Raw genomic sequence first — 114046 nt, forward strand, 5'->3', positions numbered from 1 at the left:
GAATGAGAGCCTGCGCTGCATGCCCTGTACTCGAACAGTCCCGGGACTGGTAGGCCCGTCGGGACCGCCTCTTAACACCGAATTAGGTCGGGTGCGGGCCAGGGCTGGTCCGGCAGCGGATGCGCGTCGCGGAAGGGCTGCGCGTCGCGTCGCGCCCACCGCTTCAGGTCGCCGCGGGTGGCGAGGTTGTACCGGGCGGCGTGGATCTGGTCGGCGTCGCGGCCGACGTTGTCGTACAGCTCGAAGTCCGGGTCACGCGGGGAGATACGAAAGTCCTTCGATGGGGTGTTGTCAGGATTCGTGAACTCGACGCTTTCAATGCATTCGGGCGTCGGTGTCGAAGAGCGCCAGCTCGTGGGGATGCAGCAGGTGCTGGACGATGAAGGATCTGCCAGCGACTTTCCACAGACCACGGCCCCGGTTGAGGTGCGCGATGGCGTCCATTTCCACGGAGGTCAGGCCCAGCAGGGCGGCGGCGGCGTGGAGTTGGTCGGTCTCCTGGCGGTAGATGATCCGGGTGCTGCAGTCGGCGAGGAGGCCCTCGGCGAGGGCGCGGCCTTGTGATCCGGCGTCGCCGGCGGTGAGCAGGTCGGACAGCCGGTGGATCACCATGAGGTTGGCGATGCCAAGACCACGGCTGAGCTTCCACTGGGCCTGCATCCGCTGCAGCAGACCGACGTGCCGCATCAACCGCCACGCCTCGTCGTACACGATCCAGCGCCGGCCGCCGTTCGGATCGGAGAGGGCGGACTCCATCCAGGCACTTGCGCAGGTCATGGCCAGGACGAGGGCGGTGTCGTCGCCGGATCCTCCGAGCCGGGACAAGTCGATGGTGAGCATCGGCGCGCGCGGGTCGAAGGCGACGGTGGAGGGGGCGTCGAACATGCCGGCCAGGTCACCGTGGACGAGGCGGCGCATCGCGTGGGCCAGGTCGCGTGCGGCGTCGCCGAGCTGGCCGGACATCATGCCGGCGGCTTCGTCGAGCGCACTGGGGGTGTTGAGGGTGGCGGCGACGTCGCCGAGGAGCGGGGTGCGGCCGGTGGCGGTGGCACGGGTGACGACGGCGTCGAGGGCGACGTCGAGGGCGGTGTGCTCCACGGGCATCAGGTCCCGGCCCAGGACGGTCCGGGCGAGGGAGCCGAGTAGGAGCAGGCGCCGTTTGCGGATCTCGCCGACCCAGTCGGCCTCCGTCACGCTGTCCGGTCGCGGGGCCGCATCCAGGGGGTTCAGGCGTCCGGGCAGTCCGGGGCCGAGAGCGACGGACCGGCCGCCGAGGGCTTGCGCCACCGGCGTCCACTCGCCTTTCGGATCACAGGGGACGTAGACGCGGTAGCCGAAGGCGACCGAGCGCAGCGCGAAGGACTTGGCGAGCGCGCTCTTGCCCTGGCCGATCACTCCGGCGAGCAGGAGGTTGGGGTTGGTGAATCCCTCGACCTTGCCGTACAGCGCGAACGGGTCGAAGACGAACGACGCTTCCGCGTGGACGTCGCGGCCGATGTAGATGCCCTCGGCGCCGAGCCCGCCTTCGGCGAGGAAGGGGTAGGCGCCGGCGGCCACGGCGGTGGTCATGCGGTGGGCGGGCAGCTTCAGCCGGTTGTTGCGCGCGGAGGCGGGCCCGGGCCGTCCGCTCGGGGGGTAGAGCGGAGCGGGCATCTCGTGCTCGGCTGGTGTGCTCTCGGCCTGGTGGGCGGTGGCTTCGGCGCGGGCCTTGGCGGTGGCTTCGGCGAGCTGGCGGCGGGCTGCCTTGCGGCTGGCCCGGTCGGTGCCGTGGGGGGTGAACAGTGGGCTGGCGGAGGCGCGGCGGGCGCGGCGAGCGGGCCGGTGGCTCATCGGAGGCCCTCGATTCTGCGGGTGGTGCTCATCGCACGCAGGCCGTGGTGTGCGGGCGGAGGTCGGTGGGGGTGGTCTTACGCCGGATGCTGTGCCCGGTGGCGAGGTGGCGTTGGCAGATGGTCAGCACGGGCAGCCCTTCGGGCAGCCTTTCCGGATGGCACGCGCTCGTCTCGGTATCTGCTTGCGCTGTGTTGCCGGGCAGCAGGTGGAAGGCGGAGTGGAGCTCGGTGGTGGCCTGCCACAGGCGGGTGTGCGCGGTGGCGAGGTGGCGGCCTGCTGCAGGATGCGGGGGCCCTGCTGCCTCGGCCAACTGGTCGATGAACCGGTGTAGTTCGGTGAGGTGGGCGTGCAGGGTGTCGAGGTGCCCGCGATCCGGGGGCGCGGCACGGTTGAGGGCACGAGCGTGGTGGCGGACGCCTGCGGTGGCGGCCCGAAGGTAGGGGTGCGCGTCGGGCGTGCTGGGACGGGGAGGGATCAATGGGAGGTCCTTGCCGCCAAAGAGGCGGGAGCGGGGTGTGGGGGCGAACTGGCAGCTACAGGGTGGTGCGGGCCAGGGGGAGTGCGGCAACGGCGAACGCGTTGGGCTGCTGGTAGTTCAGCCGTCGCAGGTCGACGCCCGAGGTGACGGCGTGGGTCTCGATCTGGGCGCAGGCGGCGTCCAGGAGGGCGTCGGTCTCGGCGGTGACGGTGACGAGGCCGGTCAGGGCGACGTCCGCGTGTCCGGCGATGAGCTGGCGCTCACGCTGTTTGACGTCGGCGTACTCGACGGAGTCTTCCTCGCTGTCGACCTGCCCGCGGCGGGCGCGCTCGTTGGCGTCGGCAATGATCGCGGCCTTCTTGCGCTGGACGTCCCGGAGGGCGGACTCGAGCCCCTGCGGTATGTAGATGAGGGACAGGCTGCGTCGCACGCCGGCCGTGAACATGAGGCCGTGCATGAAGCCGGCGTTCGTCTCGGTGCGGGGCCAGTTCTCCACCCAATATGTGGCGTGCCGTGCGCTGTCGGTGGCGAGGCGGTCGTACTCCTCGACCTGGACGACGGGACCTGCGGCTGCGGGATCGGCCTCGGCGCGGCCGGTGTCGGACCACTGCTGGAGTGCGGCGAGGGCCCCCGGGTCGTAGGCGGTGCGGATGACGGCGGCGATCTCCCGCGCGGTCAGCCACCCGGTGACCATCAGTCCGGCGTTGCGGGCCGCCTGGGCGATGGACGCGGTGGTCTGCTCCATGACGGTGAACGCCCCGGGCAGCCCGCCGCCGGCCTGCGAGATCAGCCGCCGGGCGGCCTTCAGATCGAGGGAGATGGCGAGGTAGGTCTCGTGGGGTGCGGCGGCGGGACCGGCCGAGGCGACCAGTTCGGAGTAGATCTGTCCGGCGACCGGTGTCTGGGGCTGCCCGTTCTGGGCCCAGTGGCGGGTGAGGGTGTCGCCGCTGTCGGGGACGGTGCGTTCCAGCACCTGCACAGTGGCGATGTGCCCGGTGCGGGCGATGCCCGCGAGCGCTCGTCCCCAGCTGCCCACGTTGTGGTTCTGGGTGGCGGGGTCGAGGAGGGCGTAGGCGCGGCTGCTGACCCGGGCGATGGCGGTCAGGGTCTGCCGGTGCGGGTCGTGCACGGCCGCGGCGCCGTTGGCGGAGTCGCCGGGGGTGACCACCTTGAGGGAGGCGGCCGTGCCGGGCAGGTGGAGGACGCCGTCCTGCCGGGGCCGGGTGACGGGCCGGGCGAGCCAGAGCGTCTGGCCGGTGCGTCGGCGCTGTGCGTAGCGGGCGACGATCGGCGCCCAGTCGATCAGGGAGCGTCCGTGCCGACGGATCACCACGAGCGCACCGGAAGCCGCCCACAGCGGTGCCAGGGCGACGGCGCCGACCAGCCCGGTGGAGAGCACCGTCATCAGCAGCAGCGCCAGCGTGCAGGAAACAAGGACGAGTTGGGGCAGGGAGAGGCCGAGGAGGATGCCGCGGCGGGACCGGTGCGGAAACTTCACCGTGACCGGGGCGACGGAGAGATCAGTCAAGGGGCGGGTCCTGAAAGGCGCGGGTGGAACCCGGGGGCGGGAGGTGGCGTGCACGTCCCGCCCCCCGGTAGACGGCAGGGGATCAGAGGCCGGTCGCATGCGGCGGCGGTGAGGCCGTTCCGCTGGGCGTGGCGTTCTGTGCCCCGGGGGACGGTGGTGCGCCCTGCGGCGGCGGGGTCGTGGTCGGCGGCACTGACTGCCAGCCGCCTTGCTGGCCGGACGCGGCGCTCGCGCCGGATCCGCCCGGCCCCGGGCTGCCGCCCACCTGGCCGCTGGTGTCGTCGGAGACGCTCGTCGGCGCGGGCTGGACGGCCTTCTCCAGGCCGGACTTCATGGCACCGCCACCGGGCGAGCCGCCCGTTCCGCCACCCTGCGAAGCGTCCTTGCTGCCGCCGCTGTCGCCGGTCGGGTTGGCGGCGATGTCGCCGGGGAATCCGCCTCCGCCTGCGGCGTCGGGGCCTTGCGCGGCGGCGACACCCGCTCCGGCTGCCGCTCCGCCGGTTCCGGCGGTGGCCGCTGCTGCCGCGGCCTTGCGGGCGGCGTTCTCGGCGTGGGCCTTAGCGATCTGCGCTCCGGCGCCGCCAGCGCGGTGGATGGACTCGCCGTCGGTGCCGTCGGCCGCCCAGTGCACGAACTTGAACACGGCATACGGGCACAGCAGCACCAGGATCATGATCACGATGCCGGACATGACGTCGGCGAGGGCGGCGATGCCGTCCTTGGCGTCGGTCTTGCCCATGGAGGCGATGCCGAGCACGAAGATCACAGTCATCAGCAGCTTGCTGACGACCAGGGTGGCGGTGGCTTCGATCCAGCCCTTGCGCCAGCGGCGTGCGACCTCCCAGCCGCCGCCGGCCGACGCGAAGACGGCCAGGGTGACCATGACGAGGATGCCGACCTTGCGGACCATCATCACGCACCAGTAGAGGAAGGCGCCGATGGCGGCGCCGAGACCGACGACGACCGGGACGAGCCAGCCGAGTCCGGCCAGGGATCCGATCTGGCTGACCTTCACGATGCGGCGCACAGCCGACTCGATGCTCAGGTGCGCGGTCTTGAACAGGCCGTCGCTGACGGCGTCGACGACTTCGACGGCGACCGTGGTCAGGGCGATGGCGCAGAACGCGAACAGGACCCCTGACATGGTGCCGGTGAACGCCTGGGTGAGGGCTTGTCCGTCGCGTCTGACAGCGGCCCGGACGAGCTGCGCGCAGAAGGTGGCGACCAGCAGGACCAGGCCCAACGGCAGCAGCATCTCGTAGTTGTCGCGGAACCATCCGGCATTCAGGTCGACCCTCGTGGTGGTGTTGACCGCCTTGGCGGCCAAGTCGGCCGCTGCCGCAGCCAGCTCACCTGCGGACTTCGCCATCCAGTCACCGATGGCCTTGCCAGGGTCCGAGGCGAAATCGACCGCGTCGCCGACGGCACAGAGCTTGTCCGCCAGGGGGTAATCACAGAAACCCACGGGGAATTACTCCTCCTTGTCTCGTGTCAGGCGCGGGTCACTGCGTGACGCTCGGAGCGATGGCGGCCAGGGCACAGTCGTGGCCGGGGCGGCACTGCACGGCGAGGGTCACGGCGCGGTCCTCGGCTCCGCCGCCCTTCTTCCATGCGATCTGCTGCTTGCCGTTGACGGTGACGACGTAGATGTACGCCTCGGTGATCGCCGAGGGGTCCTCGGCGAGGGCCTGCTTGAACGCGCCCGGGTAGTGGCCTTCGGTGACGCGGGCGGTGGCGTGCTGGTCCTGGTCGGCCATCCGCGACCACAGCAACGGATCAGGGACCTGGCCGGAGACGGACGCCCAGTCGGCGTAGGTGGGCTCCTTGGTCATCCACTCGCGCATGCCGGCGAGCTGCTGGTCGCGGCTGGTGTCGCGGGTGTCGTAGGACCACAGCATCTGGGCTGCTGCCTTGGCGTACGCGACCGGCTCGGAGATCTGCGGAGGCTTGGGCACGGAACCGGAGTCGGCCTCGGGTTTCGGGGCGGGGGCCTCGGAGGAGGACGGGCTGTGCGTTGCGGCCGGCCCGGCAGCTGTCGGATCCCGGTGGGCGTTGCCGCTGCCGGACAGCCAGGCGACGGCTGCGGCGATGGTGAGCAGGACGGTGACGACCAGAGCGACGATGGCGATGCGTCGGTTGGCCGACCAGCCGACGCCGTAAGAGGACAGCGAGAGGGTGGGGAATCGGTTCCGCATCAGTGGACCTGCGAGCCGAGGGTGGAGAAGAACGCGACGATTCCGTTCGCGGCGCCGAGGCCGAGGGCCGCGCCCGCGGCGACGACGGCGCCCTTCTTGCCGTTGGCCTCGGCCTGGTGGCCGCCGGTGTGGTGGCCCCATGCCCACACGCCGAGCGAGACGGCGAGGGCGCCGACGACGGCGATGATCCCGAACATGTTGATCGAGTTGACGACGTTCTTCAGCACGCTGAGCCCGGGCAGGCCGCCGCCCTTGGGCGAGATCCCTGGGTCGTAGGCGAGCTGGATGACGCGGTCTGCGAGAGGGAGGGACATAAGTGTGGCGGGCTCCTTGCATACGCGGGCCAGACGAGGGGCCGGCGGGGGGAGGGGAAGCAGAGGGGGTGGGGAGATGCGCTCGGGGCGCGGGAGATCGCCGCGGCGGCCGGCCTGGAGCCGGTGGCCGGGCGGTGGCGTCAGATGACGCGGCGGGCGGCGAGAATCGTCCAGTCCTTGATCGGGGTGATCCGGACCGGCTTGGTGGTGCGCGGTGCCTCGATCACGAGGCCCTCGCCGATGTACATGCCGACGTGCTCGGGACGGCTCGCGGTACCGCGGCTGAAGATGAGGTCACCGGGCTTGAGCTGGGCGGGCGAGACTGCCTTGCCCTCGTTGACCTGCGTGTACGTGGTGCGGCTGAGGGTGACGCCGGCGTGTGCGTACGCCTGCTGCATCAGCGAGCTGCAGTCGCAGCGGCCCATCGGGTCGGGGCCGTGGGCGTTGGTGCAGGATCCGCCCCACTGGTAGAGGGTGCCGAGCTGGTGCATCGCCCACTCGATGGCGTTGCGTGCCTTCGGGTCGGCGTCCTTGGGGATCTTGTATCCCTTCGGGACGCTGCCCTCGGGGATGGGGCCGAAGCCGGAGCCGTCCTGGCCCGGAGCGCAGCCGGTAGTGCCGGCTCCCGGGTCCTTGCCTGTGTTCGGCTCCTTGGCGTCCTTGTTGTTGCCGGCGCCGGGGAAGGTCTTGGCGATGGCTTCCTGCAGCGCGGTGGCCAGGTGCTCCCACTGCGCGTAGGCGTCCGGCAGGCCGGACTGCTGTACTGCTTGGGCGGCCTGGGTGACGGTCATCTGCTGCCAGCCGTTCACCTTGAGCAGGTGCTTGTAGAACTGCTCGCTCGCGTACGTCGGGTCACGGATCTGCTCGGCGGTGCCCCAGCCCTGGGAGGGACGCTGCTGGAACAACCCAAGGCTGTCCCTATCGCCGTAGTTGAGGTTGCGCAGCCTCGACTCCTGCATCGCCGTGGCGAGCGCGATGACCTGGCCCTTCTTGGGGACGTCGAGGCTGATACCGGTGGCCACGATCGTCTGGGCATTGGGCACCTGCTCGGCGGGCAGGTCCAGGCCCTCGACGTGGACGTTCTTGCCGGACGCCCCGTCGAGGATCTTGGTGACCTGCTCGGCGACCTTGCCGGTGTTGATGTCGTTCAGGCAGATGAGGGAGCTGCTGCTGCTTTGAACGGCGTCCGCGGAGGACGCCATCATCATGCCGGTGCCGGCGAGCAGAAGCGGGGAGAGGAAGACGACGCCGATGCCGGCGGCGAGCGCCTTCAACCGGAGCGGACCGCTCGTGGGTCAGCGAGGTCGGGCAGGGGTGGGTAGCGAGACGTCATGAGCGTGTCCTTCGGGGGTGCGGTGTCCGGCGTGCCGCGTGCGCGAGGCGTGGTGGAAGGGCGCGGCGGCCGGGGTGGGCGATCAAGGCGGACCGATGTGGGGCGAGTTGCCGCTCGCTCCCAGCTGGCCGGGCCGTGAGCTAGGTGTGCCGGGGCAAGGGGGTACCTCCGTGAGGTGTGGCGGGGGAGTAGCCAGCGGCGGTGTGCGCCGGGCGATTCAAAAACAGTAGATGCGGATTGGCGGTTGACCAAAAAGCTGGCGCGAGGTGCCGGAATCCGGCACCCTCGCACGGCACTTCTTGGTCGTCGGCGGATTCGCCTCTACAGTTTTTGGACTCCCCTCGCCTCCTCGGTCTGCGGCCCTGGGCTTCTGCACGCCCACTTCCGGCCTGCGAGGACTCCTGTGCGAGGCGGCTAGTTCCCACCGTGAATCCGCACCCGAATAGGGGCCCCTCTTTGCCTTTTTCCCTTCACCAGGGCGACGCCCTTGCCGTTCTCTCCGGCCTTCCGGACGGCTGCGTCGACTCCGTCATCACCGACCCGCCGTACAACAGCGGTGGCCGGACCGCGAAGGAGCGCACCACCCGCTCCGCGAAGCAGAAGTACACCTCCGCCGATGCCAAGAACGACCTCGCAGACTTCACCGGCGAGAACATGGACCAGAGGTCCTACGCGTTCTGGCTGACGCAGATCATGACCGAAGCGCACCGTCTGACGAAGACCGGCGGGACCGCGCTGCTGTTCACCGACTGGCGTCAGCTCCCGACGACGACGGACGCGATCCAGGCCGCAGGGTGGCTGTGGCGCGGTGTGCTGGCCTGGCACAAGCCGCAGGCCAGGCCGCAGAAGGGCCGGTTCACCCAGAACTGCGAATTCATCGTCTGGGCGTCGAAGGGGGCGATCGACGGCTCCCGGAACCCGGTCTATCTGCCCGGCATGTACTCGGCGTCGCAGCCCTCGGGCGCGCAGCGCCGGCACATCACGCAGAAGCCGGTCGAGGTGATGCGCGAGCTGGTCAAGATCAGCCCCGAGGGCGGCACGGTCCTCGACTTCTGCGCCGGCTCCGGCTCCACGGGCGTGGCCGCTCTGCTGGAAGGCCGGGACTTCATCGGCGTGGAGAAGACCGAGCACTACGCGTCGATCGCGGCCGACCGGCTCACCGAGACGATCCGCGAAACCCTCACGCAGGACGACGTGGACCTTACCGGCTGAGCCCCGTCCTTGCCTGCTGCCAAGGCGACCGGCTCCCCAAGCGTAGCCGTCGGCGACATACCGCCGTAGTGGCCGTGCAGCTCGCCGGATGGGCCGCGCGCAGACGCTTCCGTCCTTTTCTCATCCCGTGTCTCGTAGGAGGCCGAGCTTTTCAATGCCCGAATCAACAAAGTCGCCTGACGATGGCGAGTTGGAGCCGGTTCGTATTCCGGACCGACAGCTGGAGGGAATCGAGGCGAGCGTGCGGCGGCTCATGGAGCAGTCGGCGCAACAGGCTCAGCAGCTCGACCACCTCGCGTCCGCCCCGCCGTCCAGCGGATCACCGTTCGCGGCCTTCGGCATGCCAGGACTCGGTGGGCCGCCTCCCGCCGCTCCACCGGAGCCCCGCCCGATCCTGGAACTCGATGGAGAAGAACGCGAGGACGAACTCGACGCCCTGTCCGACTGGGTGGATGACTTCTTCCTCCCGGTGTACGGGGCGGAGGTCACCACCGCGGCTCCCTGGTGCCTGCAGTGGCAGGAGCACGACGACGTGGTGGCCTGGCTCCACGCCCTGTGGCTCGCCTACCAGCAGCACAAGGATCCCGAAGCCGGGCTGTCCGGTCTGTTCGTGTGGCACCGGGACTTCCTCACCCACGCCGTCGCGGCGATCCGCGCGCCGGGTGGGCCGCTGTCGGCCTGCATGACCTCGCCCGACCGGCCCGCGCACCGCCTTCTGCCCGGCCCGCCGCCGTCCGTGCGCACGGAGACGGCGAACACGACACAAGCCGCCGAACCGGACGAGCCGACGTCATGACCGCGGGAGCGGGACAGCCCGCCTTCGCACTGAGCTTCGACCCCCGCGCGCTGACCGATCTCCTCCAGGCCCCCAGCGACATACGCGACCTCACCCTCGCCTACCTGCAGGATGTCGTGAACGCGCAGCGCTTCGGCCTGCGTCTCGACGGTGACCTGGAGGGATTCAGGAAGCTGTTCGTGGACTCGCGCAAGGACTGGCGTGTCGTCTACGGCGTCCGCCCGGCACCCGCGGAGTCCGCGCATCCCAAGGAGATCCACGTCGTCGCCATCCGGCCGCGAGCAGGCAACGACGTCTACGACGAGGTCGGCCGCCGCCTAGGGATGACTCGTCGGCCGCTGAGCGCCCGCACCCACGCGGCACGCTCGCGTTCCCCGCAGCTGACCACCCGCGCTCCCGTACCCCGGCCCGGTCCGCCGCCCACCGCACTGCCGGGGCTGCCCCGTCCCGCCCCTAACCCCGCGCACCATCACACCCGCTGAACGCACAGAGGTCCGCCTATGCACCCTCCACCCGCGCCGGCACCCACCCGGCGTGCGGTCTCCCCGCTCGACCACCGCCTCCAAGCCGTCACCGGGCACGACATCGACACCGTGTGGGCCTACCGCGACCGCGGCATCCTCGACGAACAGCACGCCCACCTGGTCGACCGGCACCGTGAACTGGCCAAGGCCCAGACCAGCGTCACCTTCTACCTCCGGCTCCTCAACCGCCTGTCCAGCGGCGAGTTCGACGTCGACAGCGCCCTGTTCACGCGCATCGACCGCACCGTGGACCAGCTGGAAGAGGCCACCGCCGCGCGGGACGCCGCGGCTAGGAAGGTGCTCGCCGCCCTGGAGCCCATCGAAGCAGCAGCGGCGGCTTGCGCGCCCGACGCCCGGCAGCTCTCGACGGATGACCAGGCGGCGCTGCTCGCCATCGCCGGCGGCGCCAAGCTCTACGAACACCTGCTGACCGGCCGGATGTCCGTCACAGCCGCCTCCGATATCCGCATCCCCCACGCCGAGCTGCAGCAGTTGGAAGACGCCGGCCTGGTCGTCCGGGACACCGGCCACCCCTTGCACGCCGGCCAGTCGGTCGCGCTCACCGATGCCGGACGGGCCGCGCTGTTCGCCGCCCGCCGGGCCCCCACGGTGCAGGCGCCGAAGGTCTCGGCTCGCCCCGGCGCATCGCGGCCCACCCCGGCGCAGCGGCGCTGACTTCACCGAAAGGCTCTTGTTGTCTCCCACCGACCCGGCGCCGGACCGGAAGTCCATCCCCCAAGTCGACTTCGACCTGGACGACCTCGACGCCGACGAGGAGAAATACCTCGACTTCTACCGCAAGGTCGCCGTCCACGAGGACATGCTCGTTCCCCTCGCCGAACACCACGACGGCCCGCACAGCTACTACGTCCTGTTCGACCGCACCGCCACCTGGGGACACCCCGGCGTGCCGCAGGTGCTCGCCGTGCATCTGCAACGGGACCACGAGAAGCGGACGTTCAGCTTCGAGCATGCCCCTCTGCCGCTGCCCGCGATGGCACAGTCCTGGCTCATCCACCGTGGCTGTCCGCCCGATGCCATCGCCCTCGCCTCGCTGGGCCCGCCGCCGGCGGACGAGGCCACGCGAGCCCTGGAGCGACGCCTCGCCGGCGACGGCGACCACTACGCCATGGGCTACTCCTACACCAGCGACGACCCGGAAGACATGGTCATCGTCGTGGCCCTGCGCGCCCTGGACGAGCGAGCCCCCTCACCGTTCCGCGTCGTGGTCGAAGAGGTCGACACCGAGACGTGGACGCACACCCTGCGCGAGGGCGGCTTCGACACGCTCGGCGAGGCACTGCAGTGGTGCGACGACCGGCTTGCCGGGCAGGCTGGCCCTCTTCCGCCGGTCCGCCCAGCCGCCGCCAGCCGCCCGGCCGGTGTGGTCCAGGCCCCTGCGCCGCGCCCGCCCGGCCGCTCACGCTGAGCCTCAAAGCCGACCAGGGCGGCGCAACATAGCCGACGATCGCCGGTTAGCCAAACCGGCGAATCTCCGGACTCTTATACAGCCGCCGGTACAACCCCGCGGCACCTTCCCCGCAATCCCTATGCCTTCACGGAGGTTTCTTCCGCATGCGCTCCACCCGAATTGCCATATCCGCAGCCATGCTCGGCGCACTCGCTCTGCCGGTGCTGTCCGCCACCACCGCCAGCGCGACCCCCGCGAGCAGCTGCTCGTCCCAGCCGCCGCTGCCGTATGAGGTGCACACCGCGGCCGTGACCATCCGGTCCAAGGCCACCACGCATTCCACCGCGCTCGGCGTGCTCTACAAGAGCCACAAGTTCACCGTGCACAAGAAGAGCGGCAACTGGCTCTACATCACGGACAAGACCACCGGGGTCAAGGGCTGGGTCTCCGGCACCTACGTCTACCGCGACGTCCGAATGTGCACGGACTGACAGGCCCACAGCAGGCGCCCGTAAGCGGCCTAGCCACCGGGTACGGCAGCCCTCCCATTCCCCAGCGATCGGCCTTTTGAGAACAGGAGATTTCCCTTTGTCCGATGACATATCCGATGACGCCGAGGATGTCGTGGGCGTGCTCACCGAACGGATTGAAGCGCGTTTCGGCATGGACATGGGGCAGTTGAAGGCTGCTGTCGGCGCCGCGCCGACCGCGAATCCTGACGCCACCAACGTCGTCAAGTGGCACGGTCTTCTCGTCGAGGCCCAGTCCCTGCTGGACCATGCGGAGGACGATCTTGTTGCTGCGCTGCATACCCAGCCCAGCGAGGTTGACGATCCGACGATGGGCCTCGCTCACCGGGTGAACGCGGCCGTTACCGCCCGCGACGGACGGGCCTTGGTCGTGCGGTGGCTCCTCGACCCGGAGGCTCCGGGGAAGAAGGACCTCGCCGCCCAGCGCCTCGCTCGCCTCCGGCCCCGCACCGGCCCGGCGGTGCAGACCAGCGCTCCCCACCGGCCCGCCGGTACAGCCGCACCCGCGTCGGCGTGGCGGTCGGCAAGGGCCGCCCGATGAGCCGGGACAAGGCCAGCACCATGGACGCCGACCTGCACATAATCTTCGGAAGGCCGGTGCCCGAGCTGTACGAGGCGGCTGCCGGCCAGGATGCCTCGCCCGCGCTCGCCCGTGCCCTGGAGCTGCGTTCGTTCCTGGCGCTCACCGAGGAGCAGGTCGCCCGCGTCCGCGACCGCGTCTACGCCGACATGGATCCGGACCGCGACATGGGTGAGCTGTCGGCGGACAAGCTCCGCTTCGACGCGCAGTGGCTGGAGGCGGCGCTCGACGCCCGCGACGGCTACCGCGCCGCCCTTCGCGAGTTGCTGTGCACCATGCCCCCGCCCGGCCAGCGGGCCTGGCCCGCCCGCACGCAGCTCACGGCCGCCGCATCCCTGCCCCCGTCTGCCGCCCCGGCACCCCAGCGTGCCGGGGCGGCCCGGGCCCGCCGACCGTGAAAGCCCCCGATTGCCCCATCTCACGTCCACCGAGATAGCCGGACGGATCGAGGACCTGTACGGCGCGCCGCTCGCCGACCTCGAAGCCCACGCCCAGGACCAGCCGCCCGGCATGCTCTCCGCCCTGCTCGGCATGCACGAGGGCCTCGCCCTCGCCGAGCGCAGCATCGACGTCCACCGCGACCGTCTCGCCCGGCTCCTCCACGCCGAGCGGCAGATCGGCCCGCACGAGGTCTCCCACCTCCTCGACGGTGCACGCCGGCTCGCCGAAGCCGTCGCCGTCCGCGACGTCCAGGCCAAGTCGGCCGCCGCCGTCCTGCAGAGCCTGGCCCGCGTCCCGGCCCCGACGCCTGCCCCGCCGGCTTGCTCGCCGCCCGTTCCGGCTCCGCCTGTTGCGACGCCGAGCCCAGCGCCCAGCCGCTGACCCCCCAGGCGATCCCTCTCTTTCCTTCACCCAGGAGTTCCTCCCTTGGCCATCACCGCTCTGCCCCCTGACACCGACGCCGACATCGCCCGGGTCACCGAGGCCCTCGCCATGATCACCCCGCGCTGGAACGTGAGGATCCTCCTGGCCCTCTCCGGCCCGCCGCTGCGCTACAGCGAGCTGGCGGGCAAGGTGTCCTGGCTGCAGAACGGCCAGCTCCACCCCAAGCTCAAGTCGTTGTGCGACGCCGGGCTCGTCGAACGCACCGAACACACCGCACGGCACGTGACCTACCGCCACACCGAACGTGGCGCGGCCCTGCTGCCGGTTCTGCCGGTGATCGTCACCTGGGCCGAGGAACACCTGGAGAAGGCGGACCGCCCGCTGCCCGCGATCGAGCAGATCGAGGACAGCCTCACCCTGCTCACCCGGCGCCACGCCGCCGCCATTCTGTGGGTGCTGAAGTCCCGTGAGGAGGTCAGCGGCCGGGCTCTGGCCCGGATCGTGATGCCCAGCAGCGACTGGACCAACATTTATCCGCCGCTGCGGCAGCTCGTCGCCGACGGCCTGGTCGACACCGAGGGCCTCGGCCGGCCCTACCGGCTGTCCGCGGCCGGTGACGGCCTTGGCCCCGTGCTCGGCGCCCTGTCTGCCTGGTCCGCCGGGCAGAGCCTCGACCAGGCGGCCCACCATCCGGTCTGGGGACACCCGCAGGCGAAGCCCGCGCCGGGGCCGTGGCTCAGCAGCCAGCCACGGCCGACCTCCGCGGTGCTCCCACCCGCTCGGACGACCGGATCCTCTCCGGCGTGGCACCACCGCGATCTCTTCTCGCACGCCACGACCGCCCGCCCGAAGGCAGCCATGCCGACGGGCGGCCCGCGCCGATGAGCATCCCCTTCACTCCTGCCGAAGTGCGCCACGCTGTCGAACTGCTGGCCTCGCGCTCCTTGATCCGCCTGGTCACCGAGATCGACGACAACGGCGCTATACCGCCGCGACGGCTGGCCGGCACCCTGCCCGACCTCTCCACGCACCAGCTGCAGAGCGCCTCCGACACGGCCCGCGCCCACGGCCTCGTCCGGATCGCGCCCGGCTCCGGTCTGGAACTCACCGACGGCGGAATGGAGTTGGCCGACCTGTACGACGCGATGGCTCGCTGGGCCCGGCGTCACGCCTTCCCGGCCCCCGTCTGCGAGTTCAGCCGCCGTATCCGGCACGTCCTCGACCTGTTGGCGCCCTCGCTCACCACCGAGCAGGGCGAGGGCCTCGCACCGCTGTCCGCCGTGACCGGCGCCGGGGCGGCGGCGGACCTTGCCCGTCCCCGCACGCTGCTGATCCAGTGGCTGGCCGCTAACCCCGAGGTGGCCAGGGCGTTCGAGCCTGAGCCGGTCGCGTGAGCGCAGCGGTCACACCCCGGCACGCACGCCACACCGCCGGGCTGATGCGCGGCATCTACCTGCCGCGTACGGCGGATGCGTTGGCGTTCGCCATGTCCACCTATGGCATCCCGCTGCTGGTCCTGGCCACCACGCGCTCCGCCGCGCTCACGGGAGCGGCGTTCGCGTTGGAGTGGATCCCGAGGCTGGCGGCTTTCGGGTGGGCCGGATCGATCGTCGACCGGCGCGGGGCGTCGGTCGTCTTCCACCTCGCCTCCCTGGGACGTGCGATGGCTCTCGCCGCCGGCGCGGTCCTGCTCCGCCTTCACCCGTCCGGCACGGTGGCGAGCGTGACCGTGATGGTGCTCGCGGCGGTCACGGGCGTGCTCACCGAGTTCAGTTACATCGCGGCCGAGACCGCGGGCGCTGCCGCCGGCCGCCGAGCGGGAACGCGGGCCCATCGCGTTCAGGCCGTCCTGCTCGGCATCGACCAGATTGCGACCCTGACCGGACCGGCGCTCGCCGCAATGCTCCTGCTCGCCGGGCCACCGCCGATGCTCGCGGTGATCACCGTGCTGTCGCTTCTCGCCGCGCTGCTCGCCCTGCGCACACCCCCCTCGCCCGTCGCCCCGGCCCGCACGCCGAAGCGGCAGGCCAGCGCCGGGCTGCTCACCGGGTGGCGCACCATCCGCTCGCTACCCGCGCTCGGCTGGCTCGTGACCGGGCTGACCCTGTCCAACCTCGCCACCGGGCTCCTCCAAGCGGCTGGCCCGGTGATCGTCGTCAAACACTTCGGGCAGTCCACCACCGACGTCGGCCTGGTCTGGTCCGCCGCTGCCGGAGCGACGCTCCTCAGCGTCACCCTCTGCCGGGTTGCGATCGACCGCCTGGGCCTGTGGCCGGTCGGCGCCGCCTGCGCAGCCCTTGCCTCGCTCGCCACTCTCGCCGCCGCCCAAGCCCCCGACTACCTCTCCTACCTCGTCCTGGTCGCGGTCCTCATGGCGGCAGACGGCGGCATGACGGTAGTCCTGCGCACCGTGCGCTCCCGCCTGATCCCAGCGCAGAAGTTCGGCAGCACCCTGTCGGCGACCATCCTCATCCTGCTGCTGCCGTTCCCCGTCGCCGGCGTACTGACCGCGCTCACCCCGCCCGACGCGATGGGCCACGTCATCACGGCCTGCGCCGTCCTGCAGGCCCTCGGCCTGCTCTGCGCCTTCGCCCGACTGCGCACCGATCCCGCCCTGCGCACGTGACCCTGCTGCGCCCCCAGCCTGTGGAGAACCTCATGCCCACCGCCGTCCTCGGGACGAACCGCGCGAGCGGTCGCACCATCACCGAGCAGTTCAACGCCTTCGACGCGCACAACCCGCACGTCTATCGCGCCCTGGAACGCATGGCCGCCTGCCGCCTTGCCTCCGGAGCCACACGGGTCAGTTTGAAGGACCTCTTCGAAGACCTGCGCCGCCAACTCCCTTATGGAGTCGCCGGGCTGAACAACAACTGCACCGCCCTCTACGCCCGCCGACTGATCGGCGATCACCCCCACTGGGTCGGCGTGTTCGAACTTCGCCGCCGCCGCGCCGCCTAATGGGGTGTCTGACCATCCCCACTCTCCCATCGCTTCCGCGCCCTCCCTCGGCTGGACGAAGGCGGCCGGTCGGGGCGCCGAGCAGGCCCTCGTCAGACACGTGCAGGCTCCCGGGCTGCATGAGCAGCCTCGGCCCGAGGTCCCACCACGCCGCTGGCCGCGCGTCGGTTGCTCGCCGAGCAGCCGTCCTCCGCCGCTGCGGTCCGCCGCCCCACGCCCTCCGCCTTCCCACCCCTCCCGATCCCGAGGAGCTAGCTCTTGTCCGACCGTCCTGTCGTCCTGGTAGTTGCCGCAGCCGACATGGAGGCCGAGGCGTACCGCGGGTACTGCCTTCAGTCCGTGGCCGCCGCCTATGACGTTGTCTTGATCACTGGCGAAGAGCCCTCATGGGAGGTGCCGTACCTGCGGGACTGCGTGGTCGTGTCCGATCCGACCGATCAGGCGGCGCTGTCCGCAGCCGGCCGGACCCTGGCCGAACGCTACGACCTGGCCGGGGTGGTCACTTGGACCGAGTGGTACCTCGTCCCCGTGGCCCGCCTCGCCCGCCAGCTCGGCCTGCCCACCACCGCCCCGGAGGCCATGCAGGCGTGCCGCAACAAGGCCACGTCCCGTGCGCTGTTCGCACGGCACGGCGTGCCGTCGGCTGCTTCGGTGAGCGTGCGCACCCTGGCCGAGGCCGAGGCGGCGGCCCAACGGATCGGCTACCCGCTCGTGCTGAAGCCCGCCGCGCACGCGGCCAGTATCGGAGTGATCCGTGTAGACACCCCCGAACAGCTCACCGCAGCCTTCGCGTTCGCCGACCAGGCGGCCGGGCTCGGGCGGGAGTCCACCAGCGTGCTCGTGGAGGAGTACCTCGACGGGCCCGAGGTGTCGGTCGAGTGCGTTACCTACCGCGGCGAGACCACCGTGGTCGCGGTCACCCGAAAGACAGTCAGCGCTCCGCCCTTCTTCGAGGAACTGGCCCACTGCGTGGACGCCGCCGACCCTCTTCTCAACGTAGTGACCCCCGTGGCACGGGCCGCGATCCGCGCTCTGGGGATCACCGACGGCGTCTGTCATGTCGAGATGCGGCTTGTCGACGGCCGACCGCGGCTCGTCGAGGTCAACGGCCGGATCGCTGGCGACATGATCGGCCACCTCGTCCGACTCGCCACGGGCATCGACCTGCCGCGCGCCGCCGCCGACATCGCCTGCGGCCGAACCCCCGACCTCACCCCCGCCCGGTCATCGGCCGCCGCGATCCAGCTGCTCTACCCGGACACCTCCGGCACCCTGCTCCACCTCGGCTTCGACAGCTTCAACCCGGACTGGCTGGACCGCGTGCACTTCCAGCACCAGATCGGCGACCAGCTGCTTCTCCCGGCCGACGACGGCAACATGTGGACCGCACGGATCGGCTACCTGATCACCACCGCGCCCACCGCGGACCTCGCACAGGCCCGCGCCGAGCAAACCGCCCGCCGCATCCAGGTCCACGTCGAGCCCCGCCCGGCCGACGAACCTGTCACCGCTGGGCGCCCCGCATGAACCGCACCGACGCTTCCCTCCGACGCAGCCGCGCCCTGCTGACCGGCTACTTCCTCGGCCTGGGCATGGTGATGGCAGTCTGGGGCGCCCGGATACCGGCCGTCCAGCACGCCACCCACCTCACAACCGGCAGCCTCTCCCTTGTCCTGCTCGCCGCCGCCGTCGGTATGGTCGCCGGACTGCAGGCCGGCGGCCGGCTCGCCCGGCCCGAACGCCTCCCCGCGCTCCTGATCGGCGGAGCTGTCGCACTGTCAGCAGCCCTCGCCCTGCTGGGGCAATGCCGGACGCTGGCCTCGCTGCTCGCAGCGGCGCTGGCCTTCGGCGCCGCGCACGGTGTCCTGGACGTCGCCGTCAACACCGGGGCGGTCCGCTGCCAGAACGCCTTTGGCAAGCCCATCATGTCGTCCCTGCACGCCGCGTACTCGATCGGCGCGCTGGGCGGCGCCGCCCTGGCCGCCGCCACCGCCGGCACAGCCCACAGCGCTCTGTTCCTGACGGTCGACGCTGCGCTGACAGCGAGCGTACTCGTGGCCGTGCCGAGCACCCTCACGTTGAGCGGCGCCGACCCCAAGACCTTCGGCCCCCAGGGAGCCGGTCGGGACCGGGCTCCGGGGAGGGTATGGCTGCTGGGTGGGCTGGCGGCTGCCAGCCTGCTGGGGGAGGGAGCGGCAGCCGACTGGGCCGCCGTGCACGTGCACGCCCTGCACGCCGGTACGGCTGTCGCTGCGAGTTCCTTCGCCCTCTACAGCACCGGCATGGCAATCGGCCGGCTGATCGGCGACCGGCTCACGACCCGCTTCGGTGCCCCTGCCGTGGTCCGCGCCGGCGCGGTGCTCGCCGCAGCCGGACTGGCCACCGGCGTCCTGGCCGACAGTGTGGCCGCGGCGCTGGCCGGCTGGGCGGTCTTCGGGCTCGGCCTGTCCGGCACCGTCCCTTCCCTGATCACCGCCGCCGGGAGCCACGGGCCGAGGGCCGTCGCCACGGTTTCCGTCACCGGCTACCTCGGACTGCTCGCTGGCCCCGCCCTCATCGGCGCCCTCGCCAGCATCACCACCCTGCCCACGGCCCTGCTGCTGCCCGCCCTCCTCGCAGCCACCCTCGCCGCCCTCGCCCGTCGCGCCCTGGAGAACACCGCCCCTTGACCCACCCCACCAGCCTCGACGCCGTCATCCTCGACTACAACGGCGTCATCGGACTTCAGCCCACCCGCGCCCACTGGCTCCGACTGGCCCGCACCGCCTCCTGGCCCGAAGACGATCTCGCAGGTTTCCGGCGAGCCTTCTGGAACGCCCGCGACCTCTACGACGCCGGCCAGCTCAGCGACCTGGCGTACTGGGCGCGTGTCCTTGGCGCCCACCCCGGCTCCCGCCTGCTGCGCGAACTCCTTGCCGCAGACACCGCCATGTGGACCGAGACCGACGAGAACGTCCTGGCCGTCCTACGCCGCGCCCACGGCACCGGACTGCGAATGGTGCTGCTCTCCAACGCACCCGCCCACCTCAGTACCGTGCTTGACACCCACGGGTGGCGACGCGTGATGACCCAGGCGCTGTACTCAGCCCGACTTGAGGTGTGCAAGCCAGACCCGGCCGCCTACCAACACGCCCTGCAGGCCACCGGAGTTCGCGGTCCACGACGCGTTCTGTTCGTGGACGACCGTGCCGACAACTGCCGGGCCGCTGCCCGCTTGGGCCTGCGGACGCTGCACTACACCGGCTCCAGCGATGTCCTCCAAGAAGCCCTGGTGGTCGCTGCCTGACCCGTCCGCCTTCACCACTCAGGAACCTGTGACCTCTCACGACGACCTGCGCACGATTGACGGAGACGTCTTCGCCTATCCGCGCCACCTCGCCTCTACCACCGGGATCGGCGACCCAGCCCTCGCCCCGCTCATCGACCTCGGCTGGGACCTCCATAACGACGACCTCGGCAACGCCTACGTCAACGCCCCCGACCGCAAGGTCCGCCTGGGCTACCTCCCCGAGGGGGAGGATGACGGGCTCTGGCGCATCAACGCCTACCGCGATCCGTTCGGGCCACCGACCTGGGGCGTCTGTTTCAACGACCGAGTCCCGACCGAGTTCGTCCAGGCGTTCACCACTGTCCTCGCCACGGCGTACAAGCAGGGGCCGGACGCTTACCTCGCTCGGCCGGTCTCCGGGACCGACGAGCACGATCCCTTCCTCGCCGTCGTGCCCCTGCTGAAACAGGGTTGGGAGATCGACCGCCCGCGCTGGGGCGTCTTCGCCATCCAGGCCCCGGACGGACTCGCCGGCCTGGAGTTCACCACCGGCGACCTCGACCCGGAAGCCGAACTGGCGACACGGGATGCCCGCTGGCAGCTGTGGGCGGGCAACTCCATCGACCGGCCCGTCTGGTACGCCACGGCCAGTACCGACACCCCCGTCGCCCTGCTCACCGCCGTCACCCAGAGCGTTGCCGATCCGGCTCCGCTGCCCCGGTGGCGCGAGGACACCTTCAGCTACATCAAGGGCATGGCCCAGCTCACCCCGATCCTTCCGCCCGGACCGCCGGCCCCCACCCCGCTCGATGTGCAGCGCGCCGCCGCGTCCCGCCGCCCGGCCGCGCTTTCCGCGGCCAGCGTCCCGCGCTGGAGCACCACCAGCCGACCGGCTCTGCCCGGTCCCCGTCGATAGGACCAGCCCGACTCCTATTGGAGATCCCTCTTGTCCCTGCAGACCCCGGAGTTCTTCGCCGAGCTGTGCCTCCCCTTCCACGACAGCACCGTCGTGGGCAACACCTACTTCGCCACCCCCGTCCCCGGTGTCCCGCTGCGGCTGCGGATCGATTTCACCGGCACCATCCACGCGGACACCTACGGCGGCCTGCGCCTGGCGGTCGTCCACCCGGACCGCGGCGAGATCGACGCAGTCGCCCTCAGCTTCCTCGACCACGGCACCTTCCACCGCCGCGACGAAGCGACCAACACCCGGCCGAACACCAAGCAGTACGCCACCTTCGACACGTACCACCGCCCCGGCCGGCCCCCGTGGGAGGGAGCCGTCACCACCGGACTGCGCGGCGCCATCGAGCAGTACACCGCCGTCTGGTTCCCCGGCGCCTGGACCGCGTCCGCGCCGAGCCGCGCTGCAGGCCGGACCGCGCACAGGTCTCCCGCCGTGCCGGTCACACGCAGCGGCACCCGCGCCCGCTGAGCCGCGCCTACACCGCTCTCTACCGAGCCACTGCACCGCACCGTCCAGGACGTACCCGTCCACACTCGCCGCGCCCTCTACGTCGCCACCACGACAGCCAAGCAGCAGCACGGCAGCACACCGGTTGCCCCGCCGCCTCCCACTCCGGTCCCTGGCCGAACCCCATGACCTCCCCCCGCCCCCCTGACCAAGGAGTCCTCTTCCTCGTGCACGCACGATTCGTCCGATCCGCCGCCGTCGCCGTCGCGGTGACCGGCACCCTCACGTGGGCGCCGGCCGCGAGCGCCCTGCCCTCCGAGCCGACCCCCTCGGCGTCTGCCGCTCCTGCCGACACACCGGCCCCGGACGCGGGCAGCGTCGAGATCACGACCAAGGACACGGCCGGGGACGCGCTCCCCGGCGCCGCGTTCCTGCTGCTCGACGCCGCCGGCGAAGAAGTCGGGCGTGGGAAGACCGACGGGCAGGGGAAGGTGACCTTCCCCGATCTTGCGCCGGGCGTTTACCGGCTCAAGGAGACGGCCTTCGGCAGCCCGCTCCACGAGGTCGTCGCCGACCAGGACGTCATCGTCACCCCGGGCGCGACCACACGGCTGACGATCACCGACCCGTTCAAGGCAGCCAAGGTCCTACTGCAGGCCAAGGACGACAAGACCGGCAAACTTCTGCCCGGCGCGACGGTGAACATCGGCACCGGCGCCTCGCCGTTGCTCACTCTGACCACCAGCGCCAAGGGCACGGCCTCCGGAGAACTGCCGGTGTCGACCCGGAAGACGGAGTTCTGGGTCAAGGAGATCAAAGCCCCTGCCGGGTACGACCTTTACAAGCCGTCCAAGTCGTTCACCGCAGGCCCCGGCGATCCGGTGACCGTGACCGTCACCAACGCCAAGACCGCCACCGACCCGAAGCCTGACCCCTCGGACAAGCCGACGCACAAGCCCAGCGGCGCCCCGTCCACCCCCGCGGACAAGCCGGGTAGCGGGACGGGAGGGGCCAAGCCCTCCCCGCAGGGCACCGGCACACCGGATGCTGCCTCCTCGTCCGCCGCGGCCCCGGTCGGCGACTCCACGCACAAGGCGCCGGCAGGCTCCCTCGCCCACACCGGCGCCGACGCCACCCCGTGGATCGCCGCCGGCGCGGGCTGCCTTGTCGTCGCCGGCGCCATCACCCTGGTCGCTGTCCGCCGTCGTTCGTCTACCGGTTCCGAGCCCGAGGACAGCGGCAAGACCAGCTAACCGAAGAGCAACCACCGCCAGCAGGCCCCCGGGAGCGCTCTCCGGGGGCCTGCTGGCGTCTCGGCCCGACGCCCTGATGGTCAGCCTTCGGAGCCAGCGGCGGACCTTCTGCTATCCGTTCCCTTGGCCGAATTCGAGCGCCGGGACGAGCACAGCCGCCGCGTCGCAGTCGGTACAGGCCCGAGCCCCCTCTCGCATCAGGGCATCCATGGCTTCCTGCGTGCCCAGTTCCGTTCCGCCGCCCGCTGCGTGACGGCACGTGGCGTCATGCACGACCGTCCGGTCCCGGTGCCCGGGTACGGGGCGGACCACCCAGCCGTGGGCTGGCCGTGGCGGAGGGCCGGGCAGACGCCGGGTCGGCACGCCGGAAAGATCCACTCCTTCGATGGGCGTCAGCTGCCGATCGGTAACCCAGACGGTGTACTCGGCGGCCTCGACCCCGTCCGGGCGCGCGACCCAGGACGGGATGCCCACGAGGTAACGCCACGGATGGGGACCGGCCACCTCCCGGCGTGCGTGGAGCCGGACCCGCACGGTCTGCCCGTCCGGCAGGGTCAGCGCTATGTCGGCCGGAGGGGATCCAACAGCTCGCCGGTCACCGTGCGGGCTGGTCACCTACCGGGCCCCTGGTTCCAGCTCCCGCGCCGAGGAGCGCAGCGCTGCCCGCTGCCCGGTTCCGGCCTGCTGCCAGTAGGGGTGCCACCACACCTGGACCGACAGCTCCAGCAGGCGGCGGCGCAGGGCTGTCGTCCGCTGCCTGTTCGCCGGGTCGGCTAGGTTCCGATACGTCCGTTCCCAGGCACACTGCGCGGCGACCAGGTCCTCGGGGAGAGCAGAGCAACGCATACCAGCTATTGCATCATGTGTTCGATTTATGGCGCATGCTTGCGGGTAGGCGGCTATGACGCTCAGCGTTAGTTGACCGTTCGCAGCGTTAGTCGGATGATTACTCTGTGTGACGGTAGGGCGGGGGTGTGGGACACAATAGATCTTTCGGTGTGCCCTCGACCCAAGTGGAAGAATGAGCAATCAAGGCGCTTTCCGGCGTGAATCGGGGCGAAACTCCGAGCCCGTGCGCGTAGAAGCCGGGAGGGCGGCGGTCAGCCGGTGAACGAACGAGCGACCTGCTCTGGGGCCACGGTCCACTCTTCTGATGATGGCAGGGCGCGCTTGACCGCGTCCTCGTCTGACTCGACCAGGAAGATGTTTGGCATCTGTTGGTCGACCAGGCGGGACCCTGCGGGAAGCACCGCTAGGAGCTCTTCGGCGCTGACCGTTTGCGCTCCGCGATACCAGATCACCAATCGCACGACACCACCTTACGGGATTCGTCCCGCTCCTTCATGGGCTAGTGCAAGTCCGATCGGAACAGCGTTGCTGAGCAGGTGATTCTTCATGTCGGTGGTGCGCTGCCGACTGGGCGGTTCGGTGAGCCACTGGGTTCCGGTGAGCGCGCGTGCTGCGGCTGCTGTGGCGACGGCGCAGGCTTGTGACGTGCCGCTGCGGGGCCCGTACCCTCCTCCTGGCTGGGCAGACAAGATTCCGGCTCCTGGAGCGATAAGGTCTACGGCACCTTCGGGTCTGTAGTTCGAGAAGGCTGCGAAGAAGTCATCGGGGTCGCGGACGGACTGAGGCCCGACAAAGCTCTTTTCGAGGGAGTCGGCTGGGAACGTGCCGATCCGCCCTGCTGCGGCTACGGCCATGGTGTTGGGGAGTGCGGCAGGCAGCGTGATGGTGCCGCCCCATTCGTTGCCGGCCGCTGCCATCAAGATGGCACCACGGTCGGCAGCCCAGATATCTAGTTCACGTAGGTTGGCGTCATAGGCGAGACCGCCAAGACTCAGATTGATCAGGTGGCAACCCTGTTGTACCGCTGCCACCACAGCCATGAGTACCGCGAATGAGGTGGCCTCATCTGAGTTCGCACCGAACACCCGGTAGCTGTAAATCTCGGCAGCGGGAGCGATGCCTACCGGTCCTCGGCTCAGGAAGTTCGCGATGACCCCGGCCACGTGGGTGCCGTGCCCACTCCCGTCGTCACCGTAGTCGTCCTCGGGCTCGCCCCTGACTAGGTTCTTGCCGGCGACAACAGGCACCATCTCGGCGTCGATGCCGTGATCAACTACTGCAATCCGTACCCCTGCACCACTAGTGCTCCCTGACTGATAGACGTGTCGCGCCGCATCTATGTGTGTAGCGGTCACCGAATCGAGGTGGACTCTGTACTGCGAGGAGTTGATCACGAAGGTCTCGAGGTACTTCCCCCAGTACCCGGTACGGGGAGGCTCCACGTAGAGACGATCCACCTTCAGTGGCAGACCGGATACCCGCAGCGCAAGCTGTCCGGAATTGTCGCTGACACCTGCGTCACCAATCGCATGCGGGACGTCTTCAAACAGGGTGACCCGGGCCTCCGGCACCGCTTGCTCCGTTACACCGTCTACCACCTTGACTTCCAGGGTGGTTCCCCGACCCGAAAGAGGACTAGGTCTGGCTCCAGGATGAGCTGAGATCGTTCGGTACTTGCAATTTGGCACAAGCCGCAGCGCGCCGGAAGATCGGATACAGCGATGAATATCCGGTGTAACGCGAACGAGCTTCGGTCCCGCGGCGAAAGCTGAGACCAGCAGGTGCACCTGTGCGTCCTTCGGGCTATCGGCAGGCTGAAGCCAGCCTTCGGTCCCGACCCTGCGGTCGCCATCTACTCGGAAGTAGCTGAGGCCATCCTTTTCCCACATCGCATGAAGCTGGTTGAGGAGGTAGTAGTCCTCCCCGTAGTCGGACTCCAAGCCTTCGCGTGGCAGGAGGATGAGTTCCTCGGTGAAATCGCGTCCCAACTCCGCATGTTGACCGTTCGATAGCCCCTGACCGTGATCATTCACTGCCATTGTCCTCACCCTCTACTCGCTTCAGAGCCAGCAAGGGGGCGCCAACCGGAGTCAGGCGCGCTGCGGCGCCCAGTGGTGCGTCCCCTTCCACAGACAGGCTGAGGGCTACTCCTCCTGCTCTGACGTTTACCAGGGTGGGTCCGCCGTCATCGAGGCCCAGCTCGAAGCACTTGAAAGCAAATGTCACCGGACGCTGACCCGTATAGGTGATCTCATGGCTTCGGTTAGAGCCCACGGCCACGGTTACATCGCCGCTCACCAGGCCAGTGAGCTCCGGGAGCTGCACCTTCGCAGCGGTCCCCCCGCCTCGCTCGTAACGCACCATCAGTTCCTTGGCGACGGCAACCTCCGTGACAACGTAAAGGTGGCGGCCGGAATCGAGAAAGGGACGGAAGAGGGGACTGTCCCACTGGATGTCGCCGGTCTCGATGTACTCGGATACGGCACTGGGTTTGACCTGGATTTTCTGAACTTCTCGGAAGATGAACTGCATCGTCTTCGCGTTCGTGTACTTAGCCGACACCTCCAGCGATCCTCCCAGACCGCCAACGAAGGAGGACAGGAGGCCGGCGCCTACCCCGAAAGACATCGCGCTGCTCGATCTCCCACTGATATCCGCTGCGGGCGCTGGCCGAGATGGTTTCGGCTGTTCCGCCTGTGAGTCCTTGATGAGGTCCTGCAGTTCTCCAAGCCATACCGCCTGTGGGTCGCCGTCTGAGCGGCCGATGACCGCAGGCGGAACGAGACCCGCGTAAGGATGCTTGATCACGTTGTAATCAAGGCCAGTCAGGAAGGTCGCTGCCTTGTCCGAACAGAAGACCATAGCCACTCAGCTCCGAACGTCGCGCCGTCGCTCCGCAATCCGAATCTCTCCTGAACATGCCAGATCACATGTGTCGACGCATGACCTGCTGCGCCACCTGAGGGAGTGGGACTTGAGCGCGCGAATCGCCTAGCCGAACCGGGAGGGGGAGCTCCTAATACCGGGCGCGGCGTCGGCAGATTCTGGCCCCCCGTTTCACCTGCCATCGTGGGCGGGCGAGCCGCTCCGTCCGGCTGTTCCGAAGATCCGTCGTGATAAGCCCTGGGTCCGAACGGCCGACTATCTGAGCAGAATGGCCAACCATCCTTGAGTACGATCCGCCCGCCAGCGGCCTTCCCACCAGGTCTGGCCATGTATCGCTGACGGTCACAGCGGCGTTAGCGCGGCAGGCTCTCCCTGGCCTGGCCGTCGCCACCGTCGCCAGCGCTGGGCACGACTAGGCGTGACCGGCGGGCAGGTCGTAGCGGCTGACGGCCAGGTATGTTTCCGGCGTCGCCGCTTCGAGGAGACCCTCGTCGCCCTCCAGATCGAGTTCCGGCTCCTGGGGACGGCGCAGCAGGTCACTCCAGTCGCTCGCCGCACCCCGCTCGTAGGCGTCGCGGAGCAGGGGACGCAGCCGTGGGCGGGCTTCCTCCTGCTGTTCGCGGAAGATGCGCCGCTGGGTGAGTCGCTGTTCTTCCTGGGCTTCGTCGCTGAGTTCCAGGTCGGCGGCAGGCTGGTCCTCGGCGCGCAGTCCTGGCGTGCGCCGGGCGATGGCGAGGTCCTCCTCGTGGAGGCGCTCGCAGGCGGCGAACAGCTTCCGGGACATGCCGAGGTGGACCTCAGTTCCGGGGATGCGGCAGCTCAGGAAGTCGTCGAGGCCCATGGAGCGGATTCCGGCGCGCAGGGTGTGCTGCTCCGCGCCGGTCGCTGCTCCGCGGGCGTCGGCCCGCATGGCAAAAGTGAGGCCATCGTCTTCCAGGGGCGTGGTCAGCCCGGAACGCCGGTGACGGGAAGCCCGGTCGGCGGGAACGGGCACGGTGCGCAACTGCGAGGCGGGAGCCGAGCGCAGCGCCAGGTAGGCAAGCATCTGGGCGCGGGCCGCGCCGATGAGCGCGTCGTCGCTGTCGCCGAGGCGGTCTTCCAAGTTGCCCGGGCCCGCCGCCTCGTCGTCGGTGTCGGACCCGGCAGGGGTGAGGGGCGGCAGACCGGGGTGCAGGTGGTGGTCGATGGTGAGGAAGAGATCGTCACCGGGCCGTACGGACGCCCCGACCAAGACGGTCCGGTGCGCGTACGCACCGAGGACGTTGCTGCCGGCCGCCAGCTGCGCCCACCCCTTGCGGAGCGTGCCGAGACCCACGTCGCCGCCCTTGGCCTCGATCAGCCAGTACAGTTCTTCTGCCTCGTGGCGCCCCCACAGATCGGGCAGCTTCTTCTTCGGATCCTTGAACGTGTTGAACAGAGCAGGGATAGGGCCGCCGAGTTCGAGGTGCTCGGTCTGGCCGAGGCCCAATAGCGAGCGGCAGGCCCACTCGGTCATCGTCATGCCTAGCCGGTAGCCAGCGGCATTCTTCGCGCTCCGCTCGGTGCCGTGCGCGTAGACCGGGTTCCAGGTCAGGCGCCGGCCCTTGGCACCCGGTACGGGATGCCGGGGCTCGACGGCGTGCGCGCCGAGGTAGGCGTACAGCGGGGAGACTCGGGCGACGAGTTCCCCGTGTGCGTAGCGCGGCTGGTTCTGCAGATGCGGGGTGACGTCGCGGCCGACTTCGGTGGCAGCCTTGATGATCTCCCGCCAGGTGGTGGTCGGGGCGTACCAGCCGTCGGCCGCCGGGAATCCGTCCGATCCCGTCCACGCCTTGTGCTTGGCCGTCCGCCACTGCCTCCGAGGCTTGTTCGCGGGTCCGTTTCGGAACAGGACTGGTATGTCGAAGCTGTCGGGGTAGGTCAGCGGCGGCTCGTCGGGGATGTGCGCGGGGATCATGCGGTTCACTCTGGCATGTGCTCAGACCGCTCCCGGAGCCGGGTATCGAGCCGTCTACGGAGCCGCGGCGGAATCGATCCGGCTGGTGGCTCAGTCCTGGCGCTGGACATGGACTCGTCGAGCTGGCCCCCATGCCGCACGGTACTCAGGGTCGGTCCCGGCGCACGTCCTTGCGCCGTCGTTCGAGCTGAGGGAGCCAGTGCTCGGGCGGCTGGGGATCCGTGGCTGCTACCGCCCAGCCGTCCTCTTCTTGAGGGTTCCGGGGAGCCCAGGTGCGCGGTGGGCGCAGTGTGAGGACATCTTTGACGAGTGCCCCCATAGCATCAGGAAGGTCCCGGTCAGGATCGTTCAGCAGGAGAGGTATACCCAGCGGGCCCCGTCGGGGGGCTGATGTCCGGTAGGTGACCTGGCAGGAGGCGTTCGCTTCAAAGACGACGCCGCGGGCGTCGGTCGGCCCCTCCTCGTCCGAGAACCAGATCAGCCGGTCGCCAGCTACCAGGCGCTCCCTGCCATGGAGCATGCCGTTCCGCACGGTTCCGTCTCTGTCGAGGAAGGGAACGGGGTCCTCGTAAGCGCCGGGATCGTTGTCGCTGAGTCCGGCCACGTGCCCGGGGTCATGCGTGGAGTGGATCTCCAGGAGGTCGCCGTCCGCGTGGGCCATCCAGATGTCGAGAACCTCAGCGGACGAGTTGAGCAGATGGGGGTACGCGGTGAGCGCGAACAACTGCCCTGCCCTCAGGGGCAGGACGACTCGGTCATTCGCGGGCAGGCGATGAAGCGCAGGGATCGGCTCCCAGCTGTTGATACCGGTTACCTCCCTCTGGCACCGGCGGATCGCCTCGATGGCCGTGTCCAGGGAGACGCGGAAAAACTCCTTGCTTGCGTTAACGCGTTGGGCGGTGAGGAGGCGGTGGACAGCCTGTTCGACGTCTTTGGGCCGGGACGTGTGGGCCCTGACGAGCACGTCGAAGGGGAAGGGGACCGATGTGCCCGACAGGTCCTTAGCTCGGTCCTCCGCGAGCAGGTCTGTGTAGCCGATCTTGAGCATGTCCGGGAAGGCAGGGTTCCGCTGGACGTACACGAACCCAGTGGTCCGAGGAGGAGGCAGAGGAGTCCCGATGCCCGTCTTCCGTGAGCTGCCGGATTTCTGGTGCCTCTTGGTGCCCCTGGAGAATCCGGAGAGCGTGACTGGCGGGTCGGACGACAGTACTTCGATCCCACCTTCGAGGTTGTGATGGGATGAGACGGCGATGCGGCGTCCCGAGGAGAAGTGCTCCACCTCAGCGCGGGACAGACAGCGCAACGCTTCTTCGAGCGGTTCGATCCCCTCATGTTCGTCGTAGTCGCGGTCACGGAAGTCTGGCAGGGATCGGGCCAGTGCATTGGTGGCGGCTTCCGTGATCAGACTGGCGAGCTCCGGGCCGATGTGTGCGTACACAGTGCCTAGGTGGGTGGACTCGATTTCGTCGTACTCGTTGTGTGCTTGGCCGTAGAGGTCGATAGGGACGCCGGCACGCTTCGCGATGAGGAGCAGCTCGCAGGCGTGACCTGGGTTGTCCAGGTCGAAGACGAAGTGGGCGTGCATGCCCGGGGACTCCGTCCTGGGCTTACGGCAGATGAGTAGAAGGCGGTTCCGATGTTCGGGATCCAGCTCGAAACCGAGGGGCAACACCCCCTCTGCGACTGCGGCGAGGGCAGCCTCCGCCTCTGCTGCGGTTCGGACGATGATGTTCCACCAGGGCAGAGGGCCGAAGGTGCCGTGTACCGCTTCGGCATCAGGAACACAGGAACTGCCTGGGTACGACTGCCGGAAGTCGAGGGAGTGGTTCAGGAAGGTCTGAATGCAGGCGTCCTGGAAGCGCTCCTGATGGGTGCGCGCCCGCAGCATGTCGCGCTCTGTGTCGCTCAGGCAGCCGATCGCCTCGCCGAGCATCTCTAGCTGCTCGTTGACCAGTTTCAAGGCTCGGGCGATCACTGGCCGCAGAGCGTGATTCTTCCGGAGCTGTCGGCTTACCTCTCGAAGGTGCTCCTTGGCCGCGGTGCAGTAGGCCACATCTGCGCCCAACTTCCATAGGTGCCTGGCCTCGTCGGCGGGAAACTGCGCCAGCCACAGGCGATGAGCGTCGTTGCCCTTCCTGATCAAGGCAACTGAGGCGGCATGCCGCACATGAGCGTCGCGTTCCGCTTCCAGCCTGGACCAGATGGTGTCGGAGTACGCATCAAGAGATATGACTGAGAGAGGCACCAGAGCCTCTCCGGTGCGAGCCTCCACGCCCCAGTGCCGGGCCAGTTCCCTGGCCACCTGGGCGGCGGTCGCCGCGCGGGACGACCGACGTGACCAGTGGTCCAGGAGGAGGGCATACGTGCTCTCTGGATCCGCAGCGCGCAGTCCGAGGCCGAACAGCAGGACGGAACCGACAAGGCCGTCGCGCTCCACGTGCCGGCGGACATGCTCGACCAGGCTGGTGAGTTGATCCGTGTCAGGCTTGGGATCGGCGAAGACCGGGTGCTTTGCCAGCAGTCCCGTGATGTGCGCGGTGGACCGGCCACGCGCGTCCAAGACGGCGATCCGCAGGATCAGGAGGGCACGCAATAGATCCAGATCACTCGGGTTACCGACGATCCGCGCCGGATCCAGCAACGGGTGGTGGCGACCGACAGAGGTGGCAATCCCCGCGCAGATCTTCTGGATCCACTGCTCGCGCAGGTCGGTCAAGCCAGTAGCGGAAGGCACAGCTCTAATCCCCCTGTTAGACAAGGACGGTAATGGAACCCTCTCCGACATCCGCACCGGAGACCGTCCTCGTGAAAGCTCTGCCGGCGCGTGCTGTCGGCGACCTGTGGGACATGCAGGCGCCTGGCAGACGCCATGCCCATCAGCCCTGATGGCCTGGAGGGCCACGGCCAGGCAGCTCATCATCCTGGCCTGTCGCATCTGCGGAGTGTAGGAGGTGCCGCTGACAAGAGACCCGCATCGCGACGTTCCCGCTGACTTCCTCGGGCCCGTGGCGGTGTGGGAAGCCCCCACGACTCGGTTCGCTGTCAAGCGCCTGGATCAGATGCCAGGGCGACTGGCTTCACTGTTGTAGGTTCTCAACTTCAGTGTCAGGCGCCGACCCTGTGACCCGGATGTTTCCCTTGAGTCTCACGATGTGTCGGCAGGCGGCTGTCTCAGATCGGTGTCATTTCCCCAGGCTGTCCAGCAGGCTGCAACGCGGCCCGGGGCGTCACGAACCTGCATCGGCAACCATCAGCTCCTGGTGACGTGCAGCGCAGGTTGCGCGGACACTCCGTTGCACTTTGCGTGATTTTGGCTGTGTCGCTGCGGTCGCGAAAAGCAGGTTGCACACGAACGCCCCGAGCGTCGTCGCCGACAAGCGTCTGCGGGACTACGGACGGGTTGATCAGCCCATAATTGGAGTCAGTGCCGAGCGACCCGGCGCATCGCACCCGCCCCGGGTGCACTCACCGCGATCGGAGAGCATCGTGAAGAACAGCGCGTTGTGGCGAGTGGTTGACAACGAGAGTGGTACACAGTCCATCGTCAGCACGCCCTCCGAGGCGGTCGCGTTCGTCAACAGCCGGTTCGACACCGATGACGACGACGAGCCGTTCAGCATCACTAAGGTCGGCCCTCTCCTTCCGAAGCCGCTCGGGGTCATCACCGCATGGGCGGCCAAGAAGGACGGCGAGCGAACCGACGGGCGTACTGCCCCGATCACCATCAGGCCGGTTGTGACGGACAACGCCAGCGAGTGCGACGACGTCGTGCTCTGGGGCGACGTGTACGTCTCCTGGGACCACGACATGTACACCGTCGAGGAGCCGGACAGCTCCGAGTGCAGCGAGGCTTACAGCGCAACCGAGTTGAGCGCGATCCTCGACGAGTACGCCGACGACTATGAGTACGCGCCTGAAGGGCCTGAAGGGCCCGACAGCCACAGGTGGCCGAAACCGGAAGAGTTGATCACCTACGGCGCCCAGGAGTGTGCCAAGCGGTTCGGGCACCTCGACGACGACGCCCTGCTGTGGCTCGCTGCCACCCGCATCACGCTCGCCGTGTGGCGCAACACACCCGTCGAGAACTGGCATGCCGGGAAGAGTCCGCTCCACGACGGCACAATGATGAGGATCAACACGGCAACCACCCGACTCGTGCGCTCGATGTTGTCGTTCGACCATGTCGACTGGATCGGTCTCGGTCTCGCGATCGTCAACCCGTCCCGGGTTCTACCGACAGGGCAGTCCGTGCTCGAGCTCGGGCTGGCCTGCCACAACCCTGACGACCATGCGCACGAGGTTGATCCGCGAGAAGAACTCGCGGAGATGGCACAGGTCGCGATCTCATGGGGGCGAAGGTACTGCCTTCGCGAGAAGGAGTTCGGCCTGCGAACCCTGATCGAATCCTTCTGTGCATCCGACAACGGCTGGTTCGGAGCACCAAGTTGGGGGCGCATCGTCGATCGGTTCCTTGCGGCTGTCGACGACCGGGAGAATGCGCACTGGCGCATACACCGGGACAAGCCTTGGTTCGACGAGTGGTTCACCAACCGCCCGGCCGACATTGCGGACACCACGGAATTTCGTCGGCTGCTCCATGCCGGGCCCGACCTGCTGTCTGAGGAGGCCGCCGAATGGTGCGTGGAAGGTGCCATCGGCTACATCTGCCAGGACGACCATGCGAACGGCTGCCTGCGGTGCGGTATCCCGCTGGCAGCGGAGTCCCCAAACGAGTGAACGTGGGCAGCCTCCTCCGCGAGCGCTACGATCGCATCCGCGTGAGGCGCCCACGCCGGACCTGAGGCAAGGCCACCCGAACGAATGACGGCAGTGGCCAGCGATTCTCAATCCCGTGTCAGTTCGGCCAGTCGCATGACATCGCGACTGAGAAAATGACACGGGATCTGAGAACCTACAACTGTCCAAGGACGACAGTTCGCCGGGGGCAGACAGGAAAGATCACGGAAAGACTGGCCAACCTGCGCGGGAGCATGTCAACGTAGACGACCTTGCAAGAAACCCCAGGTCAGAGAGGTGATTGTCTGTGACCGTGGCTTCCGTCGGCCCCGGTTTCTCCACCACCGTCGAAGCCCTGCGGCTGCGCGAGTGGCAGCTGGGCCCCGGCCAGCCCACGCTCGTCATGGACCAGTTCTGCGCCGAGGACTTCAACCTCATCGTGGACGACCGTGCGGACGTGCACGTCAGCTCCAAGGACGGCCGGTTCTACCTCGGCTGGTTCCCGCTCGGTCGTCCCGGCACCGACGGCGAGGGATGGAAGATCGCCGTCACCGGAACCGCCAAGGTACCCGGCTACCAGCTGTCGTTCGACACCGAGACGCCGGCCGACATCGTCGCTGCCGCCGTGGCGCGCGTGCTGGAAACCTCACGTCGCGTATGACAGCGCAGGCGCCCACGCGTAGTCCTCGCCGGGAGGGTGGTCGGCTGACGCCGGCTGATTCCATCGCTCACCGTTTTCCTCACCCAAGGAGGCCGTTCATGACGTCCACGGAGATGACCGTCGGCGATCTCATCGACCTGCTGTCCGGTTGCGACCGCAGTGCTCCGGTCCGCCAGGCCATGAATCCGTTCTTTCCGATGGCACACCGCTTGGCGCAGGTCGTGCAGTCCGTGGACGAGACCGGCCAGACCGTCGTCTACCTCGCCGAAGGCCGGGACGAGGGCTCACAGCTCGGCCATCTGCCGCCCGAGGTCGCCGTCGCCCTGACCTGGCAGGGCGACGTCCAGGCACCCCCGCGCCGCCCCCGCCGCCGTGCCGGCGGCAACTAGACCCGCACCGAGCCCCTTGGAGGCGCCCCTGTACCCCGAATGTCCGCCCGACCCGTCCACTCCACGTAGCGGCCAGCCCGCGTTCTGGGTCGGCCCCCGGCATCTGGCCGGTGACGATGGGCGCCTCTACGACGCCGTCGCCGACACGCTCGCCGGCCTGGGCTGGACGAGCCTGACGATCGTCCACGGACGGCACGAGCCGGACGAGGCACCCGAGGACCGCCAGGTCCTGCGCAGCACCGTCCTGCACATCAGCCCCGACGCCCTGCGCTGGGCCCAGTGGAGCCTGGCGGACGAACCGTTCCACCTGGGGGACCTGCCGATCGCCTGGCAGATCTCCGCCCGCGCGGACACGAGCAGCCCGCTCGCCCAGTGGTCGGCCTACTTCACCCCCGACGTCCCCGGCGAGGCCGTAGCCGACTTCCTCGTCGCGCTCGACGCTCGCGACGAGCCCGCCCTGCCGCTTGCCGGACCCGAGCTGGTCCTGGACGCCGTCGCCGCACACGGATGGCTCCGCGACATCGACCAGCCCCAGGCGGCAGCGACAGACCCGACGTTCACCTCGCACCTCAGCCTCGGCGAGGTGCCGCCTCTCATCCAGGACGGCGACCCGCGCGCCCTGATCACCGAGGACGACGAGGCGGGGCTGGCCGGGTGGCAAGCGTGGGCCGAGCCCGCGCTCGGCGCACCGTACCTGTGGGCGGCCTCCTTCTCCGCCAGCGTCCCGCACGACCTTGTGGCCGCCTTCGCCGCCTCCCTCAGCTCGACGGCACCGGTCCTGCGGCGGGTGCTGCCCGAGGCCACCCGGGAGCGTCTCCTGCGTGCGCCGGCCATCTAACGCCCCGCCGTTGCCATTTCCCCCAACACACAGCCCGGCCTTTTCCGAAATGGAGGGCCGGGCTTCTTGTTTCTCGGGCCGGTAGTTACGTGCGCACAACGCGCTAGCTGCTGCCCGCCGGGACGGAACCCGGTCGCCAGAGGCGCAGTCGCTGGCACTGCCCCTCGTTGTCCCCGAAGGGTTTGCCACCCTGTGACGTCAAGTTGCAGGATGCAGCAATGCACCTCGGCCCCGGCGTCCTTCTTGCCCTCGTCCTTGTCGTCGCCATGATCGTCGCGCTGAAGGTCCGTTCACGCCGCAAGCGCATGGCCGCCCTCGCAGCACAGTGGCAGGCGTTCCAGCAGCACAGGAATGCAGGCCGAGGAGATCTTCTTCAGATCACGCGGGTCTACCAGCGCGGTCGCCGCGGGGCGAAGGCCGTCGTGACTTGGTGCGACACCGGTCGGCAGCAGGACGCCTGGTTCTGGAATTGGCACGTCCCCGCGGGCGCGTACCTGCTGGTCAATGCCTCCAGTGGTTATGGGCCGCACAGCCACAACCCGAACGTGCTCTACGTCCAGCCCGGCCAGGTCCAAGCCTGGGTTCCCGCCCAGGCGGCGCGCGCTGCTCAGCGCATCGGCTGACGCGCTGCTGCCCTCCCGACCACCGTGGTCGGGGGGCAGCAGCATGACCGGGCAGGTCAGCCGGTTGCGGTGGCCTTGGCGAGGGCCTTGCCGAGGTGGCGGTCGACGAGGGCCGGGGCGCCGGAGACGATCACCAGCAGATTGCCGTCCCGGATCGTGGTCTGCTTCACCACGGTGTTCCGCCCTGCGGTGGAGTACGTCAGCAGCTGGCTCCACTGTTCATCCCCGAGACCTTGGGGCGCGGGCAGCTTCTGCGCGGTTATGTCGATCGGAGTGCCGCCCGCGACGACCTGATAGGTGGGGCAGCCGGTCATGGCGTCGAAGATCCGTCCGATGGCGGCGGACAGCTTGTTCGCCGTGTCGCTGTACAGCTCCTCGGAGATCTCCGAGGAGCTGCTGCCGTAGGTGAAGGCGGCCTTCGCCTTGTGCGGGAAGGTGAGCGTGCCGCCGGTCGCCGCGCCGCCGCCCAGCTTGCTCAGGGCCGGGCAGCCGATGACGGTGATGTCGTCGTGCTGGGCAGGACGCTGCGGCTTGCGCAGGTAGCCGCTGCCGAGGTCGCTCTGGTCGAGCAGGCGGGACTCGAGCGCGGCCGACGAGAGCGCGGTCGGCTTGTGGACCGCGCCGGTCGGCTTTCCGGTCCGGGCGGAGGAGGGGGTCTGGTGCTTGGCCCCGGTGGTGTCGGTGGAGCAGGCGGGCAGGGCGAGGAGGGCGGCTGTGATGCCGAGGGCGGTGGTGGCGACGCGAACGCGCATGACGGAACTGACCCCTTGGTGCTAGGCGACGGGTGGTCAGTGCGGGCCCGAGGGCCCGGTGGGGTCGTAGGAGTGGTGGTCAGTGCCCGAGGTGGCGCAGGCAGTCCTCGAAGGTGGCGTGCGTCGCGTCCGCCGGCCCGCTGTTCCGGTTGAACCACGCGGTGTCGAGGCGGGTCTCCTGCTGCTGGTGTCCCGCCCGGCAGCGCAGCCAGATCTCGCCGCGGGTGGAGAGGATGAGCCAGTCCCGGTACGCGCTGCACTCGGCGCAGGCGGCCATCTCGCCGTCGAGGACGAGGGGCTGCTTCCACGGCATCATCTTGCCGTCGACCTGGTCGTGGCTCGGCACACGCAGCTCCGGCGGAAGGAAGTCATCCACGACGACGGTCGGCTCGGCGGGCTTCGGTTCAGCCGCCGGCACTCCAATGCCCGGCGGGACCTGGCCCTGCATCCGCGCATGCATCTCGGCGAACTGCCTTTGAGCTTCGCTCGGCTCCTTGGCCCGGCGGCGTATCCGGTGAAACACCCTGGCGTCCTCCTCCACCTCGTCACCTCGTCCTGCGCGCTTCATGATCGTGCCGCGCGCCCCCGGTGGTTGCAATTCACAAAGTCCACAGCCGCCTTCGGCCACGTCATCAGGGGCGCTCCGCTTCTCCGTTGTCCGGATGACGAGTTGGCCACCGTGGGTATCTTCGTGCGGCGAGATGCCGTAGTCACGGTGTGCCCGATCACACGTCGCCGTCTCCCCCGACCGCCCAACTTCGCGACGTCTACTGGCCCGACTCGCCCCATCATCTCGCCTGTCCTGTAGTGCACGAATTCCGACGGCATGCACATCGGACCTCGTCGCCAGCGAGGTCCGATGTGGCGTATGACCGTGCTGTGGGTTGCGGGCGGAGCTGGTGCTTTCCCTTCTTTCGGTGATGCGCTGAGACCGCGTGCCGGCACCCGTCGGGCTCACCGCGTCTTACGCGATGCCTCCTCTCCGCTGCGCCGCCTGCCGGGCGCGGAGGTCCTGGTCGTCGTCCCTCGCGTTGCGGACCGGCTCCCCGTGGTGCTGCTCTCGGGCAGGTGGGAGGCGTCTGCTGGCAGGTCGGCCGTCAGCCGCATCCGCCACACGAGCACGTCGCTCACGGAGTCCGCGGTACCGAGTTCACGGCGTTCGGCTACGTCGGACAGGAGGGTGGCCGGGTCGTGGCCGGCGGCTTCTGCCTCCGCGATGGTCGCTGCCAGGGCGTACCAGCCGGGCTCGGCGAGGATCTGCTCGGCCAGCTCCGGCAGCGCCTCGCGCAGCAGCACGGTCTGCCGCTGGAGTATCGGCCGGCTCATACGCCGGCCTCGTTGGTAGAGCGCTCCGAGGGGCTGGGCGGCGGCGGTCTGGTAGGCGGTACGCAGGTGCTCGGCGGCCCGGGCGGCGGCCTCGGCCTGCTGAGCGTGGCCCTTTCTGGCGTGCCAGTGCGCGGCGGCAGTGATGAGGAAGAACAGCATGTCGATGGCCATCGCCGTGGTGGCGCCGTCCTCACCGCGGCCGAGGGCCGGGCCGCCGTGGACGAGGTCGCGGGCGGCCTGCCGCAGGGCTCGGTCGTGCCCGCGTACGGCGCGGACATGGGAGCGCGAGGCACGTTCGAAGGCCGTAGCCGCGTCCCGGAGTTCGCGGCGGGTGTGGGCGGCGGACGTCTTTGCGAGGGCATCCAGGACCTCGCCGACCGCGGCGATGTGGGCAGCGGCGATCGCATCGTCGCCGTGCTCGACGACGAGGACGGCTTGCCAGGCGGCTGATGCCGTGCTGCGGCGGGCGGAGGCCGGAGCGCCCGGTCCTGTCCGGGGTGCTTGCTGTTGCCGGGCGGCTGGGTTGTCCTGGGCGTCGCCGGACCAGCGCTCTCGGATGCGGGGCAGCGAGAGATCGGGGGCGAGGCGTGCGCCGGGGTAGAAGACCGGCTCGCCGTCCTTGTTGAGGTCGTCGGGCAGAGCGACCTTGTATCCGAGGAGGTCGCCGGAGGGGGCGGCACGCTTGCGGATCAGGAGTCCGGCGGCGGCGAGCCGGTCGAAGAATTCCTCGTCGCTCCTCGCGCCGGTCACCGCGCGCCGTACCGTTTCCCGCAGTTCCTCGCGGGCGGTGCGCTCGCGGCCCTGGCGCTCGGCCTTGTGGCGCTCAGCGCTGGTGGGTCGCTTCGCGCCGGTGCCGTCGCCCTTGTTCAGGCGGCGCAGACCGAGTTCGGCTTCGAGGGCGCGGGCCTGGGCCTGGACCCGGACGGCGTCGTGGTCGAGGTCGGGCTTGAACCCGTCCTCGCGCACGAGGGTGGCGATGATGTGGATGTGGTCATCGGCGTGCCGGACCGCCGCCCATCGGCATCCGGCGCCCTCCTCGGGGTCGTCGATGCCGGCGGCGGCCACCATGCGCCGGGCGATCTCGCCCCATTCCTCGTCGCTCAGAATCCGGTCTTCTTCGGCGTTGCGGACCGAGAGGTGCCACACATGCTTCTTGGGCCGGTCGGCCTGCTCGACGTTCGCGACGGGCTGATCGAGGAGCTGCTGGAGCTGTTTGAGCGTGGCGGACGGGTCACGGCCCGGGTCGGGGGCGTTGCCATCCCAGGAGGCGATCAGGTGCGGGTCGGTGTGCTCTTCGAACTTGCCCGGTCCGTAGAGGTAGGAGAGGAGGCCGATGGTGCGCTGTCCGCGCTTCTGGATTCTGGGGATCATGCCGTTGAGGGGGTCCTAGTCCTGGTGGAGGAGCCGGTCGGTGACGTGCTGGACGCGCTGGACCGCACGGTCGGTGGCCGCGATGACCACGTCGAGTTCGCCCGGGTGCCCTCCGGCGTTGACCGCTCGGGCGATCTGGTTCAAGTTGCTGCCGACATGGCCGAGATGCCGACGGGCGGCGAACAACTCGGCGATCACCTCGCGCTCGCCGGCGACGGCACTCGCGGTCCGTTCAAGGTCGCGGGCGGCGGTCAGGGCAGCGCGGGCGAGGAAGCCTGCGAGAGTGAGGCCGGCGGCCTTCGCGCCGACGGTCACGAGGGCGAGTTCGTCGTCGCTGAAGCGGGTGTTGCGGACGTGCGGACGCTGACGACGCTGGTACTTGCGGCGGCGCGTGCGCGGCTGCTCACGTCCCTCCTGTATCCCCTCTGGCTGCGATCCGCCCTCGGTCGCAGCCTCCTCGTCTGGCGTCCCCCGGCGCCGGACGAGCCCCTGCCCCCCAGGGGCAGGGGAACCCTTGGATACTCCGCTCAAGGCGGAGTATCCAAGGGGATAACTTGCTCGCCCCGAGACCGAGTTGGAGCCGGGAGCGGGTTCCGGGGTGGTGCCGTTCTTGGCGGGGTTCGTCATCGCGTTTCGGGCCTCGTGGAGCGGGTGTGGTGTTGGATGGTCGCGGCCAGCGCGAGGACGTCGGCCGGTGCCAGAAGGAGGCGGACGGGTCCGTCGGGGTGGTCCTGGACGAGCCACTGGCCGTTCGGCATGCGGACGGCGGCGTGCAGGAGTCGCCGGCGGACCAGAACGTCCGCCCAGGCGCTGGCCTCGGCGGATGTGGGCTCGGACGAGCGAGGGGGATGCGGAATCACGGCGTGTCTCCTGAAGCGGGACGGTGGCCCGGGACAGAGCCGGGCCACCGGTTGCGATTAGGGGTTTGAGCTGGTGTTTTGCCGGTTCAGCCACACTCTGGGCAGCGGCCTACGTGGCTGTTGAGCGCGCGGGCCATCCGCTGCTTCGTCGAGGCAGCCTGCTTCGCGCTGGACTTCGCCGCCGGCCTGCCCTCGTGCCGCTTGGAGTGGGCGAGCATGAAGCCGATCTCCCGCTCGTACTCCGCGCGGACGGTGTCGAACTGGTGGCACGTTTTCATCGGGCGGAGCTCCTTGTCGTCGTGGTGTTGTCGCTCCGCAGTTGCTGGAGGACGAGGCTCAGTCGGTCGTTCCGGCCGCCCTTCAGGCCCTCGCGGCGGAGGATTTCCCGCAGCTGGACCCGGGTGACGGACTCGTTGCCGTCCCGTTCGAGCAGGGCGGGGACGTGGGGACGGACCTCTTGGACGAGCTGGTCCACCGACTGCTCCGGCCCGCGTGGCGCGCGCTGTGTCTGCGGGGTGCGGGGCCGGGCGCGCTTCCCCTTGTCCTTCGTCCGGGGCTTCGTGGTCGTCTTCCGGCGGAGGGGGGCCTTGTGTCCCCGGTCCCCGGTGGTCTCGGTCCCCGTGTCGGCGACGCTCGGTCCCCGATGCGAATCAGGGACCTGAACAGGGGCTTCTCGCGTGGTGCGGGCGGTCCCCGTGCCCCCGGCGTCCCCCTCTGCGGCTTCCGGATTGGCGGGACCGGTCCCCGGGACTGCCCTCGCTTCGGGGGCCTCGGTCCCCGCTTCGTCGCCTTCGGTCCCCGCGCCTGCCGACGCCTTGGAGTCCGCGATTTCGGGGACCGGTCGCCTCGGGTCGCCCGGTCCCCAGTCCCCGTCCAACTCGCCGGGACCGTGGGGACCGACTACGGGGACCGGCGCCTCCGAGGTCTTCTGCGAGGGGACCTTGGCAGCCGTTGCGGTGTCGCACTCTGGGGACCAGGGAGAGGGCAGCGGGACCGTGGCGAGCGCGAGTGCGTGCCGACGTGCGGCGAGCTGGTCCAGCAGCTGCGCGCGCTGGAGGGGGTCGGTGCCGACCGAGGCCCTGCCGACCGCCTTCGACAGGCGCCGGGTCAGCCGCCGGCCGCGCCAGTTCCGCTGCTGCTCAGGCGTGCGCTCGGCGAGGCGGGCAGCGAGGGCGACCGCGCGGGCGGTGGCCCGGTCCCGGGTGATCTGCGCAGCGTCGCGGTCTCGCGCTGCGATGCCAAGGCGGGACAGGAGCCGTTCGCGCGCCTCACGCCCCAGGACGGCGATCAGTCCGTGGGAGGCGGCGCCCGGAGTGCGCACGCGCAGTTCGATTCCCATGGCGAGGTGCCACAGCATCGCCGCCATGACCGGCCCGACGAAGGCCCGGACCGTGCCGCCTATAGGACCGCTCTCGGCATAGGCGGGGATCACCTGCACTCCAGTGATCACCCAGACCAGGGTGCCCGGCAGACCGGGGGCGCCCTCAGTGGCCAGGTTCTGCCGTGCCATGAGCGCGGTCGCGAAGAGCGCCAGTTCGGCCGCGGCGAACATCCCGGCCCGCTCGGCGGTGCCGGCCATGTCGAGGTAGTCGGCCGCGAAGCGCCACGAGGTGTCGGCGCTGTATGCGGTGCAGCCGAGAGCGGCCAGAGCTGCGACCTTGACCGCCGGGCCACCGAGACGTTTCTGCGGGCGAGTGCCTCGGCGCCGGATCGTCCAGCCGGTCAGCACGAGCACGAGGGCGGCGGGCACGCTGGCGGCGAGGAGGAGAGGGAGGTCCGGGGTGGCGCTGAGGGCCAAGACGGGGTGGGTCATGCGGCCCTACCTTCTTTCGCACGGCCCGGTCGTTCGCGACGATGGGGTCGCGCGAGCGGGGCAGGGATGGTTTTCATGCTGGCTGCCGTCGATGGCTGGAGAGGCTGTGCCCCCTGCCCCGCCACTTCTTCCGGACTGCTGATTAGGCTCTGCGGACCATCGCTGAGTAGGGCGAGGACAGGCGGAAGGGGTCGCGCCACACATTGCACGGCGAGGGGAGCGTCATGGCCGCCACCGCAGGATTCGACATCGGCAAGGACTTCCACTGGCTGGCCGCCCTCGACGACCGCGGCCGGCCACTGCTCAGCCACCGGGTCGACAACGACCCGGAATCGATCGAACTGGCCGTCGGTGAACTGCGCGCCGTCCAGGCCGACCACGACCGTCTCACCGTCGGACTGGACGTGATGGGCGGGATCGCCGGACTGCTGACGGCCATGCTGCTGGCCGCGGGCTTTCGCTGCGTCCACGTGCCCGGCCTGGCCGTCAACCGGGCCCGCCGCGGCACCCGGGGAGGAGAGAACAAGTCCGACCCGCGCGATGCCAGGGTGATCGCCGAACAGGTCATGCTCCGCGACGACTTGCGGCCGATCACCCTGCCCGAGGAGGCCACCGTCGAACTGCGGCTCCTGGTCAGCCACCGAACCGCACTGGCCAAGGAGACCACCGCCCGCATCAGCCGACTGCGCGATCTGCTGGCGGGCATCCACCCGGGCCTGGAACGCGTCGTGGACCCGACCCAGAAGACCAGCCTGCTGCTGCTCGCCCGCTACGTCACGCCCGCCGAGATCCGACAGGCCGGAGCGGCACGCATCGACAGCTACCTGCGCCGGCACGGCGCCTACCGACCCGCCGTCGAGAAGCTGACCGAAGCCGCGCTTGCCGCGGCCCGGGCCCAGCGCACCAGCGTGGTCGGCGAGCGCCGCACCGCCCAGCTCGTCCGGGAACTCGCCACCGACCTGACGGCCGCCAGGGAGCATCTCAAGGCTCTGGAAGCCGAGATCGAGGAGCTGGTGACCGCTCACCCTGACGGGGCCCTCATCCGCAGCCTGCCGGGGATGGGGGCCGTCCTCACCGCGGAGTTCATCGCGCTGGTCGGCGGCATCGACCGGTTCACCGGCCCGGACGCCCTGGCCGCGGCGGCCGGGCTTGCCCCGGTCCTGTCCCAGTCCGGCAGGATCCGCTACTCGCGCAGCGCCACCGGCGGCGACAAGGCCCTCAAACGGGTCTTCTACCAATCCGCGTTCTGCGCCATCCAGCGCGATCCGGTCTCCCGGACCTACTACGACCGCAAGAGAAGCGAAGGCAAGCGGCACCACCAGGCCCTGATCGCCCTCGCCCGACGCCGAATCAACGTCCTGTTCGCCATGCTCCGCGATCGCAAGCCCTACGAAGGACGCCCCCAACTCCGCCTCATCGCTTGACATCAGCATTAGGCAGCCTTTCCGAGAGGGGCGTGCGCCGGGGTCGACGCTGCCGGGCGGGCTGTCGGCTGCCGGGTGCTGGGTGCGTCTGGTGAGGGGCTGCCCGTTGCCGGGGTGGTCTTCTTCCGCTTCTTCTTGGGGCGCGGCACGCCGTAGGTGCGGTCGCGGTCGAACACCTTGTTGGCTGCCTGCCGGAGCAGATCGCGGGCGTGCTTGTGGCTGATCTGCAGGGCGGCGGCGAGCCGGTCGGGGCGCCAGCCGCGCACGTAGGCGTGGTCGATGACAACGTGCCGCTCGGCCTCAGTCAGGTGCACGTCGCGTCCCTGGAAGAAGGCGATCACGCGCCGGTAGTCGAGGCGCTGGGGCAGTCCGTCGTGCAAGGGACGCCGCTCGGCTTCGGTGAGGCCGCCCCAGATGCCCTCCTTGAGGACGTTCTCCAGGGCGAAGTCGAGGCAGTCGCGGCGTGCCGGGCACCAGCCGCACAGTTCCTTGGCCTCGGCGATGGCTTCGTGGTCCCGGGGGAGCGGGAAGAACACGGCGTCGGCGTCCTCGGCATCCATGCCGTGGCACGCTCCGCGGGTGTGCCAGCTGGTGTCTCCGATGCCGCGCAGGCCGGTGGCCGGGGCGTCGTGGGTGGTGATGTGGCGCAAGGGGGTCTCCGATGTGCTGCCGCGTCCGCCGACTGGGGCTGTGCTGGGCGGACGCGGCGTCGGGTGCCGACTGCGGCGCGAGGGCTTGCGCCGCATCCGGGGCGGGACGGTGGTGTTGGGCGGCGGTGCATCGGACGGGATGCACGGGCCGGATGCGCCGGTCAGGCCAAGGCGGGCTGTTGGGCCTGCTCGTTCTGCTGGGCCGCGGCGATGTCGAGGCGGCCGGGATGGGGGGTGGTGCGCGGGGCGGTTCCACGCGCTCCGCCGTCGGGGCCGATCCGGCGGCGACGACACGGCTCGCCGGGTTGGGCCAGGCACCACTCGCACCGGACGCTCAGAGCGTCGGGCAGCCCCTGCGCGACGGCGGCCTCGCGAGCTGCTCGCGCGGGCCGGTAGGGCGCGAGGGCGGCGCGGGCGGCGGGCGGTATGCAGGAGCCGATCTCCCGCAGCCGCGCCTCCAACCTCGGGTCGATCCCGTCGCGACCGCTCGTGATCGCCCTGGCCTGCGCGGGCTGCGCGGTGCCGGCGGCGACGGCGCGGCGTGTGCCGACCAGCTCGGCGGTCCAGGCTGCCTGGTCGTCCGGGTCGACGGACGGCGTGGGGTCGGAGTGCCGGGCCAGGCGGTCGCGCCGATAGCTCTCCCAGGGACGGGCCACGTCCGAGGGCAGCATCTGGTACGGCGAGGTGCGGATGTGCTGGCGGGCGGCGACGCGCGCGTCCCAGCCGTGCGGGGTTGCCATCGGCACGTCGCCGAGCAGCTCGTGCCACTGGGCGAGCTGGTCGCCGGCCTCGCCCTGATCGGTGCGGATGGTGCGGGGGTCGAGTCGGCCGATGTAGGCCAGCAGGGCGGCAATTTCGCGGCGGTCCACGGTCAGCCCTCCGTTCCGGTCGGCTCGTCGAGGGCGGCGAGAAGGGCGGCGGTATGGGCCTCGGCTCGGGTCATCCCGCCTGGTGCGGAGGGGCCCTTACCCGGCACGGCGTAGAGGTTCGGGCGACCCGGGGCGTGCTCCCGGGCTACCCAGGAGCGCCAGTCGGCAGCCCAGGCATCCACCGGCCTCGGCTTGAAGGCGGCGCGGTGGGCACGCCACTTCGCGTCGGCTGCCTGCAGGCCCTGCTCGCCGAGGCGGTCGAGGTGTCCTTGCTCGCGGGCCCAGGTGTGGGTGGCAGGGTCGACCTGCCACTCGGCAGCCGAGAGGACGGCAGCACCACCACTGCTGTACCTACGGTTCAAATCCGGTTCACTATGGTTCTGTGTGCCGGTTTCCGGTACATCGCTGTGCCGGTTTCCGGTACGTCGGGGTGCCGGTTTCCGTCGGGACCTACCGGTTTCCGGCACTGCCGGTTTCCGGGCCCTCGCGGGGGATTCCGGCAGCTCACGCGGGCGGATTCCGCACCGCCGCAGGGCCGAGATCCGGAGCACCGGGGTGGCCTCGGACCCCTCCTTCGACGCGTGGTCGTCGTCCTCCGCGGCGGTCTCGGCCACGGCCTTGGCGGCGAGGGGGAGGCGGTAGACGGTGCTGCGCTGCGGGCCGGTGAGGTCGTCGAGCTGCTCCAGCTCACCGGCGTCGACCAGGCGATCGATGGCCTCGCGCACAGTGGAGACGGAGGCGCGGGTGCGCTTGGCCAGGCTGGACAGCGAGGCCCAGGAGACGCACTGCTCGTCGACCACCCGGTCGGCGATCGACAGCAGGACCAAGCGCGCGGTGCCCCGGCTGGAGCTGTGTTCCCAAACCCACTCGCGGGCTTCGCTGCTCATCGGCCGCTCCCGGAGAACGGGCGGGGTCGGCGGCCTGCCGGGGCCGGGATGGTGTGGTCCGGCTCGGGGCGCTGAGGCGCCGAGGCGGAGGTGGCTGCCGCGCAGGCCAGACGGAAGGGCCTTTTGCGCAGGGCAGGAGGCATGCGATACTCCCCTTTGCAGTGTTGCCATGCTGACGCGCCCCTTGGAAGGACTCAGCGTGGTGATGGTGGGCAATCTCCGCCCTTGCCGGGGCGGGTATGCCGCTTAGCGTTCGGCGTCCGCGAGTTACCGCTCTCGGGCGCCGTCGCTGTATTACGGGACCTTCTCGGTCCGGTCCGTGCTCGCGTGCTCCTTACGTCCGTCGTCGCGGGCGGGTTGCCCGGGGACGACGAACATACGCACGGACCCGTGTCAAGATCCAGACTTGGTTCTTAAACTCTGTACTGGTTGCAGAGAGTCACGGAGCGATCTATCGCCGGAACCGCCTGTACTGCGCGGCATGAGCCGCCCTCCGGCGTCGAAGGGCACCGTTACCGCGGTTGCCCTGAACGCCGAGAACGCGTCACTGTGTCCGAATTGAGGCGGGTGTCTGATATTCCCCCCAGCGGGAATGCGATGTGGATGGGGTGTTTCCACTGTCGCCTCCGCGCTTTCCGGTCGAAAATCAAAGCCTGGTACGCCAGACGTGACGTGTATTGCTGGGCGAATGTGGCTCGCGCCACGTCGCCCGGCGTACTCCTGCCGATCGAAACGGGCAGATCGACCCAAAAGGGCGGCGTGCGCCATACGTAAACGTGCTGGTGGGGAAGAACTTTCCATATGCGGGATCGGCCCGTCAACTCGTGTTTATCGCGGGGTAGAGTGGTCGAAGTGATGCGAAGCTCACCGGGAAAGGATCATGAAGGTGTCGATCGAAGGTCAGGTGAACCCCAAGGGGCTCATGGACCGCCTAAACCGCCTGTTCGACACGGTGCACCCGCCCGATCGCGGCCCCTTCAGCAACGCTGAAGTGGCCGAACTGATGGAGAAGCGGGGGCTGGGCAAGCTGTCGGCCCAGTATCTGTGGCTCCTGCGGACGGGGCAGCGGGATAATCCGACGAAGCGTCATCTCGAAGCGCTGGCAGGCTTTTTCGGAGTGGATCCTGCCTATTGGTTCGACGATGTTGTCGCTGAAAAGACTGTGCAGGAACTCGAGTTGCTCGCGCTGCTTCGGGACGCGAAGATCAAGAACGTTCTTCTTCGACTCTCCGACGTCTCTGCGGATGGAAAGGACGCCATCCTGGGGATCGTCGAGGGTGTACGAAAGTCCGAGGGGTTGCCGCCCTCAACTGGCGTGTAAATCGGTCTCAGTTCAGTAAGTGATCAAGGAAGAGCAATGTGGCCTGCACGTAGGCTGAGGGGGCCTGACCTCCTGGCGGAGCTGAAGCTCCCGCACGTCACCAATATCCGCGACCTCAGCGACGAGGTCTCTCGCCGCACGGGACGGCCGGTGGTCCTGGAGCCCCGGGAGCAGGCGCCCTCGGTGTGCGGGGCATGTGCCGTCACGGAGAATGCCGTCCATGTGTTCTACGACCCACGGACCACCTCCCTGCATCAAGACCACATCATCGCCCACGAGTTCAGCCACCTCCTGCTTGGCCACCACGAAAATCGGCCGGTGTCCGCGCTGGCTCCGACCTTCATCACCAGCGTGGACCCGGCCACCGTGCAGATGATGCTGGGGCGCACCAAGTACGAAGAGGACGAGGAGCGGGACACTGAACTCCTTGCTTCGCTGCTCCAGCACCGCATCATCGACCGGTGGCTGCGAAGCGATGAGTCCTCCGGGGACGAAGTCCAGGACCGGGTCACGCACACGCTTCTGCGTCGACGGGAGGCTCGGTCGTGAAGGACCTGCTCCATCCGATCAGCCTCGTCGTCGCCACGCTCGGCTTCCTCTGCCTCCTGCGGGACGTGCTGACCCGCCGCCGAGACCCCGCCTCCACCGCGCTGGCCGCCGTCTTCCTACTGTCAGGACTGTCGTTCCTGTTCTCCATCACGCCGATGTGGAACTATCTCGACCGCGTGCTCGGCACCGTCAACGTCTCCGTGCCTCTCGCGCAAGGCTGCGTTGTCGCGCTGCTGGCCTGCCAACAGGTGGTCCTCACCTACTGGGGATCCCCACCTGAGGCCGCCCGCCAGCAAAGTCGCCGGTGGCTCGGGGCTGGCCTCGCGGTGATCGCAGGGCTGCTGGTGCTGTTCGCCCTGCTGACGCCCAGCGCGCCGCATCCGATCAACTTCACGCTGTACTACGCGCACGACGACTGGTACGCCGCGTACCTCACCCTGTACGTCACGGCCTACACCGTCGGGGAGCTGTTCCTCGCCCGCGCCTGCTGGCGCCTGGCCCGCCGCAGCACCCGTGGATCCGTCCGCCTGGGCCTGCGCATCGTCGCCCTCGGGGCTACAGTCACCCTCGGATACAGCGCCGTCCGCATCGGCGACGTGATCGCCGGCGCCTTCGGTACCTCCCTCGCTGAGTGGGAGGACTTCGCCTGGACCTGTGGCGATATCGGCGCCATGCTCACGCTCATTGGCTGGCTCGTGCCCACCATCAGCGACCAAGCCCAGAGCGTCCAGTACCGGATCAAGCAGTACCGCAGTTACTACGGCCTGCGTCCCCTGTGGCTGGTGTTCTTCAGCGAAGCGCCCGAGATCGAGCTGCCGATCGACCGAGTCGACCCCGACCAGAGACGCCGCTTCCGCCGTATCTCGATCCGGCTCTACCGCCGAGCAGTCGAAATCCGGGACGGCCGGTTCGTGATCCGCCAGTACCTCGATGCCGCAGTACGCGAGGCCAGCGAAGCTCACCACCGGGCCCGAGGGCTTCACGGCCAGGAGCTGTCGGCCGCCGTCACAGCCGACCAGATCCTCGCCGGAATCGCCGCAAGGGCCGAAGGCGCCCGCCCGGCGCCCGACAAGCTCACCGAATTCGCCGACTCCGAACGCCAGACCAGCCGGCCCATGGACGACATCGACGCTCTCCTCGATGTCGCTCGCCACTTGCCCCGCCAGCCCGCCCGAGCCCCCCACCTTGAGCGAGTCTCCGGATGACGACCGATCTCACCCACCAACCGGCCCACATGCAGCTCCAAGCCCTGGACCGTCGCGAGATCTCCAGCCGAGAGCTGCTCGACCTCCACCTCGAACGGATCGGCGCCAGCCACGTCAACGCCGTCATCACCCGCGACGACGAGGCGGCCCGGGCCGCCGCACAAGCGGCGGATGAACGCCGCGCTCGCAACGAGAAGTGGGGAACCCTTGACGGCCTTCCCCTCACGATCAAGGACAGCTTCGAGACGGCCGGCCTGCGCACCACCAGTGGCGCCGAGGACCTGGCGGATCACGTTCCCGCACGTGACGCTGACGCGGTCGCCAGGCTTCGCTATCAAGGCGCCGTGATCATGGGCAAGACCAACACTCCGGCGTACTGTCAGGACCTGCACACGGACAACAGCCTGTTCGGGCCCACGCTCAACCCGCACGACCCCAAGCGCACCGTCGGCGGTTCCTCCGGCGGCCCCGCCGCCGCAGTCGCCGCCCACCTGACCCCCGCCGACCTCGGCAGCGACCTCGCTGGCTCACTTCGGCTTCCGGCTCACTATTGCGGCGTTTACGGCCTGCGTCCCACGCTCGGACTCATCCCGGCTCGCGGCCACATCCCTCGCCCGCCGGGATGGATCACCAGCAGTGACATGGTCACCCCCGGCCCACTGGCACGCCACCCCCGCGACCTTGACCTGCTCCTCGACGCGCTGACGACGCCATCACCCGCAGAGAACAGCCCCTGGCGCGTCAATCTGCCCACCGCGCGTCGTGCAGTCGGCCAGCTCCGCGTGGCGGTGTGGGCCGAGGATGCACGCTGCCCCGTCGACCGCGAAACGGCCGAGGCCATCGCCTCTGTTGAGCAGGCACTGGCCTCCGCCGGAGTGGACGTCCGTCGCACAGTGGGGCCGGTCGGCTTCGCCGACTCCCTCCGCCTCTTCGAGCAACTCCTCCACGGCACCGCGACGGCCGCCACCGGCGACGCAGCGGGCGCGGCCGAACTCGCAGCAGCGAGTGACCTGCACGAAGACGACGCGAGCCCACGCGCCACCTTCCTCCGCCACCGAACCCAGACACATCGCGCATGGCTCCGCGCCAACGAGGAGCGCCTCCGACTCCAGCAGACGTGGCACCAGTTCTTCGCCGACGGTGAGTACGACGTCCTTATTACGCCCGCCGCTCCTACTGCGGCGATCCCGGCCGGGAGCCGTTCTCTCACGGTCGACGGCGTCGAACGGAGCTTCTTCGACCAAACCGGCTGGGCCAACCTCACCAGCCATGTCGGTCTGCCCAGCCTGGTCATGCCTCTTGCGCACAGCGCCGACGGCCTCCCGATCGGTGTGCAGCTCATAGGGCCGGCCTATTCGGACCGGATCTTGCTCGCGATGGCCGAGCGCCGGCCCTGGCTCTAGTCCAGCTGGAAACGAAGGTGGACGTCGTCCGCCCATTGCCCTGTCTCGGCGTCACCCTCCTCCCACCGTCCTGCGTCATAGATCAGCGTCCGCGGCCCGAGCAGGACTCGTGGGAACAGGGACCGGCTCGGCACTCGGGGAAGCACCTCGATGGTGTCCACACGGAAGGCGGGCACCTTGAATCCGCACAGATCACCATCATGGAACAGCACGGATCCGTGGCCGGAGAACCAGGCGACGAGGCTGGAGTGGGCCAGGTTGCAGACAACTGGGACGCTAATGGTCCCGGACGCGGTGTCGCAGTCCTCCTCCACCTCCGGCGCCGCCAGGAGGAGTCCCCGGGGGATCGGCTGGGTCTGCGGGTCGGCTGCCGAGCCCAGGAACATCAGGGAGTACTGGGATTCTAGGCTGGCCATGTCTTTGACCATGACAGGCACGGCGTCCCAGCCGGCCAGGCTTTGGGCATCGCGGTAGGCCGCCGCGCACTGGGCCAGATCGCCCAAGCTCTTGAAGTACGTCACATCGAGAGGCGGTCCGTCGCGGTCGTCGAAAGAGAAGACCGACTCAGGGTGGCAAGTGGTGAGGAAGTCAAGCAGGTCCGGATGGTCGCCCAGGAGAGCATCGCTGTCCGGGTCGGCGAGCGCCCGCATCAGGTGCACGTACTGACCGTCCTTCTCGACCCGGGCGGAAACGGTCAGGGCGAAACCCGCAGGGTAGACGTAACCGAAGTGGTGGTCGTTGGCGGTACGTAGCACCGGCAGTTCCGCGGACACGGAAGTGGTTTGGACCCGCACCCTGGTGGGATGGTCCATGACGAAACCGGCCAGCAGATACGGCTGGGGCAGGTGCGCCAGGCCCCCCATGACCTTGCCGCTCAGCGCCAGTTTGCGCATCCTCTGATCACGTCGTACCGGTTCACCAAAGGTGGCCAGGTAGAGCGCCTCCTGCTCGGCGGGGGTTCCTTGCTCGAACCACGCGTACAGGTCCAGGGATGTGATGAGGGTTGCCTGGCTGTCGGCATCGCGGTGGATCTGGATCTGGACTGGTCCGGTGATCGGTTCGGCAATCTTCCGGGCAGCGTCGGCCCGCACCTGCTCAAGGTAGCCGGGGGCGCTTACCTCCCTGATCGCCTCCCGGATCTCCGCCACGGGCCGCATGTCCTTGGGGGTGAAGTGCGTGGACTTCTTGGCGGACGCCAGGAATTGGGACAGCTCCACGATGAAGGCGGCGTCCATCATCCGGAAATAGACGGCCGCGGACTTCGGCCCGTTCAACTTCACCAGGGCGAGACCGGTCGGGAACTGGGCTGCCAGCAGGCACTCGGCATCCGCCCGGTTCAGCCGGATCCGCCCGTCGTCCCGATCCGTCGCGCGGACGCTGAAGCCGACGAAAACTCCGGATACTGGTCCGGTCCCGCCGAAGTCCGCGGCCAGGTCCGGCTGGCACAGGAAGTCGAACCCGAAGTCGTGTTCGACCTTGTTGGGGATGATGAAGTTCTCCTGGCAGGAGAGCCGGAAACGGTCCTCTCCGATCGCCCCGATGCGCTGGGCAGCGTTGCGTTTTTTCGGCACGGTCCCCCGGATCGCATGTTTCTCTCAGGCGGGCCGGGTGCGCCTGCTGCTCCCACTGCCCCATCTGCCGCTCGTCCTCATTATCGCAGCCGCACCGGGTCGCCCGCACAGGTATCTGCTCACCGCTACGTGGCACTCGCGGGAATCTCCATCCAGGCCAGCGGCAGGTTCGTTCTGATCAGGGCGCTGTTTGACTGGTGGGGCGAGAGTGCCGGGGGCCGGCTGCCGGAGCACGTTCAGGTCCGCGACGACGCGGTCGGCGTTGTGGAGTGGAACACGCGGGCCGGCCTCCGACCACGAGCGCATAGGGGCGGCTCCGCTGCCCTTGGCGTCAGAGCGGGGTCCGCTCGAACAGCGGCCGCGGGAGTGAGGAGTAGCGCTGAGATTGATCATGGTCGGGAGCTGCTTCGATTGGGTCCGCAGCAGCCGATGGCATGATCCGATTCCTTCGGGGCAGGCGAGGCGGGTGCCATCCGTTCGCCCCCAGCTCGTTGGACGAGTTCGCCATGCCCTGAAGCTGGCGGGCTTCCATGTCGTCGATGAGGCGGACGACGCCGCGCCGGGGCTGAGAGTGGGCGAGGCGCCCGCGGGCGTGCTGGTGAGCTGGACGACCTCGCACGGGTTCACCGCGCTGGCAGCGGATCAGCGTGGGGCGTCCAGCGACGGGATGCGGGTGGTGGTGCGGGCCGCAGTGGCGGGCCTGCTGGTCCAGTGCGGGCACACGGTGGTGGAGACGCCGGACGGGAACGGCATCGTGGTGCTGGCGGACGGGCCGGCGGCCGGTGCGTGACCGCCTGCCCGAGGTCTCACCCGGTCACAGCTGACGGCCGGCAGCGTCCCCGCCGGGGTCGTCGGCCAGCACGATCGCCGCGGTGATCCGCTTGCCCACCGGTTCGCGGTGGACGGCGAAGCTCTGGCCGACGGCCATCACGATCTCCAGCCCGTGCTGACCGATGCGGGTCGGGTCGGGCGCGAGGATCGCGGGCGGGGTGGGGTTGCTGTCCCAGACGGTCACTTCGATGGCGCCGCCGTTGATCTCCAGGGTGAGCACGCAGGGGCCGGGAGCGTACTTGCGGGCGTTGGTGACCAGTTCGCTGACCACGAGCTGCACCATGCCCATCACCCGTCCGGACACCGGCAGCCCGTGCACGGCCTGCACGTCGGTGAGGAATCCACGGGCGAGGTCGCGGGCAACGGCGATGTCCTCGCTGCCTTCGAACGCGCCGGACACCCTTATGACGTCCCCCAGCAGCGAGTGTCCGTTCTCGCCGCCTGCTGTCTGTTCCATGCCGGTCCGCCTCGCCCCGTGCCCAAACGTGCTCCGACCCGTATACCCCCGAACCTTCACATCAGGCGGGGGCGGGGCGGGCAGGGGGGGTGTTGGTGTGGTCTGTGCGGGCCTCGGTGTCGTCCTCGTCCAGGGCGGGCCGTCACCCGGATTCCCCGGCCTTTACGCTGCCGCCAGGCAGTTCGAGGGTGCCGCGGCGGTGCCGGCCCAGCAGGATGCCCTGCTCGCTGAGCAGGATCGCGCCGACGCCGACGGCCGCGTGGGCGGCCGGCGCTCGGGTGCTACGGGGCTGGCTGGAGACGCGCGCCGGCCGGTCGGGAAGGCGCCGGGCGCGGATGAGCTGCTGGATGACCGTGGCGCTCTCGTCGGGGTGTGGGTATAGGTCGATGGCTTCGACGCGGAAGCCGTACTCGGTGAGCAGGTCCTCCCACAGCTGCGGTGCCAGGACCCACATCTGAGTCGGCAGGGGCGGGTCGTCCCGCAGCAGGATCGTCTGTTCGCGCGGCGCCACTTCCATGGATGGACCGCGGCCGTGCAGGTCGGTGTGCAGGAGCGAGAGGATCAGCGGGGCGCCGGGGCGAAGGCCGTCGCGCAGTGCCGGCAGCGAGCGGTGCGGGTCGATGAAGGCGAGCGTCCCGATCGCGTACGCGGCGTCGAACGGCTCGGCTCCGGCCAGGTACTCGGTCACGTCCGCTTGGATGAACTCCACGCCGTCCACGTCCGCATGGGCGCCGACGGCGCGTTCGTGCTGGGTCGGGGACAGCTCGATGCCGGTGACGCGCGCCCCGTGCGCCTGAGCGAGATGGACGGCGTGGTGGCCGGCTCCGGAGCCGATGTCCAGGACGCGGCGGCCGGTGACGTCGCCGAGGACTTCTGCTCCCGGTCCGATCCCTTCCCAGGGCGTCCAGCCGAGCCGTTCGGGGACGGGTGGGGTGTAGGCACGGGTCAGTTGGCGCTGGCCGTAGATCTGCCAGGTCCGGGTGTTGGTGTCCTCGGCGGGCACAGTTGCCTCCTGGTGGGCGGGTGTTCAGGGGTCAGGTGTGCGTGATCAGGAAGGCGGGGCCCTCGCCGCGCCGGGCTCGTTCGATGGCGTCGAGGCGGGCGAAGGCGCGCGGCGCCATCAGCTCCTGCCAGGTCGCGAGGTCGTGGACGGCCCACATGTCGTGTTCCGCGGGATCGAGCCGGATCCGGCCGAGTTGCTCGGCGGTCAGCCGCCCTCCGTCGAAGATGAGCCCCATCTTGTTCAGCGGCAGCCGGGGCCCGGCGTGCAGGAAGTGCGTCAGGATCAGGATCGGTGCGTTGAGGGCGAGTTCGAGTCCGGTCTCCTCGACCGCCTCCCGCCGGGCGGTCTGCAGCGGGTCCTCGCCTGGGGCGTCCAGGTTGCCGCCCGGGAACTGCCAGAGTCTCGAGCCGTAGACCGAGCGGAGCTGGACCGGCCGGTCATGCTCGTCGCGGATGTACAGGCAGCCGTACACCGTGTGGTGGGGGACGGTCTGGGCGTACTCCTCGGCCGTCATCGGCATGGGGCGGCCGGGCCGGGCAGGGCGGTGGTCGAATGCGAGGGCGAGAACGCCGAGGGCTTCCTTGGCCGGCGGGTAGGTGCCGCGGAGGTTGGCGAGCAGCTCGCTGGGCGGCCCGTCCGGGTCGATGCGCGCGGCGTCCTCCGAGCGGAGCAGGTCCTCGAAGGAGGGGTACGGGGTGATCCGCTGCACGAGGACGTCGAGTTCCCGCCCAGTATCCCGGTCGTGGAAGACGACCGTGTCGCCGACGCTGATGTCGCGCTTGTGCGGGGTGGCCACCCTTACTTCGATCGTCTTGCGCCCTGCTTCCACTTGGCGGTAGCACCGCCCGAGCAGGTGCATGTGGTGCTCGTGTGGTTCGTCTCCGGCCGAGGGGCTAGAGACGGCTGGGAGCGCCTGCTGGGTGTCGTCAGGCATACATGCCTCCGTTCGATGCTTTCCGACCGTCGCGGTCTTGGGGGTCGCGACCGGCCATGGAGCGGTGGCCGCGCTCCTGTGTCTCCGGATCGGAGTGGGTGGCGAGGAAGTGGACGAGTCCGCCGGCGCTAAGGCAGTTCGATCGGTCCGTAGCGCGCGTGCGGCTCCTGCCGCATCAGCGCGTCGTACCGGTCCGCTACCGAGAAGTGCCAGAACTCGGTCCCATAGTTCGTAAAACCCGCGCCCTCCATGGCGTTCAGCAGCAGCGTGCGATAGCGGCGCGCGTGATCGCTGAGGTTCGGAGCGTGCGTGAAGCAGGTGCCGCCGCTCTCCTCCGGGGAGGCATTGGCACGGGTGCCGAGATCGAGTTCGTGGCCGTCCTGGTCGAGGAGGGTCACGTCCACGGCCGCGCCCGCGGAGTGAGGCGCGATCTCCGGCGGCGACACGTACCGGCTGGCGGCCTGATGCAGCTGCTCAGCTGTCCAGCCGGGCTGAGCAGCGGCCAGCTCGTTCCGGTACTCGGTGAAGTAGCGCTGCTGGAGGGAAAGCGGCCGGTAGCCCTCGATGAACAGCAGGTCGGTGCCGGCTGGCAGGAGCGAGCGGGCGTGCTGCAGCCGGGACAGGACGCCCTCGCGGACGTGGGCGAACGCGCCCAGCGGATCCTGATTGCGGGGATCGACACGGAACTCGTGGTCACGGACGTCGACGAGCGGCTCCTCGCACTCGCGCACCGGGATCGCGGCGACCCGCGGATCGGACATCAACACCAGAGGGTTCATCGAGTCTCCCTGCGACAGCTTGCACTGCGGTGGCGGGGCGGGGGAGGCAGAAGCCAGATCGGTTTCGCGCACAATTCGCGCGACGGTGTCCTGCAGCGTGCTGTCGGCCGGGATCACGGTCTCGAGACCGCCGGGCAGGAGATCCATCTCGCGGTACCAGGAGATGAGGTGGCTGTCGGTGACCTGCGCCAGGTACGCGGCGTCCGCCTTCGACGCGTGCCGGACAAACGTCGCCTCCAGCGGCACGTCCAGGTAGTAGCAGCGGGAGACGCCGCGGTGGTCACGGACCAAAGACGTGATCATGTGGCTGTAGCGGTCGGCGTACAGGATCCCTTCGAGCACCACGTGAAAGCCGGCGTTCAGTGCTTCGCGTGCGATCCTGCCCAGCAGGGCGATGTTGGCGCCGCGCGCGGTGTCGTGTTCCCTGAGCACGTTTCGGCGGATCACGTCCTGGCCCACGATCGCGACACCGCGGCCGTGGTGATCTCGCAGTCCCTGGGCCACACTTGACTTGCCTGACGCCGAGTTGCCGCGGATCACCACGAGGCGGGTGTCCTCACGTCCGGCCGCAGTCGCAGTCGACACGCGACGGCGTGCGCGGTTCGTTGTGCCGGTCATTCGGGCCAGCCCGTCTCGCTGTACAGCTCCCCGTTCTGGATCTTTCCGATGGCCACCCGGGTGTAGGAGACGAGGTCGTCGGGGAGCGCGGCAGGGTCCCAGAATTTCCACTCGGTGCACTTGTCCGGCTCGCGCAGCTCCGGCTCGCCGCTCCAGGCGCGGGCGCGGAAGAACAGGCCCATGCGGGGCCGGTCTCCGGCCTTGTCGATGTGGTGGACGACGTGGACGAGTTCGACGTCCTGGCGCTCGATGCGTAGGCCGGCTTCCTCCCGTGCCTCCCGGATCAGGCAGGCGATGGCGTTCTCCTGCTCGCAATGGCCAGCCAGGGCGTGCCAGGTGGACGCCGCGAACTTGGAGTTGGGGTGGCGCAGCCCGAGCAGCACCGTCCCGTCGGGGCGCTCCAGGTAGAGGTGGACGCCGATGACGTTAAGGACCGTGCCGTTCGGCGAAGCCGGGCGACGCTCCTCGGGAGAGGGGAGCCCGCTCTGCGGCGCGGTGCTGGCCGGGCGGCTGGCGGCGTGGCGCCGTACGAGGTCGCTCGTGGTGTCGGCGATACGGAGGCGGTGGAGGTCGTCCGGGGCGAACCAGGCCAGCATCACCCCTTCCGTCAGGCGGAGTTCGCGGGGATCGCCGTTCCAGCGGCCCGCGTAGATGGCGATGGGCACGACCGCGCCGGCGTCGTCGGAGGCGTACTCGGTGCCGACTGGGGTCAGATCGGCGATATCGAGGCCGGCTTCCTCGGCCAGTTCGCGCCGCACCGTGTGTTCCAGGGTGGCGTCCTGGGACTCTCGGCCGCCGCCCAGCAGGGACCACATGCCCGGCTCCCAAATCTCGCCGGGAAAGTAGTCGCGCAGGTGGAGCAGGTACTCGCCGCGGTCGTTGTAGATCAGTGCGGAGGCGTTGGCCGTCTCCGGTTCGACCTGGAGCGGGAGCTTGAGGAGCTTCTCGCGCAGGGAAGGGGAGGCCGCCCTGTCCACGGGCCGCCACTCGATGCCGCCGACCTCCTCTTCCTGCAGCATCACCTCCACCTCGTTCGCGGTGTGCAGGCGGAAGAGGAACCGGAGGTCGAAGTGCTGGTGGCCTGGTTCGTCTTTGCCTGGGTTGGCGTCGATGTCGTGGATGTCGATGTCGAGCGGCACCGTCTCGTAGCCGGGCCACGGCGTGACGGCCTGGGGCGGGATCCCGGTCTCCTCGTGCAGCTCCCGCAGCGCAGCTGCTGCCAGGGACTGGTCGGTGGGCTCGGTGTGTCCGCCAGGGGCGAGGACCTTCCCGCTCGCCAGGTGCAGCACGTGCAGGACGCGGCCGAGTGGGTCGATGACGATTGCGCCGCAGGTGACGTGTCCGGTGAACGTGGAGCGGCTTGCGATCTCGTCGCCGGTCCGGTTGAGGGCATCCAGTAGTCCGCCGAGCTGCTCGCGCTCGTGAGGGTGGCGAGCGAGGTAAGCATCGACGGTGGTGCGGATGTGATCGTGCGACAACGGCATGGGGCTACCTCAGAGGGCGTGGAGCGGGAGGAGTCGAGGTGGGGGTGCGGGTCGGGTCAGCTCAGCCGCATCCCCTCCGCCGGGATCTCCTCGACGGCGGCGGTGCGAGCGATGGGCAGCCCCCACCACTTGCGTGCCGTCTCCGCCGCGAGCTGGGCTTGCCGCGCTCCGGGCGGCCCCCATCCCAGCAGCGCGGCTGCCTGGGCGGGCGTGACGAGCAGGCGGGCGAAGGGGGGCCGGTGGCGGGGTCGACGGCCGCCGGGCCGACGGCGGTGACCCGGGCGGCTAGGCGGAGCCTCGCGTTGGGCCCCACGCCGCCGTAGATCTCCCCCGTCTCTTCCAGCACCCAGCCCAGTCGTACCGGATCGGCCAGGGTGAGCTGGGCCTCCTCGGCAGCTTCGCGGTACAGGATGTCCTCGGGAGTCGCGTCGGTCGTCTCCACGGTGCCGCCGGGCAGCATCGGCAGTGCGCCCCGCGGGCCGGGGTCGGCCACGACGACGACCCGGCCATCGGGGACGAAGCACCACGCCCAGGCTTGCTGCACGGGCAGCCGCTCGGTCACGGGACGGCGGTGAAGAGGGCTGTCCCACAAGGGCCGGTAGCGGACGTGGACGTCATGGCGATCCAGCGCCGGGACGTCGAGGATGTGCCGGCCGTCGGCGAGGTGAGCGGTCGCGGTGTTCCCGAGCCGGGCACGGTAGGCGGCAAGCATGATCTGCCCGTCCACCGGGCGCAGCCTCTGCACCGCGTCCCGGGTCTCCAGGAAGGCGTGCGCGGACAGCTCCTCGCGCGGCAGGCGGATCGCCTCCACCTGGTCTGGGGTGAGGGTTCCCCCGTCGAAGACGAACCGGACCTCGTCAGGGCAGGGAGTGCCGGGCTGAAGGTCGGGGTGATGCGGGGAGAAGGAGTGGACGGCGAGCACGGCCGACAGGGGCAGATCGGTGATGTGACCGGTCGGACCGACGAGTTGGGCGAGGAGGGCGGCGTTGTAGCCACCGGAGCCGATCTCCAGAACGCGGTGGCCGGCCTGGATGCGGGCGGCTTCGAGCATCTCGGCCTGCAGCCACGGCGCGGAAATGGAGCTGGTGACCCGGCCGTCGTCGCTGTGTCGAGTCGGGACGATGTCGTTGGCGTACGCAGCGGGGAGGGGGACCTCGGGGGCAAAGGCGTGCCGGGGCACGGTGCGGAAGGCGCGCTCGACTGCGGCGGAGCGGATATGGCTGCCGGCGCGGAGCTGCTCAACGAGCTGGTGGCGAAGCTCGCTCGCGTCGCTGACTTCAGTAGTCGGCGAATTCGGCACGGCACTCCTTCCGGGTTGATCGGGCGGTTGGAACGTGGTGCGAAGGGAGCATCAGGAGCGGGCCGGTGTCTCTGCTCCGGCAGACCGGTGGCCCTGGCGCGGGCCCGGTGATCACGGGGCGTCCCCGCTCATCCGGCGCTGCAGCTCCCACAGGGTCCGGAACAGCCCTGGCTGCTGGGTGAGCTGGGCGTAGGTGCCCTCCTGGACGATCCGCCCTTCGTTCAACACCACGATCCGGTCGGCGACGGCGACGGCGACGTTGGTGAGGCGGTGCGTGATCAGCAGGATGGCGCGGTCCTTGGCCAGTTCGCGCAGACCGGCGAAGATCCGATGCTCGGCCCGGGCGTCGAGGGCGGCCGTGGGCTCGTCCATCACCAGTAGCGCCGCCTGCCGGTGGAACGCGCGGGTGAGGACCAGGCGCTGCCACTGCCCGCCCGAGAGCTGCTGCCCGCCGAACCACTCGCTGGTCAGGAGGGTGTTCAGGCCGGAGCGGAGGCCCGGCAGCATCTCCGCGGCGCCGGACGCCTCGCAGGCGGCTAGTAGGGCCGCGTCGCTGGTGTCTCCCTGTCCGAAGGTGATGTTGTCGCGCATCGTCAGCGGCAGGTAGGTGAATTTCTGCGGGACCAGCGCGACGTGCTTCCACGACCCCCACGGGTCCAGGTCCGCTGTGGATGCGTGGTCCCAGGCCACGTCGCCTTCGGTGGGCAGGAGCAGTCCGCACAGCAGGCGGGACAGGGTCGTCTTGCCGGAGCCGTTTTCCCCGACCAGCGCCACGATCTCGCCGCGTCGCACGTGGAGGGAGACGCCGCTCAGGCTGTCCTTCGGGGCGCCGTCGTAGCGGTAGGTGACGTCGCGGACCTCGAAGCGCTCCGGGGCCGCGGGTACGGGAGCGGTGCCGCGGGAGTCGGTCATGGCCTGGCCGTGGGCATTGTCGAGGAAGTTCTGCCAGTCCTGCACGTACCAGCCGGTGCGCACCAGGCGGGCCCCGCCGTTGATGATGCCGCGCACCGAGCCGGTGGCGGTCTGGAGAGCGAAGACGGCTCCGCCGCCAGCCGCCAAGCTCATGCGCCCGGAGGCCAGGAGCCAAAGCAGCGCCGTCCACACCGCGGTCGAGGCGATCCCGCCAGCCACGGCTCCGGCCAGTCCCATCCAGGCACCGGTGTTTGCGGCCTTGCGTTCGGCCGCGTTGACCGAGGCGGCCAGCTTCCGATAGCGGCCGATCAGGAAGGGACCGGCCAGGCAGGCGCGCATCTCCTCGCTGGATTCCATGTAGGCCAGGTGCCAGCGCAGTTTGCCCAGCATCCGGCGCCGCCCGGAGGTCTCCAGAGCGGCGAGGTAGAGCACGCGTGCGGAGCGGATGTAGGCGGCGGCTTGCGGCAGGCACGCGAGGAAGAGAAGGGGAAGGAGCAGCGGGTGCAGGACGGTCAGCACGGTGGCGCCGGCCGTGAGCGTGGCGGTCGCCGCGAGGACGTCCTGCGCTTCTTCGACGAGGTCGGGGGTGACCTGGGCGCCGCGGTCGGCGATGTCGTAGGCGTCGTTGTAGCCCGGCTTGTTGTTGGCGGCAAGTTCCGCGCCCAGCGCGGCCTCGATCATCGTCAGCTCCGCGGCCCGGCCGAGCACTGGGCGTAGACGGCCGGTCAGCCAGACGACGGCGATGCCCAACAGTGCGCGCAGACCGGTGGCGGCGGCGATCACAGCCAGCTGTGGGGCGGCGTCCCACAGCCGCTCGGTGATGTCGCCCGAGGAGATCAGCGCGGTGATCGTGCCCGTGACGGCCAGGAGGCCCAGGGCCGCGAGGACGCCGGTCGCGATCTGGCACACCAGCAGGCCGATGGTCGCGCCGCGGTCTACGCGCCAGGCCATCTGCACCGAGCGCCGCACGAGGGAGGGAAGGCGCCGCGCCATGGTGCGGGAAGTCAGCAGAGAGCCAGCCTGGAGCCGTGACTCGTCGCGGTAGAGGTACTCCTCCTCTCGAACACTGGCCTCCTGCGGTTCTTGGTCAGGCGTGGCCCCCTTGGACGGTTGCGGCGGCTGGTCCTGCGTAATGGCCGAGGTCATCGTTCCCCCTAGGACGGTCGCTGCGGCAGAGTCGTGAGGTCTAACGACGCGGTTGCGATATCGAACACACGTCATTCGGTCGTGCTGGGGAGCCCGCATTTTCCTGCCTCAGCGGACCCCGCGGGCGCGGGATCCCTGGTCTGGCCTGGAGCGGTTGTGGGCAGGTAATGGCCGAAACGCCGACACCGCCAAACAGCGTGGGCAGTACGGCGGGGCATCCCGGGGCGTCCCGCTCCTAGCGGGGATCTGGTTCGGCCTGCAGCAGCCTTTCCAGCTCTGTCTCGGCGCGGCCGACCGCACCCGTCAAAGCCTCATGGTGTTGGGCGGACAGGAAGCCGGATCCCAGTCCGGCCGCGGCGATCACCGCGTGGAGCGCGTTTGTCGCCCCGCCGTCCAAGGCGGACGCGGCGACGGGGTGGTGCAGCGCGTCTCGTGCGGCGTAGGCGTCGAGTCGGGCGACGCTGACGAGGGAGTCGAGTACGCGGTCGGCATGGCGTCCCGTGCCGTCCAGTTCCAGGGCTGACAGGCCCGTCCGGGTCTGGAAGGCGGCGGTCGGCGGATCGGGGTGGGCAAGGAGCTGGACGGCTTCATCCATGGTGCGGTCGAGGTCGGGTTCGGGGACGGGGGCGTCTGCGGGCTGGCAGTGGGCGTGCAGGAGGAGGGCGATGGCTCTCTCCCAAGGCTCTGCGGGCTGGGTGGTGTCGATCAGGTCGCGGGCTTGCTGGTCCAGGCCCTGCTCCATCAGCGCCATGATCTTGATCTGGCGGCCGTCGAGGAGCCGGTTGCCGATGCCGCGGTGCTGGGTCATGGCGTCGGCGGCCTCGCTCCACCGCCCGATGCGGGCGAGTGCGCGGGCGCCGTCGACGAGCAGCGTGACGTACAGCTCCTGGCACACCGTGCGGTGGTCCTCGTCCGTGCCGGTCAGAGCAGACAGGTCGACGGTGCGGCCGTCGATGTCGGTCTTGTTCCGATGTCGTGCAGCGTCGTTGAGGCAGTACAACAAGCCGTAAGCGAGTTCGCCGTGGCCGGCGCGAGTCTGCAGCCGGGAGAGGTTGACGAGCGGCATCAGCGACATGACGGCGACCCGTCCGCTGAGGCGTCCGGCGTTGGCGAAGACCTGGTGCTGGCGCCAGCACAGATCCTCGGCTAGATCGGGCAGGCCGACGTCGGAGGCGATGAGCGCGGCGTAGTTGAGGACCCCGCAGGCGCGGGCCACCAGGTCGTGGTGGCTCGCACCTGCGGGCGCGACGGTCAGCCCGGTGAGGTGGTTGATGCGCTCCTCCAAGGGGAGCGCGGGCGCCTTGGTGCGGCGGACCAGGGGAATGCGGCTGGCCATCGCGTGGATCATCGGCTCAGCCCTTGCGCGCCCAGTCGACGACCAGTCGGCTGTAGGGCTTGTCGACGACGAAGCGCGGGTCGTCCGCCGTCAGCCGGTCACGGGAGTCGGCGACGGCCATCCGGAAGCCCGGTTCGGGGGCGTCGTTGCCGCCGGTCGCGTCCCAGGCGCGGATCTCGCTCACGACGTGCTCGGCGATGTCGGCGCGACCCTCGCCGTGGCCGATCACACCGACCTCCCAGTACCGGCCCTGCTCGTCCTCGCCCTCCCGGATGGTCAGGTATGCCAGCGACCCGCCGTCGAGGGCGGCCATGGAACCCCACCCGAAGTGTGGGGTGAACCCGGGGCGCTGCCCCGGCAGCCGGGACAGGCCGTTGGGCAGCACGCAGGCCAAGTACAGGTACAGCCACTCCCACGCCGAGCCTTGCCGGAACTTCACCCCGGTGTAGATCTTGCTCTGCTGCTCGTCGAGGACGGAGCGCAGAGCCTCGCGGTCGACGTCCTGCTCGCTGAACGTCTCCAGGCGCACGTTGCCCTCGCCGGCCATCGGCACGAGGGTGTAGATGTCGTCGCAGACGCCCTTGCGCAGCGGGATGAAGGTGGCCATCTCGCAGGAGACGGTCTTCCACGTGTCGCCGTCGCGTTCGAAGGCGAAGGAGCGGGAGATGCTGCCGCGGATGCGCATCGGCAGGACCAGGCGCCCGCCGGGGGCGAGCTGGTCGAGGATTTTCACGGGGACGTCGCCGGCGCCGACGGTGAAGATGATCCGGTCGTAGGGGGCGTGCTCGGGCAGCCCGGCCGCGCCGTCAGCCATCACAGCGGTGGCGTTGTCGACGCCGGCCTCAGCGAGGTGCTGGCTCGCGCCGGCGACGAGGTCCTGGTCGACGTCGAGGGTCCACACCCGCCCGCCGGGGGAGACGATCTTGCCGAGGAGGGCGGCGTTGTAACCGGTGGCGGCTCCGGCTTCCAGGACCTTGTGACCGGGCTGGGCGCCGAGCTGTTCGAGCTGGGTGGCGACGATGGACGGCGCGGAGATGCAGGAGATCATCTCCCCGTGCTCGTCGTGCTTGATCGGGACCGCGTCCTCCTTGTACGCGGCGTCAAGGTCGACACCGGGCAGGAAAGCGTGCCGGTCGGTGGTGCGGAAGGCGTCGATGGCCGCCTTGCTGCGCAGGTGGCCGCTGTCGACGAGCCGCTGGACGAGGGATTTGCGCAGCTGGTTGGGGTCGGTTACGGGTGTCACGGTGGTCTCCATTCGAGGGAGGCTAGGGTCCGCCGGGGCGGACTTGCGGGTAGACACGTCAGCTCCTTCTCCGGTGGAGAAGGCGACGTGACGGCCGAGCCACGCGGTGGCGGCCTGCGCGTCGGCAGGCACGCCTGCGCGGTTGAACGTGAAGATCGCGTGATGGGCGATGACGCCCCGGATTCCGCGTATCAGTTGGCCGTCGGCGGCGAGTCGGCGCAGGCGTCGGCCGGCGTCCTCGAACGCGGCGACGCGCTCGCCCCAGCCGGCTTCCGCGTCGGGGCGGAGGGCGGCGTCCACGTTCATCAACCGCCGCATTGCGGATACGGCTTGCTCCAGCGAGGGCCCCTGGGGCGGGGTGACAGGGGGCCGCAGGGCGGCCCACCGCGCGTACACGTCTCCGGCTTCGAACGGGTCGAGCCCGGCCTCGCGGATCATGGCGGACAGCAGCATCACGCTGCGCTCGCGGGCGCCGGCGGTGCCGGTCTCGGCGAGCGCGGCCGGGCTGTCGGCGCAAAACACGTCGTGCGCGACTTTCATGCCTTCGGGGCCGCCGAAGGCATGGGTCTCCGGCTCGTAGATCCCGCCCGTCCAGCCGGTGATCACGCGGTCGGCGACGAGTTGGTCCAGCAGGCCGGGCAGGGGCTGTTCGGTGCGCAGGCGCACGCCGGCGTCCTTGCGTAGGAAGTGGAAGCGGCGCCCGGCCAGCGCGGTCGCCAGGGCCTGGGCGGCGTCCGAGTGCGGGTCGGGGAAGGCCACGGATACGTGCCACCAGGACGTGTCCGGGGGGATCGGGAGGTTCTCGTCGTCGAAGGCCATGGGCAGAAACTCCTTGCGAGGTGGCGGGGAGAGGATCAGGTGAGCAGGAGGGCGCGGGTCCAGCCGGTGGTGTCGGCGGTGTGCAAGGCGAGTTGGGCTCCGGCGCGACCTTCCATGAATCCAGGTTTAGGCAGGTGCTCCCAATCGGCGGCCAGCCGTTGGCGAAGGTCTTGGATGATCGGGGTGAAGCGTGCGGGTGCGGGGCTGTCGGCGGCGACCGCGCTGGTGAGCATCAGCAGCCCGGCCCAGCCGTGGCAGAGGGTCGAGTCGGTGATGCGGGCGAGCCGCGCCGAGTCGGTCAGGATGGTCTCGACGATGTCCTCGGCCGCTTGGCGCCGGGCGGTGTCGCCGAGGGCGAGCGCGGCGAGCTGCTGGGCGCGGGCGATGCCGGGCTGGCCGTAGCACCAGGACTGGCGGAGCGGTTCCGCCTCGGGGGGCTGCTCGGCGTCCAGGTGGGCTGCGGTGGACCAGTAGTGGGTGCCGTGCTGATCGAGCCAGGTCGCGAACGTGCCGACGGCGTCCTCCTGACCGGGGACGCTGACTCCGGCGCGCAGGGCGAGGGAGAGCACGGCCAGGGGCCCCGCGATGCCGTGGGCCATGCCGTTGTTGCCGTGCCCGCCGGCCATCTCCTTCCCGTCCGGGCCGACCGGCGACCACCACCCGGGCAGCATCCGGCCGTCACCGCGGGCGGGGTGTGCGAGCGTGACGAGGCAGGCGAGCACGTCGGGCAGCCGGGGCGCGATCGGGCGGCGGGACAGCAGCAGTGCGGCGAGTCCGGTCAGGCCGCGGATGAGGTCCCATTCGGCGAGGTGGGGCAGCGCGTCGGCCGCCTGGCGGCGGTGGGCGGCGGCGAGCCGGGCGTCCACGACCCGGTCGACGGCCGCGCGGACGTCGTCGCCGGCCCCACGGGCGCGGCCCAGGACGAACTCCAAGGCTGGTGCGCCGTGGAAGAGGCTGGCGTTGCCGCCGGTGCTCACCCCCAGGGCGGTGGCCTGGGCGAGGTGGCGGCGGGCGGTTGACAGGTCCCGGCGCTCAATGTCGAGCAGGGCCATCCCCAGGGCGCCCTCGGACAGGTCCTGCGTACGGGGCACGGTCGTCGTGGTCATGAGCGCCTGGCCAGGGGGACGACGATGCTGTGGGCCCGGCCGCCGATCCACCCGTCGGCATCCGGCGGGGGCGCGTCGTGCAGGGTGGCGAGGCCGAAGGCGCTGGCGTCCAGGTGTGCGCGCAGGAGGTCCAGGTCGACGTCGCGGCTGAGGTCCAGGGGCAGCTGCTGGTCGTCCTCAGCGAGCAGGACCCGCTCCGGCACGCGGAACCGGGCACGCCAGGCGTGGAGTTGCTCGGCCCACTGCTGGAGTGGGGCGGTGGGGGCAGGCAGTGTGCGGCTGCGGATCTTCCACCGGGCGGCGGTGAGGATGGTGCGCCGGTAGGTGAGGGTCGGGGTGAAGGGCAGGGTCCAGGCGGCACCCCAGTCGAACCAGGTCACCTGCGGGGACGTGGCCCGGCTGATCTCGCCGAGGAAGCGAGCCATCGGCGGGGTGTAGTTGTTCCACAGGAAGTTGATGGCGGTCGGGGCCAGCAGCTCCAGTGGCTTGCCCGTCGCGGACTCCACCAGCTGAGGGCGGCCGTCGGCGACGGTGACCGCCAGGTCGCGGGGGAAGAGGACGTGCGGTTCGGGGCGGCGGAATTCGCCGACGCTGACGACACGGGGAAGGGCCTGCGGCGCACGGGTGAGCAGGTCCGCTGGCACCCGCCCGGCGTGGAAGGAGAGTTGGGCGAGTTCCGCCTCCGGATCGAGGGTGGGCAGGTTCGCGTACGCCGCCTCGGCACCGGGGAACAAGTGCCAGAACCGGCCGGTCATCGATCCGGCCGAGCGGGAGACGGTCAGAACGCGCAGCCGGAAGGCGCCCCGGGCCAGGGCAGGGACGGAGGTGGCGTGGACCTGTGCGGCCAGTTCGAGGTGGGGCGCCAGGCCGTGGGGCTTGTCGCCGGCCGCTGCTTCCAGTTCCTCGATCATGGCCCCTGTCATCGCGACGGTGCGGCTGCCTTCGGCGGCGGCGGTGCCGGCCAGCTCCAACAGCAGGCGGTCCCGCCGGGACATCGGTCGAGGCGGTTCGCTCGCCGTGACGAACCCGGCCGGGAAGCCCACGCCCCGGTCCGGGTCTGTCACCGCTTCCACTGGCACCGCGGTGTTCTCGCCGTAGCGCTCGGAGAACTGCTCGATCCACCGCCGCCAGGTCGGTGTACCGGTCGGATGCGTGACCAGGCGGGCCAGGACGGTCGCGGCGGTCTCCACTTCGGTCAGCACCTGCTCGGGCAGCCGCACGTCGGCGTCCAGCCGCAGGTCGCACGCGGCCCGCAGGCCGGTTGCCTGAGCGCGCGCCGCGGGCGGCAAGACGTCGGTGGGGTCGGCGACGGTGGCGGGCGCGCGTAGCGAGGAGCGCAACAACCGCACCCGCAGCAGTTCACCGAGCAGCTGGTCGCTCGCGGTGCTGCTCACGGCGGGGAACTCCGCGGCCAGCTTGTCGGACAACTGGCGGTATCCGATCGGCGATCGGGCCATGTCGAGTACGAGACGCAGCGCGGGGCTGAGGGCAAGGCGGAACTCGGCGTTGCCCTCGGACGGCACGTGGATGTGATGGTCGCGCTGACAGATCAGGGTGTTGACGCAGACCTCGGCGTCGGCCATGCGCGCAGGGTCGCTCTCCCACGCGCCGAGCATCTCCTCGAGCCCGATCGGCTCGGGGCGGGCCACGGCCTGGTGCTCGTCGCCGATGCGAACGGATGCGGTCTGGTCGAAGCCGAGCGGGGCGACGCCGGCGAACAGGCCGTAAGGGGTGGAGCGGCGTGCGTAGCGGATCGCGTAGCGGGCGGTGGACAGCGCGGCCCTGCGCATCCGGCGCACCTTCGGTGTGCGGCCGTCGATGATGGCCTGCACCTGGTCCGCCAGATGAGGGCTCGCCTGCGACACCGTTCGCCGAAAGCCGGTGTCGGACCACACCGTGCTCAGCCACGCGCGCCACCCTTCCACAGCCGCCATGTCCTCTGGCCAGGGCGGCATGGCGGGCTCGGTCGTGTGCACCGCGGCGCGCAGCATGGCCTGCCCCGAGCCCTCGTACAGCCTGGGCCGTTGCCGTGTCATCAGCGCTCTCCTCATCTTCTGCGTGGCGGGCGGGGGCGGGCCGGACGGGGAAAGCCCCGTCCGGCCCGCGCTGCCGGGGTGGCCCGGCTTACGAGGTGGTGCAGGCGCTGGGGCAGGAGCTGCCGCAGGTGTCGCCCGTGCTGCACATCAGGACCGTCTCGGTCGCCGGCGTGCCCTCGATGAAGGTGATGTCGAGCCCGAACGGGTCGTCGTCGGTCTTCACGAGCTCCGCCTGCGCGGGAGCGGTCGGCCTCTCGGCCTGGATGGCGGTCATGCATGCCTCCTAGGAGTGATGGATGGTGCGGAATGCCGAGGCCCGGTCGGGCCCCGGGGTCTGCTGCCAGACGGCACTGGCCGGCGAAGTCGCCTGAGCAGCCGCGCGTCTGGGGGTCGGTGCGTGGTGCAGTCAGGCTGCTGCGGGCTGCGCCTTCGGGTGGTTCTTCGCGGCCTGGTCCAGCACCCGGGCGAAGTGCTCGGCCCGCTCGTCGCCCTCGGCCTCCTGGGCTCGGAGCTCCCCGAAGCGGTGCCAGTAGCGCCGGCAGACGTCACTGCTCATGACCATCGAGGCGAAGAACGGCAGGTGCCCGTCGCGGATGAAGCCGAGGCGGTCGCGCAGGCCGAGCGTGCAAATGAGCTGGTTGGCCTTCATCAGCTGCATGTACTCCTCGACGCTCATGTCCTCGGGCGCCCAGAGCTTGGCGAGGTCGGCGTTGGTGGACATCTGGGCCAGCCAGTCGAGCTGGTTGCGGGCGACGACCGCCTCGTTCCGCTCGGCCTGATGTCGCGCGTCCTGCCTGAGCCGGGCGGCTCCGACCACGGCGGTGGTGAGCGAGACAGCGGCGCCAGCAGCGAGGACGGCGGTGGTGAGCTTCATGTGCAACGTTCCTTTCGTAGAGCGGGTTTGCTAACGAGCGTCTGGCTGTTGGAGAGCCTGGGTTCCGCTTCTTCATGCGGCCTCCGCGAGCACGCCGGTCAGGGCGTCTTCCGCTCTGTGGCCCGAGGCGTAGCGGTGATGCACCGCTTTCAAGGCGACGGCGACGGGAGGCAGCCCGACGCTGGCCCTTCGCTCGTCCAGCGATTCCGGCGCGTGCAACGGACAAAGTTCGATACAGCTGGCGTGCAGGAGGAGTTGCGTTCCGTACTCCTGCTCGCGCCCTATGTTGATCAGGGCTCGGTCGTACAGGTGCGCCCAGTGCTGGATGAGCGCATCGCCGGCCTGTACCGCCCGCTCCAGCAGGATGGTGGAAGCGCGCTGAAAGTCGGGTTCGTCGTCGCTGTGAAGAGCGATGCTCCAAGCGGCACGGGCCGCGTCGGGACCGACGAGGCGGTGGCCGGGCCAGTCGTGCTCGGCCAAGATGCGGCGCAGCACCTTGGTGTTGACGTGGTCGGCGTGACGGCCTTGGCCGAGTTGGACGGCATCGAGCTGGTTGCGTACTCGTTTGGCCCGGTGCTCGGCTGACTCGGCTGCGCGGGCGATCAGCTCGCGGGCGAGGTCGGGCCGCTGGGGTTTGGTGATCGTCACATGCTGCCCCGATCGTCCGGGGCTGCCTGCGGCTCGTGGACGCTGCAGCCGATCAGCGCGTTCAGGCCGAACCGGCGCTCGGCGGCGAGTTCGAGGCGGGCGACTCGGTCACCCTCTCGACCTGTGCCGGAACCCCGTACATCCCAGCCCATGTCGGTGAGCCGACGCAGAAGGGCGGCGACGGGTTCCACTTCGAGGGTGTGGCGGCCCAGGGCCTCAGTCCGTACGAGCGGGAGGTCGAGCCGGGCGGCAAAATCGGATGCCCACAGGGTGATTAGCCGGGTGATGTCGTCGGGCTGGTCCGGCAGGGTGTGGACGCAGCCGAGGAAGAGGCACGGGCCCTCCGCCCATCCAAGGTCAGGGTCGCGCTCGGGGATCATGCAGGCCAGCAGCTTCCCGTCCTCGAACAGGCCGGCCGGCCTCGCCTGCGGGTCGCGGAAGATGGCCGGGATGTCGGCTTGGGCGGGCACCGGGAGACTGCGCATGGTGAGCCAGCGCTGACGGTCCTGAACAAGGGCGGCAGCTTCCTCGCGCTCGGCGTCCGTGTGTAGCGTCCGCACCTCGTATATGGCGGCCAGGGGCGCCGGGGCGAACGATGCCACAGCCGGTCGCTCCTCGCGGGCCAGTGGGGTCGGGAGCCTGCTCACTGGTTCGCTCCGGCCCGGGTCGCGTGGGTCTGCTCGGCCGTCAGCAGCTTCCAGCCGTGGGCCAGAATCACCAGCTGCGTGGTGTCCTGTGCGCCCGTGTCGGCGAGCAGCTGATCGTGCGCGGCGCGCAGGTCGGCCGGGGCGATCTTGGCCGCGATGGCGATGTCGCGGGCGTCGCTGTGTTCAGCGACGGCTCGGAGCAGCAGCAGCTGCTCCGCTCTGAGCTCCGGCCTTGGCCTGTCCGCTACCGGAGATGCCACCTGCTGGACAGCGAACAGGCGGTGCACGATCACCGGGGGCTTGCAGCGGGGTGGGCAGTGGAGGTTCTCGCGGATGTCGCGGACGTACTGGCGCACGGTTACAGGCGACAGTTCTGTCTCCGTGGCGATCTCTTGGGGGGTGAGGCCGTTCGCGAGATGCTGGGCGACGCGCTGCAGGCTCGGTGTCAGGGGGGTGGTCGGTGCGCTGGTCGTCACGGGCGGGGTCACGGTCTCTCTTTCTCGGCTGGGATGGACGGTCACCGGATGGGGTGCCGCCGGTCCCCGCGGGGGACGGGGGCCGACGGCACGGGCCCGTGCGCGGCGGTTTGGATTAACGGGGCGCCGCGCACGGGGGTTCATGCGGCCGTCGGGTCGGGTCATGCCCAGGCGGCTTCGGCGGCGAGGCGTTCGGACCACTGGATGTGGCCTTCGTCGAAGGCGGCGTCGGCCAGGCGTATGCGCTGGACTTCTCCCGTTCCGGCCGGTGGGTAGGTGTGCTGGATGTCGCGCCACAGGCGTTGGAGGACGTAGCCGCAGTCGAGGGCGTGGGCGCCGTGCAGTTCCATGGCGTCCTGGGTGGACTGGACGGCCCACTGGTGGCCGAGGTACTTGGCATTGATCAGGTCGGCGTCGCAGGGAAGGCCCTGGTCCAGAAGGTGCACGGACTGGTAGGCGAGTATCCGACCGGCGCGCAGGCGGGCCTCCATGCCACCGATGCGGTCCCGCAGTACGGGCAAGTCGGACAGGGTGCTTCGGTAGCGAGGACGGGTCTTGAGACGAGCAGCGGTGGTGCCCACGACCGCTTCGTGGATGCCGAGGCTGATGGCGGCCAGGTTGGGGCGGCCGTACAGGATGCTGCTGCTTTGGGCCACGCTCAGCCCTTGGCCGATCTCTCCAACCACGTGGTCTTCGGGAACACGGACGTGGTCGAGGTCGAGTCGGCCGGCGGAGAAGCCGTGCAGGCCGAGGCCAGGGCGGTGGTCGGAGACGGAAAGCCCGGGGCGGTCGGCTTCGACCATGAACGCGGTCAGTGCCTGGGAGGTGCTCACGCCTGCCTCGGCGGTTCGGGCAACGACGAGGTGGGCTCCCGCGAGGTGGCTGTTGCCGATATGGATCTTGCTGCCGCTGACCACCCACTCGCTGCCGGCGCGCTCAGCGGTGGCTTCGATGCCGCCGATATGTCCGCCAGCCCGCGGTTCGGTCACAGCGATCGACAACAGCAATGAGCCGTCCGCGACTCGGGGAAGCCAGCGGCCTTTCTGCTCGTAGGTGGCGAAGTGCAGCAGAGCGCCGACGGGGATCAATGTGGCCTGCAGGATGGCCGCAGCAGCCGCCGAGACGCAGGCGATGCGGTGGACCAGGATGGTCTTGGCCACGTGTCCGGCACTCAGCCCGCCGAAGGCGGACGGGACGGTGATGGCGAACCAGCCTCGTGCGGCCATCAGGTCGGCGACCTTTCGTTCAACCCTGCCCGGAGCGGCCTCCATACGCGCGATGCGCGGCGCGACATGCTCGGCCGCGAAGGCGTCCGCCTCGTCCCACAGCAGTTCGTGGCGGGCGGTGAGGTAGGGACGCAGCGCCGGCGGCGGTGTGGTGGGCGTGGCGGACATGGTCTCCCTCTCCCTGGGTGAACGTCGCAACGTGGAGCGGCCGGGGATCGCCTACGGCTCCCGGGTGGGGGGTGTGGAACGGCCTAGCGGACTGGGGCGCGAACGATGTGATCCATCACCTGCGCGCCGGCGTTGATGACGATGTCCCTGAGCCGTCGGGCCTCGCTGAGGGGCCGCTTTTCGGGATCGATGACGCAGACCGTGCCCAGCACGGTGCCGCTGTCGTGGATGAGCGGGGCGCCGAAGTAGGAACGGATCCCGACCGCATCGACCACGTGGTTGCCGCTGAAGCGGGGACTGGCGTGCACGTCGTGCAGGGGGAGGGCCTTCTTACGGGCCATGACTTCCGGGCACCAGCCGTGGTTGCGGCTCATGGTGCGGCCGACGATGACGTATCCGCTGTCCGTCGGTGGTTGGTGCAGTCCGACGAAGGTCTGCTGCTCCAGGAAGAGGTTGACGAACCCGTACAGGAACCCGGCCTTAGTGGCCATGTCGCGGGCCAGCTCGTCGAAGTCCTCGCTGGCCACGGTGGGCACGCCCAGACGGTCGAGTAGCTCGTACCGCTGCGTCAGTTCCGGTGCCTGCTGGGCCTGCGGGCTGGTGATGGCGGTGGCGGGCGGGGTGATCGGCCCGCGGGCGGCGTCCCGCATGTCGCGTCGCGGTAAGGACAGGGCGGCTGGGGTGGTCGACGGTGCGAGGTAGGGGGCGGTGGGGTGCTGTGACATCAGGCGTCCTGGAGGGTGGGAGTGGGTGCATGGTGAACGCGGCTCGCGGGTGCGTTCTTCGCGGCGTGGTCGACGAGGGTCAGCAGGACGCCGGCGACGTGGTTCGGGTCGCGGGCGTCGCAGGTGACCACCGGTACTGAGGTGGGTAGTTCGAGGGCGGTGCGGACCTGCTCGGGCTGGTAACGGTGCGCTCCGTCGAACTGGTTGATGGCGACGACGAAGGGCAGGCCGATGTCTTCGAAGAAGCTGACGGGGGTGAAGCTGCTTTCCAGTCGGCGGGTGTCGACCAGGACGACTGCGCCGACGGCGCCCCGGGCGAGGTCGTACCAGAGGTCGACGAATCGGTCCTGGCCGGGCGTGCCGAACAGGAACAGCTCCAGGGGCACGGGCGCGTCGGGCAGGCTGAGGCGGCCGAAGTCGAAGGCGACCGTAGTGGTCTGCTTCGCCTCGATGCCCGCCAGGCTGTCCACTTCCGCGCTCGCCTCGGTCAGGTACTCCTCTGTGCTCAGCGGCGTGATCTCGCTGACGGCGCCCACAGCGGTGGTCTTGCCCACGCCGAAGCCCCCCGCGATCACGATCTTCAGCACGGTCGGTGCGCCTGTGCGCCGTTGCGGCGCAGTCTGCAGCACCACGGCCGGGTTATCCGGCCTGGGGGTAGGCGATGGCATCGGGCCACTTCCTCTTCAGGCCCGCCGAGAGGGCCGCCAGTAGCTGGGGGGAGGGCCTGGCATCCGAGTCCGTGTCGGATGCGGCGTAGGGGGTGGTGACAGGGACAACCAGGGCGTCGGCGTCCAGGAGGTCCGAGACGAGGATCTTCACGGCGGTGACGGGGCGGCGCAGCCGGCCCGCCAGTTCGGTCACTGAACGCCGGCGCTCTCGGCACAGGCCGAGGATCTCCTCGCACTCCTCGGCCTGCGCCGGGCCGGGCCGCCCCGGTCCGGCGTCCAACACGGTGTCCAGACCGAGCAGATGCCGCGGCTTGGTGCGCCCGCGCGTCAGGGTGTAGGTCCGCACGAACATTGACTCCTCGGCTGCGCGGCCGTATGTGCTCACCGGACCTCTCCGCCCGTGCCGACGCGGACGGGGATCAGCATGTAGGGGGCGAACTTCTGGACGAGGCGACCCATCTCGTACCCGACGGTGCCCGCGTCGGCGTCCGTGGTGGCGATGACGGCGAGGATCGTGTCCACCTCACCGCGTTCGTTGCCGGGGTGATTGTCGAAGGCCGCGCTGCGCCCGGCGCTCTGGACGAAGAACAGGCAGTCGTCGCGCTCGATGATGACCTGCCCGGCCTGCCTCTTCTTGTGGCTGGGGCCGGTGATGTTCGCCGCGAGGGAGGCAACTCCGCTGAGCGCGGCCGACAGTTCGTCCGCCCAGTCCTTGTCGACGTCGCTGTCCAGCAGCCGCAGTCCGTCGCGCGACAACAGGACGGCGTGCGTGACGTCCGGGACGTCGGAGGCGAACTGACGCAGCAGCCAGGCCATGTTGTCCCGCTGTCCGCTTGCCGTCGTCTCGGCTGCGGGCGCGTCGCCGGTCACGTTGTTCGTCGCCGGGTGGGTGCTCATAGGGATCGCTCCAGAAGGGGGAGGGGCCAGTGGATGTAAGGGGCCACCGGGAACGTGGAAGGAAGGGCGAGATTCAGAGCCCGGACTGCTCTGCCGGCGCGGTGGGAGAACCGGCTCTCGCACCGGCCTGGAGGCCGTTACGGAAGGCGGCTGCGAGCCCTGGCGTCGCCCCTGTCACGGGGGCTTGCTCCCGCTCGCGCGGGGGACGGAACGAGCCGACCTGACGTCTACGCGTAGGAAGAGCGGGCGCATCAGCAGAGTGACCTACCCCTGCGGCTCCCGGGGCCCCTACGGTGCCGGAGTGTGTGACCTGGCCTGCAGTCGCGATGGTAGGAGTCGCGGCAACCTGCTGCGGCGGCGCGGAGGGGCGAGCTTCCTCGGGCAGCGCCCTTGAATCGGCGACGGACGGAATCGCTACGAGGAGCCGTGCAGGGATGACGACCAGGGCAGTGGTTCCTCCCGTCATGTTCTCCTGCAGGAGAACGGACAGCCCATGAGACTGGGCGATCTTCGCGGCGACCAGTAAGCCGAGCTGGCCAGCTCGGACTTGGCCGCTGACGTCGACAACGTCGGGGGCTTTGAGTAGTTGGTTCATCTGTGCCCGCGTCTGTGGATGCATGGGGATGGCTCGATCCTCGACCTCGACCGCCAGTCCGTTCGCCACCCGCTGGGCACGTACCGTCACTTTCGTCGCCGGATCGGAGCACTCACAGGCGTTCTCAATCAGCTCGGCCAGCAGGTGGGTCAGGTCCGGACCCACATGGCCGGGAAGCCCCAGCTCGGCGCCCACGGGCCCGGCGGCGACGGTCACACGCGGATACTGCACGACCTCGGAGACCGCGCCGCGCAGCGCGGTCGTGACGGGAACGGGCCGGCGCACGCTGCGTAGGGACTGCCCGCCCAGTACTGCCGTGCTCTCGACCTGGCGACGCATCCGCGTAACGAGGTGATCGATCTCGAAGACTTTGGCCAGCAGCTCCGGGTCGTCGGTCAGCATCTCCAGCTGGCTCAGTGCCTGAAGCGCCTTGCCGACCAGGGCGTGCTCGCGCATGGCCAGGCGGCGTAGCACTTCCAGGAGGACGACGGACTGGGACTCGTCGTGCACCCGTATCAGCGACGCGATGGCCTGCACCTGGAGGGCACTCAACGCCTTGTTGATCTCGGCGTTCGGACTGGCCGATGGCTGTGCCTGCAAGTCCGGCAGCGGCGGGCGGCCCCCGCGGCACAGCTCGTCCGCCGACCACTGCACCGACTTCTCGACGGCTGCCGCTGCCCCCGCTACCGCTGTCAGTGCCGCTGCCCGGTCCTCCTCCGCGGCCGTCTGCACGGCCCCTGCGGCCGTGCGCGCTCCGCGAGCCGCCACCGTGGCGACCCCAGCCAGTCCGCAGACCAGGCCAGCCAGGAGCCAGCCGGGGCCTACCGCGGACATCGACCAGAGAGGGGAGACGGCACCCAGCAGCGTGGCCAGGAGCACCAGGGGCAGTGCCACGGCGCGGCGGACATGGCGCAGCGTGAACGCGTCGATCGGAGGTCGCCGTCTGCGGTGGCCGGTAGCGGCCGGCCGTTCCGGGAAGGCGCTGTCAGGCATGGGAATCCTCGTCAGGGTGGGGGTGGCTAAGCGTGCTGCGGCGTCAGGTCTGCGCAGGTTTGGCGTGTGCTGCGTGGGGTTGAGCGGGACGCCGGAACCGCGACCGCGCCACAGTGGTGGAAGGATTGCGTCGACAGGAGCTGAAGGAGCCGGGCGCTCTGGATCAGGCCCATGTGGCTGAACGCCTGCGGGAAGTTGCCCGGAACAATTGGAAATCTGCTGCCGTGAATGGGGGGAGAGACAGCCCCAGGAGCGGACACGATGCTCTCGCCGTTGACTAGGGCGATGGGTTCCCGGGGCGACGCGACGAAGGAGCGGAATCTGCCACCGCAGTAGGCGGAATTGCCGTGGACAGCACCACAGCGGAGGAAGCTCACGACGTCGTCCCTTCACCCGGGACATCCAGCTCCATCCAGACTGTTTTGCCTTGGCCTGGGCCGGGCTGGACTCCCCAGCTCACGGCCAACACGTCAACCAGGAACAGGCCCCGGCCTTCCTCACGTTCGGTGCTCGGCGGTTGTCGGAACGGCCATCTACTGGAGGGGTCCTGCACTTCGACCCGGAGGCATCCGCTGGAGTGGGTGACCTTCACCGTGAACGCCTCTACTGTCTGCCGGCGGCAACCGTGGGTCACTGCGTTCGCCATCAGCTCATGGGCTCCCAGGGCAACAGCGTCCGCGATTGCCTCCAGTCCCGTAAGCACCATCAACTGGTGAAGCTGACGTCGCACCCGGGAGACCGCCGCCACCTCCGCCGGGCACACCGCCACGACCTCGAAGGCCCGCTTCCGACCGGAGCTCGGTGTGGGTTCGGCTGGGCCATCGGCGTGGGAGCCGACGAGGCTGCGAACCGCCACCCCAAGAGCTTCATCCGGTCGCTGAAGGGCCGCGTCGGAGAATTGCACGCTCATCAGCTCCCCTCCTCGGTCCCGCTAAGGGACAATTCCGGTCACTATCTATGCTGAAATGGGCTTTTGACCGGCGGCGGGTCAGCTAGTACGACGTCGAAAGCCACGTCGCGCTCCTCCGGGCGGTTCTGGACTAGGCAGGGCGGCCGGGGGCTGCGCCTGCGACGAAACCGTGTCGTAGGGGTCGCACCACTGCAGCGTTCGGCCGCTGGATGCCGGCGCGGCGAGAGCATCGAGCACGCTGTTCGTCACGGCGTCGGCCAGGGGACCCGGGACGGGGAAGCCCAGGGGTATCGGGGTACGGGGTTCGCCCAGAGCGCGCAGGCACACGCGGTCGCCGTGGAAGCCGGTGCGGGCGTGGAGCCAGCGGCTGTTGTCGATCAGGTAACCCTGACCGGCGTCGAGAGTGATGCGGTGCTGAAGGGCTTCGATCGACGTGCGGAGATGGGGTAGGTGCGGGGTGAGGAGGGGGCTGAAGGCGGCGAGGGCGTCTTGGCGCAGGCGGATGGAGACCCGCTCGCCTCGGTGGCGGGTGAAGATCTGAGAGGGGTGTCCGCCGCCGTCGCCGTAGAAGGCGGTACCTGGCAAGGTCATCATCCTCAGGGAGCGGGGCGCGCGTTCGAGAAGGAGGGCGTGGAGGGCGCTGCCGTCGGTAAGCAGCACGTCCCCGCCGCTGACTGCGGGCTGCTGGCACACCAGCAGCATTAGGCGGGGCGGATGGGGGAGGCTTGAGCGTTCGGTGTGCGCGAGGAGTTCCCCGGTGCCCAGCCCTGCCAGCCCGGGACGTCGGGAGGCAGCGCGTCTGTCACAAATGGTGGTCAGCGCGTCCGGGTCACTGTCGCGGTGCGGCACAAGCGTCATCACCTGTCGTGCGAACGCAAGAACTTTGGCTCGAGTGTCCAGGCCCTCGACGGTTGCAATACCTCGCGTCCGCATAAGTTCCATCACGGTAGAGGTCCCGCCGGAACCGGTGTTGAGGGGCGCGGCGTGTGCCTCGAAGAGGGTGAGCGAACGGATCGTCATCGACGTGCTCCTCGGAAATCGGGCTGGACGTCCAGCGTCCGGACGAGCGGCAGGCGGGTAAAGCGACAATCTGTCGACTCAGACAAAGACGGCAAGCGCGACTCCGTCCTGCGGGCGGGTGCTACGTTCCGAAGGACATGCCCGCCTTCACGTTTCAAGGACAGCCCATGTACAAGCCGTCGTTGTGGCCGGTCTCCGTCAAGGGTGTTGCCCTCGACTTTCGCGAACGCGTCCTGCTCCTGCACAACGAGCGCGGCGAGTGGGAACTGCCGGGCGGACGACTGGAGATCGGGCCTGCAGGTCACGGGTCGGCGCCAGCCGACGTGAGTCCGGGCGCGGCGCTGGAGCGCGAGGTGGCAGAGGAGAGCGGGTGGACGGTGAAGGCCGGGCCTCTCCTCGACGGCGGGACCTGGATCTACCAGCCGATCCCGGACCGCCGGGTCCTGATCGTGACCTACGGCTGCAACGTCTTGTCTCCCGGCCGTGTGCCGGTCCTGAGCCACGAGCACAAGGAGATCGGACTCTTCCACCGGCACGAGGTCGATGGCCTGACCATGCCCGAGGGCTACAAGCAGTCGATCGTGGCCTGGTACGACCATCCCGGGAGGTAACCCGTTATGGAAACCTTCACGTCTGTTTCCGCCCCGCGCCGGTCGGCTCGGTTGGTCTCGTGGCGCTGGGCGACGCCGGAGGCTCAAGCCGTCCTCGCCACGCGTGACCTGGCTTCGATTCTGAGGTACTACAGGCACGTCCACGGAACCAGCCAATTGGAGGCCGGCGAAATCCTGGGCTACGACAAGACCTACATCTCGGCCTTGGAGCTGGGCAGACGGCATTTGAGCGATGTCCGGAGCCTGCGTCACGTCGCCGAGCGGCTTGCTCTGCCTCCCCACGTCCTGGGCGTCACCGACTCGGCCGATACCGATCACCGGGCGATGATCCAGTTCGGCACCTCCACCGTAAGGCTCGCCGAAGTCGCTCGGCAGTGCGGGCGGGCCGCCGAAGCCGTGACAGAGCTGTGGCCGCTCGTCGCTCGTCTGGAGGCCCGCGCCCGTGACGGAAGCACCGAACGGGATGTCCTTCGGCTCCTTGCACACGCCCGGCTGAGTCTCGGGACAGCCCTGGGCAATGTTCTGCCCGAGGAACGGCTGGCTACCGCCGCTCACTGGACCGCCAAGAGCCTGGACGTTGTCCGCGCCTTCGACGACAGGGCTCTCATCACCACCGCTCTGCGCATGCACGGCAACGAGCTGCGTAAGGCGGGCCTGCTCGGCGCAGCCGTCGATCGACTTACCCAGGCCGCGGCCACCGCTCCCAGCGCCGAACAGCGAGCCGCAGTAATGCCGCTCTTGGCCCGTGCCGCCGGCGCCCTCGGTAATGCGCTGCTGTTCGACCATGCTGTCCGCGATGCTCAACAGCTCCTCGACACGGTCGAGCACACCAGCCTTGTCAACCCCACCGCCCTCTACGAGATCCGCCTTCGGGGCCTCATCTCTACAGGCCGCACCCGTGACGCGATACGGCACGCCGAGTCCGCTCCGCCCTCCCCGACCATCGCGGTCGCACCCCAGTGGCGTGTCATCGAACTCATCACCACCGGCCGCGTCCGCCTCCTCGCCGGTGACAGCCACGGTGCTACTCAGCTCCTGGCCACGGCCGTATGCGAAGCCCAGGCCCAGCGCCTCCCTCACCAGATCCAGCGCGTCCAGCGCATCACCGTTGGCAGGCTTTCCGATAGCCATGACGCCGCCACTCGTGCTCTGGCCCTGCTCCGAACCGAGATCGCCGCATAGCCGAAGGCACGTGAACCGGGATGCGGGCACAGCTGGGCATCCTGTTCCCATCGGGCGTCTCCTCTTTGGCTGGTTTAGCTGACGGATCAAAACGGCCTGGTGCGAGCGCAGTTGGATGGTGAGCGGCCGGCGCAGACCATGAGTCTGGAGGCGTGTCGCCTTCGGGGGGCATCGCTGCAGCGATATCGCTGCAGCGGTATCGGTCCCCACATAGCCTGGTATCACGGCTGGGGCGAGCTGGATCGTGACAAGGAGAGCCGAGGTGACCATGTCAGGGGGACCAGGGCGCGCGTGTGTGCGATGCGGGCTGCCGATCAGCCGATATAACCCGGATACACGTTGTGCAAGCTGTGCCAGAACCCATCCGACACCGACGATTCCGGACCGGGCCTGGCGCGATGAGGAAGTTCAACGGGCCCTTGCAGCCTGGGACTTCGCAACGGTCGTACGTCTGGTCCGGCGCCGATCTGGGCTGTCGCAGAAGGCCGTACGGGAGCTGACCGGACTCACTCAGGGCTTCATCTCGGACCTGGAACGTGGCCTCAAACAGGTCAACGGCCGCGAGACGATTATCGATCTCCTTACCGGACTCGGACTTCCCTCCGACCTTCGCCCGCTCCTCCTCGTCCCCTTCGCGCAGGCCGAATCGCAGCGACTTGTCGACGCCATCGACCCGGCTCTGCCATGGACGGTGGCTCGTATGGTGACGTCACTGGAAGCAGCCGTCGGAGGAGCTATGAACGGATTGAACCGCCGCAGCGTGATCGCAGCCCTGGGCGGAGCTGGCCTCACGCAGTACATCCTGCAAGCGGCCGTCGCCCCGCCCGAGGCCGTCGCCGCCACCGCCCGGAACGGAATCAGCGTCTCCGACCAGCTCCTCACCAGCCTGCAGTCCACCACTGACGCCCTGCGTCAGGCCGACGCGAGCCACGGCAGCGGCAACCTCGCCCGAGCCGCAGCAGCGCACCTCAAGGTCCTGCTCCGACTCCTGAAAGAAGGGAACTACAACGAGGCGACCGGCCGACGCCTTGCGGCAGTGACCGCCGACACCGCAATCCAGACCGGCTGGTACCACTTCGACAGTGGCGCCCACACCGTCGCCCACAACCTCCTCCTTGGAGCCCTACGCGCTGCCCATGCCAGTGGTGACCGCAGGTTGAGGGCCGGGGCGCTGTCCTTCCTCGCCATTCACGGGTACTCCGCCGGCGACCCCCGCGATGCGGTCACTGCTGCGCGCACCGCCCGCCAGGTCATCGCAGACCAAGACGCGCCCGCCCTGCACGCCATGCTCCTCACACGCCAGGCCCGCGGGCACGCCCGCCTACGCGAAGGCCGCCAGGCCCTCACCGCTCTTGAAGAGGCACAGGCCCTGTGCGCCCGCGGACGGGGAGAGGACGACCCGCACTGGCTGTACTGGATCAACCCGGGAGAGATCATGGGCCAGACAGGCAGCTGCCTGCTTGACCTCGGCCGTCCCGACAAGGCCGCCGAAGCGTTCGCTGACGCCCGCAACGCCTTCAGCATGGATGAGATCCGCACCCGCGCCCAATTCCTCTCCCGCGCCGCCACCGCCCAAATGCGCGCCGGCGACGTCGACGCCGGGTCTGCCATTGGACACGAAGTCCTCGCCCTCGTCGCCGGAGTCCGCTCCGCACGCTTGGACGACAATCTCGCCACGATGCTCACCGAAGCGCGCCGCTACTCCTCTGCGGCACCTGCCTGGGAGCTCCTGGAACGTGGTCAGGCCGTCATGGAGGAACGTACCGCATGATCCTGGTCCTATGGGACATCGACCGCACTCTCCTTTACACCGGTGACATCGACCGGCGCGTCTACAAGGAGACCTTCACCAGCGTCGTCGGGCGTCCCCCAACAGCCCTGCCCGCCCGGGGCACGGGGGTCACCATGCCCTTGGCCGTCCGCGAGCTGCTGCGCGTCAACCAAGTTCCCGAACAGAGGGTGGAGGCGCTTGCAGCGCGTATCGTCGCCGAACTCCCCGCACGCCTCGCCGGACACCGGGAGCTGTTGGCCAGCGACGGGATCGTCATGCCCGGAGCCGTGGACGCGCTCGCCGCGGTCCAGCAGGCGGAGCATCTGATCCCGACCGTCGTTACTGGGAACCTGCGAGGCAGCGCCGAGACCAAGCTGTCCGAGCTGGGCCTCATCGGCTACCTCGACACCACCATTGGTGGCTACGCGTCCGACGATCCCCACCGTCCGGCCCTCGTCCGCATCGCACAAGACCGGGCAGCCGCGAAGCACGGAGGCCGGTTCAACCGCGACAACACCGTGATCGTGGGTGACTCGCTGGAAGACGTGCGCACCGGCCTGGAAGGCGGCGCCAAGGTCATCGCGGTCGCGTCAGGCACCACCACCGAACAGCAACTACACGCAGCAGGAGCAGAGCACGTTCTACCCGACCTCACCGCCACCACGGTCCTCCTGCGCCTCATCGACCAGGTTCAGGCTCCCTAACGAGCTCGTGCATGGTGGGCGGTGGCAGGTCGAGGGGTGAGAACTGGCGCGGTGTGCAGACTCGTCATCGGTGGCAAGGGTGAGCGCCTGCTGGTGAGAGAGCAGTGCGGCGACCGCTGACCAGCCAGCCCTAACGTGCGGGCGTGGGTGATGCCCGCACAACTCGCGGGCCCAGCCGGGCTGCAGTACAGCAGGCAGCCGTCCGCGGCCGTGTCGGCCATGGACTTGACGGCGTTTTGCTTGCTGGCCCGAGACGAACTCGTCCCGGCCCTTGCGTCCTGCGGCCGCGGACCTGGGTGCTGTCGAAGATTCCGGCTGTCTCGTTCTCGCCGAGTGGGTTGACCACGTCGGCGAGCGTGCGGAGCCGAAGGCCGGGAGCGATGGTGCAGCCTCGCTGGGCCAGGACCGGCCGCTGCCCTTGTCCTGACTGCCGTGCAGGCCAGTATCGCCCGCCTTCCCGCCCGGCGTCTGTGGGTGCTTGACGCAGCGGTGGCGGCTCCTGACGGGGCCGAATACGTCCCGGCCGACGAAGCGGGTCTCCCGTATTATCCGGCCGCCATGCCATTCGCCCACGGCAGACGAGAAAGACTCTCGAAAGACTGGACCCCCTCCTGAGGCTATGTCAACGTACAACACCCCCGGGGCACGAGGTCGATAAGCGGCCCACCGGGTGACCCGATGAGGAGTCCCCATTTGTCGACGTGCACCTTCGATCTGTTCGGCTGGTTGTCTACGCCCTCTTAGCGCTAGGCACCTTAAACATGTGGCTGCCCACACCTAGCCCATGCGGGGGTGTGACTGACAACTGGGGACAAGCTCCCAAGCGGAGAGCGATCGCAACATAGACCACGATCGCCGGTTAGCCAAACCGGCGATCGTGGCGACCATTGAGTGACTCTGCGGTGGGTCGCCCATGGAAGGGGAGCCGTAGCAGGCGCAGTGAATAGCGCCAAAATGGTGGACGTGGCGACTGGGCAGAGTTGGCGCTGTCGCCCCAGACCGTGCAGTGCGAAGTATGGAATTCCCGTTGTTCGGCCGATATTTACTCGTGGAGATTGTAGGTGTGATCTTGGCGCAGGGTGGAAGCTATCGGCTTCTAACGCCGGCTGAAGTGGCCGATTGGTTGAAGGTCAGCGAGTTTACGATCAAGAACAAGTACCGAGCCTGGGGTCTGCGACCCCAAAAAGTCGGCCGCCTCCTGAGGTTTCGTGAGCGCGACATCGTCGCGTATTTGGAAAGGAAATATGGATAGCTCTATGAAATGTATTCGGTCAGTGAGTTGGCGGGTGGTCCGATAGGTTGGCTCGGGTTTTCCAAAAATGCAAGGAAGACGCGAAGAGTGGTAACTATCCCTGCAGTGCCTCTCGCTGCGGCCACCCTTGGACAGTGCGCTATCGGGAGCCTGGCGGGCGGGGTGGGCGGCAGCGAGAGAAGTCGTTCGAGAAGAAGGGGGCGGCCGACTCCTTTTCCGCCAAGGTGGAGCGGGAAAAGGATCTCGGGACCTACATCGCCCCCACGGGACTGCTTGTCCCTCTCGTGACGGTGTACCGCGAGTTCATCGACTCCGGGAGCAGGGTGAATGGAACGCGGTATCAGTACGAGACGAGTCTCCGCCTTCACGTGGAACCCTACTTTGGGGCTACTGCCGTCGGTGCCGTCAAGCCAAAGCATCTCAACGCGTGGCTGAAGTGGATGGTGGAGGAGCGTGGTTATGAGGAGAGCACGGCGATCAATCGCTATGAGACGCTCGCGGGTGTCTTCAGCTTCGCCGTCGCCAACGAGTACATAACCAAGAATCCGTGCCAGCACGTCCGTACCGGTCGCCAACGGGTGAAGCGGAGGGTGAAGAAGACGATCCGCCTTCCGAGCCTGGCAGAGATCGAGGCGATCGAGCGGTACCTCCCCGGGCCCTACCAGCTGCTCGTGTGGCTCATGGCTGGGTGTGGGCTGCGCATCGGTGAGGCGTGCGCCGTGACGTTGCAGCAGTTCGACTTTGAGGGCGGAACACTCTACGTCGACCGCCAGGTCACGCAGGACGGAGAGAATGAGGAGCCCAAGACCGCAGTCCAGAAGGCCAAGACCAAGGGCAGGGGGCGCGCCCATTGCATCCGCCACCTCAAGTGGCGTGATCTGGATGAGGGCCGAGCGGTTCCCGTTCCGCCCAGCATCGCAGCGAAGGTGCAGGAACATGTCCGGCTGTACGGCACCTTTCGCGTGGAGGAGGGGCTCAACCGGCTGGAGGGGGACTACCTCTTCTCCAACATCGGGCGCACCAACATCCTCATGTACTCCCTCGTTGACCGGCTTTGGCGTAACGCGAAGAAGGCAGCGGGCGTCTCGCGCAGGATCACCACGCATTGGCTTCGGCACTTCTTCGCCTCCGCCGGCCTCTCGAAGGGTGTTCCAGTGACGGACATGGCTGAGTGGCTGGGGCATCGCGACCCGAGGATCACCCATCAGACCTACGCGCACGTGATGCCCGACGCTCCGGAGCGCTTGAGGACTTTGATGGATGCCGTCTTCACGATGCAGACCGAGCTTGACCTGCCCCTTGAGTTCGAGGCGGTGGTCGAGGCGGACTGAAGCAAGATCGCGACCGCGTGGTGCCCTCAGCCAGGCGTACGGCTGAGGGGCCGCGCGTTCGGCTTGGTCGCGTCCGGACCCGCCATGAGGTCGGGGTTGGTGCCGCAGGTCGTACTCGGCGAGCCCAAGAGCCGCATCGAGGATCTGCGCGGCCCGGCCGGTCTCTACCTGCTTCCCGGTCCGTCGTCTTCCGTTCGCTCGCCGTCCGCCGGGCACGCGGCTCCCCAGTGCATGCGGATCACCGCGTACGTCTCTCCGTCGCTGGGTGGCCGCGTCCAGGACCGGGTGGCGAACGTGTGCAGCCGCCCGTTCACGATTGTGTGACGAGGAAGATGGACACCGAACTCCCCGCCCACGGCTTCCAGCAGCGACCGTTCTGACTCGGTGCCGTCCTCCAAGTCGCCGAAGAACCGGCTTGGGTCCAGCGCCGGTGGTATCTCTCCGCTTTTCTGGATCTCTCCTTCCGCGTACGTGAATGCGTACTCCTCGACACCGTCTCGCGCCACCGAAAGGTGGAAGAACGGCTCCCCGTGCCCGGTCCTCAGGCCGCTCCACACCACCACCGCACGGGTGCCCTCGCTGGCGGCCGCGGCTGGGGAGGTGAATCGCCGCCGGTCGAACGGGGCGGGGTCGCCGTCGAAGGCGAAGCTCCAGCCGGTGCCAGCCCGGCCAACCGCCATGAGAGCCCTGTCGTCGTAAGACGAGAGCTCCCTTTGATTGTACAGCGACTTGCGGCGCGCCTCCCAGAAGGTCATGGGTTCGTTCAGCATGGTGCCGTCCCCGTCCCCGTCCCCGTCCACGAGACGTCCGGGCAACTCCTGCGGCTCCACACGCTCCACCAGGACGAACCGGTAGCACGTGCGGTTGTCGCCCGGATCCGGCTCCGCGAGCCAGGCCATGCCGCCCGGGTCGAGCCTCGCCGTCGGCCTCGGCGCCTCGCCGACCTGCCCGCCCCTTGGAGTGGACAGCAGCTCCCGGCCCCGCTCCGGGGTCAGCAGCGGCCCGAGCACGGGGTCGGCCACCCACCCCAGTGGCGCCAGGTGGTCCGGTCCCAGGGGCTCCCACAGGGGCATGGCGTTGATCAGTGTCCGCCACGCCCCATCGGAGTCTCCCCACCGCGCCAGCTCCCGCGCCCGCTTGACCGCTTCCCCGAACGGTCCGGCCACCGTGTACCGGTACGTGCCAGTCCTCACCCGATCCAGCGTTGCGTAAGCCAGTGACACCAGGTCGTCGTCGGCGCCCCGCAGATGGAACGTCAGCGTGGAGTCGTCCCGGTACGAGTGCGCCGCGTGCTCGGCGACCAGCAGCGGCATCAGCTCGGGCGCGTACCGCGGGTTCGTCACCAGGCCATCGAAGTACACCATGTAGGTCTGTCCGAGCAGGCGGCGTATCTGGTCACCCAGCCCGGCGGCCCGCGGTCGGCCGTACTCCTTGGCTTCGTCCAGCGCCTTCCCGGCCCGTTCCCAGCCGCCGCGTAGCGCCTCGAGCCGGGCCTCCTCCACCAGGGCGTCCAGCCTTCGCGTCGTGTCATTGACGAACACCGGCTCCCCGTCGCTCCGATGTGCCTGCAGGCTGTGGAACTCCCGGTACATCTCCCGCATAAAAGTCAGGAAGTTGGCGTGCCGCTCGGGTGGCGCGGCTCGCCAGCTCGCCCATGTGTACACGGCCCACTCACCGTCCTGATCCTCGTCCTCGGGATCCAGGAGGACGTAAGTGATGTCGGACTCGACGTCGAGCTGCAGCCCGCGCCGCCAGACGTCCGCTTCCCGCCGCTCTTCTGGCCCGGCATCCTCGTCCAGGTACTCCTCGAACATGTCCGCGAGTCCCGACTCGTCGTTGTGCCAGCGCGTGTCCTCGGTCCCCGCCAGCAGCCACACGAACCCGCCCGCGTGCCGCCACCCGTCGCTGACCTTCAGGAACTCTCGGTACGACGGGGGCATACGTCGGCCGAGGCGCTCCTCCATGGCTGCGATCCGCTCCTCGGACGCGGACGGGAACCCCAGCCACCGCGCCCGCCACGCGGCCTCGTCGTCCTCGCTCCGCGTCTCGCCGTCCCGCAGGGAATCCGCCCATTCCCCGCTCCACCTGACCAGGAAAGACCGCCAGTCGAATGCCGTGGTGTCCGTCATGTGCCCGATGCTGCCATCCGCCACTGACACTGATGCTGATACTCAGGCTCCGGTGATCGTGGCCCACCGCTGAACTGACTTCCGTCGTCGTCGGTGCATCGGCCACAACTGCACTGCTGGCAGCGGCGGTCGGAGTGCTCGTCGTACGCAGGAGGCGGCGAGGGTACGGCTCTGGGAGACGGTGACGTCGTGACCGGGTGGACGACGCCGGGCAACACGCCGGGTGCTCGCGGTCGGAGGCAGGCCGCGGACACCCGGCGCAGGGCGAGCAGCGGAAATCCGCAAGCATCCGGGAACCAGGACACACCTCGGTCCGACTGTTTCAGGGGGCGGACGAACTCAGCCGGGGTCGAGGCGACTTCACTGCCCAACACCGGCCGGGCGCCGCCCTCCCTAAGGGAGCAAGACCCAACGTGGCCCATGAACGGCGACCCGTGGTCTTCCTGGGCGGATCGCTTCGATACTGACCTGGTTGTCGGGCTTCGAGAAGGGCCACCCCAGGATGCGAGCGACCTTGACGCGGCGCAGGGCCTCACGCGACTCGTGTTCTTCGCCTTCGCCACCCGCTACGCCCAGCCGGACGGGATGTCGCAGCCGGCGCTCCTGCCGCAGGTCACAGCCTGCCATGACGCGGTCGTGGTGTTGTGATCCCTCGTAGGGGCGATGAGGACCCTCGTGTAGATGTCCCCGGCGGCGAGCGACCATCGCCGCTATGCCGACTGCATCGACGGGTAGGACAGGAAGATTGAGAACGCGATGGGGTGGGGCCAAGAGACCTGAGGAGCTGCACGGCACTCCTGTGCAGACCGGATACCTCACCGATGTTGTGTGCCCCCGGCCTGCGCCCTCCCTGACACGTTCGATGGGCACTCGTCGCGTCGGTAGAGAGTGAGCAATCCGGGGCGACCTGAGCACTGTGGCTGGTCATGGTCGGTGTGGCTGTCAGTACGCGTTCATCGTGAGGGCCAAGTGTCGGCGTACGGCGGAGTGTGGTCTGCCGGGTGCAGTGCCTGGTCACGAGGGCCGGTGTTGTACGGGGTTGACGCCGTCGACCTCGATCAGGAGGTGCCGGGGGCCGCGCAGGCCCGGACTCGTGCGGTAGGGCGGTGGGTCGGCGACGAGGCGGGGGTTGTCGAGTCGGCGTGCCAGCTCGGTGAGCGCGATCTGCGTCTCGGGACGGGCCAGTGGGGCACCGAAGCAGTAGTGGACGCCGCCGCCAAAACCAAGGTGCTCGTTGTGTTCGCGGTCCGGATCGAAGCGGTCGGGGTCCGGGACGAAGTCCGGATCGCGGCTGCCGGCGGCCAGCACGAGGGTGACCGGTGAGCCCTTCGGGATGGTGGTGCCGGCGGCCTCGATGTCGTCGACGGTGTTCCGCGTGTTGGACAGAAACTGCACCGGTGGTTCGTAGCGCAGGAGTTCCTCGACCACGCGGGCGGCCAGATCGGGTTCGTCGCCGCGGCGCAGCCGGTCGAGCACCTCGGGGTGCCGCAGGAGGGTGAGCATGCCGTTGGTGATGAGGTTGACAGTCGTCTCGTGGCCGGCGGTGAGCAGCAGGGCCGCGTTGCTCAGCACCTCTTCCCGTGGCATCGGCGTCTCTGCACCGTCACCGCCGATCAGCCCGGACAGCAGGTCGTCGCTCCGTCGGCCGTGGCGGGCGTCGAGAAGCTGGGCGAAGTACTGACCGAGGCCGGCGCGGGCCTCGGCGCGTCGGCGCCGCCGCTCCGCGAGCCCGCCCGTGGTCGGGTCGGCGGCCCTGACGACTGCGTCGGACAACGCCTGGAAGCGCGCTTCGTCCTCGCGGGGCACTCCCAGCAGCCCGCATATCACCGTGACGGGGAATGGATAGGCGAAGTCGTCGACGATGTCGACCCGGGTCGTGCCTGACCGGTCCTTTTCTGCGAAGGCGTCGATCTCGCTCGTCACGATGTCGAACATGTCAGGAATCATGCTGTCGATGCGACCGGGGCGGTGGGGTGGGCCGAAGTTGCGCGTCAGCAAGCGCCGGATTCGGTCGTGTTCGGGCGGGTCGATTTCGATGAAGGTGGGCGGCAGCTGGGATGGGCCCTCTTCGGGCGCCTGTGTTGGCGCGTCGGCGCCCGGTTCGGGGAGGTTGCGCAGGTCCGAGCTGAGCCGTGGGTCGTGGAGCAGGGCGACGATCTCCCGGTAGGTGCTCACGACATAGCTCCCGTCCTCCGCCCGCACCACGGGTGTCTTGCGCAGCTCGGCGTAGAGCGGATAGGGGTCGGCGCGGTGGGAGTAGTCGAGGATCTGCTGCCAGATGCTGGTCTGGGCCATGGTGGGCGTCTCCCGCCCCTCGGGGATCTGGACGTGCGGTGGCTCGGGCAGGTCACAGGTATGTTCTGCGGACCAACGTGGCTCGCCGTTCGCTGGGTCCGTGGCCGGTCACCACGACGGTGGCCTCAGGGGCGGGCCGGTCTGGGACCTCGGCCGCGACCGGGCGACGGTCGATGGGCTGGTCGACGGTGTGGAAGGAGGGCGGGAACGGCGCCGCCCGGTCGATCAACCCCTTATAGAACTCCAGCCACTTGGACTGGTTGAAGGCGACCGCCGCGGTGATGCGCCCGCGGTAGCCGTAGACCGCGACGAAACGGCGCTCGTCCACCGATCCCTGGGCGATGACAACCTGGTCGGCATAGGTCGGGACGCCGACGGACTTGATCTCGGTGCCGAACTGGGTGGACCAGAACTCCGGCAGCGCCAGGTGCGGCCAGCGCTCGCTCTGGGCGCTGATCATGTTGTGTGCGGCGATCTCCGCCTGGGCGACCGCGTTGCCCCAGTGCTCCAGGGCGAGGTACTGGTAGTCGTAGACGGGGTGTGGGCAGCGGGCCACGTCGCCTGCGACGAACACATCGTCGGTCACGACGCCGTTGACGTCGACGGCGCGGCATCCCGCATCGCACGCCACCCCCCAGACCCCTGCCGCCAGCCCCGAGCTCCCCAGCCATTCGACGTTGCGGATGCTGCCGAGCGCGGCCACCGCCACATCGACGTCCACGGTGCTGCCGTCGGACAGACGGGCTCGCCGCAGCCGCCCGCTGTCATCGCCTTCCACCGCCTCGACCTGAACGCCGCACCGCAGGTCGACCCCGTGGTCACGCTCTATCTGCGCCGCAACCCCGCCGATCACCGCGCCCAGCGCCCCGAGCAGCGGGGCCCGACCCCGTTCGACAACCGTCACCGGAATGTTCAACTCGCGGCAGGCGGAGGCGACCTCACAGCCGGTGAACCCGGCACCGATGACCAGCACCCGGCCGGGACCGGCTGCCAGCCGTTGCCGCAGCTCGTCCGCGTCTTCCGGCGTATGCAGTGCGAACAGGCCGTCGAGCCCGGCCTCCGCCTCGTTCGGCCACGGGCGGGCCCGCACACCGGTGGCGATGAGCAACCGGTCGAAGCCCACCTTCTCGCCGTCGGCCAGGAGCACCTGCTTGCCGCTCAGGTCAAGACCCGTGGCCGCGACCCCGAGCCGCCAGTGAGCGTCGAGCTCGTCGCGGCGGGGCAGTGCGGTCCGCCGTGCCGGAACCTGCCCCAGGAGGACCTGCTTGGACAGCGGCGGCCGGTCGTACGGGGGATGAGGCTCGTCCCCGATCACGGTCAGCGAGCCGGTGAAACCCTCCCGGCGCAACACGAGCGCGGCCCGCAGGCCAGCTAGGGACGCCCCGACGATGACGATGCGCCCGGCGCGCCTGAGGGACTGCTCAGGGCTTGGGGCAGCCCCGACCTCGGGCCCGGCCGGCCGGCGCTGGGTGTCCTCACGGTCGAGGAAGATGGCCTGCACCGGGCACGCAGCCGCGGCCCGCGCGATCTTCTCTCGTTGCGCGTCGTCCGGATCGGTGTCGTACAGCAGCGCCTCGTCACCCCGGATGACGAACACATCCGGCGCGGCGAAGGCGCACTGCGCGTATCCCTGACACCGCGTGAGATCCACGACGATCTTCACGTGGACGCTCCTTCCGAACCCTGCGGATCGGCCGTTTCGTCCCACCAACACGCGCGCACGCCGCCACTTTTGCTCTTTCAGTGGAGCACGGCACGCCGGGGGCCGCATCCCGCCGCGGACCGGTGATGACGGTTCGGAGTCGTTCGCGCGCCGTGTGTCCCCAACTTTCAACTGTGTGACATGCACACGAAGGGCCCGTAGGCGACCCGGTCACGTGCATCGCAAGGTGCTTGCCAGGAGGGGCCTCGACCGGGGCTCAAGAGGATGACCGCTTTGTAAGCCTGGTGAGGGCTCCTGGAGGATGCGCAGGCCATGGCGGATTTGGTGAGCTCCCAGGTTGGCGAGGCAGCGCGACTGCGGCGAACCGCCGTTGACCGTGGTTGACCGCCCGATCTGGCACGGCTGTGGCACGCCAGCACTGCCCCTGCCGGAAACCGATGTCACGCACGCTCATGGAGACTGTTCGCCTCCACCCCAAGGCCACGTAGGAAAGCCTCATGATTCGGTGCTCCCGACCCCGGCAGGACAAGCAGCCGCCGCGGAACTGCCGCGAGTGCGGTCAGCTGTGTCAGCACGCCGGCCTTGGGCTGTGCTCGGCCTGCCGGCAATAGCACCCCGGCCGTCCCTTCATCCGCGGCGAACACCTCCGCGAACAGCTCGCCACCCCACCCTCATGGCTGGACGACTTCGTCGCGCATGTCGCGGCCCGCCTCTGCGTCTCCCGGGCCTGCAGTCTCATCACCGACCTCGGCCGCCTCCTGCAGGACGAGCACTCCAACTCGCCCCAGGCCCTGCTGGAGCGGTCCCGCCGCCCCGGACGGTCGATGGGCCCTTTCGCCCGTGCCCTCGCGGACTTCCTCACCCACCACTGCCGGGTCGGCGTACAGCGGCAGTCTCCCCGCAGTCCTGGGTCGATGCCCGGGACCGATGCCGGGTCGGTCAGCCAGCCGGGGTCACCCGTCCTCGAGGTCCCGAACCCTCTGGTGCACGGGTCTCAGGAAGCTGGGGCGCCAAGGACGAGGTCTTGGTTCACGGGTGCCGCTGGATCGAGGAGAAGCTGCGCGACCGCGGCTGGGCGGCCCGGCATGATGGCAATCACCAAGGCGACAACATCGCTGAAGCCGGTGGCCGCGTATTCTCCGTTCCGGTCGGTGCGGGTGCGGACAAGCTGGCGGCCGCGCGGGTCGATCACGGTGACCGTGGTGCCTGGCAGCGGCTGACCGGACGGATCGGTGACCCGCCCGGTCAACATCGGCTCTTCGTCGCCGAAATGGTGCTGGTGTCGGGCAAGGGCGACGGGCTCGGGCAGCATCACCGTGGGATCTTCCGCAGGGGGTCCGGGGACATACTCGGTCATGGTCTGGCCTGCTGCCTCCCGCGCCAGGCGCCGTTGATGCCTGAGGTAGCCGAGCAGGATGAGCATGACGCCGACAGCGGTCCAGGCGCAGAGCACCGCTGTGGGCCGCAACAGTTGGCTGTTGCCGAAGTAGCTGACGCTGCGCAGGGCATCGGCGGCGTTCCCTATGGGCAGGATCGGGTGCCAGAAGGCGAAGAAGCCTGGCACGAGTTGGACGGGCACAGCGGCGCCGCTGCTGGGCACGCCGAGCAGGACGAACAACGTGATCGCGATCCCGGGGAAGAACCCGCCGAAGAAGGGCACCAGGCCATAGGCGGTCAGCGACACGGCCTGGGTCAGCAGGAGCAGGTACAGCAGGTCCAGCGGATTCGGCGGGATCACCTGCACCACATAGGCAGCTGCGAGGTAGGCGACAGCGGTGACCACCACCCCCCAGCCGACGCTGATGGCCACGTGTGCCCACCGGCCGAAGCCCACCGCGCGCTGCATGGTGATCACCATGAAGTAGGCGGCGACAACGCAGGCCAGGACGACGTACAGGAGGCTGGAGCCGGAGGCATCGCCCGGCACGGTGGGGACCAGTTCGCGGAAGGCGAGCGTGTGGCCGGCCCGTCCCGCAACGGCGGCGAAGGTCTGGCGGACAACCGTCTCCAGGGCGGCGCCGTCCGCCTTGGCCCCGTACAGCCGCGGATGGTGCCCGCCTGGCACGTATGCCGCGACCACGCTGTGGTCTAGGACGGCAGCACGGGCCCTGGCGGCGCCGGCCGTAGGCCGGAGGGTGAAGCCACCCGGCGCCGTCACGTCGAGCTCCTGCTGCAGCCGCGCCGTGGTGGCCGGCGAAGCGGCCACTGCGATGCTGACGTGATGCGGCGCCGGGTGATGGAAGGCCGGCAGGTAAGAGAAGAGCAGCCCCACCAGGAAGAGCGCCGGGAGCCATAGGCCCATCGCGAGCGTGCGCACGGCTTCGCCGACGCGTTTTCTGTCTATCTGCCCCTGTGTCACGCCGCCACGCTACGAGAAAACTTGCAGTAGTGCAAAATTACACCCGTGCAGTATGATGGCAGCGGATACGCTGACGGAAAGGACCGGGCCTCCATGCAGGCAGCAGCTCCGGGGCTCCGGGAACGCAAGAAGGCCGAGACTCGCGCGTCCCTCCGCGCAGCGGCCGTGCGCCTGTTCCTCGAGCGTGGCCCCGCCGCCGTCACGGTGAGCGACATCTGCGAGGCGGCCGGGGTCTCCGCGCGAACCTTCTTCAACTACTTCGATGCAAAGGAGGAAGCGCTCCTGCCCTGGGACAAGCACCTCATCGAAGAAGTCATCACGGAACTGGCCGCGCGCCCGGCCGCTGAGCCGCCGCTGACCGCGGTGCGCCGGGCGATCGAGCAGACCTTCCCCAGCCTCGCCGCCAGCACCGGCTGGCAGGCCTGTGACAGGGTGCTCGCGGCATACCCCGAACTGCGCACCACGATCGTCCACGGGATGATCCGCAACCAGACCAGGCTCGCCGATGCCCTCGCCGAACGCGCCGGGCAGACGGGCGACAGTCTCTACTCGCAGCTCCTCGCGGGCGCCGCGGCGTCAGCGTTCCGCGCGGCCTTTAGCGTCTGGGCACCGGAAACCGGGACCTCAGGCCTGCAAGCGCTTGTCGGTGAAGCCTTTGACCGGCTCGCCGCCGGCCTTCCCCCGAGTTGACCCGACCCGGCGAGCACCGCCGGCCGCCCGCTTGCTGGAGAGGCTGGCGACGGCCGGATCACGCCATTCGGGCGCCGCTAGGAGAGCCCGGCAGTAGGCGCGCCGGATGGTCCAGTGGGGCCGCGCTGTGCGGGGATAGCGCGGTCGAGTTCCGTCGGTTCCCGGCCGGCTGGTGTGACGCGGTGGGCGACGAGGGCGGCGAGGTCGTCGTCGCGGGTGCCGTGACAGTAGGCGAGCAGGTCCTGGTGGAGGTGGTCGAGGAGTTGGCGGGACGGGGCAAGGGCCCATCGGCGGACGCGCTGGGCGAGGGGGTAGAACGCCCCGGTCCGGTCGCGGGTCTCGCTGACGCCGTCGGTATAGAGCAGCAGGCGGTCGCCGACGGTGAAGGGGATGGTGTCGACCTGATAGGGGTCGCCGAGCAGGTTCGCCATGTTGATGGGTGGTGACGGCGCGCTGGGCTCCACCTCGCGCACTTCGCCGCCGTGCAACAGCAGGGGTGCGGGGTGCCCGCAGTTGAGCACGCGCGCGATCGGTTCCCCGGCGGGGATCTCCACGAGCACGATGGTGGCGAAGCGCTCCAGCCCGTCGTCGGGGCTGTTCCGGGAGTAATGGCTCATGACGGTCTCCATATGTCCTGCCAGGGACGGCAGGTCGGGTGCGCTCATCCTCAGCACCCGGAACGTGCTGAGGATGACCGAGGCGACCTCGACGGCCGGAAGTCCCTTGCCGCGGACGTCGCCGATGATTAGCCGCACCCCGTACGGGGTCTGCATCGCCTCGTAGAAGTCGCCGCCGATGCGGGCCTGCGCGGCGGCGGCCTGGTAGAGCACCTCGACGTCGATGTCTTCGAGGTGCTGCGGGAGTGGGCGCAGCAGCACCCGCTGTGCGGTCTCCGCCACGGAGCGGACCTGGGCGAGGGTGTGCTCCCGGTTCTGCCGTACCCGGCTGGCGTAGGCGGCGGCCAGGGTGACGACCACGATCGCGAGCAGGGTGAAATTGCCCGGTGCGTGGCCCAGATTGTGGTCGGCGGCGGCGATGGCGAACCCGGCCATCAGGGCGAGCAGCCCGATGCCCAGCGTGCCGGCCACGGAGAATATCGCCGCGGCCAGCGCCGGGGCCGCCCCGATCAACCGGTAGAACTGCAGGTGGGGCGCGAAGAAGGCCGCCACCGAGTCCAGCACGATCACGAGCAGCGGAAACAGGAGCGCCGGCGAGAAAGGCCGGCCCTCTTCCCGTATCCGCTGGGAGAGCCGCTTCTGGGCGATCACCTGCCTGAGCGACCGAACGGCGGTGCCGCGGGCTGCGATGACCCCCCTGACCTGCACACCCATGTTTTTGTCCTTAGGCGGAGACGGTTCACAGAAGCCTGTTTATGGACGGAACTACCTGAAATATGTCCATATGCCCCTGTCACGTCACCACGCTACGAGACAGTTTGCAGTAATGCAAACTTTCATCAGTGCAGTATAAAGCCAGCGGATACGCCGGCACTCGCGCCTTGCGGAAAGGACCGGGTCTCCATGCAGGCAGCAGCCCCGGGGCTCCGGGAACGCAAGAAGGCCGAGACTCGCGCGGCCCTCCGCACAGCGGCCGTGCCGACCACCCCGCGACCGTCGGACGAGACGACGAGTTTGGGGCGCGACCCGGTAGTGTGCACGAGTTCGGTCCCCTCGGCATCAGGCCCGCAGGCACGGGCTGGTCCCCCTCCGGCCACCCCGAGCGGTACTCGGCCACCTACCACCGCACCCACGGGGTCCGCTACTTCCACGGTTGCTACTCGGTCGGCGACGACAAGTTGTGGGGCGTCAACCGGCGCAGGAAGGGCGCCGGCAAGACGCTGGCGGCCCTCAGGACGATCCGCGCGGCCCGGCCGGACGGCGCTCCTGTCTACGTCATCTTGGACAACCTGTCCGCCCACAAGGCCAGGAGATCCGTCGCTGGACCAGGAAGCACCGGGTCGAGCTGTGCTTCACCCCGACCTGCGCGTCCTGGGCCGACCCGATCGAGGCCCACTTCGGGCCTCTGCGGCAATTCACCATCGCCAACTCCAACCACCGCAACCACACGGTCCAGACCCGGGCACTGCACGCCTACCTGCGCTGGCGCAACGCCAACGCTCGCCACCGAGAAGTCCTGGCGGCCGAGCGCCGTGAACGCGCCCGGATCCGCAGCGAGATGGGCATCCGCTGGGGCGGACGCGCGCGAATGGCAGCCTGATCACTCGCTGACGTTCGAGGTCGCACAGTCCGCGACCCCCAGATCGGACAGCACCGCCCGCAGCCGCTCCAGGGCCGCAGTCGTGTCCGAGCCCTCCACGATTTCAAGGTCAAGATGGCAACGATCCATGCCACTGCCCGCGCCGGTGACCTCGCCGTCGAGCTCGAACGCCGCTTCCAAAGCCTCCTCGACCTCATCACGGTCGATCGGCAGCCCCACGAAGACGATCTCGACGAACACCCCGGTCCTCCCTCTCAACCCGGCGAACCATAGCGGTCAGAGCACCTAGGAAGTGGCGGAGCCCGGCGTCCGTCGATGGTCGGGCCGGGACGTTCGGCGTGACGCCCACCCGCCCCGTCGGCCCCGTGTGGAATTCCCCGGCGCCCGCACGGGCCTTGGACCTGCGGTTTCCGATAGCCTCAAGCCGTGAAGGAAGAACACTCACATCAGTTCGAGCGGGGAACGGACGGGCCCAAGGTCATCGTCGTCGGGGTCGACGGCTCCGACTCCTCGCTCCGGGCGGCGCACTATGCCGGCGGTCTCGCCCGACGACAGCGCGCGCTGCTTGCGATCGTGTACGTGCAGCCCGTGATGGCGGCGGGGGCGGCGCTCGGGGTACCGGTGGCTGAGACGACCAACGAGATCGCGGAGGACCTGGTCAAGTACATCCGCGAGGCCGCTGAGCGTGTCAGGGGGATCTTCGATGTGCGCTGGGAGTTTCACACGTTCCGCGGCGACCCCTACAACGGTCTGGTCGAGGCGGCCGACGAGCTGAAGGCGGACGCGGTCGTGGTGGGCGCCTCCGAGCAGGCCGGCCACCGCATCATCGGGTCAGTCGCGATCCGGCTGGTGAAGGCGGGGCGCTGGCCGGTGACGGTCGTACCGTAGGTGGTCGACCGCTCGCCGCACCGTTCGCCGACGAACAGCGACCGCCCACCGCACGGCTCGGTTCCGGCCCTGTCCCGGCGGCCCGCCGCGCGCTGCCATACGGCCATGACGGCCGGAACCACCACTCCTACCGGGACGACCGCCGAGCACGAGCTGGCCGAGCTGCGGCCTCTGCCTTGTCGTGCTCAGCGTCCGGGTCTCCGAACTTCGCCAGTGCGTTCTCCGTGCGCAGTTCTCCGTCCCGAGATGCGGATTCCATCCGGGCACACGCGGGTCAGGACGTCGAGCGCGCCGCCCGAAGGGCACGCTTTCCAACTGTGGTGGTGGGGTGTTGGGGTGTGTGCGGGAGCGTTCACTTGGGTTCATGGGCGCATGGTCGGAGTGCGGGAGTGGGCCTCTGGTCTCGCCTGAACGTCCGCGAACGGCGGTGAATGAGACGGAAACTGAGACGGTGGCGACCGGCCGGGTACATGCTCCTGCCCAGATGAGCGCTCAAAGGTAAGTCGCCACCGCGGTCCCGGCTTCGGTGTTGGGGCGAGCCGTACCGCCCAAGGTGTGCCCGGGCCTGTCCTCCGCTGTCCTGTACCAGCTGCTGTTGACTGCTTGCCATCGATGATGGGGCGGTGGGGACCAAGCGTCCTCCGGCGAGCTGAGGATGCAATCAGTCGTGACGGCGCTCTACCTGACTGGACCTTCGTCTTCTCCTTGCTGTTCGTCAGGCATGTCCAGGATGGCCTCTCGGGTGTAGTGAGGGCTCCCTGGGGGTGGGGCCGCCCCAGGGGCCATGAGTTCGGCGAGGAGCCTGCTCAGGTCGTCCGTGGACAGCGCCAGGCCCAGGGTCTGCACGATGCGCAGAGCGCAGTCCCGGATGGACTGAGCGCTCTTCTCGGGCGCTGCCGTGCTCCTGATCTCGTCACACACTCGGCTGAACTGCTCAGCGCTGATCGTTGGCCGACTAACCGGTTGCGCCATGGTGCGCTCCTCCTGGAAGAACGGGCCGTTCCACCCGCTCTTCCAGAAAGCGCTGAGCGCACCCCAACGGCAACTGGAGAGCCAGCGCGCAGACGCTCGACCAAAGCCGCATTAGGAGATCACCTGCACGCACTTGTTCGTCGCTGCCTGATCATGCCACTCGACCAGCGCCAGCTCTCCCTGTGGAACGTGGGCCTTGGTGGCCGGGGGCGTTGTCTCCTGCGTGGGCGACCCTGAGGCCGGGGCTGGCGGGGTAGCAGTGATCGTTGCGGTGGTAGTCGCAGTAACGGTTGCCGTGACCGTAACTGCAGGCTGAGGCGCCGATTCCCCACACCCGACCACCAGGAGTGCCGCGACGCAGATTTCAACAGCGGTCAGTGCACCTGCCAGACGTCGAGGTCTGAGAGGGCGTTTATGCAGGTCAAGCCCTAAATGCAGCTCTCGCTCCTGCCCTACTCTGAGGGCCTTCACCCCATGGGCGGCGAATGGCGGTCTCCAGGGCGGAGGCTCGGCCATCCATCTCGTTCGCTTCCATACCTGGAAGTCCGTCTGGTTTGAACTTGCCGTGGAATCGCCCAATGAACGACGGAACCGAGCCCTCCGCCTCGCACGTGGTCACGCTACGCCGCGAGCGAGCGCAAGCCGTACCCCAGCGACCTGTCCGACGCCCGATGGGCCCTGATCGAGCCGACGTTGACGGCCTGGAGAAAGGCCCGACTCGACCGCAGACCAACCGGACAGCCGGCCAAGGTCGATTTACGGGACGTCTTCAACGCCATCCTCTACGTGAACCGCACCGGAATCCCCTGGAAATACCTCCCGCACGACTTCCCGACCCACGGCACCGTTTACGCCTACTACGCCGCCTGGCGCGACGAAGGAATCTTCGCCCAGCTCAACTACGACCTGACCGGACTGGCGCGAGTGAAAGAGGGGCGCAAGCCCGAGCCGACCGCATCCGTGATCGACACGCAGAGCGTGAAGACTTCCACCAACGTGCCCGTGACCAGCCAGGGAACGGACGCCGCGAAGAAAATCGTGGGCCGTAAGCGAGGCATCCTCACCGACACGATCGGACTCATCCTCGCCGTGACCGTCACCGCCGCCGGCCTCTCGGAGAACGCCCTGGGAACCCGCCTCCTCGACCAGGCGAAGGAGACGTACCCGACCATCTCGAAGAGCTGGGTCGACACCGGCTTCAAGAATGCCGTCGTCGAGCACGGCGCCACCCTCGGAATCGACGTCGAAGTCGTCAACCGGAATCCGAAGAGCCGCGGCTTTCAGGTCGTGAAAGGGCGCTGGGTGGTGGAGCGGAGTATCGGTTGGATCATGATGCACCGCCGCTTCGCCCGCGACTACGAGACCCTCACCGCCAGCTCCGAGGCCATGATCCACATCGCCTCGATCGACAACCTCGCCAGGCGCATAACGGACGAGACGACACCCACCTGGCGAGGAACGTACTAGGACGTAAAAGGCAATCTGCTCACTTCAAACGCCCTCTGAGAGCGAGCCAGCGAGTCATGAGCGCCTTCCATGGGGCGAGGGAGCCGGGCTATGCGCGACCCATGAAAAGCGCAGGTGATGTGGCGCAGGGAGGAATCCTAGGGCAGAGATTCGCCGGATGTGGCGCTCGGGTGATGGTTCTGTGATGACTGGGCAGTCGCCGGATCAGGCTGGGAACTACGGGCGTGACAAGCAGGTTTTCCATGAGGGTCACGTAGCGCTCCAGGTCCTCAGCCCAGCCGGGGATCACGAGGTCTTGGACCGTGCTCAGAGCAATCGCAGACTCGCCAAGCCTCCCTGCCGGTGCAATGCCTGCGACGCGAGGCGATGCGGCCGATCCGCTGGGCGTAGCCGCCCTACGGGCAAGCAGCGGTGCCGGCCAGGGTGTTCCTGGCCAGCCCTGCTGCCGCCAAAATTTCAGCCGAAGTCGAGCGTGCCCGGCGGCGGGGCCGGAGCTGAAGTGGTCGCGCGCGTATCACCCCCTTGCTGCGTAGCGTGCCAGCACCACCGTCGCCCCGATCGCCACTTCGGTCGCGTCGACGTCCCCGGCCTCGGCCGGCTCGGCGGCCTGTGCCTCGACGGCGGCCGCGCGTTCGGCGACGGCGTGCAGTGCCCGATGGCCTGTGTGCTCGTCCTCGATCACGCTGGACAGCAGGCCCTCCACCGCGAGGATCCACTCACGCGTCCGCTCGGCGCGCGGGACGGCCCGCGCCCACTGGACCGCTAGGCGCAGCGTCGAGAGAGGCCCTTGTCGGCCGGGGTGGCCAGCCATGCCCGGGCGGCGGCCGGATCGGTGTCGGCGATGTGCGCGAGGAACGGGGCGGCTGGCCCCCGTCCGCCAGCCGCTTGGTCCGGCGTCATCCGTCGCCCCTTCTTCGCGGGCGGCCGTCGACCTTTCCCGCCGGTTCCCTGCCGTCGTCACTCGACGTATGCGACCAAACACACCCTTTATCAAAGATCACGCAGCAAAATGCGCGAAAATTACCGAAGAGAGCTGTTTTGCCATGTGCCAGGGGGCCACAGATGGACGCCTCGGACGAACTCCTTCGAAGTGCTGACCCGGCGGCTCTTGTGACGCTGGACGGTGTCATCAACGGTCTCAACGCTGCGATGGCCACGGCGCTGGGTAGGCCGGCGGAGCAGTGCCTGGGACGTGGCTTCGGTGATCTGTGGCCCGCAAGTCAGCGGATGTCGGCCGAGAGTCTCGTGGTGGCCGCCGCCAGGACAAGGACGGTCGCGATGCGGGTGCTGGAGTTCCCCGGGCCGGGCGGAGCGTCCGTTGCCTGCTTGATCGAGGCGCGGCAGGTGAAGGATCCCGCCGGTGACGAGCAGCTGGTCTGGGTGCACGCACTGGATGCGCGAAACGACCTGGCCAGCCTGCTGATCCCGTTCCGGCTGGCCACCGAGGCCGCCGACCTCGGACTGTGGATGTATTCGTCCTATGACCACAGTATGGAATGGCTCGGTGGCGCACCCGCCCTGGCCGCACTCTTGCCGGTTCCCACTACGTTGCTTTCCAGTGTGATCTCGGCAGTGCATCCCGACGACCGGGAGGCCTTCCGGCAGCTCCTGCGCCCGCCCCCCGACCAGTCCCCCTGGGTGAGTGTGCGGTACCTCACCCAGCACGAGGGCTGGCACCAACTGGCCGCCCAGACCCGTCGGATCCAGTTGGGGTATGGCGGCCCCGAGCGGATCTTCGGGGTGGTCCGCGACGACACCAAGCAGGAGAAGCGCAAGAAGAAGGCGCGGGCCGCGCTGACTGCCGAGCGGCAGCGCGCCAAGGACATCGCCGACTTCTCCTCCGCCTTGATCACTGCGGCCACGGAGCAGGAGCTGCGACAGGTCGTCCTGACCCGGCTCGCCGCGACCTTCGGCGCAAGCGGTGCCCTGCTCGCACTCGTCGACGAAGGCCGCCTGCGCGTCTCCACCGATGCCGGGATAGGCATGTGGGAGGCCGAGGCCCTGCACGGGATGCCGCTGGACCAACCGAGCGCGCTACCCGAGGCCATCCGCAGCGGCAAGCCGCAGTTCATCCCCGACCAGGAGGAGTACATCCGCCGCTGGCCGCATGGGGTCCTCTTGCCGTGGTTCGCCCGGCTCGGCTTCGACTACACCATCTCCATCACCCCCCTCAGCGAGACCGGCAACCAACCCCTCGGGGCGTGGCAGATGACCTATCGAAGCGGACACCGGCCGTCCCTGGAGGAGCAGACCCTCATGGGCACGCTGGCCGACCTGGCAGGCCAGGCACTGAGGCGCATCAGGTTGCAACAGGCCCGAGTCGAGCTGGCCACCGCGCTGCAGAAGACCATGCTCCCCACGCTGCCCGCCCACCTCCCGGGTCTGGAGGTCGCCGCCCGCTACCGGCCCAGCCGGGACGGGCTGGATATCGGCGGAGACTGGTACGACGCCTTCATGATGCCCGACGGCGCCATCGGAATAGAGATCGGCGATGCCCAAGGGCACGACGTGGACGCCGCCGCCTTCATGGGACAGGTGCGCTTGTCCATGCGCGCGATCGCCGCCCACGAACCGGATCCGGCAACCGTGCTGACGCGCACCAATGAGCTGCTCGTCACGATGGATGCGGCACGATTCGCCAGCTGCACCATGCTGCATCTCGACCCGCGCGACGGACGGGTCACCGGCGCCAGCGCCGGCCATGTGCCGTTGCTGTGCGCGCGCGAGGACGGCAGCCACAGCGTCCGCGAGCTGCCGGGCGGGCCGGTCCTGGGAGTCGTGCCCGACACCGAGTATCGCGAGGAGACCTTCACCCTGGACGAGGGCAGTGCCCTGGTCATGGTCACCGACGGCGTGGTCGAAGGACCGGGCCTGACGTTGGAAGCCGGACTGGAGCGAGCCGGAACAGTGGCCGGCGCGGCCCTTTATGACGGACTGAAGGCCGAGGAGACCGCCGATCGCATCCTCGACGCCGCGGTCGCGGTAGACCACCTCGACGACGTGGCCGTGCTGGTCATCCAACGCACATGACGGCGCCCGCGTCCCCACACCCTCTATACGGCCCCCCAAGCCAGCCGCGGAAGGACCCTCCGGCCCCACTCACCCAGAGCCCCAGTTTGGAAGACCGCGTATGCGGATGCGGCCTGACCTGGGACATGGCCGACCTGCCGCTCTGTGGCGTGGCGCCCGTGATTCGCCGCCAGTCCCCGTGATTTCCCGCCCTATCGGGCACGCGAGGGGCACACAATGGCGCTGTCTCCGCCAGGCCTCGCTGTCATGGCGACGGGCTCGCGCGGTCGCTCTGCCCTGGACTTGCAGCACGGCGCCGAGCAGAACGAGCCCAAGGGCCGCAGTGGTCAGAGCCGCCTGCGTCCCGCTGGCCCAACCGACAAAGAGGGCCAGGGCAACGTCTTGGGCCGGTGGGCTGGCCAACGCCACGCTCCTCAAGGCCCTGTGAATCACCAGCATGGTGATCGCACCGCGCACGGCATCTAGTGTCCTGCGCCGGAGATCCGTCGGCAGAAGCGGGCGAGTGAGTCGAGGATTTCTTCGGCGGTCTTGGTCCAGATGAACGGCTTGGGGTCTTCGTTCCAGGCTTTGACCCATGCCCGGACGTCGGCTTCCAGGGCGTGGATGGTCTTGTGTGCGCCGCGGCGGATCATCTGGTGGGCGAGGTAGCCGAACCAACGCTCGACCTGGTTGATCCACGAGGAGCCGGTCAGGGTGAAGTGCAGCTCGAACCGCGGGTGTTTGGCCAGCCAGGCCTTGATCGCCGGTGTCTTGTGGGTGCCGTAGTTATCGACGATCAGGTGGATCTGCAGGTGAGCGGGCACCTCTTTGTCGATCCGGATCAGGAACTTCTTGAACTCCACGGCCCGGTGCCGGCGGTGCAGGGCCGTGATGACTTCACCCGTGGCGACATCGAACGCGGCGAACAGCGTGGTCAGGCCGTTGCGCACGTAGTCGTGGGTGCGCCGCTCGGGCATGTGCGATAGGTCGCGATGGCGATGTGCGCCGCGGCGGGGTTGAGGAATGCCGCGAACGTGTATGGCAGGCCCAGGCGAGCGGCGACGACCGCACTGGCGGGGCTGGAGCCGAGGATCCATGTCTGCGGCCGACCGGCGACGCCGTCGAAGAACGGCACCTGCGCGAACGGGTGGCCGTCTTCGAAGCCGTCGAACCAGTGCAGTAGTTCGACGACCTTGTCGTCGTAGGGCTCGGGCGTGGCGACCGCCTGGCGGGAACTCTGCAGCGCGAGGTCGAGCAGCGGACCGGCCGTGGCTCGGCCGAGACCGAGGTCGATCCGCCCCGGGAACATGGCGTTCAACTGGACGAAGGTCTCGGCGACCCGGTACGGGCTGCGCTGGTTGAGTTCGTCTGGTCCACGTCCGCGGCGATGCCCCCCACGAGTCCACCGACCAGTGGCGGCAGCGCGCATCCCAGGTGATGCAGTGGGTCAGCGACGGCACACTCGACGTCCTGATCGACCGGACGTACCCCTTGGAGGACGCCGCCCAAACGCACAGTGACCTCGAATCCCAGGGGACCGTGGGCAAGCTGCTGCTCATTCCGTGACATGACGGCCGGTGGCCGGGCGGGCCCGGATGCCGATTGCATGTTCGACATCCGGTCATGGTTCGAGGGTTGCGCTTTGATCGGTTCGGTCGGTTGTCGAAGACGGTCCGGGACCGGGGCGGTGAAACTGTGGGTGAGGTCGTCCGCGGCAGCGGCCGCCGGCCGAGCAGGTGCTGCCGGCGGCCGTCCACTACCGCACCACACTCATCCATGCGGCAGCCCGCCCCGCCGTTTGGTGCCTCCCCACCCACCCTGTGCCGGCATGCCCAGTTCGGGCGGGGGCCGGGGCGCCACCTACGACGACAGCCACGCCGTCCCGCTGGACGTCACAAGCGGCGCCACGCTGGGGAGTTGCGCGAGGTATCGGGTCACATCGAGAACCTGCGTCCGGAGGTCACCCACGTGACGAGCGGGACGGTCGCGGCCATGTTCCGGCCAGGGAGGCAGCAGTGACGGACCAGCCGTTCCCCCTCAGCGAGATCGTGGCGTCGCAGCGCCCGCACCGCAGGGACGCCGCACGCAACTACGACGCCCTGCTGGCCGCCGCGCGCGAGGCGTTCGCCAAGAACGGCGCGGAGGCCTCTCTGGAAGACATCGCCCGTTGTGCGGGCGTCGGCATCGGCACGCTCTACCGGAATTTCCCCACCCGCCGCCATCTCTTCGAGAGCGTCTACGCGGACGAGGTGAACGCCCTGTGCCGGATGGCGCAGGACGTCGCCGCGCTGGAACCGTGGGAGGCGTTGACCTCGTGGCTGCGCCGGTTCGTGGACTACAGAGTGACCCAGCGGGCCATCCGCGACGCGCTCAGCAACGAGTCGGAGGTCTTCCTGGCCTGCCGGGACTCGATGTACCAGGCGGGCGGCCCGCTGCTCGAGCGGGCGCAGAAGGCCGGGCAGGCGCGTACGGACATGGGCTTCGACGACCTGCTGCGGATGGTCGCCGGGATCACCGCCACCAACTTCCTCGATGACGCCCAGCGCGACCGCGTCCTCGCCATCGCTTTCGACGGCGTCCACGCCGCGCAACGACGCGGCCACACAGGTCGGCGCCCCCGCGATTGCGGTCCGGGTCGGCAACTGGAGCGAGCCCGGCGCCGTCCCAGGCTGACGTCGGGGTCAGGGGCCGGACACCCGGCGGTCGCGGAGGCCGCCGCAGACGCCCAACGCACTGGACCGGTATCTGTGCGCCCGCAGGGAACTGCTCGAGCCCGATGAAGGGCGCCGGGGTTGCCGCCCATGTGTGGCGGGGCATGGTTTCCCAGCAGGCGACACGACGGATCTGAGGGGGCGCCGTGGCGCCTTCGACCCTGCAGCGGTCGAGCTGCGACCAAGGCTCGCGGCGCTGTCGCGTGACACGCGGCTGGTCCTGGTGCCCTTCGCCTGCATCGCCGAACTAATACGCCGGGCGGGAGATGGCGCCCCGCACTGCGGCGCTGCCGAGGACGTTCCTGAACAGTGTTGAAGCGGGCCGTTCGCGGCCAGGAGCGCGGAGGCGTTCGTCGCTGCCGTTGCCCGAGACGTCACAGCCGGGGCCGGGGACATGGTACCGGACCAAGTCGTTATGAGGCTGATCCTTTGGAGTGGACACCCTGACAATGGATCTTGATGGTCCAGGGAGGGATGTCCAGGTGGGACGCCAGTCTCCGTATCCGGAGGAGTTCAGGAAGTGAGGTTGATCCCCGGGAGTGAACACCGGGTTTCATGCGACGAGTGAGCGTCTCGACCCCCGCGTCGTCGCCCGCGAGGAGATTCTCCGGCTGATTCACCTCGCAGCCGCGACTGATCACGAGGGCCGCGGCGACGTTGGCATGTCCGAGGTGACCGCGCAGAGTCCGCCGCAGGATGTCGTCCCCCATAGTGCCCTTTCCCATGCCGCAGCCGAGGTCGTGCGGGAGCGCGATGATGCCGTCGAGGCCTGGTGTCCCCTTGTGCAGGTCGTCGGCCCGCCGCGCGATCATCCCGGCCACTGTGGCGGAGCAGTTTACGGTCGGGACGACGACGATGTAGTTCCGGGTCGCCGCGCGGCCGTCCACACGGCGGTATCCGAGGAAATGGTCTCGGGTGGGAGCCGCACCGATAGGTCGCGTACGCGTCGGCGATGTACTCGCTCGTGGTTCCTCCCACCGGCCGATTCCCAGGTTGTGCACGTGGACGTGCCTGCCAGCGGGGATGTCGGCCAGCGCCACGCCGATGATTTCGCTGTACTTGCGGACAGGAGCGCCCATGGGAATGTCGCGCAGCGCGACCTTGTGGCCGGCGGTGATGTCCTCGACGGCCGATACCGTGCCGTCGGCCACCTCGATGGGCGTTCCCCGTGATATGTCCCCGAGGAGCAATCCGATGTCATCCAGGCCGGGGCGGGGCACGAGCGGCCGGGCGACGGCCGCTGTTCCCGGCCCCAGCGGATCACGGCGATCATTGAGGTCTTTCAGCGTTGCCGCTCCAGGGTGAGGACCGCTGCTGCGATTGACGTCGTTCGATTCGGGCTGCAACCCCGGAGCGGTCTCCATCCAGGGCTTCAACATCCTCCCCGGAGGTCTGCCCATCTCCCTCGACGGTGGCGTTGTCGCCGGGATCGGCGTCTCCGGGTCCCCCACGGGCGACATCGACGCCTCCTGCGCCGCCGACGGCATCAAGGCCATCTCCTGACACACCACAGCGCGGACGCCGCCCGGCCCGAAACCGAGCGGGCAGCGTCCGCGCGTGACGTCGCACCTGGCGGCGTCGGCAGCGCGGCGAGAAACGTTCGATCTGTCGGATCGAACGCAGGCCTGGCTCCACAGAACTGGCGTTGCGGGGCCGGAGCGGTCGTCGGGCTCGGTGGCGTCCCGACGGTGAGGTTGCCCTCCTTGCGGACTGTCGGGTGCGGGGGTGTTTCGGTGTGGAGATGGCGTTACGCCGCAGTGCCCTTCGGTTTGCTGATGCGGCGCGCGGCCTCGACCACTGCAGCACGGTGCGTGGCCAGTCGTTCGTCCGACCAGGTCTGGTTGCCGCTGGTGTCCGCGCCGTCACCTTCGGCGGCCAGGAACCAGGCCTGGGCGACCGCGAGCACCATGGTGAGTAGGTCCTCGGGCGCCATGCCCTGGGCTACGTCGCCGCGCTGCTGCGCGGCGCCCACCTCGGCACTTTTCTGTCGAAATGCCTCAGGTTCCAGTGAAGCGGCGGTGGGGCGTTCCAGCTGTTTCCATAGTCGAAGGCGCATCAGTTCCGGCCGTTCGACCAGGTGGTCGAAGATGGCGCCGGCGTAACCGGGCAGGTCGTCGACGTCGAACGGCACCGACTCGGCTCCCTCGGCCATGGCTCGTTGCAGCACCTCGTCGAAGAGCTGTTCCTTGTTCCCGAAGTAGACGTAGATGAGCCGCTTGTTCGCTCCGGCACTCTCGGCAATCCGATCCACCCGAGCACCGGCGATGCCGTAAGCGGCGAATTCGGCGAAGGCGGCGTCGAGCAGGCGCGCCCGGGTGAGGCTGGAGTCCCGTGGCATGCCTTCAGTCTAGCAAGTAACTATCTAGTTATTGACAAAGGTGGGCGACGGTCCCTACGGTCGGGGTATCTATCCAGTTAGTTATGGAGGAGATGGACGGCAGAACGCGAGGTTTCTGCAGGTAGGGCGCGCGGGCGGTCCCCGTCGGCTCGCTTGCCTCCCGTCTGACCGATCCATCCGAGCAGCGGCGCGACCGCTACGAACACCCACCCTCGCCGAGGTGTCGCATCAGCGCGGCAAGTGAGCCGCCCCGGTGGTCCTCGGCCCTTCCCGACAGGAGAACCCCATGTCCACAGCGCAGACGTTCGGAGCGACCACGAGGGCCGCCGAGGTCATCGACGGTGTCGATCTGCACGGCCGTCGGGCCGTCGTGACCGGCGCGAGTTCCGGCATCGGAGTGGAGACCGTTCGCGCACTCGCCACGGCTGGTGCTGACGTCACCCTGGCCGTCCGAGACGCTGACGCGGGCGCCGCGGTGGCGGCCCGCATCGCGGCGGACCTGCCCGACGGTGCGGGGAAGCTGTCCGTCGGTCGGCTTGAACTGTCCGACCGCAGCTCGATCGCGCAGTTCGTCGCGGACTGGGACGGCCCGCTGCACATCCTGGTCAACAACGCGGGCGTGATGTCCCCGCCGCAGATCACCCGGACGCCCGAGGGCCGGGAATGGCAGTTCGGCGTCAACCACCTGGGCCACTTCGCGCTCGCCACCGGCCTGCACCCGGCGCTCGCCGCCGCGGGCGACGCCCGCATCGTCGCGGTGAGCTCCATCGGCCACCAGTTCTCGCCGGTCGTCTTCGACGACCTCGACTACCGCTACCGCCCCTACGACCCGTGGACCTCATACGGGCAGTCCAAGACCGCCGTGACCCTCTTCGCCGTCGAGGCCGCCAAGCGGTGGGCCGGCGACGGCATCACCGCCAACGCGGTGATGCCGGGCAACGTCGGCGACACCGGACTGGCCCGGAACACGGACATGGAGGCCGTGGCGGGCCTGCTCGCCGCCGGCGAGCTCGCCTTCCCGCCCGGCAAGACGGTCGAACAGGGCGCCGCGACCTCGGTTCTGATGGCCGCCTCACCGACCGTGGCCGGGGTCACCGGCCGCTACTACGAGGACTGTGCGGAGGCGCGGCCCGTCACGGAGCGCGGCACCAACGTCGCCGGCGTCGCGCCGTACGCCCTGGACCCGGACAACGCAGCACGCCTGTGGACGGTGTCCGAGCACTTCATCCAAGAGCGGTGACATCCGCCGCACCTCTCCCCGGCGCGCCGGTGTCCGCACCGGCCGCGCCCGCGACAGGCAGAGCTGTTCCTCGGGCCTGCGGGCCCCAGGAACAGCCGCGGGGGGATTCGACCCGGGCGGCACAGCCCGCCCGGACCATCAAACATGGAAATGCAGAGGCATCATGAGCAAGGTCTGGTTCATCACCGGTACGTCGCGCGGCTTGGGCCGTGCCTTCGCCGAGGCCGCGCTGGAACGCGGCGACAAGGTCGCAGCGACGGCCAGGAACATCGACTCGCTGGCGGACCTCGTCGGTAAGTACGGCGCCGATCGGGTACTGCCGCTGGCGCTGGACGTCACGGACAAGGCAGCCGTCACCGCCGCCGTGACCGCCGCCGTCGAGACGTTCGACCGTCTCGACATCGTCGTCAACAACGCAGGTTATGGCCTGTTCGGCATGGTCGAGGAGATCACCGAGCAGCAGTTGCGCGACCAACTGGAGACCAACCTGTTCGGCGCGTTCTGGGTGACCCAGGCCGTGCTGCCGACCCTGCGCGAACAGGGCAGCGGCCACATCGTGCAGGTGTCCTCGGCCGGAGGTGTCGCCGCGTTCCCTTCGCTGGGCGGTTACCACGCCTCCAAGTGGGCGCTCGAAGGCTTCAGCGAGTCCCTCGCCCAGGAGGTCGCAGGCCTCGGCATCCACGTCACCATCGTCGAGCCCGGCGGCTTCACCACCGACTGGGCCGGTTCCTCCGCGACGCACGCCGCACAGCTTTCCGCCTACGACCAGATCCGCGCGGCCATCGCAACCCGACTCGGCGACGCCCGCTACAGCGACCCTGCCGACGCGGCAGCCGCCCTGCTGCAGGTCGTCGACGCCGACAACCCGCCGCTGCGGGTGTTCTTCGGCACGGAGCCCCTCGAGATCGTCGAGCCGCTGTACGCACAGCGGCTCAAGACCTGGGCCGACTGGCAGCACATCTCACGCATCGCACAGGGCTGACCGGCCACCCACCAGTCAGCGCCCACCAGCCCGCGCCGCAGACGTCGCGCCCGGCACACCAGCCACGCAGCAACTCCCTTCCTTCTTGCCACCCCGAGCCCCTCTCAGGGCCACGAAGCAGTCGCACCATCATCCACACGCGTCCCGGAAAGGCACGATTCCCATGACCGATCTGACGGGAAAGACCGCAGTGATCACAGGCTCCGCACGAGGCATCGGCCGGGCCATCGCCCTGCGCTACGCCAGCCTCGGCGCGAACATCGTGGTCAACTACTCCTCCGACAAGGACTCGGCACAGGCCACCGCCGCCGAGATCGAGAATCTCGGCCGGCAGGCCATCACCGTCCAGGCGGACGTGTCCTCCGTCGCCGACATCCGGCAACTCTTCGACGAGGCCGTCGCACGGTTCGGGCAGATCGACATCGCCGTCGCCAACGCAGGCGTCGAGAAGATCGGCATCGACTTCGTCGACATCACCGAAGAGGACTTCGACCGGCTGTTCACCATCAACACCAAGGGAGCCTTCTTCACGCTCCAGGCCGCCGCCCGCACCGTCGCGGACAACGGCAGGATCATCTACGTCGGGTCGAGCACCACTGCGGTGCCGGTGGCCCGCGAAGGCCTCTACGGCTCGAGCAAGACCGCCCCGTGCTACGCCGTGGGAGTCCTGGCACAAGAGCTGGCAGACCGGGGCGTGACCGTCAACTCGGTCCTTCCAACAGCCATCGAGGCCGCGGGCGTCTTCACGGCGTTCGACCCCGACCACCCGGTGCGCAAGTTCGTCGCCCAGTCCGGCCGCATCGGCCGCCGGATGGGCTCCGTCGACGACGTCGCGGACGCCGCCGAGTACTTCGCATCCGACCTGACGGCATGGGTCAGCGGACAGAGCCTCCTGGTCACCGGCGGCACGTTCCAGTAGCCCCAAAAGGCTCGGAAGCGCGCTGATCTGCTCCGAGGCAGCCCCGGCACAGTCGGCAGGGGCGGGCCGTGCCTGCGGTCAGCCGATCGCAGGCACGCACCGATCAAGGCAGGCGCAGGATTGCGCCATGCACTGCGGATCGTCATCGACCCATGGGCACGCCAGCGCCAACGCCTACTGATCTCTTCGGGTTGTTGTCGGGAGTGATGTGTGCTGATCCCTGCGGTAGGCCGGTGGCATGCGGTACGCACAGGGCGGTGGGCTGACCGCGCAGCGCCGGCGGTTTCGGGAGCGGATCCCGTACGAGGCCGGCGAGCGGTTTGTGCGCGGCGAGAGAACCTCGGTGATCGCGACGGATCTGCTGGTCAGGGAGCTCTTTCAGCGGTGCCGCTCCAGGGTGAGGACGGCCGCGGCGATGGACGTCATTCGATTCGGGCTGCACCGGGACCTGCGGAAGATCCGCCACGACTTCAGTCGTGCGATGCCACGCTCGACCGGCGCCCGTGCTGTGGACAGCGCTCGGTTGACGGATTGCTGGGTCGGTGTGAGGTCGCGTCCCGGTGGGCGTCTGAGGGGCGTCGTCACCCAGGGGCCGGCTCCCATGTAGGCGCGGTCGGCAAGGATGGGAACGCCCTGTCGTTCGCAGATCCGGATGATCCGATGGGCGCGGGCCGCGGTGAGATCGTGTGCGCGGCCGGGCAGCGTCGGCGAGATCCACAGCAACTGGCCGACCGGGTCGGTCACCACCTGCACGTTTACCCCGTGTCGGCGGTGCTTGTGGGAGAAATCGGCCCGGCTGTCGCCGACCCGGTCGCACTCCGCGAGGGTGCCGTCGAGGAGGACGTAGTCCGGGTTAGCCTCGCGCAGGGCGCGCAGCAGACCGGGTGCGCGGTCGGCGAGCAGGTCGACGACGGCTGTCGTGTAGGCGTGGGCGGTGCCGACGGAGATGCCGAACCCGGCAGCGAGCTGGGCGAGGGTGTCGTGTCGGCGCAGGTATACCAGGCCGACCAGGGCACGCTGGTGCGGTGGGAGCTTGCAGCGGCGGTCACCCTCACGGGTGACGATGAGCATGGTGACCCACTCGACCAAGGCGTGGGGCAGGTCGAGTGCGGCAGAATACGGAACCAACGCGGCTCCTGTGCCGGTGGGTTGAGACTTCGAACACCTCCCCCAACGGCACAGGAGCCTCGTGCGTTGCGGGCATCGATCCCGTCACCCGATCCATACCTTTCTTCGTGGGCTGATCCGGGTCACTCGTACGATCAGGACACCCAGGGGTGCTGGGTATGGCTGTCACCCGATAGCCGTGGTTGTGGCTTCCACTGATTGGCCGCCCAGCACCCCGCGACGACTCGGCCGCTGATTGGGATACGCGAACTGAATCGCTCGTATGGATGCGTCGGCGAGGTCGTCTGCTGGGCACACCCCCACGACGAAGGAGGACCGGGTGCCGCAACTGTGGGCGGGGACGGACGCGGGCAAGGCCGAGCACCACTGCACGGCACTCGATGCTGAGGGGAGGAAGCTCCTCTCCCGTCGAGTCCAGAACGACGAGGCAGACCTGTTGCAACTACTGGGCGACGTCCTGGATTTGGCCGATGGCGGTCCGGTGACCTGGGCGGTAGACCTCAACGCGGGCGGAGCTGCCTTATGGATCACTCTGCTGGTCAGCCATGGGCAGCAGCTGGTCTACATCCCCGGACGCACCATCCATCACGCCTCTGCCGCCTACAAAGGCGACGGGAAGAGCGATGCGAAGGACGGCTTCGTCATCGCTGACCAGGCCAGGATGCGCCGCGACCTCCACCCCCTGGCCGAGACCAGTGAGATCGCGGTCGACCTGAAGATCCTCACCGCCCGCCGCATGGACCTGTCCGCCGACCGCACCCGCGCGATCAACCGGCTCCGCGCGCAGATACTGGAATACTTCCCTGCCCTGGAGCGGGCCTTCGACTACAGCACATCCAAGACGGCCCTCATCCTGCTGACCGGCTACCAGACGCCGGCCGCACTGCGGCGAATCGGCCGGAGTCGCCTGGCGGCCTGGCTCAAGAACCACGGCGTCCGTGTGAGCAGCTACGCCAAGAGCGCCGCCGACGCCGCGGTCACCGCCGCCGAGGCCCAGCACACCGCCGTCCCCGGAGAGAAGACCAGCGCAAAGATAGTCCACACCCTGGCCAGGGAGATGATGGCCCTCGACCAGGAGATCGCGGAACTCGAGGCCCTGATCGAGAGCCGGTTTCGTGAGCATCCCGATGCGACAGTGATCACAACCATGCCCGGCATCGGCACCACGCTCGGCGCCGAGTTCATCGCCGCCACCGGCGGTGACATGACGGCTTTCGGCAGTCCCGACCGCCTCGCCGGCGTCGCCGGCCTCGCGCCCATCCCCCGCGACTCGGGAAAGGTCAGCGGCAACCTGCGCCGCCCGCGCCGCTACAGCCGGCGCCTGCTGCGGATGTTCTACCTCTCCGCACAGGTCGCAGCCACCCACTGCCCGGAGTCCAAAGCGTTCTACCAGCGCAAACGAGACGAAGGGAAGACCCACAAGCAGGCCGTGCTCGCGCTCGCCCGCCGACGCCTGAACGTTCTGTGGGCGCTGATACGCGACCACCGCACCTTCGAAACCGTCGCGCCTCGACCCACTTCCATGGCCGCATGAACCAGACACACAGCGACTTGACATCGTGATTGGGAATCAGTGGCCACGCTGAAAGAGCTCATTGTTCACGTCATCGACCGTAGGACGTCGACGCCGTCCAAGGGAAACACGGTTATCTACGGGGAATCATCCGGAATACGAAATGCCCCGTGCGGTCCTGGAGCCGGGTCGCGTATCCGGGTCGATGAGCACCGAGTGGCAATCCCGCCCGAGTGCATGTTGCATCCCGGTCTCGCGGGTCCGATTGCCGGAGGGATGCATACACCGGCAGAGACACCCGGGAGCGGCCCTGTCAGGGCATGGTGCGCCCAGGCCCTCGGGTCCCGTCGGTTGCGGCCCCTGTACCGCTGACATGGTCAGGGGCGTTCATGCTGGCGAGCAGGCGCAGGCATTCCTCGGAGGGGCTGCCCTGCTGCGCGTGGTAGGTGACCAGCGTTTGCCCATCAGTGCCCGGGACCAGCAGCTTTTCGTAGTGCAGTTCCAGAGCGCCTACCTGCGGGTGCTGGAGGAGGCTGGTGCCGGTGGTCTTGTGCTTGACATCCTGCCGGGCCCAGAGAGTGCGGAAGCGCTCGCTGCGCAGGGAGAGCTCTCCGACGATCTCGACAAGACGCGGGTCTTCGATGTCCGCGCCGACGACCGAGCGCAGGTACGGGACGACCCGGGCGGTCATGTCCTCCCAGTCCCGGTGGAGTTCCCGCATCTCCCGCTCGAGGAACGCGGCCAGAATGCCGTTGCGCCCGGGCGCGTTGAACGGTGAGAGCACGATGGCGAGGCTATTGGCGGCCAGGACGTCCATGTACTTGCCGTGGACGTACGCCGGGGTGAGTGGCCAGGAGTCGATGAGCGCGCGGATGCCGTCGCCGACCTTTTCGGGCTTGCGGGGACGCTTGCGCCGGGGGCTCTTGCGTGTGGCGATCTCCAAAAGGTAGGTCGTCGCCTCCTCGTCCAGCTGCAGGGCGCGGGCGATGCTGCGCAGGACCTGCTCCGAGGGGTTCTTGTCGCGGCCCTGCTCCAAGCGGTTGTAGTAATCGGAGCTGATCCCCGCGAGGAAGGCGACCTCCTCGCGCCGCAGCCCCGGGACGCGCCGGTGACCCTGATCCCAGGCCTCGTCGGGCCGGACCAGCTCCCTGCGGGCGCGCAGATACCGGCCCAGTGCGTTGGCGTCTGCGGCGGCTGTCATCGTTCCAGCTTACGAGCGCGCTCCGGGCTCGTGAGTGGCCCTGTCAGTCCCAGTCTCAGCCCGTCCTGGTGCGTCCCACGGCGTTCGGCGCAGGCTGAGGGTGCACGTTCGGAACGACCGGAGGAATGCTTCACATGTCTCAGCTCTTCACGACCCCGTACGACCGCGACAGCACCGCCTCGGAGGTGATCGAAGGCGTGGACCTGTCAGGCAGGCGGGCGATCGTCACGGGGGCCGGCTCGGGCATC

The 114046-nt window shown here is 69.2% G+C and carries 109 protein-coding genes and 5 pseudogenes (1 of these 114 cut by a window edge); 51 read left to right on the forward strand and 63 right to left on the reverse strand.

Translation table 11 applies throughout. The annotated features are described in order from the left end of the window. Positions 1 to 315 precede the first annotated feature (315 nt). The 7 genes from ACWD3E_RS34960 to ACWD3E_RS34990 form a co-directional block, all read right to left on the reverse strand. Positions 316 to 1830, reverse strand: coding sequence for an ATP-binding protein (locus tag ACWD3E_RS34960; protein ID WP_451391554.1), 1515 nt, complete (start codon positions 1828 to 1830; stop codon positions 316 to 318). Between the two features lie 28 nt (positions 1831 to 1858). Beyond that, a complete protein-coding gene (locus ACWD3E_RS34965) occupies positions 1859 to 2311 on the reverse strand; it encodes a DUF6238 family protein (protein WP_451391555.1) in 453 nt (150 codons plus the stop codon). A gap of 55 nt (positions 2312 to 2366) precedes the next feature. Further along, on the reverse strand, positions 2367 to 3839 hold the full coding sequence (locus ACWD3E_RS34970; RefSeq protein ID WP_451391556.1) for an SCO6880 family protein: 1473 nt from the start codon (positions 3837 to 3839) through the stop codon (positions 2367 to 2369). An 82-nt stretch (positions 3840 to 3921) separates the two neighbouring features. Further along, the gene (locus tag ACWD3E_RS34975; protein ID WP_451391557.1) at positions 3922 to 5304 is read right to left on the reverse strand and encodes an SCO6881 family protein; all 1383 of its coding nucleotides are present in this window, start codon (positions 5302 to 5304) and stop codon (positions 3922 to 3924) included. 37 nt (positions 5305 to 5341) lie between these two features. Then, on the reverse strand, positions 5342 to 6034 hold the full coding sequence (locus ACWD3E_RS34980) for a hypothetical protein (RefSeq protein ID WP_451391558.1): 693 nt from the start codon (positions 6032 to 6034) through the stop codon (positions 5342 to 5344). Continuing rightward, positions 6034 to 6348, reverse strand: a complete 315-nt coding sequence (locus tag ACWD3E_RS34985) for a DUF6112 family protein (RefSeq protein WP_006143162.1) — start codon at positions 6346 to 6348, stop codon at positions 6034 to 6036. Before ACWD3E_RS34985 ends, ACWD3E_RS34980 begins: the two co-directional genes overlap by 1 nt. Before the next feature lie 140 nt (positions 6349 to 6488). Continuing rightward, positions 6489 to 7622, reverse strand: a complete 1134-nt coding sequence (locus ACWD3E_RS34990) for a C40 family peptidase (protein WP_451391559.1) — start codon at positions 7620 to 7622, stop codon at positions 6489 to 6491. 515 nt (positions 7623 to 8137) lie between these two features. Here ACWD3E_RS34990 and ACWD3E_RS34995 point away from each other — a divergent pair. From ACWD3E_RS34995 to ACWD3E_RS35085, 19 genes are all read left to right on the forward strand, one after another. Further along, positions 8138 to 8893 carry a DNA-methyltransferase gene (locus ACWD3E_RS34995; RefSeq protein ID WP_360965016.1) on the forward strand — a complete coding sequence of 252 codons (756 nt, stop codon included), beginning with the start codon at positions 8138 to 8140 and terminating at the stop codon, positions 8891 to 8893. Positions 8894 to 9146: 253 nt separating this feature from the next. Beyond that, positions 9147 to 9689: a DUF4913 domain-containing protein gene (locus tag ACWD3E_RS35000; RefSeq protein WP_176119695.1), complete on the forward strand. Its 543-nt coding sequence runs from the start codon at positions 9147 to 9149 to the stop codon at positions 9687 to 9689. Beyond that, positions 9686 to 10171 carry a hypothetical protein gene (locus tag ACWD3E_RS35005; RefSeq protein WP_334540745.1) on the forward strand — a complete coding sequence of 162 codons (486 nt, stop codon included), beginning with the start codon at positions 9686 to 9688 and terminating at the stop codon, positions 10169 to 10171. The genes ACWD3E_RS35000 and ACWD3E_RS35005 overlap by 4 nt, the downstream gene beginning before the upstream one ends. A gap of 18 nt (positions 10172 to 10189) precedes the next feature. Beyond that, on the forward strand, positions 10190 to 10888 hold the full coding sequence (locus tag ACWD3E_RS35010; RefSeq protein WP_451391560.1) for a hypothetical protein: 699 nt from the start codon (positions 10190 to 10192) through the stop codon (positions 10886 to 10888). A 16-nt stretch (positions 10889 to 10904) separates the two neighbouring features. Continuing rightward, positions 10905 to 11642 (forward strand): hypothetical protein, encoded by a 738-nt coding sequence (locus ACWD3E_RS35015; protein WP_451391561.1) that lies wholly within the window; start codon positions 10905 to 10907, stop codon positions 11640 to 11642. A gap of 146 nt (positions 11643 to 11788) precedes the next feature. Continuing rightward, complete coding sequence (locus ACWD3E_RS35020; RefSeq protein ID WP_451391562.1) at positions 11789 to 12115, forward strand: SH3 domain-containing protein; 327 nt, start codon at positions 11789 to 11791, stop codon at positions 12113 to 12115. A 97-nt stretch (positions 12116 to 12212) separates the two neighbouring features. Beyond that, on the forward strand, positions 12213 to 12695 hold the full coding sequence (locus ACWD3E_RS35025) for a hypothetical protein (RefSeq protein ID WP_451391563.1): 483 nt from the start codon (positions 12213 to 12215) through the stop codon (positions 12693 to 12695). After that, complete coding sequence (locus tag ACWD3E_RS35030; protein ID WP_451391564.1) at positions 12692 to 13132, forward strand: hypothetical protein; 441 nt, start codon at positions 12692 to 12694, stop codon at positions 13130 to 13132. Before ACWD3E_RS35025 ends, ACWD3E_RS35030 begins: the two co-directional genes overlap by 4 nt. Before the next feature lie 10 nt (positions 13133 to 13142). After that, the gene (locus tag ACWD3E_RS35035; RefSeq protein ID WP_451038810.1) at positions 13143 to 13556 is read left to right on the forward strand and encodes a hypothetical protein; all 414 of its coding nucleotides are present in this window, start codon (positions 13143 to 13145) and stop codon (positions 13554 to 13556) included. A gap of 45 nt (positions 13557 to 13601) precedes the next feature. After that, the gene (locus ACWD3E_RS35040; RefSeq protein ID WP_451391565.1) at positions 13602 to 14444 is read left to right on the forward strand and encodes a winged helix-turn-helix transcriptional regulator; all 843 of its coding nucleotides are present in this window, start codon (positions 13602 to 13604) and stop codon (positions 14442 to 14444) included. Beyond that, positions 14441 to 14953 (forward strand): regulator, encoded by a 513-nt coding sequence (locus tag ACWD3E_RS35045; protein WP_451391566.1) that lies wholly within the window; start codon positions 14441 to 14443, stop codon positions 14951 to 14953. The genes ACWD3E_RS35040 and ACWD3E_RS35045 overlap by 4 nt, the downstream gene beginning before the upstream one ends. Further along, positions 14950 to 16185: an MFS transporter gene (locus ACWD3E_RS35050; RefSeq protein WP_451391567.1), complete on the forward strand. Its 1236-nt coding sequence runs from the start codon at positions 14950 to 14952 to the stop codon at positions 16183 to 16185. Before ACWD3E_RS35045 ends, ACWD3E_RS35050 begins: the two co-directional genes overlap by 4 nt. A 32-nt stretch (positions 16186 to 16217) precedes the next feature. Continuing rightward, the gene (locus ACWD3E_RS35055; RefSeq protein WP_451391568.1) at positions 16218 to 16520 is read left to right on the forward strand and encodes a hypothetical protein; all 303 of its coding nucleotides are present in this window, start codon (positions 16218 to 16220) and stop codon (positions 16518 to 16520) included. Positions 16521 to 16820: 300 nt separating this feature from the next. Further along, positions 16821 to 18047: an ATP-grasp domain-containing protein gene (locus tag ACWD3E_RS35060; protein WP_451391644.1), complete on the forward strand. Its 1227-nt coding sequence runs from the start codon at positions 16821 to 16823 to the stop codon at positions 18045 to 18047. Next, entirely contained in the window at positions 18044 to 19189 is a 1146-nt protein-coding gene (locus ACWD3E_RS35065) for an MFS transporter (RefSeq protein ID WP_451391569.1), read from the forward strand. The genes ACWD3E_RS35060 and ACWD3E_RS35065 overlap by 4 nt, the downstream gene beginning before the upstream one ends. Continuing rightward, on the forward strand, positions 19186 to 19806 hold the full coding sequence (locus tag ACWD3E_RS35070; protein WP_451391570.1) for an HAD family hydrolase: 621 nt from the start codon (positions 19186 to 19188) through the stop codon (positions 19804 to 19806). Before ACWD3E_RS35065 ends, ACWD3E_RS35070 begins: the two co-directional genes overlap by 4 nt. Before the next feature lie 28 nt (positions 19807 to 19834). Further along, complete coding sequence (locus ACWD3E_RS35075) at positions 19835 to 20704, forward strand: DUF317 domain-containing protein (RefSeq protein ID WP_451391571.1); 870 nt, start codon at positions 19835 to 19837, stop codon at positions 20702 to 20704. A 30-nt stretch (positions 20705 to 20734) separates the two neighbouring features. Further along, positions 20735 to 21223 (forward strand): hypothetical protein, encoded by a 489-nt coding sequence (locus ACWD3E_RS35080; protein ID WP_451391572.1) that lies wholly within the window; start codon positions 20735 to 20737, stop codon positions 21221 to 21223. Between the two features lie 206 nt (positions 21224 to 21429). Further along, complete coding sequence (locus ACWD3E_RS35085) at positions 21430 to 22455, forward strand: SpaA isopeptide-forming pilin-related protein (protein ID WP_451391573.1); 1026 nt, start codon at positions 21430 to 21432, stop codon at positions 22453 to 22455. A 111-nt stretch (positions 22456 to 22566) separates the two neighbouring features. On the opposite strand, the gene ACWD3E_RS35090 is transcribed toward ACWD3E_RS35085, so the two are convergent. From ACWD3E_RS35090 to ACWD3E_RS35120, 7 genes are all read right to left on the reverse strand, one after another. Further along, complete coding sequence (locus ACWD3E_RS35090) at positions 22567 to 23070, reverse strand: DUF6233 domain-containing protein (protein ID WP_451391574.1); 504 nt, start codon at positions 23068 to 23070, stop codon at positions 22567 to 22569. Further along, the gene (locus ACWD3E_RS35095) at positions 23071 to 23301 is read right to left on the reverse strand and encodes a hypothetical protein (RefSeq protein ID WP_451391575.1); all 231 of its coding nucleotides are present in this window, start codon (positions 23299 to 23301) and stop codon (positions 23071 to 23073) included. It lies immediately after the preceding gene. 254 nt (positions 23302 to 23555) lie between these two features. Beyond that, a complete protein-coding gene (locus ACWD3E_RS35100) occupies positions 23556 to 23765 on the reverse strand; it encodes a hypothetical protein (protein ID WP_451038800.1) in 210 nt (69 codons plus the stop codon). 9 nt (positions 23766 to 23774) lie between these two features. Next, complete coding sequence (locus tag ACWD3E_RS35105) at positions 23775 to 25343, reverse strand: S8 family peptidase (protein WP_451391576.1); 1569 nt, start codon at positions 25341 to 25343, stop codon at positions 23775 to 23777. Then, complete coding sequence (locus tag ACWD3E_RS35110; protein WP_451391645.1) at positions 25330 to 26166, reverse strand: gasdermin; 837 nt, start codon at positions 26164 to 26166, stop codon at positions 25330 to 25332. The genes ACWD3E_RS35105 and ACWD3E_RS35110 overlap by 14 nt, the downstream gene beginning before the upstream one ends. A 436-nt stretch (positions 26167 to 26602) precedes the next feature. Next, complete coding sequence (locus tag ACWD3E_RS35115) at positions 26603 to 28126, reverse strand: gamma-glutamyltransferase (RefSeq protein WP_451391577.1); 1524 nt, start codon at positions 28124 to 28126, stop codon at positions 26603 to 26605. Between the two features lie 145 nt (positions 28127 to 28271). Further along, complete coding sequence (locus ACWD3E_RS35120; RefSeq protein WP_451391578.1) at positions 28272 to 30842, reverse strand: GIY-YIG nuclease family protein; 2571 nt, start codon at positions 30840 to 30842, stop codon at positions 28272 to 28274. 770 nt (positions 30843 to 31612) lie between these two features. On the opposite strand from ACWD3E_RS35120, the gene ACWD3E_RS35125 reads away from it, so the two are divergent. The 5 genes from ACWD3E_RS35125 to ACWD3E_RS35145 all read left to right on the forward strand — a co-directional run bounded on the left by ACWD3E_RS35125 (position 31613) and on the right by ACWD3E_RS35145 (position 35374). Further along, positions 31613 to 32863 carry a hypothetical protein gene (locus ACWD3E_RS35125; protein WP_451391579.1) on the forward strand — a complete coding sequence of 417 codons (1251 nt, stop codon included), beginning with the start codon at positions 31613 to 31615 and terminating at the stop codon, positions 32861 to 32863. Between the two features lie 307 nt (positions 32864 to 33170). Then, a complete protein-coding gene (locus ACWD3E_RS35130; RefSeq protein ID WP_093724906.1) occupies positions 33171 to 33524 on the forward strand; it encodes a DUF317 domain-containing protein in 354 nt (117 codons plus the stop codon). Between the two features lie 98 nt (positions 33525 to 33622). Beyond that, a complete protein-coding gene (locus tag ACWD3E_RS35135; RefSeq protein ID WP_351236243.1) occupies positions 33623 to 33913 on the forward strand; it encodes a hypothetical protein in 291 nt (96 codons plus the stop codon). 16 nt (positions 33914 to 33929) lie between these two features. Continuing rightward, a complete protein-coding gene (locus ACWD3E_RS35140; protein WP_451391580.1) occupies positions 33930 to 34751 on the forward strand; it encodes a DUF317 domain-containing protein in 822 nt (273 codons plus the stop codon). A 218-nt stretch (positions 34752 to 34969) separates the two neighbouring features. Continuing rightward, complete coding sequence (locus ACWD3E_RS35145) at positions 34970 to 35374, forward strand: hypothetical protein (protein ID WP_451391581.1); 405 nt, start codon at positions 34970 to 34972, stop codon at positions 35372 to 35374. Positions 35375 to 35430: 56 nt separating this feature from the next. On the opposite strand, the gene ACWD3E_RS35150 is transcribed toward ACWD3E_RS35145, so the two are convergent. From ACWD3E_RS35150 to ACWD3E_RS35180, 7 genes are all read right to left on the reverse strand, one after another. Beyond that, on the reverse strand, positions 35431 to 36126 hold the full coding sequence (locus ACWD3E_RS35150) for a hypothetical protein (RefSeq protein ID WP_451391582.1): 696 nt from the start codon (positions 36124 to 36126) through the stop codon (positions 35431 to 35433). A gap of 79 nt (positions 36127 to 36205) precedes the next feature. After that, on the reverse strand, positions 36206 to 36649 hold the full coding sequence (locus tag ACWD3E_RS35155; RefSeq protein ID WP_451391646.1) for a hypothetical protein: 444 nt from the start codon (positions 36647 to 36649) through the stop codon (positions 36206 to 36208). A 431-nt stretch (positions 36650 to 37080) separates the two neighbouring features. Then, the gene (locus ACWD3E_RS35160; RefSeq protein WP_451391583.1) at positions 37081 to 38823 is read right to left on the reverse strand and encodes a relaxase/mobilization nuclease domain-containing protein; all 1743 of its coding nucleotides are present in this window, start codon (positions 38821 to 38823) and stop codon (positions 37081 to 37083) included. Between the two features lie 15 nt (positions 38824 to 38838). Further along, positions 38839 to 39354, reverse strand: coding sequence for a plasmid mobilization protein (locus tag ACWD3E_RS35165; RefSeq protein ID WP_451041192.1), 516 nt, complete (start codon positions 39352 to 39354; stop codon positions 38839 to 38841). A 92-nt stretch (positions 39355 to 39446) separates the two neighbouring features. Continuing rightward, positions 39447 to 39683: a hypothetical protein gene (locus ACWD3E_RS35170; protein WP_451391584.1), complete on the reverse strand. Its 237-nt coding sequence runs from the start codon at positions 39681 to 39683 to the stop codon at positions 39447 to 39449. A gap of 86 nt (positions 39684 to 39769) precedes the next feature. Then, positions 39770 to 39961 carry a hypothetical protein gene (locus tag ACWD3E_RS35175; protein ID WP_055493674.1) on the reverse strand — a complete coding sequence of 64 codons (192 nt, stop codon included), beginning with the start codon at positions 39959 to 39961 and terminating at the stop codon, positions 39770 to 39772. Further along, positions 39958 to 41496, reverse strand: coding sequence for a hypothetical protein (locus tag ACWD3E_RS35180; protein WP_451391585.1), 1539 nt, complete (start codon positions 41494 to 41496; stop codon positions 39958 to 39960). Before ACWD3E_RS35180 ends, ACWD3E_RS35175 begins: the two co-directional genes overlap by 4 nt. A 224-nt stretch (positions 41497 to 41720) precedes the next feature. Here ACWD3E_RS35180 and ACWD3E_RS35185 point away from each other — a divergent pair, with 224 nt between their 5' ends. Further along, complete coding sequence (locus ACWD3E_RS35185; protein WP_388601103.1) at positions 41721 to 42920, forward strand: IS110 family RNA-guided transposase; 1200 nt, start codon at positions 41721 to 41723, stop codon at positions 42918 to 42920. 8 nt (positions 42921 to 42928) lie between these two features. On the opposite strand, the gene ACWD3E_RS35190 is transcribed toward ACWD3E_RS35185, so the two are convergent. The 3 genes from ACWD3E_RS35190 to ACWD3E_RS35200 form a co-directional block, all read right to left on the reverse strand. Next, positions 42929 to 43570 (reverse strand): WhiB family transcriptional regulator, encoded by a 642-nt coding sequence (locus ACWD3E_RS35190; protein WP_451391586.1) that lies wholly within the window; start codon positions 43568 to 43570, stop codon positions 42929 to 42931. Between the two features lie 161 nt (positions 43571 to 43731). Beyond that, on the reverse strand, positions 43732 to 44439 hold the full coding sequence (locus tag ACWD3E_RS35195) for a zinc finger domain-containing protein (RefSeq protein ID WP_451391587.1): 708 nt from the start codon (positions 44437 to 44439) through the stop codon (positions 43732 to 43734). A gap of 2 nt (positions 44440 to 44441) precedes the next feature. Then, positions 44442 to 45326, reverse strand: coding sequence for a helix-turn-helix domain-containing protein (locus ACWD3E_RS35200; protein ID WP_451391588.1), 885 nt, complete (start codon positions 45324 to 45326; stop codon positions 44442 to 44444). Positions 45327 to 46206: 880 nt separating this feature from the next. Between ACWD3E_RS35200 and ACWD3E_RS35205 the strand changes: the two genes are divergently transcribed. Genes ACWD3E_RS35205 through ACWD3E_RS35220 form a run of 4 tightly spaced genes read left to right on the forward strand, consistent with a single transcriptional unit; the run spans position 46207 to position 49804 of the window. Then, positions 46207 to 46647 carry a helix-turn-helix domain-containing protein gene (locus tag ACWD3E_RS35205; RefSeq protein ID WP_062643774.1) on the forward strand — a complete coding sequence of 147 codons (441 nt, stop codon included), beginning with the start codon at positions 46207 to 46209 and terminating at the stop codon, positions 46645 to 46647. Positions 46648 to 46683: 36 nt separating this feature from the next. After that, positions 46684 to 47196: a hypothetical protein gene (locus tag ACWD3E_RS35210; RefSeq protein ID WP_451391589.1), complete on the forward strand. Its 513-nt coding sequence runs from the start codon at positions 46684 to 46686 to the stop codon at positions 47194 to 47196. Continuing rightward, entirely contained in the window at positions 47193 to 48401 is a 1209-nt protein-coding gene (locus ACWD3E_RS35215; protein WP_451391590.1) for an MAB_1171c family putative transporter, read from the forward strand. The genes ACWD3E_RS35210 and ACWD3E_RS35215 overlap by 4 nt, the downstream gene beginning before the upstream one ends. Next, the gene (locus ACWD3E_RS35220; protein ID WP_451391591.1) at positions 48398 to 49804 is read left to right on the forward strand and encodes an amidase family protein; all 1407 of its coding nucleotides are present in this window, start codon (positions 48398 to 48400) and stop codon (positions 49802 to 49804) included. The genes ACWD3E_RS35215 and ACWD3E_RS35220 overlap by 4 nt, the downstream gene beginning before the upstream one ends. Here the strand turns inward: ACWD3E_RS35220 and ACWD3E_RS35225 are convergent. Next, positions 49801 to 51375: a hypothetical protein gene (locus ACWD3E_RS35225; protein ID WP_451391592.1), complete on the reverse strand. Its 1575-nt coding sequence runs from the start codon at positions 51373 to 51375 to the stop codon at positions 49801 to 49803. The two genes, ACWD3E_RS35220 and ACWD3E_RS35225, sit on opposite strands and share 4 nt — an antisense overlap. A 466-nt stretch (positions 51376 to 51841) precedes the next feature. On the opposite strand from ACWD3E_RS35225, the gene ACWD3E_RS35230 reads away from it, so the two are divergent. Further along, a complete protein-coding gene (locus ACWD3E_RS35230; protein WP_451391593.1) occupies positions 51842 to 52165 on the forward strand; it encodes a hypothetical protein in 324 nt (107 codons plus the stop codon). A gap of 24 nt (positions 52166 to 52189) precedes the next feature. On the opposite strand, the gene ACWD3E_RS35235 is transcribed toward ACWD3E_RS35230, so the two are convergent. The 24 genes from ACWD3E_RS35235 to ACWD3E_RS35350 all read right to left on the reverse strand — a co-directional run bounded on the left by ACWD3E_RS35235 (position 52190) and on the right by ACWD3E_RS35350 (position 77226). Further along, a complete protein-coding gene (locus tag ACWD3E_RS35235; protein WP_451391594.1) occupies positions 52190 to 52663 on the reverse strand; it encodes an ATP-binding protein in 474 nt (157 codons plus the stop codon). A gap of 142 nt (positions 52664 to 52805) precedes the next feature. Next, positions 52806 to 53666, reverse strand: a complete 861-nt coding sequence (locus ACWD3E_RS35240) for a class I SAM-dependent methyltransferase (RefSeq protein ID WP_451391595.1) — start codon at positions 53664 to 53666, stop codon at positions 52806 to 52808. 31 nt (positions 53667 to 53697) lie between these two features. Continuing rightward, positions 53698 to 54600 (reverse strand): NUDIX domain-containing protein, encoded by a 903-nt coding sequence (locus tag ACWD3E_RS35245; RefSeq protein ID WP_451391596.1) that lies wholly within the window; start codon positions 54598 to 54600, stop codon positions 53698 to 53700. Between the two features lie 128 nt (positions 54601 to 54728). Further along, positions 54729 to 55997: a M15 family metallopeptidase gene (locus tag ACWD3E_RS35250; protein ID WP_451391597.1), complete on the reverse strand. Its 1269-nt coding sequence runs from the start codon at positions 55995 to 55997 to the stop codon at positions 54729 to 54731. Further along, a complete protein-coding gene (locus tag ACWD3E_RS35255; RefSeq protein WP_451391598.1) occupies positions 55994 to 57481 on the reverse strand; it encodes an NUDIX domain-containing protein in 1488 nt (495 codons plus the stop codon). The genes ACWD3E_RS35250 and ACWD3E_RS35255 overlap by 4 nt, the downstream gene beginning before the upstream one ends. A 61-nt stretch (positions 57482 to 57542) precedes the next feature. After that, the gene (locus tag ACWD3E_RS35260) at positions 57543 to 58781 is read right to left on the reverse strand and encodes an NUDIX domain-containing protein (RefSeq protein WP_451391599.1); all 1239 of its coding nucleotides are present in this window, start codon (positions 58779 to 58781) and stop codon (positions 57543 to 57545) included. Between the two features lie 111 nt (positions 58782 to 58892). Continuing rightward, positions 58893 to 60839, reverse strand: a complete 1947-nt coding sequence (locus ACWD3E_RS35265) for an ATP-binding cassette domain-containing protein (protein ID WP_451391600.1) — start codon at positions 60837 to 60839, stop codon at positions 58893 to 58895. Between the two features lie 235 nt (positions 60840 to 61074). Beyond that, on the reverse strand, positions 61075 to 62175 hold the full coding sequence (locus tag ACWD3E_RS35270) for a hypothetical protein (protein ID WP_451391601.1): 1101 nt from the start codon (positions 62173 to 62175) through the stop codon (positions 61075 to 61077). A 16-nt stretch (positions 62176 to 62191) separates the two neighbouring features. Further along, positions 62192 to 64237, reverse strand: coding sequence for a methyltransferase, FxLD system (gene fxlM / locus ACWD3E_RS35275; protein WP_451391602.1), 2046 nt, complete (start codon positions 64235 to 64237; stop codon positions 62192 to 62194). 35 nt (positions 64238 to 64272) lie between these two features. Further along, on the reverse strand, positions 64273 to 65343 hold the full coding sequence (locus tag ACWD3E_RS35280; protein ID WP_451391603.1) for a lanthionine synthetase C family protein: 1071 nt from the start codon (positions 65341 to 65343) through the stop codon (positions 64273 to 64275). Further along, positions 65340 to 67379, reverse strand: coding sequence for a lantibiotic dehydratase family protein (locus tag ACWD3E_RS35285; protein WP_451391604.1), 2040 nt, complete (start codon positions 67377 to 67379; stop codon positions 65340 to 65342). Before ACWD3E_RS35285 ends, ACWD3E_RS35280 begins: the two co-directional genes overlap by 4 nt. A gap of 88 nt (positions 67380 to 67467) precedes the next feature. After that, on the reverse strand, positions 67468 to 67653 hold the full coding sequence (locus ACWD3E_RS35290) for an FxLD family lanthipeptide (protein ID WP_451391605.1): 186 nt from the start codon (positions 67651 to 67653) through the stop codon (positions 67468 to 67470). Between the two features lie 132 nt (positions 67654 to 67785). Further along, positions 67786 to 68253 (reverse strand): DUF6082 family protein, encoded by a 468-nt coding sequence (locus tag ACWD3E_RS35295; protein WP_451391606.1) that lies wholly within the window; start codon positions 68251 to 68253, stop codon positions 67786 to 67788. A 72-nt stretch (positions 68254 to 68325) separates the two neighbouring features. Then, on the reverse strand, positions 68326 to 68901 hold the full coding sequence (locus ACWD3E_RS35300; protein ID WP_451391607.1) for a DUF6624 domain-containing protein: 576 nt from the start codon (positions 68899 to 68901) through the stop codon (positions 68326 to 68328). After that, complete coding sequence (locus tag ACWD3E_RS35305; RefSeq protein WP_451391608.1) at positions 68898 to 69503, reverse strand: hypothetical protein; 606 nt, start codon at positions 69501 to 69503, stop codon at positions 68898 to 68900. Before ACWD3E_RS35305 ends, ACWD3E_RS35300 begins: the two co-directional genes overlap by 4 nt. 41 nt (positions 69504 to 69544) lie before the next feature. Further along, the gene (locus ACWD3E_RS35310) at positions 69545 to 70036 is read right to left on the reverse strand and encodes a LuxR C-terminal-related transcriptional regulator (protein WP_451391609.1); all 492 of its coding nucleotides are present in this window, start codon (positions 70034 to 70036) and stop codon (positions 69545 to 69547) included. A gap of 149 nt (positions 70037 to 70185) precedes the next feature. Then, positions 70186 to 71418 (reverse strand): acyl-CoA dehydrogenase family protein, encoded by a 1233-nt coding sequence (locus ACWD3E_RS35315; protein WP_451391610.1) that lies wholly within the window; start codon positions 71416 to 71418, stop codon positions 70186 to 70188. Positions 71419 to 71501: 83 nt separating this feature from the next. Beyond that, positions 71502 to 72143, reverse strand: a complete 642-nt coding sequence (locus ACWD3E_RS35320; RefSeq protein ID WP_451391611.1) for a GAF domain-containing protein — start codon at positions 72141 to 72143, stop codon at positions 71502 to 71504. Further along, the gene (locus ACWD3E_RS35325) at positions 72143 to 72730 is read right to left on the reverse strand and encodes a GTP-binding protein (RefSeq protein WP_451391612.1); all 588 of its coding nucleotides are present in this window, start codon (positions 72728 to 72730) and stop codon (positions 72143 to 72145) included. The genes ACWD3E_RS35320 and ACWD3E_RS35325 overlap by 1 nt, the downstream gene beginning before the upstream one ends. A 52-nt stretch (positions 72731 to 72782) precedes the next feature. Further along, the gene (locus ACWD3E_RS35330) at positions 72783 to 73196 is read right to left on the reverse strand and encodes a DUF742 domain-containing protein (protein ID WP_451391613.1); all 414 of its coding nucleotides are present in this window, start codon (positions 73194 to 73196) and stop codon (positions 72783 to 72785) included. Next, the gene (locus ACWD3E_RS35335) at positions 73193 to 73708 is read right to left on the reverse strand and encodes a roadblock/LC7 domain-containing protein (RefSeq protein WP_451391614.1); all 516 of its coding nucleotides are present in this window, start codon (positions 73706 to 73708) and stop codon (positions 73193 to 73195) included. Before ACWD3E_RS35335 ends, ACWD3E_RS35330 begins: the two co-directional genes overlap by 4 nt. 73 nt (positions 73709 to 73781) lie before the next feature. After that, positions 73782 to 75296 (reverse strand): sensor histidine kinase, encoded by a 1515-nt coding sequence (locus ACWD3E_RS35340; protein ID WP_451391615.1) that lies wholly within the window; start codon positions 75294 to 75296, stop codon positions 73782 to 73784. A 373-nt stretch (positions 75297 to 75669) separates the two neighbouring features. Next, positions 75670 to 76206, reverse strand: coding sequence for an ATP-binding protein (locus ACWD3E_RS35345; RefSeq protein WP_451391616.1), 537 nt, complete (start codon positions 76204 to 76206; stop codon positions 75670 to 75672). 78 nt (positions 76207 to 76284) lie between these two features. Continuing rightward, positions 76285 to 77226, reverse strand: coding sequence for a TauD/TfdA family dioxygenase (locus ACWD3E_RS35350; RefSeq protein WP_451391617.1), 942 nt, complete (start codon positions 77224 to 77226; stop codon positions 76285 to 76287). Between the two features lie 167 nt (positions 77227 to 77393). On the opposite strand from ACWD3E_RS35350, the gene ACWD3E_RS35355 reads away from it, so the two are divergent. The 6 genes from ACWD3E_RS35355 (at position 77394) to ACWD3E_RS35380 (ending at position 84077) form a co-directional block, all read left to right on the forward strand. Then, positions 77394 to 77837 (forward strand): NUDIX hydrolase, encoded by a 444-nt coding sequence (locus tag ACWD3E_RS35355; RefSeq protein WP_451391618.1) that lies wholly within the window; start codon positions 77394 to 77396, stop codon positions 77835 to 77837. Positions 77838 to 77843: 6 nt separating this feature from the next. Beyond that, positions 77844 to 79019 carry a helix-turn-helix domain-containing protein gene (locus ACWD3E_RS35360; RefSeq protein WP_451391619.1) on the forward strand — a complete coding sequence of 392 codons (1176 nt, stop codon included), beginning with the start codon at positions 77844 to 77846 and terminating at the stop codon, positions 79017 to 79019. Positions 79020 to 79287: 268 nt separating this feature from the next. Then, positions 79288 to 80790, forward strand: coding sequence for a helix-turn-helix domain-containing protein (locus tag ACWD3E_RS35365; RefSeq protein ID WP_451391647.1), 1503 nt, complete (start codon positions 79288 to 79290; stop codon positions 80788 to 80790). Beyond that, positions 80787 to 81494, forward strand: coding sequence for an HAD family hydrolase (locus tag ACWD3E_RS35370; protein WP_451391620.1), 708 nt, complete (start codon positions 80787 to 80789; stop codon positions 81492 to 81494). The genes ACWD3E_RS35365 and ACWD3E_RS35370 overlap by 4 nt, the downstream gene beginning before the upstream one ends. 1015 nt (positions 81495 to 82509) lie before the next feature. After that, entirely contained in the window at positions 82510 to 82746 is a 237-nt protein-coding gene (locus ACWD3E_RS35375) for a helix-turn-helix domain-containing protein (protein WP_451391621.1), read from the forward strand. Positions 82747 to 82880: 134 nt separating this feature from the next. Next, entirely contained in the window at positions 82881 to 84077 is a 1197-nt protein-coding gene (locus ACWD3E_RS35380) for a tyrosine-type recombinase/integrase (protein ID WP_451391622.1), read from the forward strand. Between the two features lie 164 nt (positions 84078 to 84241). On the opposite strand, the gene ACWD3E_RS35385 is transcribed toward ACWD3E_RS35380, so the two are convergent. Then, positions 84242 to 86206, reverse strand: a complete 1965-nt coding sequence (locus ACWD3E_RS35385) for an SMI1/KNR4 family protein (protein WP_451391623.1) — start codon at positions 86204 to 86206, stop codon at positions 84242 to 84244. A 420-nt stretch (positions 86207 to 86626) separates the two neighbouring features. On the opposite strand from ACWD3E_RS35385, the gene ACWD3E_RS35390 reads away from it, so the two are divergent. Then, the gene (locus ACWD3E_RS35390; protein ID WP_451391624.1) at positions 86627 to 86854 is read left to right on the forward strand and encodes a hypothetical protein; all 228 of its coding nucleotides are present in this window, start codon (positions 86627 to 86629) and stop codon (positions 86852 to 86854) included. 366 nt (positions 86855 to 87220) lie between these two features. Here ACWD3E_RS35390 and ACWD3E_RS35395 read toward each other — a convergent pair whose 3' ends face one another. The 3 genes from ACWD3E_RS35395 to ACWD3E_RS35405 all read right to left on the reverse strand — a co-directional run bounded on the left by ACWD3E_RS35395 (position 87221) and on the right by ACWD3E_RS35405 (position 92523). Then, positions 87221 to 88501 (reverse strand): cytochrome P450, encoded by a 1281-nt coding sequence (locus ACWD3E_RS35395; protein ID WP_451391625.1) that lies wholly within the window; start codon positions 88499 to 88501, stop codon positions 87221 to 87223. A gap of 52 nt (positions 88502 to 88553) precedes the next feature. Then, the gene (locus ACWD3E_RS35400) at positions 88554 to 90164 is read right to left on the reverse strand and encodes an FAD-dependent oxidoreductase (RefSeq protein WP_451391626.1); all 1611 of its coding nucleotides are present in this window, start codon (positions 90162 to 90164) and stop codon (positions 88554 to 88556) included. 994 nt (positions 90165 to 91158) lie between these two features. Further along, a complete protein-coding gene (locus tag ACWD3E_RS35405; protein ID WP_451391627.1) occupies positions 91159 to 92523 on the reverse strand; it encodes a carboxypeptidase regulatory-like domain-containing protein in 1365 nt (454 codons plus the stop codon). Positions 92524 to 92568: 45 nt separating this feature from the next. Between ACWD3E_RS35405 and ACWD3E_RS35410 the strand changes: the two genes are divergently transcribed. Next, complete coding sequence (locus tag ACWD3E_RS35410; protein ID WP_451391628.1) at positions 92569 to 93213, forward strand: TetR/AcrR family transcriptional regulator; 645 nt, start codon at positions 92569 to 92571, stop codon at positions 93211 to 93213. A 77-nt stretch (positions 93214 to 93290) separates the two neighbouring features. On the opposite strand, the gene ACWD3E_RS35415 is transcribed toward ACWD3E_RS35410, so the two are convergent. Further along, a complete protein-coding gene (locus ACWD3E_RS35415; RefSeq protein WP_451391629.1) occupies positions 93291 to 94544 on the reverse strand; it encodes a PP2C family protein-serine/threonine phosphatase in 1254 nt (417 codons plus the stop codon). Positions 94545 to 94867: 323 nt separating this feature from the next. Here ACWD3E_RS35415 and ACWD3E_RS35420 point away from each other — a divergent pair. Then, positions 94868 to 95430 (forward strand): annotated as a pseudogene (locus tag ACWD3E_RS35420) (transposase); the annotation flags it as partial. On the opposite strand, the gene ACWD3E_RS35425 reads toward ACWD3E_RS35420, so the two are convergent. Next, positions 95431 to 95670: a hypothetical protein gene (locus ACWD3E_RS35425; RefSeq protein ID WP_351222025.1), complete on the reverse strand. Its 240-nt coding sequence runs from the start codon at positions 95668 to 95670 to the stop codon at positions 95431 to 95433. A 186-nt stretch (positions 95671 to 95856) separates the two neighbouring features. On the opposite strand from ACWD3E_RS35425, the gene ACWD3E_RS35430 reads away from it, so the two are divergent. Both ACWD3E_RS35430 and ACWD3E_RS35435 read left to right on the forward strand, forming a co-directional pair. Continuing rightward, positions 95857 to 96318: a universal stress protein gene (locus ACWD3E_RS35430; RefSeq protein WP_351222024.1), complete on the forward strand. Its 462-nt coding sequence runs from the start codon at positions 95857 to 95859 to the stop codon at positions 96316 to 96318. 1629 nt (positions 96319 to 97947) lie between these two features. Next, positions 97948 to 98757, forward strand: coding sequence for an IS5 family transposase (locus ACWD3E_RS35435; protein WP_451391648.1), 810 nt, complete (start codon positions 97948 to 97950; stop codon positions 98755 to 98757). A gap of 514 nt (positions 98758 to 99271) precedes the next feature. Here the strand turns inward: ACWD3E_RS35435 and ACWD3E_RS35440 are convergent. Next, the gene (locus ACWD3E_RS35440) at positions 99272 to 99568 is read right to left on the reverse strand and encodes a hypothetical protein (RefSeq protein WP_351222023.1); all 297 of its coding nucleotides are present in this window, start codon (positions 99566 to 99568) and stop codon (positions 99272 to 99274) included. Positions 99569 to 99600: 32 nt separating this feature from the next. Here ACWD3E_RS35440 and ACWD3E_RS35445 point away from each other — a divergent pair, with 32 nt between their 5' ends. After that, a complete protein-coding gene (locus ACWD3E_RS35445; protein WP_451009766.1) occupies positions 99601 to 101787 on the forward strand; it encodes a SpoIIE family protein phosphatase in 2187 nt (728 codons plus the stop codon). A 461-nt stretch (positions 101788 to 102248) separates the two neighbouring features. Here ACWD3E_RS35445 and ACWD3E_RS35450 read toward each other — a convergent pair. Together ACWD3E_RS35450 and ACWD3E_RS35455 are read right to left on the reverse strand one after the other, a co-directional pair. Further along, a pseudogene (locus ACWD3E_RS35450) lies at positions 102249 to 102743 on the reverse strand (IS630 family transposase); the annotation flags it as partial. Next, complete coding sequence (locus ACWD3E_RS35455) at positions 102701 to 103195, reverse strand: LLM class flavin-dependent oxidoreductase (RefSeq protein WP_451009765.1); 495 nt, start codon at positions 103193 to 103195, stop codon at positions 102701 to 102703. The pseudogene ACWD3E_RS35450 and the gene ACWD3E_RS35455, both read right to left, overlap by 43 nt. Here ACWD3E_RS35455 and ACWD3E_RS35460 point away from each other — a divergent pair. Both ACWD3E_RS35460 and ACWD3E_RS35465 read left to right on the forward strand, forming a co-directional pair. Next, positions 103135 to 103332, forward strand: a complete 198-nt coding sequence (locus tag ACWD3E_RS35460; protein ID WP_451009772.1) for a zinc-binding dehydrogenase — start codon at positions 103135 to 103137, stop codon at positions 103330 to 103332. The two genes, ACWD3E_RS35455 and ACWD3E_RS35460, sit on opposite strands and share 61 nt — an antisense overlap. A 449-nt stretch (positions 103333 to 103781) precedes the next feature. Then, positions 103782 to 104357, forward strand: a pseudogene (locus ACWD3E_RS35465) (TetR/AcrR family transcriptional regulator); the annotation flags it as partial. A 533-nt stretch (positions 104358 to 104890) separates the two neighbouring features. Here ACWD3E_RS35465 and ACWD3E_RS35470 read toward each other — a convergent pair. Beyond that, complete coding sequence (locus ACWD3E_RS35470) at positions 104891 to 105628, reverse strand: UxaA family hydrolase (protein ID WP_451391630.1); 738 nt, start codon at positions 105626 to 105628, stop codon at positions 104891 to 104893. A gap of 131 nt (positions 105629 to 105759) precedes the next feature. Continuing rightward, positions 105760 to 105840: pseudogene (locus ACWD3E_RS35475) on the reverse strand (IS5/IS1182 family transposase); the annotation flags it as partial. Between the two features lie 14 nt (positions 105841 to 105854). Here ACWD3E_RS35475 and ACWD3E_RS35480 point away from each other — a divergent pair. Next, positions 105855 to 105980: a heme-binding protein gene (locus tag ACWD3E_RS35480; RefSeq protein WP_451391649.1), complete on the forward strand. Its 126-nt coding sequence runs from the start codon at positions 105855 to 105857 to the stop codon at positions 105978 to 105980. A 244-nt stretch (positions 105981 to 106224) separates the two neighbouring features. On the opposite strand, the gene ACWD3E_RS35485 is transcribed toward ACWD3E_RS35480, so the two are convergent. Continuing rightward, the gene (locus ACWD3E_RS35485) at positions 106225 to 106815 is read right to left on the reverse strand and encodes a TetR family transcriptional regulator (protein WP_351222017.1); all 591 of its coding nucleotides are present in this window, start codon (positions 106813 to 106815) and stop codon (positions 106225 to 106227) included. A 286-nt stretch (positions 106816 to 107101) separates the two neighbouring features. On the opposite strand from ACWD3E_RS35485, the gene ACWD3E_RS35490 reads away from it, so the two are divergent. The 4 genes and pseudogenes from ACWD3E_RS35490 to ACWD3E_RS35505 form a co-directional block, all read left to right on the forward strand. Then, the gene (locus ACWD3E_RS35490; protein WP_351222016.1) at positions 107102 to 108055 is read left to right on the forward strand and encodes an SDR family NAD(P)-dependent oxidoreductase; all 954 of its coding nucleotides are present in this window, start codon (positions 107102 to 107104) and stop codon (positions 108053 to 108055) included. Positions 108056 to 108218: 163 nt separating this feature from the next. Beyond that, positions 108219 to 109037: an SDR family NAD(P)-dependent oxidoreductase gene (locus ACWD3E_RS35495; protein WP_351222015.1), complete on the forward strand. Its 819-nt coding sequence runs from the start codon at positions 108219 to 108221 to the stop codon at positions 109035 to 109037. Positions 109038 to 109200: 163 nt separating this feature from the next. Beyond that, positions 109201 to 109956, forward strand: a complete 756-nt coding sequence (locus tag ACWD3E_RS35500) for an SDR family oxidoreductase (RefSeq protein ID WP_351222014.1) — start codon at positions 109201 to 109203, stop codon at positions 109954 to 109956. 238 nt (positions 109957 to 110194) lie between these two features. Next, positions 110195 to 110323: pseudogene (locus ACWD3E_RS35505) on the forward strand (IS630 family transposase); the annotation flags it as partial. Between the two features lie 11 nt (positions 110324 to 110334). Here ACWD3E_RS35505 and ACWD3E_RS35510 read toward each other — a convergent pair. Then, the gene (locus ACWD3E_RS35510) at positions 110335 to 111084 is read right to left on the reverse strand and encodes a transposase (protein WP_451391631.1); all 750 of its coding nucleotides are present in this window, start codon (positions 111082 to 111084) and stop codon (positions 110335 to 110337) included. A 319-nt stretch (positions 111085 to 111403) separates the two neighbouring features. On the opposite strand from ACWD3E_RS35510, the gene ACWD3E_RS35515 reads away from it, so the two are divergent. Continuing rightward, positions 111404 to 112618 carry an IS110 family transposase gene (locus tag ACWD3E_RS35515; RefSeq protein ID WP_451391632.1) on the forward strand — a complete coding sequence of 405 codons (1215 nt, stop codon included), beginning with the start codon at positions 111404 to 111406 and terminating at the stop codon, positions 112616 to 112618. A gap of 292 nt (positions 112619 to 112910) precedes the next feature. Here ACWD3E_RS35515 and ACWD3E_RS35520 read toward each other — a convergent pair whose 3' ends face one another. Next, entirely contained in the window at positions 112911 to 113798 is an 888-nt protein-coding gene (locus ACWD3E_RS35520) for a helix-turn-helix transcriptional regulator (RefSeq protein ID WP_351222010.1), read from the reverse strand. Positions 113799 to 113932: 134 nt separating this feature from the next. Between ACWD3E_RS35520 and ACWD3E_RS35525 the strand changes: the two genes are divergently transcribed. Next, positions 113933 to 114046, forward strand: partial view of an SDR family NAD(P)-dependent oxidoreductase gene (locus ACWD3E_RS35525; RefSeq protein WP_451391633.1) — the beginning only. Its footprint extends 810 nt past the window's final position; the window shows 114 of its 924 coding nt (coding positions 1-114); its start codon is at positions 113933 to 113935; its stop codon lies beyond the right edge, outside the window.

The organism is Streptomyces sp. NPDC002676 (assembly GCF_053592455.1).

Coding starts and splice junctions, on each gene's coding strand:
- ACWD3E_RS35150 (WP_451391582.1), bottom strand. CDS start 36,126: ATGCGCGTTCGCGTCGCCACCACCGCCCTCGGCATCACAGCCGCCCTC.
- ACWD3E_RS35110 (WP_451391645.1), bottom strand. CDS start 26,166: ATGGTCTTCTGTTCGGACAAGGCAGCGACCTTCCTGACTGGCCTTGAT.
- ACWD3E_RS35255 (WP_451391598.1), bottom strand. CDS start 57,481: ATGCCGTTGTCGCACGATCACATCCGCACCACCGTCGATGCTTACCTC.
- ACWD3E_RS35185 (WP_388601103.1), top strand. CDS start 41,721: ATGGCCGCCACCGCAGGATTCGACATCGGCAAGGACTTCCACTGGCTG.
- ACWD3E_RS35010 (WP_451391560.1), top strand. CDS start 10,190: ATGCACCCTCCACCCGCGCCGGCACCCACCCGGCGTGCGGTCTCCCCG.
- ACWD3E_RS35250 (WP_451391597.1), bottom strand. CDS start 55,997: ATGACCGGCACAACGAACCGCGCACGCCGTCGCGTGTCGACTGCGACT.
- ACWD3E_RS35490 (WP_351222016.1), top strand. CDS start 107,102: ATGTCCACAGCGCAGACGTTCGGAGCGACCACGAGGGCCGCCGAGGTC.
- ACWD3E_RS35395 (WP_451391625.1), bottom strand. CDS start 88,501: ATGGCCCAGACCAGCATCTGGCAGCAGATCCTCGACTACTCCCACCGC.
- ACWD3E_RS35375 (WP_451391621.1), top strand. CDS start 82,510: ATGGAATTCCCGTTGTTCGGCCGATATTTACTCGTGGAGATTGTAGGT.
- ACWD3E_RS35205 (WP_062643774.1), top strand. CDS start 46,207: ATGAAGGTGTCGATCGAAGGTCAGGTGAACCCCAAGGGGCTCATGGAC.
- ACWD3E_RS35360 (WP_451391619.1), top strand. CDS start 77,844: ATGGAAACCTTCACGTCTGTTTCCGCCCCGCGCCGGTCGGCTCGGTTG.
- ACWD3E_RS35115 (WP_451391577.1), bottom strand. CDS start 28,126: ATGATCCCCGCGCACATCCCCGACGAGCCGCCGCTGACCTACCCCGAC.
- ACWD3E_RS35365 (WP_451391647.1), top strand. CDS start 79,288: ATGTCAGGGGGACCAGGGCGCGCGTGTGTGCGATGCGGGCTGCCGATC.
- ACWD3E_RS35045 (WP_451391566.1), top strand. CDS start 14,441: ATGAGCATCCCCTTCACTCCTGCCGAAGTGCGCCACGCTGTCGAACTG.
- ACWD3E_RS35245 (WP_451391596.1), bottom strand. CDS start 54,600: ATGCCTGACGACACCCAGCAGGCGCTCCCAGCCGTCTCTAGCCCCTCG.
- fxlM (WP_451391602.1), bottom strand. CDS start 64,237: ATGGCCTTCGACGACGAGAACCTCCCGATCCCCCCGGACACGTCCTGG.
- ACWD3E_RS35315 (WP_451391610.1), bottom strand. CDS start 71,418: ATGTCCGCCACGCCCACCACACCGCCGCCGGCGCTGCGTCCCTACCTC.
- ACWD3E_RS35265 (WP_451391600.1), bottom strand. CDS start 60,839: ATGACCTCGGCCATTACGCAGGACCAGCCGCCGCAACCGTCCAAGGGG.
- ACWD3E_RS35000 (WP_176119695.1), top strand. CDS start 9,147: ATGGAGCAGTCGGCGCAACAGGCTCAGCAGCTCGACCACCTCGCGTCC.
- ACWD3E_RS35235 (WP_451391594.1), bottom strand. CDS start 52,663: ATGGAACAGACAGCAGGCGGCGAGAACGGACACTCGCTGCTGGGGGAC.
- ACWD3E_RS35455 (WP_451009765.1), bottom strand. CDS start 103,195: ATGCGCGCTGCCGCCACTGGTCGGTGGACTCGTGGGGGGCATCGCCGC.
- ACWD3E_RS35500 (WP_351222014.1), top strand. CDS start 109,201: ATGACCGATCTGACGGGAAAGACCGCAGTGATCACAGGCTCCGCACGA.
- ACWD3E_RS35335 (WP_451391614.1), bottom strand. CDS start 73,708: ATGAGCACCCACCCGGCGACGAACAACGTGACCGGCGACGCGCCCGCA.
- ACWD3E_RS35350 (WP_451391617.1), bottom strand. CDS start 77,226: ATGACGATCCGTTCGCTCACCCTCTTCGAGGCACACGCCGCGCCCCTC.
- ACWD3E_RS35290 (WP_451391605.1), bottom strand. CDS start 67,653: ATGACCGCCATCCAGGCCGAGAGGCCGACCGCTCCCGCGCAGGCGGAG.
- ACWD3E_RS35355 (WP_451391618.1), top strand. CDS start 77,394: ATGTACAAGCCGTCGTTGTGGCCGGTCTCCGTCAAGGGTGTTGCCCTC.
- ACWD3E_RS35295 (WP_451391606.1), bottom strand. CDS start 68,253: ATGAAGCTCACCACCGCCGTCCTCGCTGCTGGCGCCGCTGTCTCGCTC.
- ACWD3E_RS35210 (WP_451391589.1), top strand. CDS start 46,684: ATGTGGCCTGCACGTAGGCTGAGGGGGCCTGACCTCCTGGCGGAGCTG.
- ACWD3E_RS35385 (WP_451391623.1), bottom strand. CDS start 86,206: ATGACGGACACCACGGCATTCGACTGGCGGTCTTTCCTGGTCAGGTGG.
- ACWD3E_RS35180 (WP_451391585.1), bottom strand. CDS start 41,496: ATGACCCACCCCGTCTTGGCCCTCAGCGCCACCCCGGACCTCCCTCTC.
- ACWD3E_RS35055 (WP_451391568.1), top strand. CDS start 16,218: ATGCCCACCGCCGTCCTCGGGACGAACCGCGCGAGCGGTCGCACCATC.
- ACWD3E_RS35440 (WP_351222023.1), bottom strand. CDS start 99,568: ATGGCTGGCCACCCCGGCCGACAAGGGCCTCTCTCGACGCTGCGCCTA.
- ACWD3E_RS35175 (WP_055493674.1), bottom strand. CDS start 39,961: ATGAAAACGTGCCACCAGTTCGACACCGTCCGCGCGGAGTACGAGCGG.
- ACWD3E_RS35285 (WP_451391604.1), bottom strand. CDS start 67,379: ATGACACGGCAACGGCCCAGGCTGTACGAGGGCTCGGGGCAGGCCATG.
- ACWD3E_RS35160 (WP_451391583.1), bottom strand. CDS start 38,823: ATGATCCCCAGAATCCAGAAGCGCGGACAGCGCACCATCGGCCTCCTC.
- ACWD3E_RS35030 (WP_451391564.1), top strand. CDS start 12,692: ATGAGCCGGGACAAGGCCAGCACCATGGACGCCGACCTGCACATAATC.
- ACWD3E_RS35095 (WP_451391575.1), bottom strand. CDS start 23,301: ATGCGTTGCTCTGCTCTCCCCGAGGACCTGGTCGCCGCGCAGTGTGCC.
- ACWD3E_RS35495 (WP_351222015.1), top strand. CDS start 108,219: ATGAGCAAGGTCTGGTTCATCACCGGTACGTCGCGCGGCTTGGGCCGT.
- ACWD3E_RS35200 (WP_451391588.1), bottom strand. CDS start 45,326: ATGAGCAGCGAAGCCCGCGAGTGGGTTTGGGAACACAGCTCCAGCCGG.
- ACWD3E_RS35340 (WP_451391615.1), bottom strand. CDS start 75,296: ATGCCTGACAGCGCCTTCCCGGAACGGCCGGCCGCTACCGGCCACCGC.
- ACWD3E_RS35020 (WP_451391562.1), top strand. CDS start 11,789: ATGCGCTCCACCCGAATTGCCATATCCGCAGCCATGCTCGGCGCACTC.
- ACWD3E_RS35220 (WP_451391591.1), top strand. CDS start 48,398: ATGACGACCGATCTCACCCACCAACCGGCCCACATGCAGCTCCAAGCC.
- ACWD3E_RS35060 (WP_451391644.1), top strand. CDS start 16,821: ATGGAGGCCGAGGCGTACCGCGGGTACTGCCTTCAGTCCGTGGCCGCC.
- ACWD3E_RS35485 (WP_351222017.1), bottom strand. CDS start 106,815: ATGCCACGGGACTCCAGCCTCACCCGGGCGCGCCTGCTCGACGCCGCC.
- ACWD3E_RS35105 (WP_451391576.1), bottom strand. CDS start 25,343: ATGGCAGTGAATGATCACGGTCAGGGGCTATCGAACGGTCAACATGCG.
- ACWD3E_RS34985 (WP_006143162.1), bottom strand. CDS start 6,348: ATGTCCCTCCCTCTCGCAGACCGCGTCATCCAGCTCGCCTACGACCCA.
- ACWD3E_RS35270 (WP_451391601.1), bottom strand. CDS start 62,175: ATGGCCAGCCGCATTCCCCTGGTCCGCCGCACCAAGGCGCCCGCGCTC.
- ACWD3E_RS35520 (WP_351222010.1), bottom strand. CDS start 113,798: ATGACAGCCGCCGCAGACGCCAACGCACTGGGCCGGTATCTGCGCGCC.
- ACWD3E_RS34980 (WP_451391558.1), bottom strand. CDS start 6,034: ATGCGGAACCGATTCCCCACCCTCTCGCTGTCCTCTTACGGCGTCGGC.
- ACWD3E_RS35390 (WP_451391624.1), top strand. CDS start 86,627: ATGAACGGCGACCCGTGGTCTTCCTGGGCGGATCGCTTCGATACTGAC.
- ACWD3E_RS35145 (WP_451391581.1), top strand. CDS start 34,970: ATGCACCTCGGCCCCGGCGTCCTTCTTGCCCTCGTCCTTGTCGTCGCC.
- ACWD3E_RS35280 (WP_451391603.1), bottom strand. CDS start 65,343: ATGACCACGACGACCGTGCCCCGTACGCAGGACCTGTCCGAGGGCGCC.
- ACWD3E_RS35415 (WP_451391629.1), bottom strand. CDS start 94,544: ATGGGTGTGCAGGTCAGGGGGGTCATCGCAGCCCGCGGCACCGCCGTT.
- ACWD3E_RS34960 (WP_451391554.1), bottom strand. CDS start 1,830: ATGAGCCACCGGCCCGCTCGCCGCGCCCGCCGCGCCTCCGCCAGCCCA.
- ACWD3E_RS35370 (WP_451391620.1), top strand. CDS start 80,787: ATGATCCTGGTCCTATGGGACATCGACCGCACTCTCCTTTACACCGGT.
- ACWD3E_RS35005 (WP_334540745.1), top strand. CDS start 9,686: ATGACCGCGGGAGCGGGACAGCCCGCCTTCGCACTGAGCTTCGACCCC.
- ACWD3E_RS35135 (WP_351236243.1), top strand. CDS start 33,623: ATGACGTCCACGGAGATGACCGTCGGCGATCTCATCGACCTGCTGTCC.
- ACWD3E_RS35065 (WP_451391569.1), top strand. CDS start 18,044: ATGAACCGCACCGACGCTTCCCTCCGACGCAGCCGCGCCCTGCTGACC.
- ACWD3E_RS35320 (WP_451391611.1), bottom strand. CDS start 72,143: ATGTCACAGCACCCCACCGCCCCCTACCTCGCACCGTCGACCACCCCA.
- ACWD3E_RS35345 (WP_451391616.1), bottom strand. CDS start 76,206: ATGAGCGTGCAATTCTCCGACGCGGCCCTTCAGCGACCGGATGAAGCT.